The sequence below is a fragment of the Pusillimonas sp. ANT_WB101 genome (genome assembly GCF_008369125.1).
GTDB lineage: Bacteria > Pseudomonadota > Gammaproteobacteria > Burkholderiales > Burkholderiaceae_B > Allopusillimonas.
In genome coordinates, this window is sequence record NZ_VOAY01000005.1 from 287,409 (window position 1) to 402,751 (window position 115,343).

109 protein-coding genes, 2 pseudogenes and 1 riboswitch (2 of these 112 cut by a window edge) are annotated in these 115,343 nt (G+C 56.2%); of the genes and pseudogenes, 52 read left to right on the top strand and 59 right to left on the bottom strand.

Features of this window, described 5'->3' with window-relative positions:
• The 3 genes from FQ179_RS19865 to FQ179_RS19875 form a co-directional block, all read right to left on the bottom strand.
• Window positions 1–870 carry the 5' portion of an acyl-CoA dehydrogenase gene (locus tag FQ179_RS19865; protein WP_149399049.1) on the bottom strand. Its footprint begins 165 nt before the window's first position, so the window shows 870 of its 1,035 coding nt (coding positions 1–870); it begins with the start codon at window positions 868–870; its stop codon lies off the left edge, out of view.
• A gap of 20 nt (window positions 871–890) precedes the next feature.
• Window positions 891–2,048, bottom strand: a complete 1,158-nt coding sequence (locus FQ179_RS19870; RefSeq protein ID WP_149399051.1) for an acyl-CoA dehydrogenase family protein — start codon at window positions 2,046–2,048, stop codon at window positions 891–893.
• 142 nt (window positions 2,049–2,190) lie between these two features.
• The gene (locus FQ179_RS19875; protein WP_149399053.1) at window positions 2,191–3,087 is read right to left on the bottom strand and encodes a LysR family transcriptional regulator; all 897 of its coding nucleotides are present in this window, start codon (window positions 3,085–3,087) and stop codon (window positions 2,191–2,193) included.
• A 558-nt stretch (window positions 3,088–3,645) separates the two neighbouring features.
• Between FQ179_RS19875 and FQ179_RS19880 the strand changes: the two genes are divergently transcribed.
• The 4 genes from FQ179_RS19880 to FQ179_RS19895 are packed head-to-tail and all read left to right on the top strand — an operon-like array spanning window position 3,646 to window position 7,830.
• Window positions 3,646–5,211 carry an AMP-binding protein gene (locus FQ179_RS19880; protein WP_149399055.1) on the top strand — a complete coding sequence of 522 codons (1,566 nt, stop codon included), beginning with the start codon at window positions 3,646–3,648 and terminating at the stop codon, window positions 5,209–5,211.
• Between the two features lie 46 nt (window positions 5,212–5,257).
• Complete coding sequence (locus FQ179_RS19885) at window positions 5,258–6,238, top strand: tripartite tricarboxylate transporter substrate binding protein (protein ID WP_149399057.1); 981 nt, start codon at window positions 5,258–5,260, stop codon at window positions 6,236–6,238.
• 10 nt (window positions 6,239–6,248) lie between these two features.
• The gene (locus FQ179_RS19890) at window positions 6,249–7,418 is read left to right on the top strand and encodes a thiolase domain-containing protein (protein ID WP_149399059.1); all 1,170 of its coding nucleotides are present in this window, start codon (window positions 6,249–6,251) and stop codon (window positions 7,416–7,418) included.
• 4 nt (window positions 7,419–7,422) lie between these two features.
• Entirely contained in the window at window positions 7,423–7,830 is a 408-nt protein-coding gene (locus tag FQ179_RS19895) for a Zn-ribbon domain-containing OB-fold protein (RefSeq protein ID WP_149399061.1), read from the top strand.
• A gap of 66 nt (window positions 7,831–7,896) precedes the next feature.
• Here FQ179_RS19895 and FQ179_RS19900 read toward each other — a convergent pair whose 3' ends face one another.
• The 5 genes from FQ179_RS19900 to FQ179_RS19920 form a co-directional block, all read right to left on the bottom strand.
• Window positions 7,897–8,463 (bottom strand): TetR/AcrR family transcriptional regulator, encoded by a 567-nt coding sequence (locus tag FQ179_RS19900; RefSeq protein ID WP_149399063.1) that lies wholly within the window; start codon window positions 8,461–8,463, stop codon window positions 7,897–7,899.
• Window positions 8,464–8,626: 163 nt separating this feature from the next.
• Complete coding sequence (locus FQ179_RS19905; RefSeq protein ID WP_149399064.1) at window positions 8,627–9,907, bottom strand: TRAP transporter large permease; 1,281 nt, start codon at window positions 9,905–9,907, stop codon at window positions 8,627–8,629.
• The gene (locus FQ179_RS19910) at window positions 9,904–10,473 is read right to left on the bottom strand and encodes a TRAP transporter small permease (protein WP_149399066.1); all 570 of its coding nucleotides are present in this window, start codon (window positions 10,471–10,473) and stop codon (window positions 9,904–9,906) included. The genes FQ179_RS19905 and FQ179_RS19910 overlap by 4 nt, the downstream gene beginning before the upstream one ends.
• 22 nt (window positions 10,474–10,495) lie before the next feature.
• Entirely contained in the window at window positions 10,496–11,533 is a 1,038-nt protein-coding gene (dctP, locus tag FQ179_RS19915) for a TRAP transporter substrate-binding protein DctP (RefSeq protein ID WP_149399068.1), read from the bottom strand.
• A gap of 84 nt (window positions 11,534–11,617) precedes the next feature.
• A complete protein-coding gene (locus tag FQ179_RS19920; RefSeq protein ID WP_149399070.1) occupies window positions 11,618–13,102 on the bottom strand; it encodes an amidase in 1,485 nt (494 codons plus the stop codon).
• Window positions 13,103–13,198: 96 nt separating this feature from the next.
• On the opposite strand from FQ179_RS19920, the gene FQ179_RS19925 reads away from it, so the two are divergent.
• The 4 genes from FQ179_RS19925 to FQ179_RS19940 all read left to right on the top strand — a co-directional run bounded on the left by FQ179_RS19925 (window position 13,199) and on the right by FQ179_RS19940 (window position 18,483).
• Window positions 13,199–13,909 carry an IclR family transcriptional regulator gene (locus tag FQ179_RS19925; protein WP_149399072.1) on the top strand — a complete coding sequence of 237 codons (711 nt, stop codon included), beginning with the start codon at window positions 13,199–13,201 and terminating at the stop codon, window positions 13,907–13,909.
• 274 nt (window positions 13,910–14,183) lie between these two features.
• Window positions 14,184–15,065, top strand: coding sequence for a pirin family protein (locus FQ179_RS19930; RefSeq protein WP_149399074.1), 882 nt, complete (start codon window positions 14,184–14,186; stop codon window positions 15,063–15,065).
• A 171-nt stretch (window positions 15,066–15,236) separates the two neighbouring features.
• Window positions 15,237–16,466, top strand: a complete 1,230-nt coding sequence (locus FQ179_RS19935; protein WP_223146305.1) for a TAXI family TRAP transporter solute-binding subunit — start codon at window positions 15,237–15,239, stop codon at window positions 16,464–16,466.
• Between the two features lie 79 nt (window positions 16,467–16,545).
• Entirely contained in the window at window positions 16,546–18,483 is a 1,938-nt protein-coding gene (locus FQ179_RS19940; protein ID WP_149399076.1) for a TRAP transporter permease, read from the top strand.
• A 178-nt stretch (window positions 18,484–18,661) separates the two neighbouring features.
• On the opposite strand, the gene FQ179_RS19945 is transcribed toward FQ179_RS19940, so the two are convergent.
• The 6 genes from FQ179_RS19945 to FQ179_RS19970 form a co-directional block, all read right to left on the bottom strand.
• Window positions 18,662–19,972 (bottom strand): TRAP transporter large permease subunit, encoded by a 1,311-nt coding sequence (locus FQ179_RS19945; protein ID WP_149399077.1) that lies wholly within the window; start codon window positions 19,970–19,972, stop codon window positions 18,662–18,664.
• A complete protein-coding gene (locus tag FQ179_RS19950) occupies window positions 19,972–20,511 on the bottom strand; it encodes a TRAP transporter small permease subunit (protein WP_149399079.1) in 540 nt (179 codons plus the stop codon). The genes FQ179_RS19945 and FQ179_RS19950 overlap by 1 nt, the downstream gene beginning before the upstream one ends.
• 69 nt (window positions 20,512–20,580) lie before the next feature.
• Window positions 20,581–21,654 carry a TRAP transporter substrate-binding protein DctP gene (dctP, locus tag FQ179_RS19955; protein WP_149399081.1) on the bottom strand — a complete coding sequence of 358 codons (1,074 nt, stop codon included), beginning with the start codon at window positions 21,652–21,654 and terminating at the stop codon, window positions 20,581–20,583.
• A 357-nt stretch (window positions 21,655–22,011) separates the two neighbouring features.
• On the bottom strand, window positions 22,012–22,608 hold the full coding sequence (locus FQ179_RS19960; protein ID WP_149399083.1) for a YSC84-related protein: 597 nt from the start codon (window positions 22,606–22,608) through the stop codon (window positions 22,012–22,014).
• A gap of 174 nt (window positions 22,609–22,782) precedes the next feature.
• Entirely contained in the window at window positions 22,783–23,391 is a 609-nt protein-coding gene (locus FQ179_RS19965; RefSeq protein WP_223146306.1) for a hypothetical protein, read from the bottom strand.
• A 167-nt stretch (window positions 23,392–23,558) separates the two neighbouring features.
• A complete protein-coding gene (locus tag FQ179_RS19970) occupies window positions 23,559–25,223 on the bottom strand; it encodes a GMC family oxidoreductase (RefSeq protein ID WP_149399085.1) in 1,665 nt (554 codons plus the stop codon).
• Between the two features lie 328 nt (window positions 25,224–25,551).
• On the opposite strand from FQ179_RS19970, the gene FQ179_RS19975 reads away from it, so the two are divergent.
• The gene (locus FQ179_RS19975) at window positions 25,552–25,683 is read left to right on the top strand and encodes a hypothetical protein (RefSeq protein WP_255475079.1); all 132 of its coding nucleotides are present in this window, start codon (window positions 25,552–25,554) and stop codon (window positions 25,681–25,683) included.
• A 56-nt stretch (window positions 25,684–25,739) separates the two neighbouring features.
• On the opposite strand, the gene FQ179_RS19980 is transcribed toward FQ179_RS19975, so the two are convergent.
• From FQ179_RS19980 to FQ179_RS19990, 3 genes are read right to left on the bottom strand one after another with little or no spacing between them, the layout of a single operon-like run.
• A complete protein-coding gene (locus FQ179_RS19980) occupies window positions 25,740–26,723 on the bottom strand; it encodes a tripartite tricarboxylate transporter substrate binding protein (RefSeq protein WP_149399087.1) in 984 nt (327 codons plus the stop codon).
• Window positions 26,710–27,735 carry an NADPH:quinone oxidoreductase family protein gene (locus FQ179_RS19985; RefSeq protein ID WP_149399475.1) on the bottom strand — a complete coding sequence of 342 codons (1,026 nt, stop codon included), beginning with the start codon at window positions 27,733–27,735 and terminating at the stop codon, window positions 26,710–26,712. Before FQ179_RS19985 ends, FQ179_RS19980 begins: the two co-directional genes overlap by 14 nt.
• Complete coding sequence (locus FQ179_RS19990; protein WP_149399089.1) at window positions 27,735–28,934, bottom strand: CaiB/BaiF CoA-transferase family protein; 1,200 nt, start codon at window positions 28,932–28,934, stop codon at window positions 27,735–27,737. The genes FQ179_RS19985 and FQ179_RS19990 overlap by 1 nt, the downstream gene beginning before the upstream one ends.
• Before the next feature lie 112 nt (window positions 28,935–29,046).
• Here FQ179_RS19990 and FQ179_RS19995 point away from each other — a divergent pair, with 112 nt between their 5' ends.
• From FQ179_RS19995 to FQ179_RS20010, 4 genes are all read left to right on the top strand, one after another.
• Window positions 29,047–29,973, top strand: coding sequence for a LysR family transcriptional regulator (locus FQ179_RS19995; RefSeq protein ID WP_370459909.1), 927 nt, complete (start codon window positions 29,047–29,049; stop codon window positions 29,971–29,973).
• Between the two features lie 277 nt (window positions 29,974–30,250).
• Window positions 30,251–31,285 carry an ABC transporter substrate-binding protein gene (locus FQ179_RS20000; RefSeq protein ID WP_149399093.1) on the top strand — a complete coding sequence of 345 codons (1,035 nt, stop codon included), beginning with the start codon at window positions 30,251–30,253 and terminating at the stop codon, window positions 31,283–31,285.
• Between the two features lie 79 nt (window positions 31,286–31,364).
• Window positions 31,365–32,450 carry an ABC transporter ATP-binding protein gene (locus tag FQ179_RS20005; RefSeq protein WP_149399094.1) on the top strand — a complete coding sequence of 362 codons (1,086 nt, stop codon included), beginning with the start codon at window positions 31,365–31,367 and terminating at the stop codon, window positions 32,448–32,450.
• Between the two features lie 14 nt (window positions 32,451–32,464).
• Window positions 32,465–34,147: an iron ABC transporter permease gene (locus FQ179_RS20010; protein ID WP_149399096.1), complete on the top strand. Its 1,683-nt coding sequence runs from the start codon at window positions 32,465–32,467 to the stop codon at window positions 34,145–34,147.
• A gap of 60 nt (window positions 34,148–34,207) precedes the next feature.
• Here the strand turns inward: FQ179_RS20010 and FQ179_RS20015 are convergent, their stop codons facing one another.
• Genes FQ179_RS20015 through FQ179_RS20025 form a run of 3 tightly spaced genes read right to left on the bottom strand, consistent with a single transcriptional unit; the run spans window position 34,208 to window position 39,964 of the window.
• Window positions 34,208–35,698, bottom strand: coding sequence for an efflux transporter outer membrane subunit (locus tag FQ179_RS20015; RefSeq protein ID WP_149399098.1), 1,491 nt, complete (start codon window positions 35,696–35,698; stop codon window positions 34,208–34,210).
• The gene (locus tag FQ179_RS20020; protein WP_149399100.1) at window positions 35,695–38,847 is read right to left on the bottom strand and encodes an efflux RND transporter permease subunit; all 3,153 of its coding nucleotides are present in this window, start codon (window positions 38,845–38,847) and stop codon (window positions 35,695–35,697) included. The genes FQ179_RS20015 and FQ179_RS20020 overlap by 4 nt, the downstream gene beginning before the upstream one ends.
• Window positions 38,848–38,857: 10 nt before the next feature.
• A complete protein-coding gene (locus FQ179_RS20025) occupies window positions 38,858–39,964 on the bottom strand; it encodes an efflux RND transporter periplasmic adaptor subunit (RefSeq protein ID WP_188074670.1) in 1,107 nt (368 codons plus the stop codon).
• 174 nt (window positions 39,965–40,138) lie between these two features.
• Here FQ179_RS20025 and FQ179_RS20030 point away from each other — a divergent pair, with 174 nt between their 5' ends.
• The 5 genes from FQ179_RS20030 (at window position 40,139) to FQ179_RS20050 (ending at window position 45,532) form a co-directional block, all read left to right on the top strand.
• Window positions 40,139–40,831, top strand: coding sequence for a TetR/AcrR family transcriptional regulator (locus FQ179_RS20030; protein WP_188074671.1), 693 nt, complete (start codon window positions 40,139–40,141; stop codon window positions 40,829–40,831).
• A 131-nt stretch (window positions 40,832–40,962) separates the two neighbouring features.
• Entirely contained in the window at window positions 40,963–41,892 is a 930-nt protein-coding gene (locus FQ179_RS20035; protein WP_255475080.1) for a LysR family transcriptional regulator, read from the top strand.
• Between the two features lie 192 nt (window positions 41,893–42,084).
• A complete protein-coding gene (locus FQ179_RS20040; RefSeq protein ID WP_149399106.1) occupies window positions 42,085–42,987 on the top strand; it encodes an SDR family oxidoreductase in 903 nt (300 codons plus the stop codon).
• Entirely contained in the window at window positions 42,984–44,474 is a 1,491-nt protein-coding gene (locus FQ179_RS20045) for an AMP-binding protein (RefSeq protein WP_149399108.1), read from the top strand. Before FQ179_RS20040 ends, FQ179_RS20045 begins: the two co-directional genes overlap by 4 nt.
• Window positions 44,475–44,548: 74 nt before the next feature.
• Window positions 44,549–45,532 (top strand): tripartite tricarboxylate transporter substrate binding protein, encoded by a 984-nt coding sequence (locus FQ179_RS20050; RefSeq protein WP_149399110.1) that lies wholly within the window; start codon window positions 44,549–44,551, stop codon window positions 45,530–45,532.
• Between the two features lie 230 nt (window positions 45,533–45,762).
• On the opposite strand, the gene FQ179_RS20055 is transcribed toward FQ179_RS20050, so the two are convergent.
• Window positions 45,763–46,341 carry a DJ-1/PfpI family protein gene (locus tag FQ179_RS20055; protein ID WP_149399111.1) on the bottom strand — a complete coding sequence of 193 codons (579 nt, stop codon included), beginning with the start codon at window positions 46,339–46,341 and terminating at the stop codon, window positions 45,763–45,765.
• Window positions 46,342–46,576: 235 nt separating this feature from the next.
• Window positions 46,577–47,008: a secondary thiamine-phosphate synthase enzyme YjbQ gene (locus FQ179_RS20060; protein WP_149399113.1), complete on the bottom strand. Its 432-nt coding sequence runs from the start codon at window positions 47,006–47,008 to the stop codon at window positions 46,577–46,579.
• Window positions 47,009–47,085: 77 nt separating this feature from the next.
• Between FQ179_RS20060 and FQ179_RS20065 the strand changes: the two genes are divergently transcribed.
• The 4 genes from FQ179_RS20065 to FQ179_RS20080 all read left to right on the top strand — a co-directional run bounded on the left by FQ179_RS20065 (window position 47,086) and on the right by FQ179_RS20080 (window position 51,027).
• On the top strand, window positions 47,086–48,000 hold the full coding sequence (locus FQ179_RS20065) for a LysR family transcriptional regulator (RefSeq protein ID WP_149399115.1): 915 nt from the start codon (window positions 47,086–47,088) through the stop codon (window positions 47,998–48,000).
• A gap of 300 nt (window positions 48,001–48,300) precedes the next feature.
• Entirely contained in the window at window positions 48,301–49,287 is a 987-nt protein-coding gene (locus tag FQ179_RS20070) for a tripartite tricarboxylate transporter substrate binding protein (protein WP_149399117.1), read from the top strand.
• Between the two features lie 50 nt (window positions 49,288–49,337).
• Window positions 49,338–50,282 carry a succinylglutamate desuccinylase/aspartoacylase family protein gene (locus FQ179_RS20075; protein WP_149399119.1) on the top strand — a complete coding sequence of 315 codons (945 nt, stop codon included), beginning with the start codon at window positions 49,338–49,340 and terminating at the stop codon, window positions 50,280–50,282.
• A gap of 352 nt (window positions 50,283–50,634) precedes the next feature.
• A complete protein-coding gene (locus FQ179_RS20080) occupies window positions 50,635–51,027 on the top strand; it encodes a hypothetical protein (RefSeq protein WP_149399121.1) in 393 nt (130 codons plus the stop codon).
• An 11-nt stretch (window positions 51,028–51,038) separates the two neighbouring features.
• Here FQ179_RS20080 and FQ179_RS20085 read toward each other — a convergent pair whose 3' ends face one another.
• The 6 genes from FQ179_RS20085 to apaG form a co-directional block, all read right to left on the bottom strand.
• A complete protein-coding gene (locus FQ179_RS20085) occupies window positions 51,039–51,971 on the bottom strand; it encodes a glyoxylate/hydroxypyruvate reductase A (RefSeq protein WP_149399479.1) in 933 nt (310 codons plus the stop codon).
• 84 nt (window positions 51,972–52,055) lie between these two features.
• Window positions 52,056–52,223, bottom strand: coding sequence for a hypothetical protein (locus FQ179_RS22385; RefSeq protein ID WP_188074672.1), 168 nt, complete (start codon window positions 52,221–52,223; stop codon window positions 52,056–52,058).
• A gap of 172 nt (window positions 52,224–52,395) precedes the next feature.
• Complete coding sequence (locus FQ179_RS20090) at window positions 52,396–53,250, bottom strand: DsbC family protein (RefSeq protein ID WP_149399123.1); 855 nt, start codon at window positions 53,248–53,250, stop codon at window positions 52,396–52,398.
• A gap of 37 nt (window positions 53,251–53,287) precedes the next feature.
• The gene (locus FQ179_RS20095; protein WP_149399125.1) at window positions 53,288–54,481 is read right to left on the bottom strand and encodes a UbiH/UbiF family hydroxylase; all 1,194 of its coding nucleotides are present in this window, start codon (window positions 54,479–54,481) and stop codon (window positions 53,288–53,290) included.
• A complete protein-coding gene (locus FQ179_RS20100; protein WP_149399127.1) occupies window positions 54,478–55,758 on the bottom strand; it encodes a murein transglycosylase A in 1,281 nt (426 codons plus the stop codon). Before FQ179_RS20100 ends, FQ179_RS20095 begins: the two co-directional genes overlap by 4 nt.
• A 98-nt stretch (window positions 55,759–55,856) precedes the next feature.
• A complete protein-coding gene (gene apaG / locus FQ179_RS20105; RefSeq protein ID WP_149399129.1) occupies window positions 55,857–56,231 on the bottom strand; it encodes a Co2+/Mg2+ efflux protein ApaG in 375 nt (124 codons plus the stop codon).
• 110 nt (window positions 56,232–56,341) lie between these two features.
• Between apaG and rpe the strand changes: the two genes are divergently transcribed.
• From rpe to FQ179_RS20155, 10 genes are all read left to right on the top strand, one after another.
• Window positions 56,342–57,043 (top strand): ribulose-phosphate 3-epimerase, encoded by a 702-nt coding sequence (gene rpe, locus FQ179_RS20110; RefSeq protein ID WP_149399131.1) that lies wholly within the window; start codon window positions 56,342–56,344, stop codon window positions 57,041–57,043.
• Between the two features lie 27 nt (window positions 57,044–57,070).
• Window positions 57,071–57,763, top strand: a complete 693-nt coding sequence (locus tag FQ179_RS20115; protein ID WP_149399133.1) for a phosphoglycolate phosphatase — start codon at window positions 57,071–57,073, stop codon at window positions 57,761–57,763.
• Window positions 57,764–57,977: 214 nt separating this feature from the next.
• On the top strand, window positions 57,978–59,498 hold the full coding sequence (gene trpE / locus FQ179_RS20120; RefSeq protein WP_149399135.1) for an anthranilate synthase component I: 1,521 nt from the start codon (window positions 57,978–57,980) through the stop codon (window positions 59,496–59,498).
• 30 nt (window positions 59,499–59,528) lie between these two features.
• Window positions 59,529–60,092, top strand: a complete 564-nt coding sequence (locus FQ179_RS20125) for an aminodeoxychorismate/anthranilate synthase component II (protein ID WP_149399137.1) — start codon at window positions 59,529–59,531, stop codon at window positions 60,090–60,092.
• An 18-nt stretch (window positions 60,093–60,110) separates the two neighbouring features.
• The gene (gene trpD, locus FQ179_RS20130) at window positions 60,111–61,142 is read left to right on the top strand and encodes an anthranilate phosphoribosyltransferase (protein WP_149399139.1); all 1,032 of its coding nucleotides are present in this window, start codon (window positions 60,111–60,113) and stop codon (window positions 61,140–61,142) included.
• On the top strand, window positions 61,139–61,930 hold the full coding sequence (gene trpC / locus FQ179_RS20135; RefSeq protein WP_149399141.1) for an indole-3-glycerol phosphate synthase TrpC: 792 nt from the start codon (window positions 61,139–61,141) through the stop codon (window positions 61,928–61,930). The genes trpD and trpC overlap by 4 nt, the downstream gene beginning before the upstream one ends.
• Window positions 61,927–62,403: an HIT family protein gene (locus tag FQ179_RS20140; protein ID WP_149399142.1), complete on the top strand. Its 477-nt coding sequence runs from the start codon at window positions 61,927–61,929 to the stop codon at window positions 62,401–62,403. Before trpC ends, FQ179_RS20140 begins: the two co-directional genes overlap by 4 nt.
• 391 nt (window positions 62,404–62,794) lie before the next feature.
• Window positions 62,795–64,462 carry a DEAD/DEAH box helicase gene (locus FQ179_RS20145; protein ID WP_149399144.1) on the top strand — a complete coding sequence of 556 codons (1,668 nt, stop codon included), beginning with the start codon at window positions 62,795–62,797 and terminating at the stop codon, window positions 64,460–64,462.
• A gap of 466 nt (window positions 64,463–64,928) precedes the next feature.
• A complete protein-coding gene (locus FQ179_RS20150) occupies window positions 64,929–65,108 on the top strand; it encodes a hypothetical protein (protein ID WP_149399146.1) in 180 nt (59 codons plus the stop codon).
• A complete protein-coding gene (locus FQ179_RS20155) occupies window positions 65,108–66,322 on the top strand; it encodes a class I SAM-dependent methyltransferase (RefSeq protein WP_149399148.1) in 1,215 nt (404 codons plus the stop codon). The genes FQ179_RS20150 and FQ179_RS20155 overlap by 1 nt, the downstream gene beginning before the upstream one ends.
• Here the strand turns inward: FQ179_RS20155 and FQ179_RS20160 are convergent.
• Both FQ179_RS20160 and FQ179_RS20165 read right to left on the bottom strand, forming a co-directional pair.
• Entirely contained in the window at window positions 66,291–67,520 is a 1,230-nt protein-coding gene (locus FQ179_RS20160; protein WP_149399150.1) for a tRNA CCA-pyrophosphorylase, read from the bottom strand. The two genes, FQ179_RS20155 and FQ179_RS20160, sit on opposite strands and share 32 nt — an antisense overlap.
• A gap of 20 nt (window positions 67,521–67,540) precedes the next feature.
• A complete protein-coding gene (locus FQ179_RS20165) occupies window positions 67,541–69,673 on the bottom strand; it encodes a lytic transglycosylase domain-containing protein (RefSeq protein ID WP_255475081.1) in 2,133 nt (710 codons plus the stop codon).
• Window positions 69,674–69,789: 116 nt separating this feature from the next.
• Between FQ179_RS20165 and FQ179_RS20170 the strand changes: the two genes are divergently transcribed.
• Window positions 69,790–70,422, top strand: a complete 633-nt coding sequence (locus tag FQ179_RS20170) for a 5-formyltetrahydrofolate cyclo-ligase (protein ID WP_149399154.1) — start codon at window positions 69,790–69,792, stop codon at window positions 70,420–70,422.
• A 30-nt stretch (window positions 70,423–70,452) separates the two neighbouring features.
• On the opposite strand, the gene metF is transcribed toward FQ179_RS20170, so the two are convergent.
• The 4 genes and pseudogenes from metF to FQ179_RS20190 all read right to left on the bottom strand — a co-directional run.
• Window positions 70,453–71,313, bottom strand: a complete 861-nt coding sequence (metF, locus tag FQ179_RS20175) for a methylenetetrahydrofolate reductase [NAD(P)H] (RefSeq protein ID WP_149399156.1) — start codon at window positions 71,311–71,313, stop codon at window positions 70,453–70,455.
• Window positions 71,310–71,648: a phage holin family protein gene (locus FQ179_RS20180; protein ID WP_149399158.1), complete on the bottom strand. Its 339-nt coding sequence runs from the start codon at window positions 71,646–71,648 to the stop codon at window positions 71,310–71,312. Before FQ179_RS20180 ends, metF begins: the two co-directional genes overlap by 4 nt.
• A 117-nt stretch (window positions 71,649–71,765) precedes the next feature.
• Window positions 71,766–73,184, bottom strand: coding sequence for an adenosylhomocysteinase (ahcY, locus tag FQ179_RS20185; protein ID WP_149399160.1), 1,419 nt, complete (start codon window positions 73,182–73,184; stop codon window positions 71,766–71,768).
• A gap of 84 nt (window positions 73,185–73,268) precedes the next feature.
• A riboswitch (S-adenosyl-L-homocysteine riboswitch) is annotated at window positions 73,269–73,372 on the bottom strand.
• 136 nt (window positions 73,373–73,508) lie between these two features.
• Window positions 73,509–73,688, bottom strand: a pseudogene (locus FQ179_RS20190) (DUF1289 domain-containing protein); the annotation flags it as partial.
• Here FQ179_RS20190 and FQ179_RS22390 point away from each other — a divergent pair.
• A complete protein-coding gene (locus FQ179_RS22390; RefSeq protein WP_188074683.1) occupies window positions 73,603–73,941 on the top strand; it encodes a hypothetical protein in 339 nt (112 codons plus the stop codon). The pseudogene FQ179_RS20190 and the gene FQ179_RS22390 overlap by 86 nt on opposite strands.
• 141 nt (window positions 73,942–74,082) lie before the next feature.
• Here FQ179_RS22390 and metK read toward each other — a convergent pair whose 3' ends face one another.
• On the bottom strand, window positions 74,083–75,246 hold the full coding sequence (metK, locus tag FQ179_RS20200) for a methionine adenosyltransferase (RefSeq protein WP_149399162.1): 1,164 nt from the start codon (window positions 75,244–75,246) through the stop codon (window positions 74,083–74,085).
• A 243-nt stretch (window positions 75,247–75,489) separates the two neighbouring features.
• Here metK and FQ179_RS20205 point away from each other — a divergent pair, with 243 nt between their 5' ends.
• The 5 genes from FQ179_RS20205 to FQ179_RS20225 all read left to right on the top strand — a co-directional run bounded on the left by FQ179_RS20205 (window position 75,490) and on the right by FQ179_RS20225 (window position 80,163).
• Complete coding sequence (locus FQ179_RS20205) at window positions 75,490–76,329, top strand: lysophospholipid acyltransferase family protein (protein WP_149399164.1); 840 nt, start codon at window positions 75,490–75,492, stop codon at window positions 76,327–76,329.
• Window positions 76,330–76,339: 10 nt separating this feature from the next.
• Window positions 76,340–77,233 carry a lysophospholipid acyltransferase family protein gene (locus FQ179_RS20210; protein WP_149399166.1) on the top strand — a complete coding sequence of 298 codons (894 nt, stop codon included), beginning with the start codon at window positions 76,340–76,342 and terminating at the stop codon, window positions 77,231–77,233.
• Between the two features lie 218 nt (window positions 77,234–77,451).
• Window positions 77,452–78,363, top strand: coding sequence for a diaminopimelate epimerase (dapF, locus tag FQ179_RS20215; RefSeq protein WP_149399483.1), 912 nt, complete (start codon window positions 77,452–77,454; stop codon window positions 78,361–78,363).
• Window positions 78,360–79,049, top strand: coding sequence for a DUF484 family protein (locus tag FQ179_RS20220; RefSeq protein ID WP_149399168.1), 690 nt, complete (start codon window positions 78,360–78,362; stop codon window positions 79,047–79,049). The genes dapF and FQ179_RS20220 overlap by 4 nt, the downstream gene beginning before the upstream one ends.
• A 40-nt stretch (window positions 79,050–79,089) precedes the next feature.
• Window positions 79,090–80,163 carry a tyrosine recombinase XerC gene (locus tag FQ179_RS20225; protein WP_255475082.1) on the top strand — a complete coding sequence of 358 codons (1,074 nt, stop codon included), beginning with the start codon at window positions 79,090–79,092 and terminating at the stop codon, window positions 80,161–80,163.
• Window positions 80,164–80,250: 87 nt separating this feature from the next.
• Here the strand turns inward: FQ179_RS20225 and FQ179_RS20230 are convergent, their stop codons facing one another.
• The 3 genes from FQ179_RS20230 to aztA are packed head-to-tail and all read right to left on the bottom strand — an operon-like array spanning window position 80,251 to window position 82,906.
• A complete protein-coding gene (locus FQ179_RS20230) occupies window positions 80,251–81,297 on the bottom strand; it encodes a metal ABC transporter solute-binding protein, Zn/Mn family (RefSeq protein WP_149399170.1) in 1,047 nt (348 codons plus the stop codon).
• 5 nt (window positions 81,298–81,302) lie between these two features.
• Window positions 81,303–82,196: a metal ABC transporter permease gene (locus FQ179_RS20235; RefSeq protein WP_149399486.1), complete on the bottom strand. Its 894-nt coding sequence runs from the start codon at window positions 82,194–82,196 to the stop codon at window positions 81,303–81,305.
• Window positions 82,196–82,906, bottom strand: a complete 711-nt coding sequence (aztA, locus tag FQ179_RS20240) for a zinc ABC transporter ATP-binding protein AztA (protein WP_149399172.1) — start codon at window positions 82,904–82,906, stop codon at window positions 82,196–82,198. Before aztA ends, FQ179_RS20235 begins: the two co-directional genes overlap by 1 nt.
• A 286-nt stretch (window positions 82,907–83,192) precedes the next feature.
• Here aztA and FQ179_RS20245 point away from each other — a divergent pair, with 286 nt between their 5' ends.
• The 5 genes from FQ179_RS20245 to hslU all read left to right on the top strand — a co-directional run bounded on the left by FQ179_RS20245 (window position 83,193) and on the right by hslU (window position 87,502).
• A complete protein-coding gene (locus FQ179_RS20245; RefSeq protein ID WP_149399174.1) occupies window positions 83,193–83,672 on the top strand; it encodes a Fur family transcriptional regulator in 480 nt (159 codons plus the stop codon).
• A gap of 172 nt (window positions 83,673–83,844) precedes the next feature.
• A complete protein-coding gene (locus FQ179_RS20250; RefSeq protein WP_149399176.1) occupies window positions 83,845–84,942 on the top strand; it encodes a GTP-binding protein in 1,098 nt (365 codons plus the stop codon).
• Between the two features lie 75 nt (window positions 84,943–85,017).
• On the top strand, window positions 85,018–85,458 hold the full coding sequence (dksA, locus tag FQ179_RS20255; protein ID WP_149399178.1) for an RNA polymerase-binding protein DksA: 441 nt from the start codon (window positions 85,018–85,020) through the stop codon (window positions 85,456–85,458).
• A gap of 121 nt (window positions 85,459–85,579) precedes the next feature.
• Window positions 85,580–86,119, top strand: coding sequence for an ATP-dependent protease subunit HslV (gene hslV / locus FQ179_RS20260; protein WP_149399180.1), 540 nt, complete (start codon window positions 85,580–85,582; stop codon window positions 86,117–86,119).
• A gap of 51 nt (window positions 86,120–86,170) precedes the next feature.
• Window positions 86,171–87,502, top strand: a complete 1,332-nt coding sequence (gene hslU, locus FQ179_RS20265; protein WP_149399182.1) for an ATP-dependent protease ATPase subunit HslU — start codon at window positions 86,171–86,173, stop codon at window positions 87,500–87,502.
• Window positions 87,503–87,872: 370 nt separating this feature from the next.
• Here hslU and FQ179_RS20270 read toward each other — a convergent pair whose 3' ends face one another.
• A complete protein-coding gene (locus FQ179_RS20270; RefSeq protein ID WP_149399184.1) occupies window positions 87,873–88,175 on the bottom strand; it encodes a copper-binding protein in 303 nt (100 codons plus the stop codon).
• Window positions 88,176–88,301: 126 nt separating this feature from the next.
• On the opposite strand from FQ179_RS20270, the gene FQ179_RS20275 reads away from it, so the two are divergent.
• The gene (locus tag FQ179_RS20275; protein ID WP_149399488.1) at window positions 88,302–88,745 is read left to right on the top strand and encodes a GNAT family N-acetyltransferase; all 444 of its coding nucleotides are present in this window, start codon (window positions 88,302–88,304) and stop codon (window positions 88,743–88,745) included.
• Window position 88,746: 1 nt separating this feature from the next.
• The gene (locus tag FQ179_RS20280; RefSeq protein WP_149399186.1) at window positions 88,747–89,286 is read left to right on the top strand and encodes a cob(I)yrinic acid a,c-diamide adenosyltransferase; all 540 of its coding nucleotides are present in this window, start codon (window positions 88,747–88,749) and stop codon (window positions 89,284–89,286) included.
• Window positions 89,287–89,607: 321 nt separating this feature from the next.
• On the opposite strand, the gene FQ179_RS20285 is transcribed toward FQ179_RS20280, so the two are convergent.
• Window positions 89,608–90,933 carry an aspartate aminotransferase family protein gene (locus FQ179_RS20285; RefSeq protein ID WP_149399188.1) on the bottom strand — a complete coding sequence of 442 codons (1,326 nt, stop codon included), beginning with the start codon at window positions 90,931–90,933 and terminating at the stop codon, window positions 89,608–89,610.
• Window positions 90,934–91,193: 260 nt separating this feature from the next.
• Between FQ179_RS20285 and FQ179_RS20290 the strand changes: the two genes are divergently transcribed.
• Both FQ179_RS20290 and FQ179_RS20295 read left to right on the top strand, forming a co-directional pair.
• Complete coding sequence (locus FQ179_RS20290) at window positions 91,194–92,108, top strand: MurR/RpiR family transcriptional regulator (protein WP_149399189.1); 915 nt, start codon at window positions 91,194–91,196, stop codon at window positions 92,106–92,108.
• Entirely contained in the window at window positions 92,098–93,114 is a 1,017-nt protein-coding gene (locus tag FQ179_RS20295; protein WP_149399191.1) for a C45 family peptidase, read from the top strand. Before FQ179_RS20290 ends, FQ179_RS20295 begins: the two co-directional genes overlap by 11 nt.
• Before the next feature lie 260 nt (window positions 93,115–93,374).
• On the opposite strand, the gene FQ179_RS20300 is transcribed toward FQ179_RS20295, so the two are convergent.
• The 8 genes and pseudogenes from FQ179_RS20300 to nirK form a co-directional block, all read right to left on the bottom strand.
• Window positions 93,375–94,238, bottom strand: coding sequence for an N-formylglutamate amidohydrolase (locus tag FQ179_RS20300; RefSeq protein WP_149399192.1), 864 nt, complete (start codon window positions 94,236–94,238; stop codon window positions 93,375–93,377).
• 91 nt (window positions 94,239–94,329) lie between these two features.
• Window positions 94,330–95,346, bottom strand: a complete 1,017-nt coding sequence (locus FQ179_RS20305; protein WP_149399194.1) for an ABC transporter ATP-binding protein — start codon at window positions 95,344–95,346, stop codon at window positions 94,330–94,332.
• Window positions 95,343–96,464, bottom strand: a complete 1,122-nt coding sequence (locus tag FQ179_RS20310) for an ABC transporter ATP-binding protein (RefSeq protein ID WP_149399195.1) — start codon at window positions 96,462–96,464, stop codon at window positions 95,343–95,345. The genes FQ179_RS20305 and FQ179_RS20310 overlap by 4 nt, the downstream gene beginning before the upstream one ends.
• A 3-nt stretch (window positions 96,465–96,467) precedes the next feature.
• On the bottom strand, window positions 96,468–97,412 hold the full coding sequence (locus FQ179_RS20315) for an ABC transporter permease (RefSeq protein WP_149399197.1): 945 nt from the start codon (window positions 97,410–97,412) through the stop codon (window positions 96,468–96,470).
• Complete coding sequence (locus FQ179_RS20320) at window positions 97,409–98,383, bottom strand: ABC transporter permease (protein ID WP_149399199.1); 975 nt, start codon at window positions 98,381–98,383, stop codon at window positions 97,409–97,411. The genes FQ179_RS20315 and FQ179_RS20320 overlap by 4 nt, the downstream gene beginning before the upstream one ends.
• Window positions 98,384–98,398: 15 nt before the next feature.
• A complete protein-coding gene (locus FQ179_RS20325) occupies window positions 98,399–99,979 on the bottom strand; it encodes an ABC transporter substrate-binding protein (protein WP_149399489.1) in 1,581 nt (526 codons plus the stop codon).
• A 171-nt stretch (window positions 99,980–100,150) separates the two neighbouring features.
• Window positions 100,151–100,552: a cytochrome c5 family protein gene (locus tag FQ179_RS22985; protein ID WP_370459921.1), complete on the bottom strand. Its 402-nt coding sequence runs from the start codon at window positions 100,550–100,552 to the stop codon at window positions 100,151–100,153.
• Between the two features lie 3 nt (window positions 100,553–100,555).
• Window positions 100,556–101,635 (bottom strand): annotated as a pseudogene (gene nirK / locus FQ179_RS20330) (copper-containing nitrite reductase); the annotation flags it as partial.
• Window positions 101,636–101,885: 250 nt separating this feature from the next.
• Between nirK and FQ179_RS20335 the strand changes: the two are divergent.
• Window positions 101,886–102,620 (top strand): Crp/Fnr family transcriptional regulator, encoded by a 735-nt coding sequence (locus FQ179_RS20335; RefSeq protein ID WP_149399203.1) that lies wholly within the window; start codon window positions 101,886–101,888, stop codon window positions 102,618–102,620.
• Between the two features lie 105 nt (window positions 102,621–102,725).
• On the opposite strand, the gene FQ179_RS20340 is transcribed toward FQ179_RS20335, so the two are convergent.
• The 8 genes from FQ179_RS20340 to FQ179_RS20375 form a co-directional block, all read right to left on the bottom strand.
• A complete protein-coding gene (locus FQ179_RS20340) occupies window positions 102,726–103,616 on the bottom strand; it encodes an SUMF1/EgtB/PvdO family nonheme iron enzyme (RefSeq protein WP_149399205.1) in 891 nt (296 codons plus the stop codon).
• Window positions 103,617–103,841: 225 nt separating this feature from the next.
• Window positions 103,842–104,843, bottom strand: a complete 1,002-nt coding sequence (gene lipA, locus FQ179_RS20345; RefSeq protein WP_149399207.1) for a lipoyl synthase — start codon at window positions 104,841–104,843, stop codon at window positions 103,842–103,844.
• Between the two features lie 185 nt (window positions 104,844–105,028).
• Window positions 105,029–105,838 carry an enoyl-CoA hydratase gene (locus FQ179_RS20350; RefSeq protein ID WP_149399209.1) on the bottom strand — a complete coding sequence of 270 codons (810 nt, stop codon included), beginning with the start codon at window positions 105,836–105,838 and terminating at the stop codon, window positions 105,029–105,031.
• 65 nt (window positions 105,839–105,903) lie between these two features.
• Window positions 105,904–106,590 carry a lipoyl(octanoyl) transferase LipB gene (lipB, locus tag FQ179_RS20355; protein WP_149399491.1) on the bottom strand — a complete coding sequence of 229 codons (687 nt, stop codon included), beginning with the start codon at window positions 106,588–106,590 and terminating at the stop codon, window positions 105,904–105,906.
• 14 nt (window positions 106,591–106,604) lie between these two features.
• A complete protein-coding gene (locus tag FQ179_RS20360) occupies window positions 106,605–106,880 on the bottom strand; it encodes a DUF493 family protein (RefSeq protein ID WP_149399210.1) in 276 nt (91 codons plus the stop codon).
• Between the two features lie 10 nt (window positions 106,881–106,890).
• Window positions 106,891–107,754: a D-amino acid aminotransferase gene (locus FQ179_RS20365; protein ID WP_149399212.1), complete on the bottom strand. Its 864-nt coding sequence runs from the start codon at window positions 107,752–107,754 to the stop codon at window positions 106,891–106,893.
• Between the two features lie 133 nt (window positions 107,755–107,887).
• The gene (locus tag FQ179_RS20370) at window positions 107,888–109,117 is read right to left on the bottom strand and encodes a D-alanyl-D-alanine carboxypeptidase family protein (protein WP_149399214.1); all 1,230 of its coding nucleotides are present in this window, start codon (window positions 109,115–109,117) and stop codon (window positions 107,888–107,890) included.
• Between the two features lie 28 nt (window positions 109,118–109,145).
• A complete protein-coding gene (locus FQ179_RS20375; RefSeq protein WP_149399493.1) occupies window positions 109,146–109,790 on the bottom strand; it encodes an alpha/beta hydrolase in 645 nt (214 codons plus the stop codon).
• A gap of 71 nt (window positions 109,791–109,861) precedes the next feature.
• Between FQ179_RS20375 and FQ179_RS20380 the strand changes: the two genes are divergently transcribed.
• From FQ179_RS20380 to galU, 3 genes are all read left to right on the top strand, one after another.
• A complete protein-coding gene (locus FQ179_RS20380) occupies window positions 109,862–110,740 on the top strand; it encodes a biotin--[acetyl-CoA-carboxylase] ligase (RefSeq protein WP_149399217.1) in 879 nt (292 codons plus the stop codon).
• Window positions 110,737–111,546 carry a type III pantothenate kinase gene (locus FQ179_RS20385; RefSeq protein ID WP_149399218.1) on the top strand — a complete coding sequence of 270 codons (810 nt, stop codon included), beginning with the start codon at window positions 110,737–110,739 and terminating at the stop codon, window positions 111,544–111,546. The genes FQ179_RS20380 and FQ179_RS20385 overlap by 4 nt, the downstream gene beginning before the upstream one ends.
• Before the next feature lie 445 nt (window positions 111,547–111,991).
• On the top strand, window positions 111,992–112,828 hold the full coding sequence (galU, locus tag FQ179_RS20395) for a UTP--glucose-1-phosphate uridylyltransferase GalU (RefSeq protein WP_149399222.1): 837 nt from the start codon (window positions 111,992–111,994) through the stop codon (window positions 112,826–112,828).
• Between the two features lie 79 nt (window positions 112,829–112,907).
• On the opposite strand, the gene FQ179_RS20400 is transcribed toward galU, so the two are convergent.
• The 3 genes from FQ179_RS20400 to FQ179_RS20410 form a co-directional block, all read right to left on the bottom strand.
• The gene (locus FQ179_RS20400) at window positions 112,908–114,233 is read right to left on the bottom strand and encodes a 3-deoxy-D-manno-octulosonic acid transferase (protein WP_149399224.1); all 1,326 of its coding nucleotides are present in this window, start codon (window positions 114,231–114,233) and stop codon (window positions 112,908–112,910) included.
• A gap of 78 nt (window positions 114,234–114,311) precedes the next feature.
• Entirely contained in the window at window positions 114,312–115,319 is a 1,008-nt protein-coding gene (waaC, locus tag FQ179_RS20405; protein ID WP_149399226.1) for a lipopolysaccharide heptosyltransferase I, read from the bottom strand.
• 7 nt (window positions 115,320–115,326) lie between these two features.
• Window positions 115,327–115,343: the final stretch of a DMT family transporter gene (locus tag FQ179_RS20410; protein ID WP_149399228.1), read on the bottom strand. It continues 937 nt past the right edge of the window; the window shows 17 of its 954 coding nt (coding positions 938–954); the start codon falls outside the window, past its right edge — the gene reads right to left on this strand; it ends in the stop codon at window positions 115,327–115,329.

Genomic DNA, 115,343 nt, shown 5'->3' on the forward strand with positions numbered 1-115,343 from the left:
CCGCGTGTAAAGCTGCAAATCATATTCTTCAGTAAAGCCCAAGGCGCCATGAATGGCATGGCTAAGGCCTGCCAACTCCAGCGCTGCTTCGCTGGTGCAGGCTTTAGCCACGGCCACACGCTGCGCATCGGGCTGCCAGCTGTCGGCATTGCATCCTATGCAGGCCGCCATGCGTGCGGTAAAGGTATGCTCGGCCATCACGCTAAGCTGGTGCTGTATTGCCTGAAATTTTCCGATGGGGCGCCCAAACTGTTCGCGCTCATTAGCGTACTGCAGGGTTTTGCTGAATACAGTGAGCAACGCACCCGCCAGTTGCGCTGATACAGCACACGCCTGCAATACGAACAGCTCGCCTTCCAGCTTGACGACCTCTGCCTGCTCCCAAGCTGCCTTGGGCCAGTGCAAAGTGGCGTCCAGCGGAAACAGCCGTCCGGCCTCTTGTCTGGCCTCGCCCGCTGGAAGCAGGCGAACTTGGCTACCCGCCTGAACCAACACCCATGATGCGACGCGGCCATAATGCACATGATGCGCCAGTACGCCTGAGGCATCTTCTTGCGCCACAGCAATGGCTATGGCGCCATCGGGGCAACATATGCCCGAAGCCACCAGCACAGCACGCACAAGCATGGTTTCGGCCAGTGGCAAAGGCAGCGCGTACTTACCGCAAAGCTCCAACAGAGGGTAGGCCTGGCGCAGGCTTAACCCTGCACCGTTATGTTCTTCGTCGAGCATGGCGTCGGCAAAACCCGAATGCTGCAGCTCACGCCACAGCGCATCGGCGTTACCGCTTTGCTCGACGGCACGCACGACATCGGGTGTGCAGTGGTCCTTCAATAAGGCTTCCAGGGCATCCGTTAACAAAGCATCCATCTGTACGTTCTCCATGCCAGTTATCGCAGCCCAAGCCCACGGGCAATCATGCCGCGCAGAATGTCGCGCGTGCCGCCTCTGAGCGAGAAGGATGGCGCGACATGGGAGGTGTAGTTGAGGGTTTGCAGCAGTTCCAGCGGTATGTTCTGGTCTGTACGTGAATAAATATCATCTGCAATCGCAGCAGGAATAAACTGCTCCAGCGTCGTGCCCATGTCTTTGACGAGAGCTGCTTCGACCACGGGGCTTTCCCCTTGAGCAAGCCTGCCGGTCAGTGCCACCGACATGGCGCGAAGCGGCGCGAGTCGCGCCAGCACTTTACCCGCCAAACGCTGCGCCGAGGCAGTATGCCCCTGTGGTGTGCGCACATAGGCCAGCCACTCATCAAACAATACGATGCTGGAAAACAAACGCTCGGGGCCACTGCGCTCAAAGGCGAGCTCGGCGTTGACCTGTTCCCAGCCCTGCCCTTCTTCGCCTATCAGTGCATCGTCATCCAATTGCACGTCTTGAAAAAACACTTCGCAAAAATGGCTGTCACCCGACAGGTCAGTGATAGGGCGTATGGTGACGCCCGGTAACGAGAGATCTACGATAATCTGTGACAAGCCGTTTTTACGATCTTGCGTGCGGCCAGATGTGCGCACCAGCGCAATCATGTATTGGCAGTGATGCGCGTTAGTGGTCCAGATTTTTTGACCATTAAGTAGCCAGCCCGATGCGTTTTTTTCAGCTTTTGTTCGCACGCTGGCAAGGTCTGAGCCTGAGCCAGGTTCACTCATGCCTATGCAAAATGCCGACTCGCCCCGACAGATAGGCGGGATATATTTTTGCTTTTGCGCTTCGGTACCGTAACGCAAAACAAGCGGCGCACTCTGCCGATCTGCGATCCAGTGTGAGCCGACCGGCGCACCCGAGTTAAGAAACTCTTCAACCAGAACATAGCGGGTAAAGGCGCTACGCCCCGCTCCACCATACGCCTTCGGCAACGTGACACCAATCCAGCCGCGCTCGCCCAGCTTGCGACTGAACTCAGGGCTATAGCCTGACCAAGAACGGGCGCGGATATGCGCTGGCACGTCTTTTAACGCCTCACGCAGAAAAGTACGCACTTCGTCTCTAAGCGCTTCGTCCTGCGCGGGAATGTCCGTCATGGACAAGGACTCCAGCACGTGCATCAGGCGTCTCCTTACATTGCTTGCATAATAGATGGGATTATTGTTAACAATGTAGCCAAGAGCGCGATACAGTGTCCAATACCTAATTATCGTTTATCGATATAAATTCAGTATCAGCGCAATGGGTGAAATAGGGATCTGTTCAATTGCCAGGATACTCCTGGGCAGCGAGCAGCCTGAATTTTTCAGCGGCAGGGCTTTCGGATGATGCCAGGTAAGCAAGAGATAGCCCCGTCATGCCCGCCTCGGGAAAATCAGTAAATGATCGATAGGCAATCTGGTAGCGCATGACGTTTTGCATAATAGCTGGCACCAGCGCCACCCCCAAGCCGGTTTCCACAAGCGCCAGCACAGTCTGAATCTGCGTGGCTTCTTGGGTAATAATAGGAAGAAACCCGGCCTGCTGGCAGGCAAGCATAACGGAGCTATACAGGCCCGATGCGCTCGAGGCCGCATACATAATGAACCCCTCGTTAGCCAGATCGCGCAACTGCAGTTGGTCTTTGCCGACCAAGGCATTTGTGAAAGGCAAGGCAGCGACGAACGCCTCGCGCTCCAGAGGCATGACGGTTGCGCGCGATGTACGCAGCAAGGGCACACGAACTAAACCGATATCGAGCGCCTGGTCTTCAACCCCCTGCATGATCTCAACAGAGGTGGCTTCTGAGAGGATGAGCTCAACCCCAGGGAACTGCGCTCTATACAAGGCAGTGAGCCGTTGCAAAAGCCCTGACGTAGCCGAACCGACAAAGCCAATTCGCAAGACCCCACCTGTGCCAGACAGCGCATTGTTGATATCGGTCTTGATCTGCTCGCTGTGATAAATAAGCTTACGAGCCTGTTTTAATGCCGTCTTCCCGGCAAGCGTGAGCGAAACACCAGACGCCTTGCGCTCAAACAGTTTTGCGCCAAGCTCGACCTCGAGCTTCTGAATAGAAACACTTAGCGGCGGCTGCGTCATGTGCAGACGCTCGGCCGCCCTGTGAAAATTGAGTGTTTCAGCAAGGGCAATGAAGTGACGTATGCGACGAAGGTCCATGAGGCGCGGGTTTCTCGTTCGGGGTGATGAGGGGGTGTCTGGCGCTGCAACATGCTGCGGCCAAGTATGCCAAGGCCACGTCACGCAATACAAAACATACCCAATACCGCCACAGCGTCGTGCGCCAAGGCGTAGCAAGCCAATACATGAGTCATATCGTTAAGACTTGCGATCAGGCTTTAACGAATCAATAAACGCCTGAAGTAAGCGCTTACAGAACCTGCTCATATCGTACGCCAGTCGTACCTGTCCTGAACCTATGATGACACGATACCGATTCGATTTCAGTATCGATAAAGCTATTTAAAATATTGGACTAGACTTCGATCGCTCTCTTATGCTCACTTCTATGTCCGCCGATCAGCCCGCCTGCTTAGAACAAACGACTTATTCACCACCTGAGCGGAAAAAAACAAAAAATTACTGAGGGGCTCAAAAAAAATACTTTCCTTCGCTTTTTACGGTACTATTTTTATATAATTGGTACCAAAACAGGCTTAGCCTGAACAAATTTTTCATCCACACTCGCTTTGAGTGCGGCAAAAAGATGGAGACGTTATGGCATCCCCCCACACCGCAGTTCATGGCGGGTCAACCACGGCACAACTGTATGCCCAAGCTTTGCAGCACGCGCCCGACAATCCAGCCATTGTGTCCGGCGACAAAACGCTGACGTACGCCGAGCTGGCGCACAGAAGCTGGCAGACTGTACGCGTCCTGCAGCAGCAAGGCCTTCAGCGGCGAGACACCGTGGCCTTGTTGATTGGCAACCGAATGGAAGCCATTATTGCGCTCATTGCCGTGCACTGGCTGGGTTTGCGCTACCTTGCGCTGCACCCCTTGGCCTCTCAGGAAGATCACTGTTTCGTGCTTGAAGACGCGGAGGTCAAGGCGCTCATCGCGGACACCCGACAACACGCAGAACGTGCCGAGGCGCTGCGCTCAAGCGTCCCCCTCGTCGTGACGCTGGATGACACCCGATCAGGGCCTGGCCTCATCAACCTCGCAGAAAAGCAAGACGGCACCCCACTGGAACTTCCTGATGATCCGAGCGAAATCAGCAAGCTGGCGTATACGGGCGGGACAACCGGGCGCTCCAAGGGCATCCGGCACACCCACCGCACAGCCGTTACGCTCGTCATGCAGGCACTGGCTGCCTATGAATGGCCAGATACACCCAAATATCTGGTTACTACGCCTATTTCCCACGCCGCCGGCAGCCTGTTGATTCCCGTATTTCTGAAGGGAGGAACGGTCTACCTAATGGAAAAGTACAGTTCGGCGGCGTTTTTCGAGCACGTGCAGAAGCATCGCATTAACCTCTCTTTTCTTGTACCAACGCAAATATACGGATTGCTCGACGACCCGGCGCCTGATCAATCTGACAGCACATCTCTGGAACTGGTGCTCTATGGCGCAGCGCCCATTACACCGGTAAGGCTTGCCCAGGCGCTGGGAAAATTCGGCCCTGTCTTCGGCCAGATCTACGGACAGGCCGAGGCGCCTATGACTATCTGTTATCTCTCGCCCAAAGAGCATGATCTGATGCAGCCCCACAGACTGCAATCCTGTGGCAGGCCGATACCCGGCAACCAGGTTCAACTGCTGGACGCCAATCTTTCGCCTGTTCCTGTCGGAGAAATTGGCGAACTATGTGTACGCGGCCCGCTCGTCATGGACGGATATCTGAACAGGCCCGAGGAAGACGCCAAGGTATTTGAAGGTGGTTGGTTGCACACCGGAGACATGGCACGCGCCGATGCCGAGGGGTATCTCTATTTAGTCGACCGCAGCAAAGACATGATTATCACAGGCGGCTTCAATGTATTCCCCAGCGAAGTCGAAAACTGCCTCGCGCAGCATCCGCAGGTAGCGATCTCGGCGGTTATCGGCATCCCGCATGAAAAATGGGGCGAAGAGGTCACGGCGATCGTCGTCCTAAAGCCAGACGCAGAGTGTGACGAACACGAAATAATCACCTACGTCACCGAGCACAAGGGGGTAGTTCATGCCCCCAAGAAAGTCATCTTTACCGATCAGCTCCCCCTTACTGCGGTAGGGAAGATCGATAAGAAGACACTTCGGGCCCGCTATTGGTCCGTACAAAACCGTCAAATCAATTAGAACGGGCGCACACACTAGCACTGCCCATAACAAGCAAGGAGACATCATGAATCTGAAACAACATCTGGCCATCGCCAGCGTAGCCATATTGAGCCTGTGCAGCTCGGCAGTCAGTGCACAACAAAGCTATCCTGAACACCCCATCAAGCTGATCGTACCGTTTGGCCCCGGCGGCGTGACCGACCTGACCGGGCGCACGTACGCTCGATACATGAGCGAAGATTTGGGTCAGCCCATTGTTGTGGAAAACAAGCCAGGTGGTGGTGCAACTATCGGTGCAAACTATGTGGTTAAGTCCAAGCCAGATGGTTATACGATATTACTTGGTACTAATGTCACCCACTCAATCAACCCGCAGTTGATGCGCTCCATCCCCTACGACGCCCTCAAAGACTTTGAACCCATAGGCATCTTCGGTACCAACGGTAACGTGCTGGTGGTCAACAAAGACTTTCCCGCCAACACCTTCAAAGAATTTGTCGAAGTTCTAAAATCAAAAAAACAATCAGCGAACTATGCATCAGCCAGTATAGGAAGTTCGGCCCACATGGCTGCCGAACTGCTTAAACAGGAAGTGCCAGGGCTGGAATATATGCACGTTCCCTACGGCGGCCCGTCTGAAGCCATGACGGCGCTTATAGGAGGTCAGGTGGATTTTCTCTTCGCCAATATCGGTGCCGCAGTCTCACAGATCAAGGCCGGCAAAGTCAAAGCAATCGCGGTCAGTACCAGCAAGCGTTTTGCAGAGCTTCCTGATGTACCCACGATTGGCGAATCGGTGCCTGGATTCGAAGTGGTGGGATGGATTGCGGCTTTTGCGCCCAAGGGTACACCACCCGCGATTGTCGAGCGCCTGAACACCGCGCTGAACAATGCACAACAACGTCCTGAACTGCAAAAAACTCTGGATGCGGCTGCACTGGTTCGCAGGTCTGCAACGTCGGCTGAAACCGCCGAGTTCGTACAGGCTGAATACTCGAAATGGGGTCGAGTAATTCGTGATGGCAAAATCCCTCTGGTTAACTGATAGGTCTATCATGAGTCTCAAAGGCAAAGCATACATAGTGGGGGCTTACGAGCACCCCACACGATTCTCTCCAGACAAGTCAGTCACTCAACTTCACGCTGAGTGCGCGCTCGGCGCTCTGCAGGACGCTGGGCTGACCATCGATGATGTAGATGGTTATTTCTGCGCAGGGGATGTACCTGGCGGCAGCCCCATATCGATGGTGGAATATCTGAACCTGAACCTCAAATGGGTCGACGGCTCGGAACTAGGCGGTTGCTCGTACATGGTTCTGCTCCGTCATGCTGCAATGGCCATCGCGCAGGGCAAGTGTTCAGTTGCACTGATTACGCTTGCCGGCAAACCAAAAAGCATGGGTGTCGCCACAGGCACCGCACCACGCGCTTTGGGGCCTGAGCGCCCTGAGACCCCATGGGACCTGCCCTACAAACCGACGATCACCGGAATATATGGCATGCTTACGCAACGCCATATGTATGAGTATGGCACGACATCAGCACAACTGGCAGCGATCAAAGTCGCTGCATCACACCATGCACAATATAACGAGCACGCCGCCCTGCGCAAAGTAGTCACGGTAGACGATGTGCTCAACTCACCGGTAATATCTACCCCATTACACCGTCTGGACTGCTGCGTAATCACTGATGGTGGTGGTGCTCTGGTGGTAACCAGCCCGGAGATTGCGCGCAAGCTCAATCGCCCTCATGTGCGCATCATGGGTACCGGAGAAACCATTAATACTAGCCGTGGCGGTTACTTTGACTCGACGCAAACGGGTGCTGCAGTGACCGGTAAGATGGCTTTTGAAGAAGCCGGCGTCGGCGTGGCCGACATCAAGTATGCGTCAATCTACGACAATTTCACCATCATGGTGCTGATGCAACTGGAGGACCTTGGCTTCTGCAAAAAGGGTGAAGGTGGTCATTTTGTAGCCGAAGGCAACCTTATTTCTGGTCAGGGGCAATTGCCCTTCAACACTGACGGTGGTGGCCTTTGCAACAACCATCCTTCTAACCGTGGTGGCATGACTAAGGTGATCGAAGCTGTAAGACAATTGCGCGGCGAAGCTCACCCAAGTGTCCAGGTCAAGGACTGCGACATCGCCATGGCCTCGGGGCCTGGGTTGGTAGTAGGTGTTGGCCATGCCCACTCAACGATTATCCTTGAACGCGAGTAACACTATGCCATCCACTGACAGCCCAAACTACAGCAACGACCCGTTTGCGCAAGCCTACCCCGAAACGCTTCCGTTCTGGGAGGCCGCTGAAGCAGGCAAGTTGTTGCTGAAAACCTGCACCGATTGTGGCAAAGCGCATTGGTATCCGCGTATCATCTGTCCACTATGTAGAAGCAGTAATACTACATGGGGCGATGCCAGCGGGCGTGGCACCGTTTATTCTTACAGTATCGCAGAGCGTGCTGACCCGCCCTATGTGCTCGCATGGGTCAAGCTTGATGAAGGCCCCATTCTTATCACCAACCTCGTAGATTGCGATCACGGGGCAATAAAGATAGGCATGGAGGTACATGCTCGCTTTGAGACCAGCGATACAGGGCGCAAAGTACCTGTTTTTGCACCGAGGCCATAATGCTGCAGCGGTCATAAACAATGAGGCATGCGTCTGGGCATACCGCGCGACTGTGCACCGAATGCCTCAGTTTTTCTTGAGCAGACCGTTAAGTATAAGGTCATAAAACTGGGTAAATGCATCACCGATGGTAAACCCCGTTTCGGACAGAAACCTCTGGTTTCTGATCCGAAACGCGGCACCCAGAATGGCTTCAGACACAAGTCGTGGGTGATGTGCCACCAACACACCCTGGCGCACACCTTCTTCAATCATCAACTCAAGGCCGTTAATACGCGCGACCTGATACGCGTCAAAGACGGCACGCCCTGCCTCGAGACGGTCAAGATCGATTAGCGCAGGCTTGCTCAAACCCGTGGCATTCAAGGTTGCGTTCAAATAGGCAGAGATCGCCGCCGCAGCATTTTTTTCTTTGCGGGCCACTGCATGGCTCTTCTCCAAACTTGCGGCAAACACCTGCTCACACACCTTCACGAACAACTCTTCCTTGGACGGCGCGATTTCATAGATGCGCCGTCTCGAACACTTGAGACGCGCAGCCATATCGGCAATCGTAAGACCCGATATGCCTTCTGCTATCAACAGTTGAGTTAGCTCTTTCAGGAACGCATCCTGGCTGCGTCGCATAATCATGCATTATCGCAATATGGGGGAGAGACGATAGTGTACCGTCTTAGCAAGGCCTGAAAACTCAGAAGGCCCAGCCTTTTCACCACCTAGGTCTGCATGCAAAACGGGCTGTGGTTTACCTTAAGCAGACCAGAGCGGTCGGGTCGCATCTCGAGCAAAGCAACAATCACCTCGGTGGCATCAACAGATCAGGCAGCCACAACGAGAGCTCAGGAATATACGTCACCATCAACAACAGGCCGAGCAGCAACACAAAAAACGGGAGAGTGCCGCGTATGACCTGCACCAGCGGAATCTTGCCGACATCGGATACGACAAACAGGTTTAACCCCAGCGGCGGACTAAGCAATGCAATCTCCATATTGACGACGACGAGCACGCCGAAATGGATGGGATTAATGCCTAACGGTTCCAGAAGCGGCAATATCAGTGGCATGATTATCATGAGCACCGAGAGCACCTCCAGAAACATGCCCAGGAACAACAACACCACGTTCAGAAACAAAAGAAACTGCCAGCCCTTGACATCCCAAGCTTGCAACAAGCCTACAAGCTTGGCACCTATGCCCGATTCGGTAATCCAGTGCCCAAAGGGCAGGGCCACCGCAACGATAATCATAATTACGGCCGCATTGCGTACGCCTGCTGCCAAAGCCGGAAGCGTATCCCTCAGGGCCATGCCTCTGTAGACGAACAGAGCAAGCAAAAAGGCCACAATGGCCGAAAGCGCGGCAGACTCTGACAGGGTCACGAAACCGCCATACAGCCCGCCGAGAACGATGATAGGCAGAGAAAGAGCAGGCAAGGCTCTGAGCGTGTGGCGGAACTTGTCTTTGCTGGACAAGGCATCGCCGGTAATGGCGTAGTTATTGCGCCGACTGAACCAAATGATGTATGCGGAGATCATGATGGTTTGCAATAGCGCCGGCACTACACCCGCCAGAAACAGGCGAGGTATTGAGACATCTGCCAAAACACCGTACACGACGAATGCCAGCGAAGGCGGGATCAAAATACCCAGCGTGCCGGCAGAGGCAACAACGCCGGACGAGAACGAGGCAGAATAGCCGCTGCGCAACATGGCCGGTATCAAAATGGTGCCCATGGCGATGGCCGTAGCCACCGAGGAGCCGCTCATGGTGGCAAACAGTGCACAAGCCATGATAGCCACCAGACCCACGCCACCGCGAATCTCTCCCACCCAGGCCTGTGCCGCGTCAACCAACGCCCGCGCGATACCTCCGCGCTCCATGAACGTGGCGGCGATGACAAAATAAGGCACTGCCAGCAGCGGAACCGAATTGAGTTCGTCAATGACTCGCTGAGCATAGGAAAGAAGCGCATCATCTTGGTAAAACAAGATAAGGCTTGTGGTACCCAGTGCAAGAAAAATTGGGATGCCCAGCGCAAGCAGCGTCAGAAACATAAACATTAAGGCGGTCGTCATGCGTGGGCTCCGCCAGGGCGGCTTACCAGCCTGGCAAGATGAAGCGCATAGCGCAAACTCATTAGCGCCATGCCAGCCGGTAGCGCTGCCGTGTAAATCCACAAGGGAAATCGAAGGCTGGTGGAAGACATATCGCCAAACTCAAATGCCTCCAGCGCAATTTGCAGACCCAGGTAGGTCATGATCATCGAAAAAACAAGACCCAACACGGCAGAGAGCACTAAAGCAGCCCGCTTCAGACCCGGACTGAACCAGTTTAGAAAGATGTCGGCCTTAATATGCCTATTGTTCGCCGTGATCACACCCAGTGACAGGAAAATCGCCCAGACGATGAGATATACCTGAATCTCATCGCTGGCCGGTAAGGAATGCCCCTCTCCCACATTTCTAAGCACGACATTGACCAGGCATACAAGCAACGCCGCAATGCCCAACGAGCCCACCAGGCCGTCCTCAATGCGTTGCAGCCCCGATACGGCTGGCGGTGACGTATCAATGTCTGCATGTTGGAACACACCATCGGCTGGCCGCGCTTCAGAGTTTTCAGGAGTCGATGGTATTTTCATTTGAGCCTAATGCTTTCCAAGGTCAGAATTTGACGCTGGCGGCCTGAAGCTCTTGCAGCGCAAGCTTCTCGGACTCCGGGTCAATGTTCATTGTCTTGATCAGTGCCGCCTGTGTCTGCATGAGCTTCTTGCGAGCGCCGGCGCGTGCCGCTTCATCGGGGCTCGCGGCCTCGATACCATGCTCTTTAAGCGTAAGTGCGGCGTCTGACTCAGCCTGCGCGACCATTTCTCGCTGCTGGATGACAGCCACATCCCATGCTTCGACAATGGCTTTCTGAATATCAGCAGGCTGCTTCTTCCAGAAACGCTCACTCACAAGCGGCACATACTGCGCCATGAACTGGTAATCATCAAAACTGTACTTCAGGCCCGAATCCCAAAGCTTGGCAGTCCGCACACCCTCCCGGCTACTGGCAATGGCCTCAACCGCACCCTGACTCATGGCCATGGGCAAATCGGAGAAAGGAATCATCACCGGCACGCCGCCCAAGCCTTCAATGCGGGCGGCGAACGTGGTGCCACCCGAATACTGAATTTTCATGCCTTTGAAGTCGTCATAGGAGCGGATGGCTTTATCGGTGCTGTAAAAGTGGATGGATCCAGCATCCGCCCATTTACCTAAAACCTTTACTTTCAGCCGATCTTCAATTTTCCCATTGACCAGAGTACCTAGCTCCCCATCCATAAGACGATGTGTAATGTCTGGGTCAACGCCATAGAACATCGGCAGCGCTGTAACGGCGGCATTAGGCTCACTACCCTCCAACTGCCACGTCCCAGGCACACCCATTTCCAGCGCGCCCTGACGCAAGGCCTTGGGCACATCGCGATCGCGGAACAATTGCGCACTTGGATACACTTCGACGGCAAGCTTGTCGCCCACCCGCTTTTGCAGCTCCTCAGCAAACAGTGCCACGCCCTTGTTGCGGACATGAGAAGGATTGGTATCAAGTGAAATTCTGAACTTCTGCGTATCAGCCATCACGGCTGTAGAGAGCAGCAAACCGCATGCGGCAACGCCAAGAGAACGGATTAGCTTAGTGGTAGTAAAAGCGGGCATGGGTATTTCCTTTGAGAAGATTCACGCCACCCTGATCACGGGCAGGCTTAAAATGGAAAAGCTCTATGGGCAGTTCAGCAATAGCTAGTGTTGAGGACTGGCAGATTCAAGTCGCTGGGCCACTGCCAATAGCCGCCAGTCGTCGCCATGACGAGCAATCAGCTGTAACCCAATGGGGGCACCATCGCCGGCAACACCCCATGGAATGGAAATCGCCGGCGACCCGGACAGGCTGAACGGCATGGTCAATTGCGTTACTGCCGTGTGCAGCGGATAACTCGTTGAATCAATCGTGACGTGGCTGGCGCCACCTTCGGGTGCGGGGCTGCGCATTGTGGGACAAATCAGCACATCCACCTGTTCAAACAGCGCATCAATGTCATTAGCCAACTGCGTCCTCATTCGCTGGGCGCGAACATACCAGGGTGCGGGCAGAAAATTGGCAATTTCGAGTCGGATGCGCACTTCCTCACTCAGCTTTTCCGGGCTGCGCAACAATCGGTCCTCGTAAGACGCGGCAGCCTCTGTCGTAATGGTCATAAACTGCAAGGCAGAGGCCATCGTCGCCGAAGACAGAGAAATCGTGCTCAGTTGCGCCTGGTCCTGGCGCATAGCCTCGCAGGCAGCGTCCAAGGCGGCAAGTACCTGCCTATCAAGCGGCTCGACGAAATAGCCATCCAGCCGCCCAACGCGCAGCCCGCTGAGGTTTTCCAGTGCCCAACTGGGTTCCTCCGGCAGGTCTAAAAGTGCTGCAAACACCTGCGCACAGTCTTTGACGTATTTGCCCAGTGGGCCCAAATGATCAAGTGTAGGTGCGACATCAATGGCGCCATGGCGAGGTACGGAGTCATAAGTGGGCTTGAACCCAACCACACCACAACAGGCGGCTGGCAGGCGTATGGAGCCGCCGGTGTCCGTGCCGAGCGTGACGCGCGTGATACCAGCAGCCACAATGGCTGCAGAGCCGCCACTGGAACCACCCGGAATGTGCCCGGCCGAGACTGGATTGATGACCCGACCGTACACAGGATTATCACTGCTGGCACCGAAAGCCATTTCATGCTGATTGGCCATACCGATAACGACGGCTCCATGTGCACGCAAACGGCCGACACAGACCGCGTCTTCCTGCGCCGGAGCAAGGTCTCCCGACGCACTGCCGCCTGTAGCGGCCATGCCACGTACCCTTATCATGTCTTTGACGGCAACTGGCACACCAGAAAGATAACCCGCACTCGCTGGCTCAGGCTGCTCGGCAAACGTACAGAACAAATGCAAAATTGGGTTGAGCTCTTTAGCGCGTGCCAGCGCGGCTGTCGCATCTGCAGACATATTGGAGTGAGGCAGCAAACACGAACTCAGCGTGCCTGCGGCCGACCGGATGCTCGTATCGCGTGGTTGAAACGGCTGGGCACTAGGGGTAGGCAATGATCGGAACAGTTCAATTTCTGGATGGTTGATCGCCAATCGCTGCAACCAGGCCTGAGCCCTGTCTTCATGGCCATAACCCACCCAACTGGAATAGGCCGAAAATACCTGAGCAAGCTTCGCCTCTTGGCCGTGTGTCATCCGTAGTCTCCAACGTGTCGGCGAGCAAATTATTTAGTTTCATTAGATGAAACTGTTGTTTTATAATTAAAGAAATTTTAGAGGAGGAAAATTGACATGTCAAGAAAAACACCGGCCCCCAAAGCTGCGGCTGACAAACGTGCATCCCCTGCAGGCGTTACTGCTTTAGAACGCGGCCTGAAGCTTTTACGAGTGCTTGCCGATCATGAAAATGTCAGCCTTACAGAGTTGGCCAAAAAATCAGACTTGAGCAAGGCGACCGCATTGCGCTTGTTGCGGACACTGGAACAACAGGGCTTTGTATGGCGCGATGGCCGGCAGTCTTACTGGCTGGGTTACTCCTTACTAGTCATTACGCGCAATCTTTCGCTTAAAGGATGGCTGGCAAACAGCATTCAACCCGAGCTTGAGATGTTGGCCGAGAAAACCGGCGAAACTGCATCATTCTTCAGCATGAGTGAAAACCAGAGGTTGTGCGTGGCAGCTGCCAATGGATGGCGCGATGTGGGTCATCGACTGAATGTTGGTGATACCTTGCCGATGACAGGCGCCAGCGGTGAAGTGTTCATGAGCTATTCGGAGGGGCGCCCGGCGCAGTATGAACCCCTTGTTTCGCTGTCTCTGGGCGTGAGAGTGGCTGAACTAGCATCCATTGCTGCACCCATTTTCAGTAGTGACGGAAAGTTAATCGGCGCCGTATCGCTTTCGGGCACCCGTACACGTTTTGTCGTTAAGGCCTACATGGATGAGCTGCGCAATCACTTCACGGTATGCCTCGAAAGAATCCACGCTTCACTGCAGCAGTAATCGGCGCAGACCACGCTCAAGTAGTTATGTGGCCGTCTTAACCGTGCGTTATGTCGCGCACAGTCTGAGGCCACCACAGCGTCGTTCCATACATGAGACACATCGTCCGCGCTCAACCACTGGTCAGGCGCCCACGGTACTTGTAAGCTTGTCTGAAACGATTGATCGCAACACACCTCGTCCAGCCGCATCACCGTGCGGCTGATACGTCACTTGCTACGGGTCAAAAACCACGCCAAGGCGTCCGTCATCCTGCATTAAAGGAACATCAAGCATGAGCACCGAACTCGTTATCGAAAAACGCACGCATGACCTCGGAGGCGGTTTTATTGTGGGGCGGGTTTTGCCCTTCAAGAAGCGCCGCATGGTGGGGCCTTTTGTGTTCTTTGACCACATGGGCCCATTGGATCTTGCTCCAGGCATACCGCGCAATCTAGACGTCAGGCCTCACCCACACATAGGGCTAGCCACTGTTACCTATCTGTACAACGGCAGAATCACTCACCGCGACAGCCTTGGGTTTGAGCAAGAAATTTTGCCTGGGCAGGTTAACTGGATGGTGGCGGGACGCGGCATTACGCACAGTGAGCGGCTAGAGTACGCGCGCGCACATGGCGCAAACATGCATGGCATACAGGCCTGGGTGGCGCTGCCCACCGAGCATGAAGAAACCGACCCGGCGTTTTACCATCTGCACGGCGCTGAACAGCTACCGGAATGGCAGGAAGATGGGGTGTCTTCGCGACTGATTGCTGGTGATGCCGACGGCCTTCGCTCCGGCACGCCTACGCACTCTCCATTGTTTTACATGCACTGGGACATGCAGGCCGGTGCCTGTAATAGCCTGAGCACCCAGTATCCCGAACGCGCCGTATACGTTGCCAGTGGTGCAATAGAGGTCAACGGCAACCCACTGCCAGCAGGCCGCATGATTGTGCTGGAACCGGGAACAGCCGCGCAAATCAAGGCCGTGCAGCCCTCAACCGTTATGTTGCTTGGTGGCGAACCCATAGGCGAACGTTATCTGTCATGGAACTTTGTGTCGTCATCCAAAGAGCGACTGGCTCAGGCGCGTGCAGACTGGGAAGCTCAGCGCATGAAGCTACCTGTGGGTGACGACCAGGAATTTATGCCCTTACCAGACGGGCTGGGATAAGCCAGGCTTTTTATGGCCATGCCCAACAAATGGCGCCTCGCTTGGGGCCGTGTACAAGGTGTTTTCAACCATTGACACCGCCCACCCCCGCGCTATATGTTTAACGACTGTAAAAATAGAAATTCCGTAGTTTTTTTTCACCCACAAAAACATACAAAAGACGGAGACAACATGACCACACCCTCGACGCGACCGCGCGCCTTGCAGATAGCCACTGCTCAAACCGTGCGCGGCATTGCGGCGCTCCCCAGCACGCCACGCTGCACATCACGCTCTCTGCTTGCCTCTGTGGTCATGGCCGCCAGCGCCGTGCTGCTTGGCAGCCCGGGCACAACGATGGCCCAAAAGCTTCCCGATACCATGACATGGTCAGCCTATGATGTAGGCTCGGCAGGTTACGCGGAGGCATCCGCCATGGCCGATGCCTTCGGCAAAAAATTCGGTACGAAAATCCGCATACAGCCGTCGGGCTCCTCAATCGGGCGGCTGCAGCCAGTGCTAACCAAAAGAGCTGACGTAGGGTTTCTGGCCACAGAAACCTTTTTTGCTTCTGAAGGCATCTACGATTTTGCCGAGCGCCGTTGGGGCCCGCAAAACCTTCGTGTGCTGGCAGGTCGCCCAGCTGCCTTTGGCCTGTTTACCGCCGGTGACTCAGACATCAAGAAAATGTCAGACGTCAAAGGAAAGCGGCTTGCTCTCGTCGCCGGAAACCCGTCCGTCAACGTCAAATGTGAAGCGTTTCTGGCGTTTGCCGATATGACGATCAAAGACGTCAAGCCCACCATGTTCCCCACCTATGCGGCAGCCATGAGTTCTGTGCTGCGTGGTGAAGCCGACGCGTCATGCACCACGACAACTCCAAGCCAGGTTTATGAGCTGGAGGCATCCCCGCACGGCATACGGTGGCTGACGCTTCCACCCGATGACAAAGAGGGTTGGAAACGCCTGAACGCGGTAGCGCCGTTCTTTCAGCCCTACCTGGAAACTGTTGGTGCAGGTATCAGCAAAGAAAAGCCCGCACAAATTCTGGCTTATCGTTACCCCATGCTGGTCGTGCGTGGCGACATGACAGACGACATGGCCTATAACTTCATCAAGGCTGTAGACGAAACCTATGATCTCTACAAAGATGCAACTGCCGTCATGTATCGCTGGAAACTGGAAGACTCAGGCGTGCCTGCTGCCGACGCCCCCTTCCACCCCGGTGCGATCCGCTATCTGAAAGAACGCGGCATATGGAAGGATGAAGATCAGGCCTGGAACGACAAGCGTACGGCACGGCTGAATGCATTGCTGGCTGCCTGGCCTAAAGCCATGGAAGAAGGTAAAGGCAAATCCGACGAAGAGTTCGCAAAAATCTGGGAAAAAGATCGGCAGGCGGCACTCGACACGCTGAACTGACTCCTTTCCGCACTGCCCTCTTGCTTAGGGTAGAACCCTATGGGGCAGTGCTTACTCTTGCGGCTTCCTGTGAGCATCCATGACTCTTCCTGCCGATGAAATCAGTACAGCGTCCGACGCACCTCGCGACACGGTCTTCCGGCTTAGCGGTGCCGCTCGCTGGATCGCCCTGGCCTTGGGCTTCGCGGGTATGCTGCTGGCCATCAATCAGACATTTCATTTACGGATTCTGGGTTTCGAACCGCTGGGCAATTCTTACCTGTACTACCTGATCGGGTTGTTTCTAGCCGCATCATTCATCAGCTTTCCGGCCCGCCCTGGTGACCGGCGCGTGCCGTGGTACGACTGGGCTTTGGCCGCTATTTCAATGGCCTGCTGTATTTATATCGGCTATCACGGGCTCATCATTATTCAGGAAGGCTGGGATTACTCAGCGCCATTACCGGCCACCATCGCCTCTGCAATTCTTATTGTTGCCGTGCTGGAAGGCGTACGACGTTGCGGCGGCTGGCCTCTTTTAATTGTGGCACTGTTTTTCGGTAGTTATCCGCTTTTTGCCGACAGCATGCCCGGCTTTCTTTGGGGCACACAATACACATTCGGCGAAACCATACGCGCGCACGTCATGGGCGTTGAAAGCATTATCGGCATACCCATGCAAGTCGTGGCCGATCTGGTTATTGGCTTCGTGGTCTTTGGCGCAGCTTTGACCGCAACAGGCGGCGGCGACTTCTTCATGCGGTTTTCTACGGCACTTATGGGTCGCAGCCGCGGTGGGCCTGCCAAAGTGGCCGTGGTATCCAGCGGTATTCTGGGCAGCCTGTCGGGCAGTGTCATCTCGAATATTTTGACTACTGGCCCCATCACCATCCCGACGATGAAGCGTGCGGGCTATCCGGCACACTATGCTGGCGCGGTGGAAGCGTGCGCTTCTACTGGCGGAACACTGATGCCACCGGTCATGGGAGCGGTGGCCTTTATTATGGCGTCGTTTCTGGGCGTGCCCTATTCCGACATTATTGTGGCGGCTTTCTTACCGGCACTGCTGTTTTACGTTGCTCTGCTCTTTCAAGTGGATAACTACGCGGCGCGCCGGGGCCTGAAAGGCCTGCCAGCTGACCAGATACCCGTACTGACAGAGACCCTGAAAGACGGCTGGCCCTATCTGCTTAGCTTGGTCATGCTGATCTATATGCTGCTGGCCATGCGTCTGGAGGCATACGCGCCGTATTACGCCACGCTGGTTCTATTGGTTATCTCCATGTTCAAGCGCAAGCATCGCCTGAACCTGAAACGCGGCATCGAGTTTATTTCTGAACTGACCACCAGCGTGGCCAACCTGGTCGCCATTCTTGCTGGCATTGGCCTGGTGGTAGGCGGGTTGTCGTACACAGGCGTAGCGGGCGCTTTCTCACGAGAACTGCTGCTTTACGCCGGTGGAAGCGTTCCGCTCATGCTGATTGCCGGTGCGGTGACCAGCTTTGTGCTGGGTATGGGCATGACCGTCAGCGCCTGCTATATCTTTTTGTCGATTCTGCTGGCACCGGCCTTGATCGCAGCCGGCCTGAACCCGCTGGCCAGCCATCTGTTTATTTTGTACTGGGGCATGATGTCTTACATCACGCCTCCCGTGGCACTGGCTTCAATTACCGCTGCGGGGCTTGCTGGTGCGAACCCGATAAAAACCGGTTTCCAGGCCATGCGTCTAGGCAGCATTCTGTTCATCCTGCCCTTTCTGTTCGTCATTAACCCGGCCCTCATCATGCAGGGCGGTGCCCTGGAAATCATCCAGGCATCGTTCACTGCATTGGTGGCTGTGTGGCTCTTCGCATCGGCACTTGAGGGCTATCTTTACGGTGTCGGCGCGCTTGGAATGGTCAGCCGTATACTGGTGTTCATAAACGGTGCTTTGCTGGTGTACCCCGAGCCCTATAGCGATGCGGCGGGCCTGATCATGATCATCTTGATTTACCTTGGCTTCCGGCTTCGCCGTGGGTCACTGGCACCGCGGACCTAAGGCGTGTCTTTGAAGTACGGTGCGAGCCTGGCCAGGATTTGCGTTGGCCTTGCTCACACCATACCTTAGTAGTGCTGGTTCCTTGCACGGCGGATCAGCCTAGCACTTACTGCAACCCCAACAGCATAAAAGCCGCTACGGCATTTGACCGCAGCGGCTTTTATGCACAGGTGCCCGCTCAGAAGAGTTGTTGCGGCAGCCAGGTAACAATGCTTGGGAACATCATAAGAATACCCATGCCAATAATCTGCACAATCACAAACGGCCAGACCGATCGGTAAATATCACCCATGGTAATACCCGGCGGGACCACACCTTTAAGATAGAACAGATTAAAACCAAACGGCGGCGTCATGTAGCCAAGTTCCATGTTGATGACAAACAAAATGCCGAACCAGATCAGATCAAAGCCCAGTGACTCAACCACCGGGATGAAAACCGGCAGCGTAATCAACATAATGCCTACAGGGTCAAGCACCATGCCCAACAGGAAAATAACCAACATCATGGTAATAATGATGCCCCAGGGCCCACCCGGCAACAGGTGCATCAGCCCCTCAATAAACTGCTGCGCACCCATGCCCTGATAGGCGGCACTGAATGCGTGCGCGCCAAACAGAATCCACATAATCATGCCCGTGAGCCTGAGCGTGCGTATGGACGATTCTTGAATCATCGACCAGGTAAGCTTGCGGTACACCGCCGCCGACAAAAGGGAACCCAGCACGCCCATGGCAGCGGCTTCAGTGGGGGTTGTAATACCCGCCATGATCGACCCCATGACCATGACCACAATCATGATGGGCAGCAGCACTGCCTTGGTGGACGCAAGTTTTTCTGCCAACGTGCCGCGTTCGCCTTTGGGCAGCGCAGGGCCAAGCGACGGCTGCAGATAGCAGCGTATGCCTACGTACAGCGACACCAGCACCACCAGCAAAAGGCCAGGCAATATGCCTGCTGCAAACATGCGGCCTACCGAAGCACCCGTGATGATGGAGTACAGAATCATCATGATGCTGGGCGGAATCAAAATGCCCCAGCCGCCACCCGTATTAATACAACCTAAGGCCAATGTTTTGGAGTAACCCCGCTCCAGCATGGCTGGCAAGGCAATCGTACCCATGGCCACGACCGTGGCGCCACTGACACCCACCATTGCGGCAAAAATGGCGCAGATAAACAGCGTGCCGATGGCCAGCCCGCCGCGAAAACCGCCAAACCACAAGTGCATGGCCCGGTAGAGATCACTGGCAACGCCCGTACGCTCGAGAACCATCGACATGAAGACAAACAGCGGTATGGCCACCAACGTGAAACTCTCCATAGTGCTCCAAACTTGTGAAGCCACCATGTAAAACGAGTCAATGCCCCAGGTGAAATACAGGAAAACGACGGATACACCGCCCAACACAAAGGCCAGCGGCACCCCTAGAAACAGAAAGAACAGCAATGAGCCAAAAAACAGCAGAGTAAGGACTTCGACGCTCATCAGGCCTGCTCCCCTGAAGAAGGTTCGACGCAAGCTTGCTCAGGATGCATCACGGCGCATATATCGTGCGCCAGTTTTACCAGGCCTTGCAGAAGCAGCAGCACGCACCCCACGGGTATGGCAAGCTTGGCAGGCCAGACTGGCGCATTCCATGCTGAAAAAGAAGTTTCCAGATTCGAAACCGACTCGTAAGCCATCGAGCTGCCAAAATAAAGCAGCGCGGCAAGAAACATAAAGAACAGCAGCGATGTCACGACGTCGACCATGGCTCTGACGCGCGGTGGAAACTTGGAGTAAAAAATGTCGACATTGACATGACCGTGATGCGCGAGGATGTAGCCACCCGACATAATGGCGTAGAAGCCAAAGACAAGCTGGGTAAGCTCATTTGCCCATACGGTGGGCGACGACAGCACGTAGCGGCAGAACACTTCAATCAGAAGAAACGCCGACATAAAAACCACGAGTAGCGAAATCAACCGGCCAACAATGTCATTGAGCCGGGTGATGCCATTCATGGCGATAAAAATTGCACGCATTCGTGGTCTCCAGTACGTCTTTGCACTGAAAAACCCGCCCGAAGCACGGGCGGGTTGAGGTAGCAGGTTTTACAGGTAGCCCAGTTCGCCGAGGAACTTGCGCAAACGCTCTACGGCATCTTTGGCTTCGGGGCTGCGCTCAGCCTCGGTGTCCCATAGCTTTTGGGCGCTGTCTGTCAGCCTTTGCTGTACATCTTCAGGCAGCACAATAACTTTGACGCCGTCTTCTTTTTGGGCCTTGGCCAAGGTGATCTGCTCTTTGTACAGATACTCATTGGTACGCAACCAGAACTGCTCATCCAGCGCTTGCACCAAAATAGTGCGCACGTCGTCGGGCAGCTTGTCGAGCGCCTTCTGGTTAATAATGAAGGCATCAGTGCCGGCAATGTTCAGCGGCGGCTTGACATGGTATTTAGCCACTTCATACAGACCTGTGCTCTTGGCACCCTGCGAGGCCCCCCAGTGAGCGCCGTCAACCACACCACTGGCCAGTGCCGAGTACACCTCAGTACCTGGCAGGTAAACGCCCGAAGCGCCGGCATCAGTCAGGAATCGCTGCAAAATGCCCGACGAACGAATTTTCAGGCCCTTGAAGTCTTCCCAGCTGTTGATGGGTTTCTTCACGACCATTTCGGTGGGGTATACCTTGTCGGTCGAGTAATACACGTTGTACTTGGCCGCTTCTTTGCGCAGCATGTCTTCAAAGCCAAGCTGGGTATGAAAGTAGGCGGTTTCCCAGACTTCGCGGAAGGCAAAGGGCAAGCCTGAAGCAATACCGGCAAGTGTCAGCTTGTCTTGCACATAGCCCGGAGAGATCGTACCCATCTGGATGACGCCGCGACTGACTGCATTAAAGGTTTCATTTGCCTTGAACAGTGTGCCTGCTGGAAAAATTTCGATCTGCAGACGGCCATCGGTACGCTCGGCCACCACTTTTTGCAAACGTTCAACGCTGTCTTTGTAAGAACTACTTGAAGTAGGGAAATGAGATTGCAGGCGCCACTTAATGACGTCGGCGGCGGAGGCGGTGGCAGACACGGCAAAGACACCACCCGCAATGAGTACCGCCAGCGTTGTATTGCGCACTAAGCCGGTGCGGAGTTTGTTAAAAAGACCTGAATTGGGTCGAGTCTGTACGGACATCGAGTTGTCTCCTTTGAAAAGCTGATGTTATTGATGTGCCCTGTTTGTATCGGATTACAAGGGCAGTTCTGCAATGCAGAACTGCCCCAGGCGGACAGTTGCGTTACGGTCGCGATCGACAAAAGAATAGGCCATTTATATCGATTTGCCTACTGGTATTCCTACCAAGAACAAAATTGATTTCTGCAATGCAGCACAAAAAACGTTAAAAAAACCGATGCAGCGCCTAGCTGCATCGGTTCTCTGGTTCAAGGGGTGCTCACGTAACGAAGATCCAGCACTACAGGATAGACCCGAAGTCGATGATCCACAGTTTCCAACCGCTGCCGCGACACTAGGTCGCGGCCCGTAAGCTATTTAGAGGAGTTCCTTCTTGTTAATTTTGGTGCCGTTAAGCGACACACCTGCCATCACGCCGGCATTTGTCATAACAAACCCGACCACCGGTTTATTAATCGTAGCAGTGTCTATACTGCCGTTTGCGCCGATGTTGGCAACGGCGATCGTTGCATCCACCCCTGCCGTCCAGCCGTCGCTGGCGCGAAACTGTTGCAGAGCCTCATCAGTCATAAACAAGATCACGATGGCTTTGGATTGGGCACCTGCCTGTAAACCTATAGAGCCCGAGGTCGTGCTGTAGTAGCCCTGATTTTTGCCGTTAATTCTCAAAACACCATCGCCATGCTCACCGCCGACAAGAAAGCTTGCTTCCAGCACCTTCGGAAACACCAGCACACCCTTGGCTTTTTCAACCAATGCCTGAGAGTCTGGCGCCACGCTATACAGGCGCTTGAGCGCCGCGTCAGTGCGCGTGTTGATGTCTTCCCGTTGCTGGGCGGCCGTGGCGGGGTCGCGAGGAGCTGTGGTCGTGCAGGCCGTAAAGGCCAGGCTGGTAAAAGCGGCCAGTGCGATTACCGAACTAGCACGGCGAACTACTGAGGTTTTTTTTTGCATAGCGTATCTCCATCTTATTAGGGCGGTGGTCAGGCCTACCGTAAATATTACTCAGCAAGTTTCATGCCGCTTCCAGCCCTGAATACCGTGCGCTCAGCTTGCCATCGTATTGTTCACTATTTTGGACGATATTGCACACGTATTATTGAGTATATCGACACGCGACGCAGTAATTCAGCCTAGCGTGCTGAAATGCCGCAGTGAAAAGGTAATTGCATACAACAAAGCCAGCGCAGCAAACCATGCATGAAACCACGCCTTTCTGGTCAACATCGCGAAAATGCTAAGACCAACAATAATGGTAACGGCCAATGGGTATTCGACGCCATAATTGTAAAAATGATCCCAACCTTTGAGGACAGTGTCATATACATCAGCCAGCTGGATCAATATCAGCAGTCCGAAAAACCATTTGCGGCGTGAAATAAAATAATCGTGATAACTCGCATATTCTTGCATGTGCTCTGGGAACAGCATGGCACACAACAGGAAATGCAAGGCGGCAAAAAAAATAATAAAAAGATAAGTTTCGAAGTTCCAGACCTGGATCGTTCTCAAGTTAAATTCCAGCCACCAAAAGTGCACCACCGACAGCAGCGCATAGGCAACCCAGGCTATGTGGGTGAAACATGTTCTTTTTCGATGTGGGTGCTGCACCAAACTGGCTGAGCCAATCAGTACTCGGGATATGCAAAGGCCAAGAACAATACCGATAATTATTCGGACATGTACAAACGCCTCAGGCGCAGAAATCGGTGGCGTCAACGCTTGTTCAATGGCCAAACAGCTCTCCTCATGGCCCGCCTGCCGCTGGCCTTAATCACTTAGCTATCATTATTAAGGAAAGACGACGGGCGCTGGGCTTACGCTCTGACGCAGACCAGCCGTAACGCCGCCCTTCATTGTTTTCACACAATACAAGCAGAGCACGCGCACGCGGCCACATACCTTCAGGCTTCCGCCATAATCCACTGCGCCGCTTTCTCGGCAATCATGAGCGTCGGGCTGTTGGTGTTGCCGCTGGTAATCGTCGGCATAATGCTGGCATCCGCAATACGCAAGCCGGCTATGCCGTGTACGCGCAGGTGTGCATCCACCACGGCCAATGGGTCGTCGACGCGGCCCATGCGAGCCGTGCCAACCGGGTGAAAAATGGTTGTGGCTATATCGCCTGCCAGACGTGCCAGCTCTTCATCGGTCTGAAACTGCACACCAGGTTTAAACTCTTGGGGCCTGAACTTTGCCAGCGCCGGCTGCGCAACAATATTGCGCGTAACGCGCAGAGAGTCTGCGGCGACTTGGCGGTCTTCTGGCGTGCTCAGATAGTTGGGGGAAATGGCTGGTGCGTCTTCAACGCGGTTTGATTTGATTTGTACCGTTCCGCGACTGGTGGGGTTCAAGTTGCAAACGCTTGCCGTAAAGGCATTAAAGGTATGCAACGGATCGCCAAATGCCTCCAGGCTCAAGGGCTGCACATGGTATTGAATATTGGCATAAGGCTTAGACGGGTCGCTGCGCGTAAACGCACCCAGTTGGGAGGGCGCCATGCTCATGGGCCCGCTACGTGTAAACATATACTCAAGCCCAATGGCCGCCTTGCCCAGTACCGAACTGGCCAGTGTATTAAGCGTTTTAACGCCTTCTACCTTGAAGACCGTACGGATCTGAAGATGGTCTTGAAGGTTCGAGCCTACGCCCGGACGATCCAACACGGTCTCAATGCCATGCTTGGCCAGCAATGCCGCTGGCCCCACCCCTGACAACTGCAACAGCTTGGGGGTATTGATGCTTCCGGCACTGAGCACCACTTCTTTGCTTGCCTTGACCGTTACCAGCTCGCCCTTGTGCACTACCTGAACCCCAGTGCAACGCAAAGCGCCATCGGCACCACGCTCCATGCACAGGGTGTTTGCGCTCGACGACGTCCACAACATAAAGTTGGGCCGTGACATGCAGACAGGCCGCAGAAACGCCTTAGCGGTATTCCAGCGCCAGCCGCTCTTCTGATTGACCTCAAAATACCCGACGCCTTCATTTACCCCTTTATTGAAATCGTCAGAAGCCGGAATACCCGCCTGTTGCGCGGCCTGTGCAAAAGCATCGAGTATGTCCCAGCGCAGGCGCTGCTTTTCTACCCGCCACTCGCCGCCTGAGCCGTGAAATCTGGATAACTGTTGGCGCTCCGTGTCGCTTGATGTTGCACTACGATCAAGTCGGTAATGGTTTTCGTGAGCCTTAAAGCTTTGCAGGCATGCTTCCCAGCGCCATGCCTCGTCATCCACAAGATCAGCCCAATGGTTGTAATCACGCGCCTGGCCGCGCATGTAGATCATGCCGTTAATGCTTGAGCACCCACCCAGTGTTTTGCCTCGGGGGTACCGCAGTACGCGACCGTTTAACCCCTGGTCGGGCTCTGTGTTGTACAGCCAGTCTGTCCGACTGTTGCCGATGCAGTACAGGTAGCCTACCGGAATGTGTATCCAATGATAATTGTCTTTACCACCGGCCTCGATGAGCAGCACCCGATGGGCCGGGTTCGCACTAAGGCGATTAGCCAGCAGGCAACCCGCCGTGCCGGCACCGACGATTACATAATCGAATTCCAGGTTTGCCATTGTCTTCCTCGCTGTTGCGCGGCCAGCGCTGCTTACTGGCGGGGCACCCAATGCACCCCGTCTGTGCACGCCGCACAACTGATAATAGAATGACTTATGGCAGATCTGGAATGCCGCCCAAAACAGAGGCCCCTGCCATTGTCAAATACGTATAATTATTTGGCACAAAGCTTTGTGCCCAGATCACACTTTATCAACAGTCTGGCAACAAAACCAACCAGAACTTGTGGTGTGCGCGTTAAGCAACACATATAGGCAGGCATGATGGCTCACATGCCCAAGACGCTGGTCGCCATCGCTCTGCAAGATGGGGGTGGCGTTAGGCACTTTGAGATGGGTCGATTTGCTGCGTGCCGAGGCAGATCGCATCGGCAGCATGATCAACCCCTTTGACCCTGCACTACGACGCCCTACTCAATACCTGGGCAGCTTCGAGCCTGCAGGCAATAAGCCAACCTGATGCAACACGTGCAGCGCATCAGGTTGGAAGACGTTGCAGCCAGTATGCTGCAAAGGCTATTGCTTAGGAACACCAGCCAGTTCAACCAGCTTGGCCCACTTTGCAGCTTCTGATTTCACATACGCGGCAAACTCTTCGGGCGAAGATCCAACAGGCTGAGCACCCATAGACTCATACAGCTCTTTCACCTTGGTCGTATGCACCGCTTCGTTAGCTGTTTTACTCAAGGTTTGCACAATGGCGTCGGGCGTGCCTTTTGGCGCCCATAGTGCGTACCAGGTGCTGGTATCAAAACCAGGGTAGCCGGACTCGGCCATGGTGGGTACGTCAGGCAATGCCGCAACGCGCTGGGGCGTTGTTACGGCAATAGCCCGCAGCTGCCCTGATTTAATAAAAGGCATGGCAGACGGCATAGAATCAAACATCAGATCAAGCTGCCCGCCTATCAGATCAGTAAGGGCAGGCGCACTGCCCTTGTACGGAATATGCAGCATGTCTGTGCCTGACTTCTGCTTGAACAGTTCACCTGAAAGATGTTGAGCCGAAGCTGTTCCGGCAGAGCCAAAGTTCAGACTCTTCTTGCCCTGACGTGCCATTTCAACAATATCTTTTGGTGTCTGCACAGAAGAGTTCTTGGGCACCACCAACACCAAGGGCACGGCGGCAAGTTGCGACACCGGCACGAAGTCATCAAACGAATTGAAGCTCATGCTTTTGTAGATGCTGGGGTAAATAACGTGCAGCGATGCATTGGCCAAAATGGTATAGCCATCTGGTGCTGCCCTGGCCACGGAGTCTGCGCCGATCATGCCACTTGCGCCGGCCTTGTTGTCCACGATGATGGTTTGCTTCAGTATCTCGGACATGGCGATGGATGCGCTGCGGCCGATGATATCTGTGGGCCCACCTGGCGGGTACGGCAAGACCATCTTGATTGTCTTGTCGGGGTAGGCGTCTGCAGCGTTAACCGCGCCACTTGCGCAAATGGCCAACATGGCACACTGGGCCACCACGGCCGTTATTTTTTTAGTGATCTTCATTCATTGTCTCCGGTTGTATTGATATGGCTAATTTTCCGATAACCTTGCGCGAGTGAAGCGCATCGAGTGCACTGCTTAATTCGTCAATTGCATAGACCCGCGAAATCTCCGGCAAAATACGCTTGTCATTGGCCCAGTTCAGCATGGTTCGCATGGCTTGCTGCAAGGCGGGGGCATGTACGGCACGCTCGTCGGCCGGGGTCCATCCAATAAACCGCCCATAGAAAAACCCATGCAAGGTCAGGTTTTTGACCAGCAAAATATTGGAAGGCACGACAGGCAAAGAGCCACTGGCAAACCCTATGCTGAGCAACCTTGCGTTGTGAGCAGCTGCCCGCACCGCGTATGAAAACAGCTCTCCGCCCACAGGGTCGACCACAATATCCGCGCCACGCCCTTGCGTCAGCGCCTTTACATCCGCCGCCATGTCTGGCCCGGGTACGACAACAGCCTGTGCCCCACGCGCCAGCGCCGTCTCGCGTTTTTCTTGCGTGCTCGCACAGGCGATCACATCGGCCCCCATTTGTCTGGCTACCTCGACAGCGGCCAGACCAACGCCAGAACCTGCCCCCAGAACCAGCACGGTTTCACCCGGCTGCAAACCGCAGCGCCACAGCAAACCCGTGTAGGCGGTTCCATAAGAAATCGGGATGGGCAGTGCTGCCAGTAGCGGCAACCCCTCAGGCAATGGGTAAACCGTGTATTCGGGCACCTTGATCTGCTCGGCAAAACAGCCCCAGTTGGCGATTGCCACCGCGTTATCGCCGGGCTTTAGCCTAGTGACGGATTGCCCCACCGACACAACCCGGCCTACGGCTTCAGTGCCAGGCGTAAAGGGAAGTGCTGGCTTGGTCTGATATTTGCCTTCTATCATCAGGCCGGTGGCATGGCTCACGCTGGCATACGCCACTTCCAGAATGACTTCGTGCGGGCCAGGTGCCGATGGCTTGTCAACCGTAACCAGTTGAACATCTTCTACAGGGCCATACTGCGCACATTGCAGCGCTCGCATCATTGCGTTACCTCATTTGTCGTAAGTGCTGCCTGTTTAATTACCCCGGCCTGAAGCAACTGAGAAATCTCGGCTGCGCTAAACCCGGCATTGCTCAGAATCGCTGTTGTGTGCTCACCAACCCTCGGTGACGCCTGCAACGGGCGATGCAGGCCCGCGCCTGGCAAGCCAGGCAGATTCAGCAGGCCCACGTCGGGCTGTTCAACTGGTTGGAACATGCCAAGATGCTCTGCCTGCGGGTGAGCAGCAAGCATGGTGTAATCGCGAACAGGCGCATGGAGCACATCATGCTCACTGAACAGCGCCATCCAGTGTTGCGTGATTTGTTCACGTAACTGCTCGCCTACCTGTTGATGCAACACGCCGCGATGCACCATCCTTTTTTCGTTATTTTCAAAACGCTCGTCCTTGAGCCAGTCAGGGCGATTTAACGCACGACTGAGGCGTGCAAACTGGTCATTATTGAGCGCCAATACAGATATTGCTCCGTCAGCGGTATCGAATATGCCGTTTGGCGCACTGACCGCCCCCGGCACACGTTCACCTTCCAGGCCGAAAGCCGTAATGTCGTTTACCTGCAAGGCAGCGCATGCTTCGAAGAGGCTAAGTTTCAGATGCATGCCCTCTCCGGTCATTGCACGGTGAAACAGAGCGGCCGAGGTTTGCTGCGCGGCATACAAAGCGGTGGCAATGTCGGCCATTAGCATGCCCAACCTGCGGGGCGAGCCTGCCGCGTCTTGGTTGGCAAACATCAGACCAGAATCAGCCTGCATCACCGAATCGGAGGCCGGCGCATGCGCGTAAGGCCCATCGACACCATAACCACTTATCGACACATAAATCAGGCCCGGATTAGTTTTGATAAGGTCTTCGTAGCCCATTCCCAGGCGCTCTGCCACGCCAGGGCGAAAATTTTGTACAACAACATCTGCCTGCGCAGCAAGCCGGCGCAATACCTGTTTGCCTTCAGCCGTTCGTCCATCAACACACACGCTTTGTTTTCCGGCGTTATAGCTAATCGATAAGGAACTGTGACCATTGCGTGCCGCACCTACATGTCGCCCCCAGTCACCTTCGGGAGGCTCTATTTTGATGACATGGGCGCCCTGCTGCCAGAGTATTTCGGTGCAGTAGGGGCCAGCAATACCCTGACTAATGTCGAGTACGGACAGCTTGGAAAACGGCAATAAGGGTTTCACGTAATGGCTTCTTCTTGAGTCTGTTAAACACGCTGCAGATGCAAGAATTCATCCTAGCATTGCAATTTTATGATTACAATTACGCAAATTATGACTTTAATGTTGAGTAATAATGGACAATAAGCTGGATCTGAACCTGCTCAAATTATTTGTGGCCGTGGTTCAGTGTCATAACCTCAGCGAAGCGGCGCGTCGTACCGGTATGACGCGGTCCAATGCTTCACGCCAGTTAAAAGCACTGGAGCAGGCTGTGGGTGCCCAGCTTTTGCGACGCACGACCCGCCATACCGAAGTCACAGAGGCGGGGCAACTGCTTTACGCGCACGGGCTGCGTATGCTCGAAGAAATGGAAATGGCCCGCGCTTCCATCGATAGCCTTGGCAAGTCGGTGCGTGGCGACGTTCGCATACGCTTGCCTACCGGGCTAGGGCACCTGTATCTGACAAAAGTGCTGCTGCAGTTTGCAAAAGAGTATCCCGACGTCTCGCTGCGGGTGCTTATTAATGACTTTATCGGTGATGTCGTTCACGCAGAAGTCGACCTGGCCCTCAAAATTACCTCGACGCCTCCCGATGATCATGTGGCCCGCCGTATCTGCAATATCGCCTGGAGCCTCTGTGCATCCCCGGCCTTTGTCGCCAAGGCAGGCGACATCGAGTCACTCGAACAGCTAATAAAGTGCCCTATGATTGCACCCGCGTCGTTGGGCAAACGCTTTGACCTGAAGCTAGAAAAAGACGGTATGCAACTAGTGATGCGCGCCGCGCCACGATTGCAGTCGGGCGACTACCCCTATTTGCTTGAAGCCGCCCTGGCCGGTCTTGGGGTTGCCCTGTTGCCACGCTACGCCATATGGCGAAACCTGCAAGCAGGCACGCTAAAAGAGATCATGCCGCAGTATGAGCCCGAAGGCGTCGGCAACGGCCTCTATCTGCTTACTGCACCCAACCGCTACACCACGCTGGCAACGCGAACACTTATGGACTACATCACGAAGCAGATTTGCACGCATGAGCCGAGCTGGCGACGGTCACTCTAAGGGAGCAAGCAAATCCGATGTCATCAATTATGGTCGACCGCATAATAGTGGATGAAATTGTGAATCGCTTCCAGTCTAGTTGCCACCTTCGGCATCAGCAATGGCGCACATGTGCAAAACCGTTGGCATAAACGCTCGCTCCCTGCGTGCCTGACTCTCATTCACTTCAGGTCTATTTACAAGCTTTCTTGATAAGTGAGTACCGAACGATTACCATCCCAAACAAAGCGGCCGGCCACGCAGCAGCCGCATTTCCAATCAAAGGAGTGAGAAAATCATGGAAAAATTCGACCGTCGTTATTTCCTGAAACTGGCCGGCGCCGCAGGCGTTACCAGTCTTGCAGGTGGCATACCGCTGGCCCGCGCCGCAGACGCGGCCATGATGGACAAGGCAAAGGCAGAGGGCCAGGCAGTGTTCTACGCCAACATTACGGCTGTTGAACCCATAATGAAGGCGTTTGAAAGTGCCACGGGCGTAAAAGGTCAGTACACCCGCATTTCCAGCTCCAAATTCATTCCCACGATTCTTACCGAATTCAATGCAGGCAAATTGCTTGCCGACGTCGTGCAGGCCCCGCTGCCCATGCTGCAAATGCTCAAAGAGCACGGCGTGCTGACCCCTTATCGCTCGCCTTCACTGCAGGGCTACCCCGAGTGGGCCACTGCAGATGACGCTATTGTTCAGTTTGGCATTGAGTATGTCTCATACCTGTACAACACCGATCACGTCAAAAAAGCCGATGCACCGGCACGTTACGAAGACCTTGCCGATCCCAAATGGAAAGGCAAAATCGTCATGGCCAACCCTTCAAGCCACGCATCGACAATAGGCTGGCTGGTAGGTCTTAAAGAAAAAGTATTTAAAAGCGAAGACGATTGGATGCAGTATCTGAAGGGCCTGGCCGCCAACAACCCCATGTTTGTCGCCTCCTTTGGGCCCACGCCTGCACCGATAGAAAGTGGTGAAAAACTAATCGCCATTTCTATGCCCAAATATATTGTGACCAAAGCGCCCGCACCGCTGGCCTGGGGACCACAGTCAGGGCAGCCCTTGCTGGGCTCGCCGCGCGCTATTGCGCTTACCGCCAAGCCGCCACACCCCGACGCCGCCAAAGTATTCCTTGACTACTGGCTAAGCAAAGAAGCCATGAGCATTCTTGCCAATAAAGTGGGCGAATACGTGCTGGCACCGGGCGTGCATCCGCCTATCGAAGGCATGGACAAGGCCGACGTTCAGCCCGTGCGCGATCTGAGCGACGAAGAGCTCACAAAGTGGGGCCGTGAATTTGGCAAGATTTTCTCGGTCAGGTAAGCTGCCGCACTCATAAACAATTTTCACTACACGAGGCGCCCAGGCGCCTCGTCATGCATTTACCGGATCAGAATAAAAAATGGAAATCCAGATCGAGGGCCTCTGCAAGAACTATGTCTCAGAGGGTAAAACAGTCAAGGCGCTTGATCACATCGACCTGACCATTCCCGCCAACCAGTTTTTTACACTGCTGGGTCCCAGTGGCTGTGGCAAGACAACGTTGCTGCGCTGCATCGTCGGGCTAGAAACACCCGACGAAGGCGAGATCCGCATTGGCGGTGAAGTGGTGTGGTCCAAAGCCAAAGGCATTGCTGTTCCGCCTGAAAAGCGCGGGCTGGGCATGGTGTTCCAGACGTATGCCATCTGGCCGCACATGACCGTGTTCGATAACATCGCCTACCCATTGCAAGTGCGTGGCGAGCGCAAAGACGTTATCCGCGAAAAAGTATTGCGCACGCTTAAGTTTGTACAACTTGAAGGCGTAGAAAAGCGCTCTGCCACCAAGCTGTCTGGTGGGCAGCAACAAAGGGTGGCACTGGCCCGGGCACTGGTTGCCGAGCCCAAGGTCATTCTGTTTGACGAGCCGTTAAGCAACCTTGATGCCAAACTTCGCGAAGAAACCCGCAAAGAATTACGCCGTTTTCTCAGCGAGCTGGACATCACTGCCGTTTACGTAACCCATGACCGCGTCGAAGCGCTTGCACTGTCAGACGCGATTGCCGTCATGCGCGCTGGCCGCATCGTCGAGATCGGCTCACCGCAAAAAATCTATTTCAATGCAGACCACCGCTTTGTTGCAGACTTTATTGGCCGCGCCAACCAGATCACGGCGACCGTAACCGCACAAGAAAACGGCCTCACTGTAGTCCAGTGTGGTCTGGGCTCGATTCAGTGCCAGTCACGCGATCTCGCGCTGGGTGTCGAGGTAACGCTGTGCATACGCCCCGAATTTGTTCGCGTTACCAGCCATGCTGCTAATGTCGGCCAGAACATTGTCCAGGGCACCGTTGCATCGCTGGAGTTTGTCGGCGAAGTGTACGAGGCCGAGATACAGGTGGGTGATGAACAGCTACTGGCGCGTATTGATCCCGATGTACAGGTTAAAGAAGGCGACAAGGTCAGCATTAGCCTGGACCCGGCCCACTGCCTGCTGTTGTCGGCATAAAAGGGCGCACAACCATGAATCAGTCGCGCACGCCGCTTACCTGGACGCTTATCGTCATTGTGGGTTTTCTGACGCTATGTCCGGTACTGATGCTGCTGCTTGGCAGCTTCTCTGAGGGCCTGACCGCCTTTGGCAGCTTCACGACGGCCAAGTATGTAGCCGCCTATACCGACCCGTATCTTTTTGAGGTTACGCTTAATACCCTTATTTTTGTCATCGGCTCATCACTGTTCTCCACAGTGCTGGCCATGTTTCTGGCTTACCTGAACACACGCACCAATATGCCTTTTAAAGGCGTGTTCACCGTGCTGTCCATTGTGCCGATGATGATTCCCCATCTGCTGTTCGCGGTAAGCTGGGCCCTGCTGCTCAACCCCTCAAATGGCTTGATCAACATGGTGCTGCAGAGCATGTTCGGGCTGGAAGATGCGCCACTTAACATCTACTCGTTGTGGGGCATGATTCTGGTAGAGGGCCTGCTGAACATGCCCATTGCCTATCTGATCATTGCACCGGCCATGGCTTCTTTTGACGTATCGCTTGAAGAGTCGTCCAGGGTTTTTGGTGCCGGTGTCTGGCGTACATTGGTGCGCGTCACCCTGCCTGTGCTGCGCCCCGCCTTACTTGCCGCATTCATTCTGGCCATTGTGCGCAGTCTGGCTTCGTATGCCGTGCCGCGGGTCTTGGGTACGCCAGGCCGTGTTGACGTACTGGCCACCTATCTGTTTGAGATGATATCGACAGGGTTTGCGCCAGATTACGGCAAGGCGGCCGCACTGGGCATGAGCGTGCTTTCAGCGTCGATAGGCCTGATCGTCCTCTACCGCGCCCTTACGTCAGAAAGCGGCAAATACGTCACCATTTCCAGTCGCGGTTTCAAGCCGACCATGATTGAGCTCAAGCGTGCCAAGACACCGTTGTTTATTGTTGTTGGCGTGCTCTGTGTGTTGATGATTGTGCTGCCGGTGGCGGTGTTGCTGTACACCTCGATGATTCCTTACTCCATGGTGCCCAGCGCTAAAGCATTTAGCATGATGAGCTGGCAAAACTGGATCGATGTGATGCAGGATCCCATCTCACAACTGGCACTCAAGAACAGTCTTTTCCTGGCCATTGTGGGTGCCACCCTGGGAGTGCTGCTATCGCTGTTTGTTGCTTATGTTGTCGTCAAACTGCGTACGCGTGCGGCAGGCCTGCTCGACACATTGAGCTTTCTGTCGTTTTCGTTTCCCGGCATCGTAATCGGCATAGGCTTTATGTGGTTTTTTGTGCAGACACCGCTGTATGCCACGCTGACAGCGTTGTTGTTGGCCTATATCGCTGCCTACCTGCCCTATGGCATCAGGCCGCTGTCCAGTGCCTTTGTGCAGGTACATGCCCACCTGGAAGAATCTTCGCAAGTGTGCGGGGCCAGTTCGCTGACTACGATGCGCCGCATTATTGTGCCTCTGCTAATACCAGGCGTCGTGTCGGCGTGGATACTGATGGCGACCATGTTTATACGTGAGCTGACCGTATCCGTTGTGCTGTCGCGTCCAGGCACCGAGGTGCTGGCGGTGCAGATTCTGAACTACGCTGAAGACGGGCTCTGGGGCAAACTGTCTGCCCTTGGCATCATCATGATTCTGATCTCCACGGGGCTGGTCATGCTGGCGATGTATACCGGCGCATATTTTAAGCGGCGACAAGGGATGTAGCCCTACAACACGCCGTCGGTGCCGACGGCGTGTTGTTTTGTATGGGCTAAGCAAAGTATCTTATTGCAACGACTCGGTGGCTGGCGGCTGTGGGGTATCGTCACGCGCATCGTCCAAGCCGCCCATGGCATGAAATAGCCTGGCGGTTTCAAGCAGACGGGCTGTGGCAAAGCGCAAGGCTTCCTGATGCGCCTGCGACGCCTGCTGTGCCGTGGCCCGCGCCACATACGGTGGCACCGCGCCCAGCTGCACCTGCATGTTAGTGCTTTCGTACTGCGCCTGAGCCGCGCGCCATGCCGCGTCAGCCGCCGCCAGCGACTGGTTGCCGTGTTCCAGCTCGGCAAGCGCGTCAGCCACCTCCTGGAAGGCCGACAAAACCGTTTGACGGTAAGACGATACGGCGGCTTCATAACTTTGCAGTGCCGCACGGCGTTGCGCGCGCAGCGCACCCCCCTGGAACAGTGGCGCCGTTAATGATGCAGCGGCGCTCCATATGGCTCCCGCACCTGACACCGCCGTAGACCAGTCAAAGCCGGCCTGCCCCATGCTGGCCGAAAGGCTCAGACGTGGAAACATATTTGCTGTGGCCAGCCCCACATCGGCAGAGGCTGCTCGCAAGGCAGCACCCGCCGCCGCAATATCGGGGCGCGATAGCAACAAGGCAGACGGCACAACAACAGGCACAGTTTCAGGCACCGAGAGCTGATCAAAGCCGATATCAAAGGGTGCAAGATCAGGCGTACGGCCAAGCAACGCGGCCAGCGCATGACGTGAGGCGCGCGCTTGTGCCTGAAGGCCGGGCAACTGCGCCGTCAGCGCAGCGGCAATGCGCTGTGCATCAAGCAGTGCCGTACGGGAGGCAGCACCCAACTCGACCTGGCGGGCACGGTCGCGGGCATCATGTTCCGACAGTTCGATAATGCGCTTCATTTCGCGAATCTGCGCCTTCGTGCCTGCCAGAGTGATTACCCCCGACACCACGTTGGCCGCCACGGCATTGCGGGCTGCCTGTAATTGATAGGCCTGCTGACCTACACGCTCGCCCAGCGCCTCGTTGTCATAGCGAATAGCCCCAAACAGATCAAAGGTGTAGCGTACCTCTGCCTGGCCGACAAACGTGTTGTACAGCCACGTGTCGGGCGTACCCGGAACCGGCAAACCCAGCGCACGCTGACGCGCCGCATCGCCACCCACCCCAACAGTAGGTAGCGTGGTGGCACCCGTTTGAGCCACCCACTGTTCACGTGCTGCAGCCAGGCGGTGTGTTGCGGTCTTGAGATCAAGATTGTTGGCCAGAGCCTCATCGACAAGCTGATTAAGTGCATCAGACCCATAGGCACGCCACCAGTATGGCTGAGGCGACGGCACCGGCACAATGCGCTGGGCCACACCCTGGGCCTGAACCGTGAGCTCGGGCGCGATCTCGGTACCATACTGGTTTGGCTGCGCCACCTCGGGCAACTCTTTGCCAGGGCCAAACGCACACCCGGTTGCAAGCATTACCACGCCCATGGCCGCAACCCGCGCTGCGCTATGTATTGACTTGATCACGATGCATGCTCCTGATGCGCTGACGAGGCGCGCGCTGCAGTGGTCTCATTATTGCGAACCCTGAACGCGAAGGCATAAAGCGCCGGCAGGACGAAAACCGTAAGTATCGTGGCGCTGGTAATGCCCCCCATGAGCGCAGACGCCATGGGGCCAAAAAACGTGCTGCGAAGCAATGGAATAAGCGCCAGTACCGCCGCCACAGCGGTCAGTGTAATAGGCCTGAAGCGACGGACCGTAGCATCGATAATGGCGTCAAAACGGCCATGACCTGCCGCGATGTCTTGTTCGATCTGGTCAACCAAAATAACGGAGTTGCGCATGATGATGCCAAACATGGCTATTACCCCCAGCATGGCGACAAAGCCAAACGGCTGACCAAAAATGAGCAGGGTGGCAGCCACGCCAATTAGCCCCAGCGGCGCAGTCAGTACCACCAGCATCACGCGTGAAAAACTTTGAAGCTGCAGCATCAGTATGACAAGCACCGCCACCACAAAGAACACCATTTTTGCGGAGATAGACTGCTCGGCCTTGGTATTGGCCTCAACCGACCCACCCACTTCTATACGATAGCCCAGGGGCAGCTCGGCCCGCAGATCATTCAACTGTTGGTCCACAGACTGTGTGACATTGATGCCCTCGGCACCCGCAGCCACATCCGAGCGCACGACGATAGTGGGCTGCCTATCGTATTCCCAAATAATGGCATGCTCCAGCCCGTTAGTCATGGTGCCGAGCGCCGATAACGGCACCGGGCCATTGGGCGTAGGTAATGAAAGCCCCATAAGGCTCGACGGGTCGGCACGCTCATGCTCTGGTGCGCGCAAATCGATACGTATCAGCTTGTCGCCTTCACGATATTGCGACACGGTATAGCCCGAGAGTGTCATCGCCAGAAAATCAGAGACATCCTTCGACGATACACCCAGACGACGCGCTGCCTGCTGGTCAATTTCAAAACGGCTTGAGCGCGCTGACGGCTCATCCCAGTCATACTGCACGTTCAGCACGTCGGCGTTAGACTTCATGACCTCGGCAACCCGCAAGGCCAGACGCTGCACCTGCGAGATATCATCGCCACTTACCCTGAACTGCACGGGAAACCCTACGGGTGGGCCAGACTCCAGCCGTGACACCCTACCTCTGACGGCCGGAAACTTCTCGGCCAACTCAACATCGAGCCACTTTTTGAGTGCTTCACGGTCCTGGATCGACTTGGCGGTCACCACAAGTTGAGCAAAATTGCTCTGAGGCAATTCTTGATTTAGGGGTAGATAAAAGCGAGGCGCCCCCGTGCCAACAAAGCTGATCGAGTGATCGATTTCATCCCGGCCTTTAAGCAACGTTTCCAGGCGCTCCACTTGATCAAGCGTGGCATGAAACGAAGCGCTCTCCCTAAGACGCAGATCAACCAGCAACTCGGGGCGCTCTGAATCTGGAAAAAACTGCTTGGGAATAAACTGAAAGCTAACCATGGCTGCTGCAAACAGCAAGGCGGTCAGCAGCAACACCAGAACGCGGCGTGTAACGCACCAGCGCAACCAGCCTCGCAGGCGTGTATAAAACTTTGATGCGTAGATATCATGCTCATCAACCTGGTGCCCGGCCTCGCTCTGCTGTGACTGTTCTGGCAGCAGGCGCGGCTTGAGCAAGGCATACCCCAGTAGCGGGATCAATATGACGGCGGCAAACCATGAGACCAGCAGTGCAATGGCCGACACCTGAAAAATAGAACGGGTATATTCGCCGGTACTTGATTCGGCCAATGCGATGGGCAAAAAGCCTGCCACCGTAACCAGGGTGCCGGTAAGCATGGGAAACGCCGTACTGGTATAGGCAAACGCCGCCGCCCGTGTGCGATCCCAGCCCTGCTCCAGCTTTACCGCCATCATTTCGATGGCAATAATGGCATCATCGACCAGCAGCCCGAGGGCCAAGATAAGCGTACCTAAAGACACCTTGTGCAGGCCTATGCCGAACCAGTACATGAACAAGGCCGTCAATGCCAGCACCACGGGTATAGAAATAACAACAATCATGCCTGTACGCAGCCCCAGCGAAACCAGGCTAACCAGCAGCACAATAATCACCGCCTCGCCCACAGACCGCGAGAACTCATCAACAGACGTGGACACTGCCTCGGGCATGCTGGCCACTTCATCCAACGCCAGCCCCGCGGGTAGTGCATCGCGTACCCCCGCAACCAGCTCATCCAGGTTTTTACCCAGATGCACCACGTCAAAGCCCTTGCTGGCGGTAACACCAATGCCCAGCACTGGCTGGCCCTGGTAGCGCATTTGCGTGGAAGGCGGGTCTTCATAGCCACGTTCAATGGTGGCAACATCGCCCAGGCGAACCAGCCGCCCGTTGGCCTCGATCAGTGTATCGGCCAACGCTTGAACCTGATCGTACTGCCCTGTTGGCCTGACAAACACGCGATCGTTTGCGGTGGTAACTACGCCTGTATAGGCCATGGCATTTTGTGCGGAAATGGCCTCGGCGATGCGGTGTGGAGACAGGCCCGACTGCGACAGCGTGGCATTTGGCACCTGCACGACGATGCGCTCTTCCTGATCGCCAAAGTAATGCACTTTGGCCACGCCCTTAGCCCGCACCAAAACCGTGCGTATTTTGTCGGCGTAATCACGCAATTGGGCTGGCGAAAACCCATCGCCCTTTAGTGCATAGATATTGGTGTAAACATCGCCAAATTCGTCATTAAAGAAAGGGCCGATAACGCCCGATGGCAGCTCACCCGCCATGTCGCCAATTTTTTTGCGTATCTGATACCACTCGTCAGGCACTTTGCTGGCCGGCGCGGCATCGTTCATGAAATAAAAAATAGTGGATTCGCCGGGGCGCGAGTAACTGGCCGTGTGATCACGCAAAGGCATGTCTTGCAGCGTACGCTCTATGCGATCCGATACCTGTTGCTGCACCTGTCTGGCTGTCGCCCCCGGCCAAAGCGTTTTGATGACCATAACGCGAAAGGTAAACGGCGGGTCTTCGGACTGCGCCAGGCGTGTATAGGCAAGCGCACCACTAACGGTAAGCAAGATGATAAGAAACACCACCAGAGCGCGGTGCTGCAGGGCCCAGGCCGAGAGGTTAAACCGCCCCGGCGCATCGTTACCTTCAGAACTGGTCATGCTTCGCCCTTCATGATGCCTGCTCTTGCGATGCCACGACCTTCATGCCCTTTGACACCGTATGAACCCCCTGTGCCACAACCATGTCACCAGGCTTGAGGTCTCCCGAGACCTCAACGGTGTTCGCCCCCTGGCTGATGACGGTAACCTGGCGCAATACGAGTGTGCTGTCAGACTGTTGCACCAGCCACACGGCTGGCACATCACCGTCATGAAACAAAGCGGTTGCCGGCAAGCTGAACCGGGGTGATGCGCCCGCATCCTCGGCGTAAGTAAACAAGATGGTTGCCGTCATGCCAAGTCGAGCCTGGACCGCATCCGGATCAAGCGTGAGTTTTACGCGGAAAGTGCGACTGACCGGATCGGCTGCAGGGGCGATTTCTCGCACCGTGGCCGGGAACACCTGATCTGGCAGGGCATTAAGCCGAACACTGGCCTGCTGGCCTACCGACACAGACGCCAGCAAGCGCTCGGGGATATCGCCGATAACATCCTTGCCCTCGGACCACGCCAGCGAATACACAGGCTGGCCCGGCGCAATATTTTGGCCGGTCTGGGCATGCTCGGCGGTGATAACGCCTGCGTGCATGGCCTTAAGTTTGGTATAGGAAAGCCGATCTGAAGCCTGGGCAGCCTGCTGCTCTGCCTGCGTTAATGCGGCCTTGGCCTGGGCATAGGCGTTTTCGCTCTGCTCAAGCTGAGCACGCGAGATTAGCTGGGCACGCGCCTGCTGCTGGTCACGCTTGCGCTGACTGGTCGCGAACTCAAACCCTTTGCGTGCAGCAGCCAGCTGAGCCTGTGCGCTGTCATGGCCCTGCCTGGCCGGCACCGGGTCAAGCTGGGCCAGCACCTGGTCTTTTGCAACCTGATCGCCTAGGCGCACAGCCCTTTCAATGATTTTTCCGTCAGTGCGAAAAGACAGCGGGGTTTCTTCGCGAGCGCCCACCTGCCCTGGCACCTGCCATTGGCCGGGCCCCGACGAGGCTGACACGTTTACAACAGACACCTGTTTCTGCCGAACTACGTCAGTTTCGTGCTTGCCGCATGCAGCCAGCACGAGTGTGCTGCAGGCAATGGCAGCGAGGCGATATACCCAGCGTGAGGCAGAATGCGTCATGGCAGAAGTCATGAAATAAATAAAAATAGTTGGTATGCCGATAACACGGGCACGTAGAAGCGGAAGCGGTGGCGCGCCCACATAAACCGACGCCCCAAATGAGGTCTATTCTAATTCATAGATGAATTCAAATACAAACATGTATTCGAAACAAAAATGTTCTATGATGTTTTTATGAAAAAAGTCCGCCTTACACGCCAACAAAGCCAGGCCCAAACCCAGCAACGGCTGCTCGATGCGGCACAGGCCCTTTTTGTGAAAAAAGGCTTTGGTGCCACCAGCGTCGAGCACATCACTCTGGCCGCCGGCTATTCACGCGGTGCGTTCTACTCCAATTTCAAAAGCAAGACGCAATTGTTTATTGAATTGCTCACACGGGATCATCAGCGCATTTTGGCGGGTCTTCAAACCATACTCGACAACCCAGACACACCAGACCACCCCGTCAGTCACCGTGTCGCAGCCGAGCTCGTCGGTACTCACGACCAACCCGCACTCGCCGTCGATGGCAACCGCTCGCCCATAGAAACCCAGCTCATCCATTACTACAGCCGCATTTATCGCGACACCCAGTTCTATACCTTATGGCTGGAAGCCAGGCTGCATGCCAGCCGCGATGCCAATTTCTGTACGCAGTTCAATGCGTTTCAACAAGACATTCTGGCCACAATTACCCAATACGTTTACAAGTTTGCTGCGCGCACGGGCTTGACGCTTCCGCTTCCTGCAGAGCAGCTCGCGCTGGGCTTTATGGCCCTGGGCGATGGCATGGGCATGTACCATCTGCCTGGCCAGTCTCATGCCGACGACCACCATGCCGAGCAAATTCTTGCCTATTTTCTTGAGCGCATCGCATTGCAGCGCTAAAGGCGGTATGTTGCTCTGCACAGGGTCTGTTCGCCAACGCCACGCCATGCGGCGTCGCCGCGCTGGCTAAACGCATTCGAAGACGGCTGCGATAAACCTTCTTGTTCAGCATTATTTTCAGGCGACCGCCCATGGATTTAAACCTGCTCAATCTGTTTGCCACCATTGTCGATGCAGGTACGCTTAGCGAAGCGGCGGTACGCCATGGCATAACGCGCTCTCTTGTTAGCCGCAAACTAAAAGAACTCGAAGCCACCATGGGCGCACAGCTGCTGCGGCGAACAACACGCCACATAGAGCTGACCCAACAAGGCCGAATCGTGTACGAGCATGCAGTGCGCATTGCTGGCGAGGTCGAGGCAGCACAGCTTGCAGTAAGCACCTTGCGTGCCATGCCAGTGGGCTACGTACGCATCAGCTTGCCCACCGGTTTAAGTTCTCTGAACCTGCGTCCGCTCATGGCCGATCTGTCCAGACAATACCCCGATCTACGGCTGCGCATTCTGTTTTCAAACAGGGTCAGTGACTTATTGCAGTCTGAAATTGATATCGCCTTAAGGGTAGTAAGCAACCCGCCCCAAGACTATGTGGCGCGCGAAGTATGCAAGGTAGAGTGGCACCTGTATGCATCACCTGAGTATCTTTCCACATTACCCGAAATTGCCCAACCCAACGATCTCACCAAGGCCTGTTACCTATGCCCACCGTGCGAAGGGCCGCTCGCCGACATCACTTTCAAGGTGGATGCTCAACGCAAACATATTCTTCTTGAGCCAAAAATTCAGACTGAAGATTTTTCTTTTCTCAAGCAAGCCGCCGTTTTGGGTGCAGGCGTTGCGCTTCTGCCCAACTATATGGTGCAAGAAGAAATACGTGAGGGAAGCTTGCAGAAAGTGCTGCCGGGCCATGAAGTAGAAGGGCCTGGCGACAGATTGTGGATACTTACCACCCGAAACCCCTACCCGTCATCAGCCGTCACCATGGTTATTGATTTTTTCCGCAGAGAGTTGCGAAAGCTAATCGGTGACTACAGCGAAACGCGTAACCCTGGATTACGCTAGCGCGTTATTGCCTGATAGGTTGAAACGCCTGAAAGGTGCATGCCTACATATTCGTGCCCTAAGCGCACGTCTATTGTCTCACCACAGTACACAGTGTATGTGTATTTAATGCCATTGTTTCCATGATCACTCATTGATACTCTGGTGAGGTTCATCAATACGCCTCACAGGCCCACAACAGGATACCTTTCCATGCAAACCAGCACCCTGCGCCCACAACTCTTCGAAGGTAAGAGCGTACTTGTTACCGGAGGTGCGACAGGGCTGGGCTTTGCCATGGCAGAACAGCTGGCGCAACTGGGTGCCAATATTCACCTGTGTGGGCGAAGAGGAGGCATCGTTGCAGAGGCTGCGGCAACGCTAAGCCAAAAGTACGGCGTTCGTACCTGGTCTCACGTCGTCGACATTCGCGACGTTGACGCCGTCAATGCAATGATGGACGAAATCTGGCGCGACCACGGTGGCATAGATGGCCTGATCAATAACGCCGCCGGAAACTTCATCAGCAAAACAGAAAGCCTGTCGCCGCGAGGGTTTAACGCCATTGCCGATATCGTGTTTCGCGGGTCGTTTTATGTCACGCAGGCCGCAGGCAAACACTGGATAGCAACGGGACGGCCAGGGTCTGTGGTTTCTATTCTAGTTACATGGATCTGGACGGGTTCACCATTTGTAGTGCCATCCGCCATGTCAAAAGCCGGACTTGATGCTATGACCAAATCGCTGGCCGTTGAGTGGGGTCGGTATGGCATACGCCTAAATGCCATCGCCCCAGGGGTAATACCAACCGAAGGCGCCTCCGCGCGGTTACGTCCAAAAAACACGGATTCTCAAGAGATTATTGATCAGAACCCCATGAAAAGACTAGGAACAGGGCAAGATATCGGCGACCTCGCCGCATTTCTTCTGGCCGAAGATAACGGCTGGATCAACGGCCAGACGATTGCACTCGATGGAGCAGACTGGCTCGCCAATGGCGCCTATTACAAACAGTACTTTGACTGGACGGACGAAGACTGGAGCGCTGCACGTATGGCCTCCATGGAAAGAACGGCGGGTGACAAACAACAGCGTACAGCACAGGTCAAGGCATGAACGATTACATTGTTGCCGGCAAAGATCAGCTTTCTAAAGCCGCACTGGCAGAAAATGCCCTCAAGACAGCCAGCGCACTCGCCAGCACAGGCGTGCGCGAAGGCGACACGGTTGCGGTCATGCTCAGAAACTGCATGCCCTACCTGGAAATTATCCTGGCAGCGCGCACATTAGGCTGTTATTACTGCCCCATCAATTGGCATTTCACTCCCGACGAGGTCGCCTATCTGCTGGAAGACAGCGGCGCCCGTGTTCTCATTACCGATAGCGTATTTTTTGAGCGTGTACGCGAGAAGATCCCGGTCAAGGTACGGGTTTTTCTTATTGACGCAGACCAAAGTGAACTTGGCTACGTCCCCTGGCGAGACAGCCATGGTGTTTTCAACGGGCCAGAGGTAGCGCCGCGCGGCCATATGGCGTACACCTCAGGCACGACCGGTAAACCCAAGGGCGTGGTGCGCTACCCGTTTCCTGCTGATGAATTGCAAGCCCGAAAAGCAACATCGGAGGCGTTGGTCGCACAAGCCTATGGCCTGCGCCCAGGCGTTCGTGCTTTGTTGTCTGCACCTATTTATCACAGCGCCCCCAGCTTGTATACGCAGATGGCGCTGCTCAAGGCAAGCACATTTGTGGTCACGGAAAGATTCGATCCGCACGAAATCTTGCAACTGATTCAACAACACCGTATAGAGACGTTGTACATGGTGCCCATCATGTACGTGCGCTTGCTGCGACTGTCTGCGGCCGAGCGCAACACCTACGATGTTTCTTCACTGCAGTTTGTCGTTTCGACGGGTTCGCCGTGCCCTATCGAGGTCAAGCGGGCCATGATCGAATGGTTTGGCCCAGTTATTTATGAAACCTATGCATCCAGCGAAGCTGGTCTCGTAACCCTTATCGACTCGAGCGAGGCACTGGAGCGACCAGGCAGCGTAGGCCGACCTTTGCCAGGCGCCACCGTCCGCATACTCGACGAAACCGGCGCCACTGCCGAACCTGGCACAGTGGGTCGCATCTTCGTACGCCAGCAAGCTTATGCAGACTTTACCTATCGCGGTAACCCGGGAGCACGGGCAGAAATCGAACAGCAAGGCCTGATCGGCCTTGGAGACCTTGGCTTTGTCGACGAGCAGGGCTATTTGTATGTATGTGATCGAGAATCTGACATGGTTATTTCAGGCGGCGTAAATATCTACCCGGCAGAAATCGAACAGCATATTTTTCAGTACCCAGGCGTTTCAGACTGCGTGGTCTTTGGCATACCCGACCAAGAATACGGTGAACAGCTTCTTGCATTGATACAGACTGCCGACGAACGGCCGCTCGACCAAGACGCGCTTCGGCAATGGCTCAAGCCCCGGCTTGCGGGCTATAAGATCCCGCGCGACATACGCGTACACCCTAATCTGCCCAGAGACGATAGCGGCAAGATCATGAAACGCAAGCTTAGATCTGAATACTGGGCTGGGCAAAAAACCAAGGTATGACACCAAGACGTTTACAGTGAACCAGGGCCTTGATGCCCATTTTAATAATCAATTTTTAATAACTCGGAGACAACATGGCATCTACTCTTACAAAAAGCCTGCGCCTTTTGACGACAGCAGCAATCGCATTAATGATCTCGACTCCTGCTTTGGCGGGCTTTCCTGATCGGCCAGTTAAATTGGTTGTGCCCTATACGCCAGGTGGCAGTGCGGATATGCTCAGCCGCCTGATGGCTGAACATATGAGCAAGACATTGGGGCAACCCGTTATTGTCGAGAACAAGCCTGGTGCCAGCACAAGAATCGCCGCCAACATGGTGGCCCGATCGGCACCCGACGGCTACACCCTGTTTCTTGCCAGCAACTCGAGCATGGTGCTAAACCCCATGCTGTACAGCACAATCGAGTATGACCCGGTCAAAGATTTTGAGGTCATTGGCATTGTCCTGGAAATGCCACTGGTTGTTGTTACCAGCAAAGATGTACCCGCCAACACGCTGCCTGAATTCATTGAGTATGCCAAGGCAAATCCTGGCAAGCTCAATTACGCATCGGTCGGTCTTGGCAACCCACTACAACTGGCCACCCAAATGCTGGTCAGCGCCACCGAACTCGATATCGTACATGTGCCCTACAACGGCAGTGCGCCGGCCTTGTCGTCTTTGGTCGCAAACGACACTCAGCTCATGGTAGATGGGATCATTACCTCGCTGCCCTTTATCAAAGAAGGCAGGCTAAAGGCCCTGGCAGTTGCGTCTGAAAAACGCCTACCCGTTCTGCCCGATACCATGACCGTGGCGGAAAGCGCTGTTCCGGGGTTTCAGGCAGCCACCTGGTTTGGTGTTGCTACGCCGGCCGCCGTGTCGGACGAAAACAAAGCCATTTTGCATGAGGCCATTAGCAAAGCCATCGTTGACGAGAACATCCGCCAGAGAATGGAAGCAGGTGGCATGGTGATGCAGCCGGTTCGTGACAAGAAGGAAATTGAAGCCTATGTGTCAAAAGACCGGCAGATGTGGAAGAAAGTGATCGAACAGAACCAGATCAAGCTCGATTAAGCAAAACATCGAAACGGCTGACCTGTCTCCAAGTTGCATAAGGCTACACTTCAGGTCAGCGTTCAAGGCAGGCTCAGGTTTCTGCTTTTGTTTCCGGCTCTTTCAGACACTGAGTCTTCATAAGCACCCGCTCAAGGTCGCTTTAACGGGCTGGGCGGACGCTTACGAATTATCCATGCAGTTTGAGCGAGCAGGACAGGTGTGATAACCAGCCAGCCTTTCCAACAAGTTCAAGTCTCTATTTTTGTTCCCAGCACCTTAAGAAACTGGGCCATCCAGGCAGGGTGCGCCGGCCAGGCCGGTGCACTGACCAGATTGCCATCGGTGTGGGCCTGGTCAATGGGTATGTCGGCATAGGTACCGCCGGCAAGCTGAACCTCTGCGGCGCAGGCTGGGTAAGCTGAGCAGGTACGCCCTTTAAGAACACCCGCAGCCGCCAGCAACTGGGCGCCATGGCACACAGAGGCAATAGGCTTTTTGGTTGCATCAAAATGGCGCACGATGTCGAGCACCGTGTCGTCCATGCGCAGGTATTCAGGGGCACGACCGCCGGGGATAAGCAGCGCGTCGTACTCAGCCGGGTCTACCTTGTCAAAGTCATAATTCAGGGCAAACCGGTGACCTGGCTTCTCGCTGTAGGTTTGTGCGCCTTCAAAGTCATGGATGGCTGTAGCCACCGTGTCGCCCGCTTTTTTATTGGGGCACACCGCGTGCACGGTATGGCCGACAGTTAGCAGTGTTTGGTACGGCACCATGGTTTCGTAATCTTCGGCGTAGTCTCCTACAAGCATCAATATTTTCTTGCTCATTTCGGTTCCTTGTTAGTTGGCAGCAGCAGCGAAAAAAACCTAGCGATACTGCAGTAATCTTACCAAGGCGTCTGGCATTATGACTAGCACGTAGCGGCAATACTTTTTGCTGATCTGCGCAAAAGTGTTGACTTGTCAGTTCAGGCTTAAGCACCACAATCAGGCGGCGATCGTGCCCCTAGCAATTGACCGTTTCGTCCAACCTGCATAACACGACGTATGCGCAGGCGCATGTTCATGCCTGCTGACGCTCACCTTGCAGTGTTACCACGACAGTCCTGGGCCCACCATAATTGCGGTGCTCGCAAAGATAAATGCCCTGCCATGTGCCCAGGCGCAATCGCCCGCGCCAGACCGGCACACTCACACTGGCTCCGAGCAAACTACTTTTTATATGCGCCGGAAGGTCATCACTGCCTTCATACGTGTGTTCGTAATACGGCTGGTTCTCTGGCACTGCTCGATTGAAATAGCGCTCGAAGTCGCCCCTGACAGTTGGATCGGCATTCTCGTTAATCGTTAATGATGCCGATGTGTGTTGTATGAACACATGCATCAGGCCCACGTTGACGGACGCCAGCTCAGGCAACTGCCCGACAAGTTCTTGAGTAACCAAATGGAAACCGCGCGGCCTTTCGACCAGTGTCAGCTCTTTTTGAAACCACATTATGTTTGCGTCCGGCTCAGTTAGTGACCACATAAGGCACCAATATACCGCCATGCGCTCCAAGAACCCGCTACATCATGCCTCAACTGAAACTGCTTGAAGATTTTATCGCGCTGGCCCGCGCCGGCAGCTTTGTGCGCGCCGCCGAGCAGCGCCATGTGACCCACCCGGCGTTCGGACGCCGTATCAAAGCACTTGAGACCTGGATTGGCGCACCACTGGTAAACCGCTCAACGCTGCCTGCCACGCTCACCGAACAAGGTGAAAGCGTCTACAAAACCGCCTGTCAGATCATCGAACAACTGAATCGCGTGCGCTTTCAAGCCCGCAATGCAGAGCCGGGGGGCCATGGCCGCCTTCGTATTGCAACCGGGCGCAGCCTTGCGCGCACATTGGTGGCAGACTGGATTGCTCGCTTGTACAAAGGACGCAAGCCTGTACTAAAACCCGGAACGCAAATTGATGTGACCACCGGCATGATGGCCGACATGGCCAGGCTGCTGGCTCAGGGCAAGATTGACCTGTTGTGCTGCTACGAGCACCCGGCGCTTTCTACTGAGCTGCTATCCGACCAGTTTACCCATATAACGCTGGCCATCGACAAGCTTGTGCCGGTATGCCACACACGGCCCGATGGCACGCCCCGCTACGCCCTGTCTGATCGCGCCGGCACCTCACTGCCGCTCATCACCTATGCAGGCGGCCTGGCCATGGCGCGCATTCTGGGTGATCGGCTCCAGAGCTACCCCTATCCACTGGTAACCACCGTAAGCTGCGACTCACCCGACACAGCCATGGGTTCGGCGCTCAAGGGCCTGGGTATTGCCTGGCTGCCCCTGTCCATGGTTACGGGCGAATGTCGCCGGGGCGTACTGACACAGTTGGGCGGGCGCGGCGATGAAATTGCCTTCGAGGTGCGCCTGTATCGCCTGCGCGGTCAAATGTCCGATCTGGCCGAAGCGGCATGGTCGTTTACACAGCAGTCACGATAATCGGGGCTCGGCGCACGCGACACAGGGCATGGGGCATGGGGCATGGGGCATGGGGCATGGGGCATGGGGCATGAGGCACGCGGCACGCGGCACGCGGCACGCGGCACGCGCACGGCGTATGGCGTATGGCACGCATTCAACCAGCACCATCATGTGCCAAAACCGCACATCTTCCGTCTGAAGTCACCCCAGAATAGCCCGACCCGTCCTTTGGCAAACGGCTTGTCTTCATTCGGCAAGCCAACCAGGCGAAGGGCTTATTCACACCACACCAACACTACTTGAAGGGGAGATAGACATATGTCTATGGCCAAACCAATACGCGGCGTACTTGCCGCGTTTTTCTCTATTAGCACATTAATGGGCGCTGCAGCACATGCCGACACCTACCCGTCCAAACCCATCACCATTGTCGTCGGCTACCCGGCCGGAGGCAGTGTCGATCTTACGGCCCGCATACTGGGTGAAGAGCTGTCGTCACGGCTGGGCAAGAGCGTTATTGTCGAAAACGCCGGCGGCGCTGGTGGCACCATAGCTGCGCAGCGTGTCGCCCGAAGCACCGCCGACGGGTATACCCTGTTGCTGGGCTCGACCAATGAAATGGTTATCGCCAGCATGATCAACAAGGCTGTACGGTACGACGGCCAGAAAGACTTTACCCCCATCGGCATGATTGCATCGCAACCCATGCTGCTGGCAGCCTCCAAAGAGTCTGGCATCAAATCTGCCGCCGACTACCTGAAAAAACTCAAGGCTTCGGCACCCAACCACTACAGCTTCGGCTCCTCTGGCGTTGGCACGGCACTGCACCTTTCTGGCGAAATGGTCAACGAGGCAACCGGCACGTCGACGCTGCATGTGCCCTACCGTGGTGTCGCACCGCTGGTTTCCGACCTGATGAGTGGGCAACTTGATCTGGCGTACCTGGTGCTTTCTTCGGGTTTGCCGCAAGTCAAGGCTGGTTCTATCGTGCCGCTAGGCATCACCGAAAAACAGCGTTCACAAGCCGCGCCTGACATCCCGGCTCTGGCTGAAACAGCCGGGTTCGAGAAGGTTGACATCAACGTATGGTTTGCGCTCTACGGGCCGGCTGAACTGCCTGAACACGTTACGTCGACACTGCGCAGCGCGCTCAATGAAAGCCTGCAGTCGACCACGTTGCGTGACAGGCTGTCTGCAAGTGGTGCCACACTCTATAAACCAGGCCTTGATCCCGTCGCCTTTCAGCGCGGCGAAGTAGAAAAATATACGCGTCTGGTTAAACTGGCCAATATACAGCCCGAATAACCTTACCACGCAACCGGCCCCACAACGCGGGGCCGCAGGAGCCTCCCGCCATGGACTTCACGCTTGCATACCCTCAGCTCCACCACGAACGCACAGGCAACACCGGCACGCCTGGAGTATGGCTTTTTGACTCTGGCGTTCCCGGTCGCACCCTCATGATATCGGCCCTGATCCATGGCAATGAACTCTGTGGTGCTTGGGCGTTAAAAGACCTGCTGGCTACAGGTTTTCGCCCACAGCGAGGCAGGCTTATTCTGGCGTTCTGCAATCTTGACGGCTACGATGCATTTAACCTGCAGCATCATGACGCCAGCCGTTATGTCGATGAAGACCTCAACCGCGTATGGACGGCTGAAAAGCTCTCGGCCGCTACCACCCGAGAACGCAAGCGCGCCCTGGCGTTATTGCCATGGGTGCAACAGGCTGACTGGCTGCTAGATCTGCATTCTATGCATGAGCCTTGCGAACCATTGTTAATGACTGGCACGCTGCCGCGCAACATCGCGCTTGCCCAAAGGCTTAAAACCCCCAGGCATGTCATTATTGATGCAGGCCATAAAGACGGCACCCGTCTGCGTGACTTTGAACAATTTGGCGATATCTCTCGGGAAGAGGCCTGCGCCTTGCTGCTGGAGTGCGGCTTTCATGGTGACCCTGCATCACATAGGGTCGCGCTCGATATGGTGGCACGCATGCTGCGTGAATCAGGTCTGGCCGATGCAGACCAAACCCCCGCCCAGTGGTTGCTGCAACAGCCTGACTCGCAGCGTGTGCTCGAAGTAACCCAAGCCGTTGTGGCACCATCCATGAACGTCAGTTTCGCGCAAAACTGGCAAGGGCTAGACACCCTGCCCAAGGCCGGCGACCTGATCGGCTACGCAGATGGCAAGCCTATCGTCACGCCTTATGATCAGTGCACGCTTATCATGCCCTCATTGCGTCAGTTGCGCGCGGGCGTGACCGTAGTAAGGCTGGCCAGAAATTACTCCAGCTGATCCGGGCTGACCTTAACGCTGACATGGCCGACGCAGCGTATCGGCCCATTTCAGCCGTTGCTGCACATGCCATGTGCAGCAACGCGCCCACCACCTTGGCGTCATTTTCGATTTCAGTGCCAGTGTTGGTGCCGATTCAAACTCGATTTCGATTTCGGTCTCAACTCCCGACTTCGCCCTCGCAATACGTAGGGTATTGCTTCACTTTGGCAACAAACTCGTAACAGCCGTAGCACTATTGGCCGCAATTATTTCAAGTGGCTTCAGAACAGCCTGATCGGCTTGCCCCCCTAGGTTATCGCCTATACGCTGGGCCCAACTTGTAATTTTCGATACATTCAGGAGCAGTGCCATGAAGCTCATGCATACGTTTGCCCGATTCGCCTGTGTTGGCGCCCTTGCCATGGCGATGGTCAGCGGGGCTCACGCCTCTGACCGCAAAACCACCAATACATTGCTTGGGGCCGGCCTGGGCGCCGCAGCAGGTGCCGTCATGTCAGAGGGCGACCCCATGCTGATATTGGGCGGTGCCGCAGCCGGTGGCGTACTGGGTAATGTGCTGACCGTAAACAGCCATAGCCATTCGCATGGGCACAAGCATTACAAAAATTCTCGCGGGCACAAGCACTACAAAAAACACGGCTGGGATCACCGTGGCAAAAACTGGAACCGTGGCCATTACAAGAAAGCAAAGTACTCGCGCAACAGGCATCATGGCCACCGTGGCCACCACCATCGTCGATAACGACAGAGCTGCTAATAGCCTCTTTCGCGCAACACCAGCCCGGTCACAGGTTCGCCACGCAGAAACTGGCGGACTTTCTCTGAAACCTGCGATACCGCTTCTTCGAGCAGTGTCGCGCCTGCAATATGGGGCGTCACCGTAATATTGGGGTGTTGCCAGAAAGCATGCCCCGCCGGCAAAGGCTCTTGCTGAAACACATCTAGCGTTGCACCTTGCATATGACCGCTGTCGAGCAGCGCGAGCAGGTCTTCTTCGACCAGGTGTTCGCCACGAGCCATGTTGATCAAATGCGCCCCCGGCTGCAGCAGCCCCAGAGTTTGGCGGTTGAGAATGCCTGTGGTTTCGGGCGTTAACGGTAGTGTATTGACCAGCACGCGAGTTCGCTTTAGAAACGCTTCAAGGTGACCGCTACCGGCGTAATTATCAATGCCCGGTACCTGCTTGCCGCTGCGGGCCCAGCCAGCCACGGGGTAACCCAGTGCTGCAATGGCCTGGGCCACCCTTTTACCCATAACCCCCATGCCCATGACCCCTACAGACCAGTCGGCGCGACGAATGTCTGGCTGGGGCTGCCATTGCTCTTGTGATTGCAGGCGCTGATACACATCAAACTGACGTGAGGCCCTGGTGAGTGCATAAATGGCGTACTCGGCCATCTGCACAGCCATGCCACCGTCTTCAAGACGAAAAATGGCGACGTTTTTGCTAAGACCCGGCAGGCGCAGCAAGGCGTCAACACCCGCGCCCAAATTAAACACAGCCCTCAGGCCAGGTTCACGCTGAAAAATATCGGCGGGCGGCTGCCAGACGACAGCGATTTCGGCGCCAATGGCGGGGCCTTCAGGCACCCAGTTGTAAAAATCGACCTCAGGCAAGGCGTTTTGCAGTGGGGCGACCCAGTCGTCGGAATTAAGGCCAGAGCTGGCGGCAAAGATAGCTTTCATAGCGGCCATAATAGCCAATTTACCTGTGCCCGGCGAGCCACGGTCACCCGGGCCGGCCAATGCGCCTCTATTAGACCTGCAGCTTCAAAACCCGCACATGGTGACCAGACTGGTCCAGTCTATGGCGATTACAGGGGTAAAGTAACTCGCCAAGGCGACGGCCAGCACAACAATAAGCAACAAACCCAGAAACAGATGCCACACGCGTGGCCTGGGCTGATGATTATCGTGCAAGACATCGTGATCGGACATACCGGCTCCCTTTAAACAGACTGCCCGTGACCCTACAAGCTTAACCCCAAGCCACACATGGCCCTGATGCCAAGCGCCGAAGCACCGCAAATACGCCCACAAAGCGTGGGCGCATGCAAATATATTATGCCTTGCTCATCATGATGAAGGACGGGCAGCAAGACAAGCCAGACTATTTCAGCGTGTCGAGTTTTTGCTTTAGTGCGTTTAGAGGCAAGGCTCCGTTGATGCGGCTGCCATCGGCAAAGAAAATAGCCGGCGTGCCCTGAACATTGAGCTTTCTGCCCAACGCCAGCGACTGCTCGATCGGCGTCTCGCACTCAGCCTCTGCCGGCTTTTTGCCACGCAGCATCCAGTCGCGCCAGACCTCTGCTTTATCTTCTGCACACCAAATATTTCGGGCCTTAGTGGTCGAATCAGGTGACAAAATAGGGAATAAAAAGCTATAGATCGTAACGTTATCAACGTCATTCAGCGTTTTGTGCAACTGCTTGCAGTAACCGCAGTTAGGGTCTTCAAAAATAGCCATGACACGTGAGCCGTCACCCTTGACCTGCTTGATGGCGATATCGAGCGGCAGGTCGGCAAAATCAACCCGCGACAGCGCATCTATACGTTCGGCCGTCAGGTCAGTGCGACGCTTGGCGTCAATGAGCGACCCCTGCAATATGTAATCGACATCAGCATTAACGTACAGCAGGTCTGAGCCAACCTGAACCTCGTACAGGCCCGCAAATGGCGTTGGTGCCACCCCGCCGACATCAATTTCGGGAAAGCGTTTTTCAAATGCTTTCTGGACAGCCGCCGTGGTGGCTGTTGCCGCACTGACGCCATTGCCCGCAGCCGTCTCAGACACACCGACAGCATCTTGCTGCGGTTGAGGTTTGACGCCCTGCCCGGGCTGTTCGATCGTAACTTTTTCAGTTGATTCGGTCGTTGTGGCCTGCTGTGCCCACGCATGTACACCGTAAACCGGCAGACTGATCAGTGCTGCTGTAGCCAGCCAGCCCGCTAAACGCAAACGCATATGTGCTCCTGTTGCAATGCTTAAATTTCGTCAATCATCATACGCCAGGCTTGCCCCCGGCAGCGGCGTTAATGAGCAACCGTTTGACAAAGGGCAGGCGATCAGCGCACTGCATGCCAACGTTGCGCGCCAGTACGACCGGTGCTGCCTGAGACGCAAACAGCTTATGCAGACCATCAGTTGCTAAACGCATGGCTAAAATCGGTTCTGCGCGTGCGCGCCGGTAACGTTCCAGTACGCGTATATCGCCAGCGCCACGAAATGATTCTTTGGCAGACAACACGTCCACAAGCGCCTCAATGTCACCAAGACCAAGATTAAGCCCCTGACCTGCAAGAGGATGGACTCTGTGTGCAGCATCGCTGACCAGAGCAACACCGGGCGCGACCATACTGCTGTGCTCGATGAACAAGGGAAAACCAAATACCGGGCTGCGGACTGACAAAGCGCCCAGACGACCACCGGTTGCGGCAGCCAGCCTGGATTCAAGCCATGAAGCGCGCCCCTCGGGAGGCAAAGCCAGCAATTCATGAGCCATGGCTTCAGGCATGGACCAGACCATGGAAACCTGATGCCCATCTGCGGTGTCAGGCATGGGCAGCAGGGCCAGCACGGTATCGCCCGTAAACCACTGCACCGCCGTGTTCTGGTGCCGGCGCTCAGTGGTTAGATGCGTTACGACTCCGGTATCGCCATAAGCACGTGAGTGATGACTAATGCCAGCTGCCTTGCGTACGGGGGATTGCCCGCCATCGGCACCAATCAACAGGTCAGGGCGCAACACACGACCGCTGTCGGTATGCACCACCCCGCTCTCGAGGCGTTCAAATTTTTCAGCGTGCCAGGTGATCCCGAAAAACTGCACGGCCTGCTGCAGGGCGCGCTCCATTTGGCCAGACTCGACGATCCAGGCGAGTGCGGTTTCGGCACCCTGCCAGGCATCAAGATTAACGACCCCGCTGGCGTCACCATGAACCTCCATGGCCTGCACCGGCGTGACGCGTCGGGCATCCATAAGATTCCAGACCCCCAGACGGGCAAGAAAAGCCTGGCTGGTGGCCGAAATAGCGTATACCCGTGGATGGTAAACGTCAGGCGCAGGCGTCGTAGGCACGCTGCGTGGCCCCAAAAGCGCCACACTGAAGCCTGCCTTGGTCAGCCCCAGCGCAGTGGCCAGGCCCGCCAGACTTGTGCCGCATACAACAATACTGTCGTGTCTTTCTTTTTTCATCGTGCCGTAGGCGCTCCCGCCTGTTTAGGCCACAACACCCATGTGTCGCCGCTTTGCTTCATGCGGCCTGCCTCGGCCCCGGCCTCATCGCCAAAGCCCCAGTAAAAGTCTGTACGACCCGGGCCCTTGATGGCCGCGCCAGTATCCTGGGCCATGACCAGCCGCTGAAGTGGCCGGCTTGATCCCGGATGGGTAGTGACGAGATAAAGCGGCGACCCCAGCGGTACATAGCTTGTATCAACCGCCACAGAGCGCTGACCGATCAGGGGGATAGCATAGGCACCCTTGGGGCCAAGCTCAGGGTCAACAATTGCTTCTTCGCGAAAGAACACCATGGCAGGGTTGGCATTGAGCATTTCCTGGACGCGCTCCGGGTGGCTGCGGGCCCAGGCTTTGATATTGCTCATGGATGCCTTGGCCAGCGGCATTTCGCCTTTATTGGCCAGCCATGTGGCAATGGAAGCATAAGGGCGACCATTATGATCGGCATAGGCCAGACGCATCATGCTGCCATCGGGCAGCTGGGCCCGGCCCGAGCCCTGTATCTGCAAGAAAAACGCTTCAACGGGGTCATTAACCCAGGCCAGCACCTCAGGCTGACGCTCGGGCGACGCGGCGATTTGCGCACGCGTGTCATAAGGCACAACACGATTACCATCGAGCTTGCCCCGTACGCGCTTGCCCGCCAGCTCGGGATAAACCGAACCCAAGTCTATGGTTAGCAAGTCAGTGGGCACGGCATACAAAGGCCACTGGTAGGCGCCCTCGCGCTTGCGTGATGCGTACACCAAAGGCTCGTAATAGCCTGTTACGGTGTTGCGTGCAGGTTTGCCTGCGGCATCGAGCAGGCGCCAGGGCTGAAGCTGTTGTTCGAGAAACTGCCGCACGGCTACGGTGTTGGCGTTTTCAGGATCGAGACCCGACTGAACGGCGGCGGCACATACAGGCTGCCACACCCGGGGTGTGGCGCGCGCCTGCTGAGCCAAAGACCCTGACACCGGCCGCATCAGCCCCTTGCAGTTGTTGATGAATGCCTTCCAGACATGATCAAGGCTGTCGTCCTGCCACCCAGGCAGCGCCGTCCAGGACACCTGCTGAAACGTGCCTTGCAGGGGACGGGCTGGAGTTTCAGGAATGGCTTCAAGTGCCGGCACAGTCAATGGCAATGCAGCAATGTCGGCCACCTGACCTGGCGCCTGCACCTCAGGAGAGACCAGCACAGAGCTGCAGGCGGAGAGCAGACCCAGAAGCGTTGCCGAAAACAGGATTTTTTTCATACGTTCGCGTAATGACAGGGGTTAATACATAGCCTGGCTTTGTGCGACCTGGCCGCAAAAACCATGCGGCCATGACAGGCGACGGAATACGATGGGCATTAATGCAGTGCGCGCGGCATGGCCAACATGAACTCGTCAATAGGCACCTCGAACGGCACGCCGTTTTCACCCACACAATGGTAGGCGCCTCGCATGGTACCCACCGGGGTTGGAAGAGGACAGCCGCTGGTGTATTCAAATGTTTCACCAGGTGCCAGCAAAGGCTGCTGACCCACTACTCCCAAGCCGCGAACCTCTTGGGTTTGTTGCAAACCATCGGTAATGAACCAATGACGGCTGATCACCTGGGCGGCGTGCTGGCCGCGATTGGTAATGCGCACCGTATAGGCGAAAACAAACTGCTGCTCGTCAGGCCTGGATTGGTCTGGCAAGTACTGTGGTGTAACGGTAACCGAAATATCGTATGGTTTCATTCGCGGGTTCCGGATGAATGGATTAAGCCATGTTCAACAGGCGAACGGGCGATAACCTGCAATAATGACACAATCCCTGTTCTGCTTTTGCACTCTGCACAATTACGACTATGCCATTTTCCAAGCCCACCCGTATCGCCCCCAGCCTTCTGGCCGCTGACTTCGCCCGCTTGGGCGAAGAAGTTAAAAACGTCGTCGACGCTGGCGCTGACTGGATCCATTTTGACGTAATGGATAATCACTATGTACCCAACCTGACGATGGGCCCAATGGTATGCGAGGCTTTGCGCCCCCACACCAAAGCGCCCATAGACGTGCATCTGATGGTTGAGCCGGTTGATGCCATTATCCCGCAATTTGCCGAGGCGGGCGCCGATATCATCACGTTTCACCCTGAGGCTACACGACACGTCGATCGCACTCTGTCGCTCATCAAAGAGCACGGCTGTCTGGCCGGCCTGGTTTTCAACCCGGCCACCCCACTCGACTGGTTGAACTACGTTATGGATAAAGTCGATGTCGTGCTGCTTATGTCCGTCAACCCCGGCTTTGGTGGGCAAAAGTTTATTCCGGGCACCCTTGACAAGGTCAGACAGGCACGCGCCAAAATTGATGCCTGGGTGGCGGCGGGTGGCCACCCTATCGCGCTCGAAGTAGACGGGGGCATCAAGGTTGACAATATCGCGGCCATTCGCGCCGCCGGTGCCGATACCTTCGTGGCCGGCTCTGCCATTTTTGGGCATCCAGACTACAAAGCCGTCATTGACGCCATGCGCGTCGAAATCATCAAGGGCGAATCCATCTCAGCCTAACGCCCGTACTTCCCACGGAATACCGCCATGTCTTTCAATGCCGTACTGCTGGATCTCGACGGAACCCTGCTCGATACCATTCCTGATCTGGCCGCAGCTTCCAACGCCATGCGACAAGACCTGGGTATGGCACCCCTGGATCAAGCTGTGCTGGCCACTTATGTGGGCAAGGGCATGAAGGTGCTCGTGCAAAAAACACTCGCCAACAACCCCGAAGGCAAGTCGCCCGACGAGGCTATGGTGGAGCAGGGCCTGGCGATAATGGGCACGCATTACCTGCGCATCAATGGCGACGGTACCCGCATGTACCCAGGTGTGCTTGAAGGCCTTGAAGCCTTTGCGGCGGCGGGCTGCAAATTGGCCATTGTCACCAACAAGCCAACTGAATTTACCCATCCCCTGCTCGCGCGTTTTGGCATCGCCTCACTGTTTTCTGCCGTGGTATGCGGCGATACGTGCGCCAGGAAGAAGCCAGACCCCATGCCCATGCTGTATGCCTGCGAACAGTTGGGCACACAGCCGCAACAGGCTTTGGCCATAGGTGATTCAGTCAATGATGCGCTGGCTGCGCGTGCTGCCGGCATCACCGTCTTGGCTGTGCCATACGGTTACAATGAAGGCATGGACGTGCGCAATCTTCAGGTCGATGATATAGTTTCGACTATTGCTGATGCAGCTAAGTGGGCTGCTCGCCACACTACACACTCTACAAGAACATGAACGCTACCCATTATTATCGCAACACGCCCCGCGCCTCCTGGCGCTGGTGGCGTTTGTGTTCTGGGTAGCGGTAATCTCTTCCCGGCGCCAGGTCTCGTACTTACCTGATCCATGCGCCGCCAGTGTTACCAGCAAAATCAAGCCCGGAACCCAATAATTTGGCCGGGCTTTTTTTGATTCTGTCCCGGTCTGTATGCAAACCACAGAGACCCCTATGACAGAACTCGAGTTCAACGCCCTGGCCGCCGAAGGCTACAACCGTATTCCGCTCATCGCGGAAACCTACGCCGATCTTGATACGCCTCTGGCCATTTATCTCAAGCTGGCGCACAGCGGCCCCGAAGGCGGGCGCAACAGCTGCCTTCTGGAGTCTGTCGTGGGCGGCGAACGTTTTGGTCGCTACTCGTTTATTGGGCTTCCCGCCAAAACCGTCATTCGCGCCAGCGGCCAAACCACCGAAGTAATCACCAAGGGTGAGGTGGTCGAACGCCACGAAGGCGATCCGCTGGCCTTTATCGAAGCATTTCAGCAACGCTTCAAGGTGGCGCTGCTGCCTGGTATGCCACGCTTTGCGGGCGGGCTGGCAGGCTATTTTGGCTACGACGCCGTACGCAATATCGAACCCCGCCTCGGGCCAGCCAAAAAGCCTTTCCCTGCGGGGCAAGACGAAGGCACCCCCGACATCATGATGCTGCAGGTCGATGAACTGGTTATCGTCGACAACCTGGCCGGGCGAACCTATCTTATGGTTTACGCCGACCCCACGCAGCCCGAGGCCTTTGCGCAGGCGCGTCGACGGCTTAAAGAACTGCGCGAAAAACTGCGCATGCCTGTGGTCATCCCGTATGCCTACGCCAGCATGCAAACCACCATCCGTCGCGATTTTGCCAAAAAAGACTACATTAACGCCGTGCTCAAGGCCAAAGACTACATCACGGCCGGCGACGTCATGCAGGTACAGATCGGGCAGGTCATTACCAAACCCTTTCGTGATTCACCCATCTCGCTTTACCGTGCGTTGCGTTCGCTCAACCCTTCGCCGTACATGTACTACTGGAACTTCGACAACTTTCAGGTTGTGGGCTCATCGCCTGAAATCCTGGTGCGCCAGGAAATCGTGCACGACGCCGGTGGCCGCAAAACCATCGCTACCATCAGACCGCTTGCAGGCACCCGCCGGCGCGGCTCCACGCCAGAAGAAGACGCATCGCTCGCCGAAGAGCTGCTTGCTGATCCCAAAGAGCGTGCCGAACACGTCATGCTCATTGACCTGGCACGCAACGACGTTGGCCGGGTAGCCAAAACGGGTACGGTCAAGGTCACTGACACCATGAGCATTGAACGCTATTCACATGTCATGCATCTGGTCTCCAATGTGGCCGGCGAGCTCGATGAAAGCATGAGCAATATGGACGTACTGCGCGCCGCCTTCCCGGCCGGCACACTTACTGGTGCACCCAAAGTGCGCGCCATGGAAATTATCGACGAGCTCGAGCCCGTGCGTCGTGGCATTTACGGCGGCGCTGCCGGCTACATCAGCTACGGTGGCGAAATGGATGTGGCCATTGCCATACGCACCGGCATCGTCAAGGACGGCATGCTGTATGTGCAGGCAGCTGCGGGCATTGTGGCAGACTCTGACCCTGAAAAAGAATGGCAAGAAACCGAAGCCAAAGCGCGCGCCGTGTTGCGCGCCGCAGAACAAGTGCAGTACGGCCTCGATGAACCCATTTAAACAACAAAGCATCAACCCAGGAGAAACAGCATGCTATTGATGCTTGATAACTACGATTCGTTTACCTACAACCTGGTGCAGTATTTTGGCGAACTGGGCGAAGAGGTGAAGGTGCTGCGCAACGACCAGACCACGGTCGAAGAAATCGCAGCACTGGCACCCACGCGCATTTGCATATCGCCAGGCCCTTGTTCACCCGCTGAAGCGGGCATATCCATAGCGCTTATTCGTCACTTTGCGGGCACACTGCCTATTTTGGGCGTTTGCCTGGGCCATCAGGCCATAGGCGCGGCGTACGGTGGCGACATCGTGCGGGCCCAACAAATTATGCACGGTAAGGTGTCCAGCATTACCCATCGCGGCACCGATGTTTTCAAGGGGCTGCCCTCGCCCTTTACCGTAACGCGGTACCACTCGCTGGCTATTGATCGCAATACCCTGCCCGAGTGCCTCGAGATCACCGCCGAAACAGACGACGGCGAGATTATGGGGGTAAGGCACAAAACCCTGCCCGTATATGGTGTGCAATTTCATCCCGAATCTGTGCTCAGCGAACACGGTCACGCATTACTGCAAAACTTTCTCGATATCTGACACACGCAAAGGACAACCATGACTATTACGCCATCCGAAGCACTGGCCCGCTGTATCGAGCATCGCGAAATATTTCACGACGAAATGCTGCACCTCATGCGCATGCTCATGCGCGGTGAGATGACCCCGCAAATCGCAAGCGCTCTGCTGATGGGCTTGCGTGTCAAAAAAGAAACTGTCGGCGAAATTGCCGCCGCCGCCGAGGTCATGCGTGAGTTTGCCTTGCCGGTGCACGCTGACAACCCCGGCGAGCTGCTTGATATGTGCGGCACTGGGGGTGACGGCTCCAGCACATTCAATATTTCAACCGCCGCCATGTTTGTGGCCGCCGCACAGGGGGTCAAGATCGCCAAGCATGGCGGGCGCAGCGCCTCATCGTCTTCAGGCAGCGCAGATGTACTCGAAGAACTGGGCGTACACATTACGCTCTCGCCTGAAAAGGTCAAAGAGTGCATAGCGCTTTGCGGTATAGGCTTTATGTTTGCGCCAGCCCATCATGGCGCCATGAAAAACGTGGCGGCTGTGCGCAAAGAGCTGGGTGTCCGCACCCTCTTCAATATTCTTGGGCCGCTTACCAACCCGGCCAACGCCGCCAACCAGCTAATGGGCGTGTTTCACGCCGATTTGGTCGGTATTCAGGTGCGGGTACTCGAGCGTCTGGGATCAAAGCACGTGCTGATTGTGCACGGCAAAGATGGCATGGACGAAGGGTCACTGGGCGCGGCCACGCTGGTAGGCGAGCTGCGCGATGGCAAAGTACGGGAGTATGAAATTCACCCTGAAGACTTTGGCATGGCCATGGTGTCCAATCGCAGCATCAAGGTAAGTAACCGTCAGGAATCTGCCGCCATGGTGCTCGAAGCGCTCGGCAACGTTGTGGGGCCTGCCCGTGATATCGTAGCTTATAACGCTGGCCTGGCCATTTATGCAGGCAATAAATCTGACTCGATTGCCGACGGCATAAAACTGGCATTTGAAGCCATTGAAAACGGCGCGGCCAGGGCCAAGCTGGACGAGTTCAGTACCCTTACAAGGACGCTCTCAGCATGAATGATATTCTTGCCAAGATCCTCGCCACCAAAAGGGCAGAGGTAACAACGGCACGGCAAATGCGCAGCGAATCCGAGGTTCTGCGCGAAGCAAAAAGCCGTAAAGACCTGCGCGGCTTTGCCCGTGTCATTGAAGAAAAAATAGCTCAGGGCAAGCCTGGCGTTATCGCCGAGATCAAAAAGGCTTCCCCGTCTAAAGGCATTATCCGCGAAAGCTTCAACCCCGCCGAAATCGCCTCATCGTATGCCGCACATGGTGCGGCCTGCCTGTCAGTATTGACCGATGTACAGTATTTTCAAGGCTCCTACGACTATCTGCGTCAGGCACGCGCTGCCTGCACCCTGCCCGTACTGCGCAAAGACTTCATCATTGACCCGTATCAAATCATCCATGGCCGCGCTATCGGCGCCGACTGCATTCTGCTTATCGTCGCGGCCCTGTCTCCCTCCCAGCTTAAAGAGTTCGAAATCATAGCAACCGAGCTGGGCATGGACGTTCTGGTTGAGGTCCATGACCGGGCAGAGCTTGAGATCGCCCTGCAACTTAAAACGTCGCTGCTCGGCATCAATAACCGTAATCTGCGTACGTTTGAAACCTCGCTGCAAACCACACTCAGCCTGTTGCCAGATATCCCCGAAGATAAGCGCATTATTACCGAGAGCGGCATTCTCGCTGTTGATGACGTCAAGCTCATGCGCGATAACGGTGTGGAGGCCTTTCTGGTGGGCGAGGCCTTTATGCGCGCGCCAGAACCTGGAATTGCCCTGCAAGAGTTGTTTTTTACATGATTCATCCCAACTGTCCCTTATGCACGGCTACCGACGAAAATGTACTGTGGCAAAACCAAAACCTGCGGGTCATCCATGTCGATGACCCCCGCTATCCAGGCTTTACTCGGGTTATATGGAAGCAGCATGTGGCCGAAATGACCCAGCTCAGCCCCAGCGACCGGGTGGCCATCATGGAGATAGTGTGGCAGGTTGAACAGGCCCAGCGCGATGTGCTGCGACCCAGCAAAATTAATTTGGCGCAGTTCGGCAATATGGTGCCGCACTTGCACTGGCATGTCATACCGCGCTGGCGCTTTGACAGCCATTTTCCGGAAGCCATCTGGGCACGGGCGCCCGAACGCACCCAGGCACAAAATGACGCATGGGAAGAGCAACTGGTCGACATCGTAGAACAGCTGCCGCGCTACCACGCGTTACTGGCAGCCCGCCTGGAGGCCAGCGCCAGGCAATCGCCGTCGCACGGGGCTTAGCCGCCATACCCCGGCATGAACGAGCTGTCGGGCCCACATGCCTGACAGCTCCCCCGTAACGCCCAGTCAACACAGGTTTTGCACCTGTCCGTAGCATGATTACAACATTGGGGGTTTCCCTTAGAACAAAATGTAGTTATAATTCGGCCACTGCATTCCAATGCGTCGACATTTTCATACGGCTTCTCGCTGTGTCATAGCAGTTGACTGACTCCTCAGCACCCATGTCGAACGCCATCGCTCCCTGACCTCCTTGCCTTGCGCTGCGTCCTTGTACGTTGTTTCTTAGGTTGATTCGGTCGGCACGATGCTCCTGATCAACCAGCGTAACGGGCTTTCAAATAGCTGCCCACGCTACGCGCACGCCGCTTTTTCGCGGCCAAGGATACTCATGTCTTTTGAAACACTGGGCCTATCGCCCATTCTGCTGTCTGCCATCCAAAAAACTGGCTTCACTACCCCTACTGATGTGCAGTCCGCTGCCATCCCTCAGGCGCTAGAAGGCCACGACTTGATGGTCTCTTCGCAGACAGGCAGTGGCAAAACCGCCGCCTTCATGCTGCCAGCGCTTAACCGCATCGCCAACATGCCGTCCAACAAGGGCACTGGCGTGCAGGTACTGGTGCTGACACCCACTCGCGAACTTGCCATGCAAGTCGCTGATGCTACCAAACAGTATGGCGCGCACATTAAAGATCTGCGCATTGCCATCGTAGTTGGCGGCATGCCTTACGGTGCCCAGCTCAAGGCACTTTCACGTCGCGTCGATGTGCTGGTGGCAACACCTGGCCGCCTGATCGATCACCTGCAGGCCGGACGGGTCAACCTGTCTACCGTCCACACACTGGTGCTGGACGAAGCCGACCGCATGCTCGATATGGGTTTTATCGAAGACATCGAAAACATTGTCAGCCGCACCCCGGCCGAGCGCCAGACCCTGCTGTTTTCTGCAACGCTTGATGGCAACATTGCCCGTATGGCTGGCAAAATGCTGCGCACTCCGCAACGCATTGAAATCTCAAACCAAAAACAAAAACACACCAACATTACCCAAAGCCTTTACTACGCCGACGACAACGGGCACAAAATGCGCCTGCTTGACCACGTATTGAGCGATGCCAACCTGAACCAGGCTATCGTATTCACCTCAACCAAACGTGGCGCCGACGACCTGGCTGACCGCCTGTCCAATCAGGGTCACGCCGTTGCGGCCCTGCATGGCGACATGAACCAGCGTCAGCGTACCCGCACTCTGGGTCTGCTGCAGAAAGGTAAGCTGCGTATTCTGGTCGCTACCGACGTGGCATCACGAGGCATTGACGTTCAAGGCATTAGCCACGCCGTCAACTATGACTTGCCTATGCAGGCCGAAGACTACGTTCACCGCATCGGCCGTACCGGCCGTGCCGGCAACAGTGGCCTGGCGTTTACGCTGGCCATGCATTCCGAGCGACATAAAATACGCCGTATTGAGCACTTCATTGGCCAACCCATCCCTATGGAAGTCATAGCAGGGCTTGAGCCACAGAAAACAGTACGTCCTACATTTACCGACCGCAACAAGGGCAAAGGCAAGAGCTTTGGCGCCCCACGTAGCGGCGGCTATGCCGGCAAACCTGGCCAGGCCCGCAAACCGTTCGGCGATCGTCCTGCACGTGGTGACCAGCCCGCCTACGAAGGCCGTGGCAAACCCGCCTACCAAGGCGGCGCTGCAGCAGGCGACCGTGGCACTGACAGCCGCAACCCGTTTTCTGCCGGTGCACGTGAAGGCTTCAAGCCACGTGGTGACTCCTACAAGCCGCGTAGCGAAGGCTATGCTGGTCGTAGCGCCTCATCAGAGGGTTTCAAGAGCCGAAGCGATCGTCCTGCAAATGGCGCCGGCCGCAGTGCTCCTGCCGACCGTCCTGCTTATGGCGACCGTCCTGCACGCCCAGCCAGGCCTGCTGAATTTGCCCGCAAGCCAGCCAACAAGTCGGCACGCCCAGCCCGCCCCGCTTTCGCGGGTAAGTCTGGCGGCCCGGCAAAATCCAGCGCACACCGTGAAGATTTCGCTGGCTAAGCCTGCCTTGCATTGATGCCCGCGCCCACAGATTCGTGGGCACGACGCGACAGTATCTTGCCCCAGCCTCGGGTGGTTATCCCGATGTCTGGGGCATTTTTATTAGTGCCAGTGGCCATTACGTGCGCAAGACGCGACAGCATTTTGCCCCAACCTCCGGTATTTGTTTCGATACCTGAGACATTTTTATTAATGCCAGTGGCCTATTACGTGCGTAAGACGCGACAGCATTTTGCGCGGCCTGCGGCATTTGTTCCGATAGCTGGCGCATTCTAATTAATGCCGACGGCTGGCGGGCTATTTTCAACTCACGCCACACGTAAACAGTCACGTCATTTGCAGCCTTGGCAGGCCTGCTTCGTCATCTGTCAGCCACTCCATTACAATAAGCGGCTGCGGCATGCGCCGCTACTGGCCGCATTACACTCTTTACGCAACCCGGCGCGGCCCCAGGTTTTAACACCTCATGAATCAGCTGGTCCGCAGGCCTCTCCTGCTCTCCTTCCTGTTGTCGCTTCCGCTATGGATCGTCTTCAACAACTATATCGTCGCCATTATCGTGGCGCTACTTGCGGGTTTTCTGGTTTCCATGTGTCATAGCCTGTGGGTTATCAATCAGCAAAAAGACAGGCAAAAAGACAAATAATGCATTCCTCACAGATTCCTGAAGGCCTGCCGCGCCTCGACGCTGATGCAGCGCAACACTGTACAGCGGTCTGCCACATGCTTAAAGATCGCATTCATGCCAACGATGGCTTTTTGCCTTTTGAACAGTGGATGGGGCTGGCGCTCTATGCGCCCGGGCTTGGCTACTATGTAGCCGGAAGCACCAAGCTGGCCAGCCGCAGCCCCGAGGGCGACTTTACAACCGCACCCGAAATGACACCTTTGTTTGGCCAGGCACTGGCTCGGCAAGTTGCGCAGGTTTTGCAGGCAAGCACATCAACACAGGTGCTTGAGTTTGGTGCAGGTACCGGCGCACTGGCAGCCTCGCTCATCCCTGCTCTGCAACAACTGGGCATAGAGCCTGATTACCGCATACTCGAGCTTTCGCCAGATTTACGAGCGCGCCAGCAGGCGACGCTGGCCGGGGTTTCAAGCTCGGTAACATGGCTAGCCGAACTGCCGCAGGCGTTCACCGGGTGCGTCCTGGCCAATGAAGTACTCGATGCCATGCCAACCACATTGTTCAAGTGGGATGACAATGGCGATCTGCTGGAAGTTGGCGTACGTATGGCGCAGGCCGACACGGCAGCCTCCCCGAAAGGCCCAGATGACACCCCAGTATTTGAACTTGCCTTGCGCAGGGCGCCACCTGAGCTTGAGCGACTCGTAAGCGAACGCATGCCGGCTTTGCCGGGCTACCAGTCAGAGATAAACCTGCAGGCCGAGGCGTGGATGCGGGAACTGGGCGGCTGGCTGAAACAGGGCGCAGCCCTGCTCATCGATTATGGCTTCCCGCAACGCGAGTATTACCACCCCCAGCGAGCTGAAGGTACGCTTATGTGCCATTTTCGCCATCATACCCACAGCCAGCCACTGATTTACCCGGGCCTGCAAGACATTACCGCTCATGTCGATTTCACTGCCATGGCCGATGCCGCCCTGGCGGGCGGGCTGGACGTGCTGGGCTACACCTCACAAGCGCGATTTTTGATGAATTCAGGCATTATTGATCTGCTTACCCCGCCCGATGGCCAGGACGCCGACGCCTTGGCTCAGGGGCGCGATCTGTCCGCTGTTCAAAAGCTGCTGTCAGAAGCCGAAATGGGCGAACTCTTCAAGGTGCTCGCTGTAAGCCGCCAGATCGACGGCCCGCTACTCGGGTTTATGCGCGGTGATCGTCGCGATCGTCTGTAACGCAGTCGGCTTCCAGTGCCTTTAATCGGGCCTGCCTCAGGGCAGGCTTGATTTTCGCGGGGTCGCCCTTTGCTGCCCGGGCGACGGCTCCGGCATCCACACTGCGCACAGCATCAACACGAGCGCGCCAGGCGGCAATATCCACATCACCGACGCATGCGGCTGCAGCAAGCAGATCCAGAAATCGGTCTGGCTTACGCAAAGCGTCGCAACGCTCCATCAGATCCAGCCAGTGTTCTGTTTGCCCCTGTTGCCCCTGTTGCCCCTGTTGCCCCTGGTGCGCATTGGAGCTAGAAGAGGGCAAAAGAGCGCTCAGTAACACCGGCAACAGCCGCGAATAATCAATACACTCGGTGGGGGCACGAACGTGGCGGCCAATTTGCTCGGGCTGTTCAGACAGCCTGCACAAAATTGCAAAGCGTGCGGGCAAACCCAGACGATTGTGGGCCGCACACGCCAATTCGCCCGAAAGCACCTGGCTGTCAAACAACAGGCTCGGCAGTACCCTTGCCAGCGCACCCGTATCATTTAACACGTCAAACATGCGACCTGGCTGGGCGGTCATCATGCCCTTGGCCACCTCACGCCACACCCGCTCGGGCACCAACGCATCGACTTCGCCTTCTTCTACCAGGCGCCGGGCAAGTTGCAAGGTTTGCGGCGCAATCGAGAACGTATCAAACCGAGCTGCAAAACGCGCCAACCGCAGCAGTCTGACGGGGTCTTCGACAAACGCCTGCCCTACGTGGCGCAGCACCTTGTTCTGCAGATCGGCATAGCCATTGAGAGGATCGATAAGATGGCCATCGGGTGCCTGAGCAATCGCATTGACGGTAAGGTCGCGACGGCCCAAGTCATCTTCGAGGCTGACATCAGAGCCGGTATAAAACGTAAACCCTTTATAACCGCGGCCTGATTTACGCTCGGTGCGCGCCAGCGCATACTCTTCTTTGGTGATCGGGTGCAAAAACACCGGAAAATCACCACCCACCGGGATAAAACCACGACGAGCCATCTCTTCGGGCGTGGTGCCCACGACTACCCAGTCACGATCACCTGCGGGCAGGCCCAGCTGCGCATCGCGCACGGCGCCCCCTACGATATATACCTTTAGCCCCTGCGTGACCGGGTCGGCATCAAGAAGGCGGTTAGCGATGGCGGCCCCCTCGGACCGGACCGAGGTGTCTGGTTTAGTCATGGTCAAGCTTGCGCAAACGCTTAAGGCAGGCTGGCCTGGCGGCCAGGCGCGGGGGTAACAGTGCCCAGGCGCTGCTTGAGCGACTGGGGCTTGCCGGTAAACATCATGGAGTAATAAATGGTGTTGGACATAACGTTTTTGACATAAAGCCGAGTTTCAGTAAAAGGTATGGTTTCGGCAAAAACCGCTCCTTCTACCGGGGCCGACAGTGTAGACCGCCACGAAATCGACCGCCCAGGCCCGGCGTTGTAGCCTGCCGTTGCCAGCACCTCATTACCACTCAGGTTATTAAGCACCATGCTGAGGTAGTTGGTACCCAATATCGTGTTGGTATCAAAATCATTGACCGACGACGGCCGAAAATCAGACATGCCAATTTTATTGGCCACCCAGCGTGCCGTGGCGGGCATAAGCTGCATGAGCCCTGAGGCGCCCACATGTGACCTGGCATCAGTAATAAACCGCGACTCTTGCCGGATCAGCCCGTACACCCAGGCTGGATCAAGGTTAATTTCATGAGCTTTCTGGGCAACCTTGCCTTCAAAAGGCGCGATAAAGCGCTGCGAAAAATCGACCTCATCCCGTGTCAGCAATGACGTATTGACGACGCGATCATAGATATGCTCTTCGCGCGCCAGCTCGGCAGCAGCCCGCAGCTGTCTGTCATTTAGGCCTCTCACGGCAAAGACCCACTCGGGCACGGCTTCGGGGCGCCACCCCAGATGGAAGAGTTCTACCGCACGACGCAGGCCCGGGTTATTGCGAGCCTGCTTGATTTCGGCAGCAGTAACCGGCTCTGGCCTGGGTGGAAGCGAAGGCGTCTTGCCCAATTCGTCGGTGGCAAGTTGGCCATAAAAATCTAGCTCATCGGCAATGGACGCGTAGCGCTTGTTGGCACTGGCCTGATCGCCGCGGGCAGCATCAGCCCGACCGGCCCAATACACCCAGACCGGCTCGGCGGCCTGCCTGTCAGACATACGTTGGATCGCGCTGGCCACGCGAGCCCAGTCTATGCTGGGCTGACGCAGTTCAGACCGCACCTGCCAGGCATGGCTGTAATCGGTAAGCGGCAGCGTACCCGAGCGCCGGTACCAGCGCGCCGCATTTGGATCGAGGTTGAGCGCGGCAATAAGACCGAACTGGCTCCAAACCCATTCGATATTCTGTTGGGGCAGACGGCTGGCCCACTGGCTTTCAACATAAGCGGCATTGGCATCGCGCTGATCACCATAGGCCAGGCGCGAAAGAGCAATAGTCGTAATCTCGGTTTCGGCACGCGTAGCAGGTGCGCCGCGCCCAGAAAGCCAGTTTTTAGGGCTTTTCATCATGGCCGAGTACTGCGTCATTTCGGCCGGCGTGAAAAGTATGGATGCCATACGGCGCGCGACAGCCGTTTTATTGGTCTCAACAATGGCGCGCAGTTGCGGCTCGATATCGTCCCAACCTACCACCTGGCTTTTTGAGAGCTGATTAAGCATGACCCAACATGCCTGCACCGGCTTGAATGCGTCAAGCGCCTGGCTGGCGCTGACGGGCTGCCCCGTCATATGCATAGCATGCAGCAAAGAACACTTCTCGGTGGCGTCGGTATTGATTAATGGGCCCAAGCTTGCAGCCAGACTGTAGTTACCAGCGCGCGTAGCCACGACCAGCCAGTCGCCCTGCAGGCGATCACCCAGATACGTGCCGTGGTGTTTTTGGATAAACGCCCGTATTTGCCCTTCGGGCGTCAACTGAGAGTTGTCTTGCAGGGCTTGGTAAAGCTTCCAGTATTCAGCATAGGCACCGAGCAGCAGGTCAGCGCGGGCTTCAGGCAATTGCGCGTCCAGCGCGACCCAGTCTTTCTTTTGACGCGCCTCGCGTGCCTGAATCAGGGCCTGGCGGGCACGCTCGGGGGCGACCAGGGTAACAGTACCCGGGCCAGTAGGGGTGTCGAGGCCGCGCACGCCTGCGGCAAGATTCGGCATAGCCCCTTGTAACGAAGCAACCTGAACGACATCAGCGGTATCGAGAGGGGCCAGGCCATGGCGCAAGTCAGTTTGCTTCAAAGCTTTTGCGACAGCCGGCTGAGCCCCGGCATCTGTACTGGACGCATTGGCCCGGCTCGCGGTGCGCTCGGCGCCGGTACATGCAGAGATAGTGGCCAGGAGCATGAGGCAACCCCCCAGGCGCAAGTATGGCAAACTGAGCCTGCCAGACACGCCTGCGGTTTTCTGATACCGTTGACTATCGATTAACATTTTGTTTTGCCCCGACATAAACATTGCCCATGAATCACAGCACAGAAAATAACGCAACCTCGTTGAGAGCGCGCCTGAAAGAACGTAGAGACGCGCAAAACCCGGTAGACCGCAGCCGCGGCGCGTTGCTGATACGAGGCCGCCTGTACACCTGGCTAGCCACGACACGTACCCGTTTGCGCGAGGCTGGGCGACCAACGCCACAGCATATTGCCGCATTCTGGTCGACCGACGACGAACCCGGGCTACAACCCCTACTACAACAATGGGTTGAAGAGGAAGGATACCGCGTATCACTGCCTGTCGTCACGGCCCCTGACACGCCACTGCAGTTTCGGTTCTGGGTTCCTGGCGCTCCCATGCACGAAGGCGCCTTTGGCATACAAGAACCTATGGGTGAAATCGCCCAAGCGCCTGATGTCATTTTGGTACCCACCCTGGGCTATACACGCCAGGGCGATCGCGTTGGTTACGGCAAAGGGTATTACGATCGCACACTGGCAGCCCTTAAAGAAGCAGGCCACTCGTTTACGACCATAGGCATCGCCTGGGCTACCGGAGACCTGTCGCAAGACAGCTTTACGCCCGCCCCTCACGACGTACGTCTTGACAGCGTGCTGACAGACAAAGGCTGGGCGGTACCCGCACCCGTCATTACCTGAACGGCTGCGGGCTAGCGTCGGGCCCCGTGCTCAGGCAACCGCCACACTGGTATCTCGCAGCGAAAGCTGACGCCAGATCGCCATGGTTGCCTCGGCATTATTAAGCGTATAAAAGTGCAACCCTGGCGCGCCGCGATCAAGCAAAGCCTGCGACAGTTGCCCGATAAACTCAGCGCCAAATGCCCTGATCGAGGCCCGGTCATCACCAAAGTCAGTCAACCTTAAACGCAGCCAGCGTGGGATCTCTGCCCCGCACATGGTTGAAAACCTTGCCAGCTGGGTGTAGTTGGTAATCGGCATAACGCCCGGCACGATGGGGATGCTTACCCCGGCAGCACGGGCGCGATCGACAAAGTCAAAATACGCATCCACGTTAAAGAAATACTGCGTAATGGCGCCCTGAGCGCCTGCCTGCACCTTGTTATTGAAATGTTCAAGATCAGCAGTGGCGGTGAGTGCCTGTGGATGCATCTCGGGGTAGGCGGCCACCTCAACCTGAAACCAGTCAGCGCTGTGCTCTCGAATAAACGCCACCAGCTCGCTGGCGTAATGCAGCTCGCCCGCATCACCACCCATGCCGGAAGGCAGATCGCCCCGCAAGGCAACAATGCGTCGTACGCCCTGCGCGCGATAATTATTGAGTATTTCGGCCAACTCGGCGCGCGTGGCGCCGATGCATGACAAATGAGGCGCAACATCGCAGCCCAGGTTTTGCAACAGCCGAACGGTATCGGCCGTACCTGAACGCGTAGAGCCGCCCGCACCAAATGTGACACTGACATACTCTGGCTGTAGCGCCAGCAACTGCTTGGCTGACCTTACTAATTTTTCTTGGGCGGCAATATCACGCGGCGGGAAAAACTCTAGGCTAATGGCCTGTTTACCACTCATGACGTCAATAACCCTGAAAGTAGACCGGACACAATGCTGTACACCAAGGCACCCAGCAACGCCCACCAGAACCCATTAACGTGGAAACCTTTAAGTACTGACCCGGCAAACCAGAACACCAGCGCGTTGAGCACCAGCAGGAACAGCCCCAGGGTTACGATAGTGATAGGCAACGTGAGCAGAATCAAGACGGGTTTGACCAGCGTATTAAGCAGGCCAAGCACCAGAGCGGCGATGAGCGCAGACCCGAACGAGGCCACGGTGATGCCTGGAAGAATATAGGCCACGATAAGCAATGCAACTGCGTTCAGTAGCCAGACAAGTAAAAGTTCCATGATGACGCTCCGTAGTTAAACCTTGACGACAAGTATGACGCAATGGTGGGTACAAATAATAGACCAGCCTGCGGGCCTGCCGCGGTGCAGCGAGCCGGCCCTGCAGCGATGCGGTGCTTAATACCGATAGTGATCCGGCTTGTAGGGCCCTTCGACAGGCACGTTAATGTAGTCGGCCTGCTCAGGACTCAGTTCTGTTAGCTGCACACCCAGTTTTTTGAGATGCAGGCGTGCAACTTTTTCATCAAGATGCTTGGGCAGCACATACACTTTGCCGGTTTCATAAGCTTCACCGCGCGTAAAGAGCTCGATCTGTGCAATGGTCTGGTTGGCGAACGACGCCGACATCACGAACGATGGGTGGCCCGTGGCGCAACCCAGGTTAACCAGACGCCCCTTGGCCAACAGAATAATGCGCTTGCCATCGGGGAAAATAATATGATCGACCTGCGGCTTGATTTCTTCCCACTCAAGGTCTTCAACCGATGCGATATCGATTTCGCTGTCAAAGTGCCCGATATTGCACACAATGGCCTGGTCTTTCATGCGGAACATGTGGTCTTTGGTGATCACATGGTAGTTGCCGGTAGCCGTTACAAAGATGTCAGCCTTGTCAGCCGCCTCTTCCAGCGTGACTACGCGATAGCCTTCCATAGAAGCTTGCAGTGCGCAGATGGGATCAACTTCGGTAACCCAGACTTGGGCGCGCAAGGCTGCTAACGCCTGGGCGCAGCCCTTGCCAACGTCGCCAAAACCGCACACGACGGCGATTTTGCCGGCCACCATGACATCGGTGGCCCGCTTGATGCCATCAACCAGTGATTCGCGGCAACCGTACAAGTTGTCAAACTTGGACTTGGTGACGGAATCGTTGACGTTAATGGCCGGAAAGGCCAGTTCGCCTTTCTTGGACATTTGATATAAACGGTGCACACCGGTGGTGGTTTCTTCGGTAACGCCTTTGATATGCGCGATACGTGTGGAGTACCACTTGGGGTCTTGCTGCAAGCGTTCTTTAATGGATGCAAACAGCACACGCTCTTCTTCGTGCTCAGGTTTGCTCAACACAGAAAGGTCTGATTCGGCACGCACACCAAGATGCAGCAGCAAGGTGGCATCGCCGCCATCGTCGAGAATCATGTTGGCAAACTGCCCTTCTGGCCAATCGAAGATCTGGTGGGTGTATTGCCAGTACTCTTCGAGCGATTCGCCCTTAACGGCAAATACAGGCGTGCCACCGGCCGCAATGGCTGCGGCGGCGTGATCCTGGGTGGAGAAAATATTGCATGACGCCCAGCGAACGTCAGCACCGAGCGCCTTGAGCGTTTCGATAAGCACGGCGGTCTGGATGGTCATGTGCAGGCTGCCTGCAATGCGGGCACCCTTTAGCGGCTGGGAGGCACCGAACTCTTCGCGCGTGGCCATGAGCCCGGGCATTTCGGTTTCGGCAATGGCGATCTCGCGACGACCCCAGCCCGCAAGGGCGATGTCGGCAATTTTAAAATCGGTAGATGTGGCGTCAGCAACAGTATTCATGGCAGTAATCCCATAAACCTGTACCGGCCGAAAGACGCGAAAACAACGTGCAAAACACGCCGCGCTCATCTTTGCCTGTACAGGAAACGATGAGCGCGGTTGATGTTGAAAACAGACCTGAGCCTAGCGGCTATAGCGGGCGACCTGTTGGCCACAACCCCTACGCCGTTGCAGCGCTCCTCAGGATGCAAATATTGTAGCGTAATTTATAGATGTGTCGGGCCAGCCAGCAATGCTGCGGCTCTGGTAACACCGGTTGCGTCTGCAGGCTGCAGCCTCAAGGTGAAATCGCCTCGACCAAACGGACGAAAAAACGCCGCTAAATTAACCCTTGCGCTTGGGATAGCCCTGGGCCGTAATGCGCTGCCAGATAGCGCGTTTTTCGTCGTCGTCAAAAAAGACCCAATTGGCGACTTCCATGGCAGTGCGTCCACACCCCCGGCAGATTTCATCGTACAGCGTGGAGCACACGGCCACGCAGGGAGAGTCAGTGCGATCAAAAACCCCGCGCGCGTCTGTGCCATTGAGGCTGAGATCATTGGCATGCGTGTTGCTGGATGTGTTGCTGGATGTGTTGCTGGATGTGTTGCTGGATGTGTTGCTGGTTGTGTTGCTGGTTGTGTTGCTGGTTGTGTTGCTGGTTGTGTTGCTGGTTGTGTTGCTGGTTGTGTTGCTGGTTGTGTTGCTGGCTGCGGTGCTAGTAACACCGCTAGTTACGTTGCCGGATGCGCTGCTGGCTGCAGTGTCGCTGGCATAGTCAGCACCAGAAGAGGCAGCCATAATGGTGCCACCAGCATGCGAAGACTTGCTATGTGTCTGCTGAGACGCTGCCGTCTGGCCGGGGCCTGACGGCTCGCCGGGGCTGCCCCCAAAGCGATGCGTCTCAGTGGGTTTCATTTCAGGCTGCCTGTTTCAGCACCTGGATTTTGTCGGTCGCTTCCCAGGTGAACTCGGGCTCGGCACGGCCAAAATGCCCATAGGCGGCCGTTTTTGTGTAGATGGGACGCAACAGATCAAGCATGTTGATAATGCCCTTGGGCCGAAGGTCAAAGTTTTCTCGTACCAGACGGGCGATCTGGTCGTCTGGTATGACGCCCGTGCCTTCTGTGTACACGGTGATATTGATGGGTTCAGCCACGCCAATGGCATAGCTGACCTGCACCTGGCACTGACGCGCCAGGCCCGCTGCCACAATATTCTTAGCCACGTAACGTGCCGCATACGCGGCAGAACGATCAACCTTGGACGGGTCTTTGCCCGAGAATGCGCCGCCGCCATGCGGGCACGCACCGCCATAGGTATCAACAATAATTTTGCGCCCTGTCAGGCCACAATCGCCCTGGGGGCCGCCAATAATAAAGACCCCCGTAGGGTTGACCATGAACTTGGTTGCAGGCGTGAGCAGGCCTTCGGCAAAACTGGGCTTGATGATTTCTTCGATGACCGCTTCGCGGATATCTTGCTGCGAGATTTCAGGCGCATGCTGGGTGGACAACACCACGGTATCGACTTCGACGGGTTTGCCGTCTACATAGCGGAACGTAACCTGAGACTTGGCATCGGGCCGCAACCACGGCAGGCGCCCATCTTTACGCAACTCGCTCTGGCGCTGCACCAGACGGTGCGCATACCAAATGGGCGCAGGCATGAGGTCGGGGGTTTCATCGCAGGCATAGCCAAACATAAGCCCCTGATCACCCGCGCCCTGGTTGAGGGCGTCTTCAGGGCTGCGATCTACGCCCTGGGCGATGTCGGGAGATTGTTTGTCATAGGCCACCAGTACTGCGCAGCCTTTGTAGTCAATGCCGTACTCGGTATTGTCATAGCCGATGCGCTTGATGGTGTCGCGCGCAATCTGTATGTAATCAATGTTGGCCATAGTGGTGATTTCACCCGCAAGCACGACCAACCCGGTATTGCACAGCGTTTCGGCTGCGACACGCGAATTGGGGTCTTGCTCGAGCAGTGCATCGAGAATGGCGTCGGAGATTTGATCGGCGACTTTGTCTGGGTGGCCTTCGGAGACCGATTCGGAAGTAAACAGAAAATCGTTGTTTGCCACAGCGATACGTCCTAAAAAACACTGCAATCGCAGTATGGAGGTTGAACGAAACGCGTTGCACCTCGGACATCTGCAGAGCAGTAGAAATCAGGGCGCGACGCTTTAGCGGTTTTTAGCGCACCACATGCAGTGGTATGCCATCGCCCCGCAAGTTGTCGGTTAACTCAGCGATAAATGGTATTTTAAGCGAAAATACGTCTTCGTATCTGTTTTCACTTATTACCGAAGGGTTTTTGGCGGGCTATGCTTCTGGCTATATTTCGTTTGCTGGCGCGCATACCGTTACCTGCGCTGCAAGCGGTAGGCAAGGCCATGGGCCTGCTCGTTTACGCTTGGCCGGGCCGATATCGGCGACGGCTGCAGGGCAACGCCCGGCAGGCCGGCTATGTAGACCCCGCTTTCGCGCGTCGGGCGGCTGCCCAGACCGGCGCCATGATTCTCGAAACCCCAAAAGTATGGCTACGCACCACGCAGTGCCTGCGCAAAACGCACAGCGACGACGACGCAGTTGTACACACTGCGCTGGCCGAAGGGCGAGGCATTCTTTACCTAACCCCGCATTTGGGCTGCTTTGAAATCACTGCCCGTTATCTTATTCAACATGGGCCTATTACCGTCATGTATCGGCCACCTCGGCAGGCCGCTTTCGAGCCCATCATGGAGCAAGCTCGTAACATGTCGGGCCTGCGTGCCGTGCCCGCCAACCTTCAGGGGGTACGCGAGTTTGTGCGGGCATTGCGGCGCGGCGAGGCTGTAGGCATGCTCCCCGACCAGGTTCCAGGCGGCGGTGAAGGCGTATGGGCGCCCTTCTTTGATAAATACGCCTACACGATGACGCTGGCGGGCAAACTGGCCGTGCAAACAGGCGTAGCCGTCATCCTGACCGCCGGAGAGCGCCTGCCAAACGGACAGGGCTGGAAAATCCATTATTTACGGCTGCCCGAGCCTCTGCCCAGGCAACCCGAAGAACTGGCCACAATCATCAACGGTGCAATGGAAACCCTTATTCGCCGATTTCCAGAACAATATCTTTGGAGTTACAACCGCTATAAGGTACCTGATGAGGCACCTCCCCGCCCGTAGGATACGCCACATGAACGTCAATAAACTGCCTCTTTTACGTGCGATATTCCGTTACTTGGGCAACTCCTCTACCACCACCCGGCTGCGCTGGGGTGCTCTGCTTGGATGGCTGGCACGCAAGCTGTTACGTTCGCGGGTCAACATCGTGCGCGTCAATCTGCAGCTATGCTTTCCTGAGCACACCCAGCAACAGCGCGACGCCTGGCTGCGTGAACACTTCCATTTGCTTGGACAGTCAGTTGTTGACCGTGGCCTGTGCTGGTTTGGCCCACCTGAAGCAATCACTCGCACCATCAGCCTGAATGGTTTTGAACATATCCAGGCATTGCTCGACGCCAAACGCCCCATCATATTGCTGGCGCCGCATTTTATTGGGCTTGACGCAGCCGCCACACGGATCACGCTTGCTGTGGAAGAAATTGGCACTATTTACACCCGCCAGAGCGATGCAGACGTTGATCGCATGATGCAAGAAGGCCGAAGCCGCTTCAGTAACGTCCATCTTATAGGCCGCCACGAAGGTGTACGGCGCATGATCAGGCTTTTGCGTAACGGTGTACCCATTTACTACCTGCCTGACATGGATTTCGGGCGCAGCGACGGTACCGTCTTTAGCCCTTTTTTCAATGTACCCGCCGCCACCCTACTCGCCACGGCACAGATTGCACGCTCATGCAAAGCCGCTGTTGTACCTATTGTTACCAATCTAGACATCAAGACCGGGCACTACACCACACAAGTCCTCCCGCCTATTGACGACTTTCCGGGCGAGGGTTCGCTGGAAGCGGCGACAGACCGGTTCAACAGACTGATCGAAGACTGGGTACGTGTCGACCCACCTCAATACTATTGGGTGCACAGGCGCTTCAAAACCAGACCGCTGGGTGAGAAAAAATTCTACTAAGCACCACGCGAGACCAGCTCCGATCACTGTTCCGATAAGCCTTTCCTCTCGCCGGCGTTCCGCATTTGGCATTAGGTGTTCGGCATCTGCACACGCATAGGGTGCACGCCTATGTATTGCAGACCAAAACGAGCGCTTAGTTATTTGCGATCATGCAACGCACGCTGGGCGGACAGCCGCACGCCCACTCCCACGCAACAGCGGACAAACCCATCGTTATACGGGATAATGCCTCAATGATCTGGAATTTCGCAAAAATGCACGGCGCAGGTAATGACTTCGTCGTAATTGATGGTGTACGGCAAGCCATTGCCATTACGCCTGAAATCGCACGGGCACTCGCTGACCGCCACTTCGGTATCGGTGCTGATCAGATCTTGCTTGTCGATAACCCCCTTCACCCCGAAGCTGATTTCCGTTACCGTATCTTCAACGCCGATGGCAGTGAAGTCGAGCATTGTGGCAACGGTGCCCGCTGCTTCGTGCGCTTTGTGCATGAGCAGGGGCTTTCAAAGCGCAACCCTCTGCGGGCTGAGATCTGCACCGGCCTTATCACCTTGCGCGTTAACGATGACGGCGAAGTGTGGGTCGCCATGGGCCGCACCCGCTTCGACCCTAAGGCCGTGGGTTTTGACACCAAAGGCCTCACCTCTGCCGTCTGCGGTAATGACACACTGTGGACGCTGCCGCTGGCAGGTCATGGTGACCTGCAGCTGTCGCTGGTCGCCATTTCCAACCCACATGCCGTTCAGCTCGTCGACGACGTCAGGACGGCGCCCGTTGGCGTAGTAGGCCCCATCATCGAGTCACATCCGCGTTTTGCCAATCGCGTCAATGCTGGCTTTATGCAAGTGCTTAACCGCCACACCATCGCCCTGCGCGTTTACGAGCGAGGCGCGGGCGAAACACTGGCTTGCGGCACTGGCGCCTGTGCGGCCGCCGTAGTCGGCATACGACGCGGCCTGCTTGAAAGCCCTGTTCAGGTGCAAATGCCCGGGGGCGAACTCACCATAACCTGGGACGGCGACGCCCTCAGCATGAGTGGCCCCGCGACAACGGTATTTACCGGCCAGATCGACATCAATACACTTATTAAGTCACCTAATTTCAAGGACGCATCACAGCCATGAGTACAAACAGCCTCTCCGCCGACGAGATTGCGCATTTTCTGCAAGAGAACCCCTCTTTTTTCACGGAACATGCTGAGCTGTTTTCCAACTTGCGCGTGCCGCATCCGCATGAAACCCGTGCCATTTCTCTGGGTGAGCGCCAGATCATGACGCTGCGGGCACGCAGCAAAGATCTCGAATGGAAGCTCTCGGGTTTGGTGCACAATGCCACCAGTAATGAAAAAATCAGCATCACGCTCAACGACTGGTGCTGTCGCATGCTGGCCGAAGACGACGCACAGCAGATACCCGGGCACATTGTGCGCAGCCTCAGCGACCTCTTCGACCTGCCCACTATTGCCCTGCGGCTCTGGGATCTGAGCAAACTGACTGATGAAAATGAATTTGCACAAGACGTAACCCATGAGATCCGCACCTTTGCACGCGACCTGACAGAGCCCTATTGCGGCCCGTTCCATAACCAGGAAGTCGCTGGCTGGCTAGGCACCCCTCCCGTTTCACTGGCCATTGTGGCGCTTCGTCCCGCCGCAGGTGGCGAACCTATAGGCCTGCTGGTTATGGGCTCAGACGACCTAGAGCGTTTCACGCCCGACATGGGCACAGCGTTTCTGGAAACCATTAACCGGCTGGCCAGCGCCAGCTTGCTACGGCTGCAAGGGCCAACCAGGCCTGACGCCTGCGCCTGACGTCAGACGCTCCGGCCTTTCAGCCCCGCTCAAGGACCCGATGCACGCATTGCCCAACGCCATGGAACACTGGCTCGCCCACCTCGAAAGCAATCGACGATACTCGCCGCATACCTTGGCGGGATACCGGCAAGACCTGCATCACCTGATCACCATCCACCCAGACACACCGCTTGAGCGCGTCACCGAAGCCCACATACGGCAAGCGGTAGCGCGCTTGCATGCACAAGGCCACAAGCCACGCAGCCTCGCCCGCGCACTTGCCGCATGGCGTGGCTTTTTTAAATGGTGGGCTCCCAAGGCCAACATGGCAGCCAACCCGGCAGCGGGCGTGCGCGCTCCCAAGGCACCTCGTAGTCTGCCCAAAGCGCTATCGGTAGAACAGGCGCAGCTTCTACTTGATCGCCCCGGACGCCGCCGAGGCCAAGGCCAACACATACCAGACACGCCTGACCGCGGGGATGCCTTGGGGCGCAAGACTACCCCGGCTTCGCATAACCTTGTGGCTGAAGCCAGCGCCGAACACGAAGGCGCAAGCTTGTTTGAGTCAGACACACCCATTGCTCGCCGTGACCAGGCTATGTTTGAAACCCTGTACTCAAGCGGTTTGCGACTTGCCGAGCTGGTAAGCCTGGACCGGCAATATATACACCAGGGGACTTATACTTCGCAAAGCTGGATACAGCTGCGTGAACAAGAAGCCGTTATACACGGGAAAGGCAATAAAACGCGCACCGTACCCTTGGGCAGAAAAGCCATTGAGGCCATAGAAAGCTGGCTAGAAGTGCGCAGCCAGCTGCTAAAGGGTGAGCCTGATGCCGACGCCGGCGCTGCGCTATTTTTGGGTGCCCGCGGCCAAAGGATTTCACCGCGAGTGGTTCAGATTCAGCTAAACAAAATGGCCGCCCGCGCGGGTCTGCCGGTGCATGTGCACCCCCATAGCCTACGGCACAGCTTTGCCAGCCATATGTTGCAGTCTGCTCAAGACTTGCGCGCTGTACAAGAACTGCTGGGGCACGCCAACATCTCGACCACGCAAATTTATACGCGACTTGATTTTCAGCACCTGGCGCAGGTGTACGACAAGGCACACCCCCGCGCCAAAAAACGCTGAATAGGCACTAGGCTTACCTTGTTGCTGCCCGCCATGGAGCAATTAGGCAAGCACGCCCCGCAAAAACGCATAGCCCGATGCGCCCGATCAGGGCTTGAGGGTTCGAAGCAGACGGCCGGCATTCCATGAAAACATGCCCAGATAAGTGCCGGCAGGCTCACCGGGGCTGGCCAGCGCGTCAGAATACAGCGTACCACCTCGTTTGGCGCCCGTCTCACGCGCAATTTGTTCCATAATTTTGTTGCTGCTTATGTTTTCGAAGAAAACGCCAGAAACATGCTGCTTTTTTGCATTATCGACAATCTGGGCCAGATCTTTTGCAGAAGGCTCAGCAGCACTGGAAAAACCCGCTACCGAGATAAACCGTATACCGTATGCTTGAGCAAAATAGCCAAATGCGTCATGAGTGGTAATAACAGTGCGCCCGCTTTTGGGAATTTCTTTTAGCACTGCCTTAAGCTCGGCATCAAGCTTTTGCATGCTTTTTATGTATAAGTCTGCACGACTGCGGTAGCTGGCGCTATTGGCAGGGTCGGCACGCGACAGACCCTCAGCTATATTGTTTGCGTAAATAATGCCATTGCTCAAGTCTTGCCATGCGTGAGGGTCGACCTCGCCGGGCGAATGACCATGCTCATGGCCGCTGTCATGAGCATGGGCGTGGTCGTGACCTTTACCCTGGTCGTGACTATGAGCACTTGATGCCCCCAGCACTAACTGGTCATCGCGGCCCAGAAGCCTGACCTTCACGCCATCTGAAGCCAGTACCTGCAGGCCTTTAAAGCCCGATGCCTTGATGAGGCGTGGCAGCCACCCTTCGAAGTCTAGACCGTTTAGTACCAGCACCTGTGCTTTGGCAAGCGCCAGCACATCTTTGGGCGAGGGCTCAAATGTGTGAGCATCACCGCCAGGCCCCACGATGGTGGTCAAGGCAACATGCTGGCCACCGATTTCGCTGACCATATCACCCAATATGGAAAAGCTGGCTACGACACGTAGTGGCTCAGCGGCACTTTGCTTGGGCTGCGCAACAGTGGAGGATACGCAGAACGCAAACGCCCCCGCCGACAAGAGCCCTGCAAGGAAACCACGACGCGAGCCGCAAAAGACTCGTATTGAAGAAATTGCAAGCATATTGTTTACTCCGGAATACGCGCGAAGCGCTGGCGACGGTCACGGGCCTGGCGCGCCGCTCGGAACAGCCCCCCTTGCGGGCCCAGACAAACCGATAAAAAATAGACACAGCCTGCAGCCAGAATTATGGCAGGAGAGGCAGGTACGTTGATATAGTACGAACAGAGTAGGCCTGCATAGGACGATAGCGCGCCAAATGCCGCCGCCAGCACCATTTGCCGGCCAACTGTACCCACCCAAAAACGGGCAGCCGTAGCGGGCAACATCATGATGCCAACAACCATGAGCGTGCCAAGCACCTGAAACCCCGATACCATGGTTAACACCAGCAGCACCAGGAAAACCATATGTATGACTGTGCCGGCCGCCCCCTGGCCGCGCAAAAACTGAGGGTCGAGGCATTCGAGCACAAGCGGACGAAAAATAAAGGCCAGGCTGATAAGGGTAATGCTTGCTGCGGAGGTAACCAGCAACAGAGCGCTGTCATCAAGCCCCAGCACGGTGCCGAATAACACGTGAATGAGGTCCATATTAGACCCTCGGAGCGATACCAGCAGCACCCCCAGACCAAGTGACACCAGGTAAAAGGCGGCGAAGCTGGCGTCTTCGCGCTGGGGTGTCCAGCGAGACACTGCGCCAGCCAGCAATGCGACAACCAGCCCCGTCACCATGCCGCCAATGGTCATGGCGGTAAGAGAAAGACCTGCCGTAAGAAAACCAACCGCCACGCCTGGAAGTATGGCGTGGGCCATAGCGTCGCCCATGAGACTTAGGCGACGCAACACCAGAAACACCCCCATGGGGCCGGCCGCAAAAGACAGGGCAAACGAGCCCGCCAGCGCCCGACGCATGAAATCGTACTCAATGAAGGGGCTGGCCAAAAAGTGATAAAGCCACATCACAGGAAGTCTCCTGCGCAAAGATGCCGAGCCATATGCATGTTTTCAGTGGTGAGCACGTCAAGCGTGGGGCCCCAGGCCACCGCCTGCCCGGCCATAAGCAGGCATTGCGGGAAGTGGCTGCGCACCAGATCGAGATCATGCAGAACCACGATAACGGTACGCCCTTCGCTGTGCCAGTTACTGATGATGGCGATAAGGTCTTCGGTGGTAGCGCGGTCGACGGCGGCAAAAGGCTCGTCGAGCACCAACGTATCGGCGTCGTGCAGCATGAGCCGGGCAAACAGGGCGCGCTGCAGCTGCCCACCCGACAAGGTGCCAATGATACGTTGGGCGAAATCAGCCAGGCCCACCGTGTTAAGCGCCTGATGAATACTGTCGTGCTCGGATCGCCCAAAACGGCGCCACGAACCTACACGCGGCCACGAACCCATGGCCACCAGATCGTATACGGTAACGGGAAAACTGCGATCAAGATCGGAAAGCTGCGGCAGGCACGCTATACGCGCGGCGTTAGCCAGCCGGATCTGGCCGCGCAAAGGGCTGACTAAGCCAGTAATGCCTTTGACCAAGGTAGACTTACCTGCGCCATTTGGACCAACCACAGCCGTGAGGGAACCTGGCTCAAATACACCCGACACATCGCGCACCGCCACACGATCGCCCCACCCCAGCGAAACCTGATCAAACTCAATAACGGGAGTACTCATGGTACTTACCACCAGCCCATGGCCCAAGCAGCCAGAACCCACAAAAACACAACAGCCACCGAAACACGGGCGGCGCGCTGCCAGCAGGAAGACAGCAGGGCCGAGCCTCGATAAGGTCGGGAGGAGCGAAAGAAAGGCTTTATAGTTGGGAGCATGGACAAGTGAGGCAAGGGCGAGCGTAAACGTGTTATGTTATAACATGATAATGATGTATGGCGCACTTGCGCCTGCATCACACTGGTATTATTAACTTCCAACATACCCCGGCAACTTCACGGGTCTCGCCATGGTCGCCACACACTCGACATCAACGTCCGCTCTGGCCGCGCAATTAAGCACAGCCGAATCTCTGTGCGCTCAGCGCGGCAAGCGGCTTACACCCATACGCCGCAAAGTGCTCGAAATCTTGCTAACCGAGCACCGCAGCGTAAAAGCGTATGAGCTGCTTGACCTCATCCGCGATGTACAACCGGGTGCCGCACCACCGACCGTCTACCGGGCACTTGATTTCCTGGTCGAAGAAGGTCTGGTTCATCGGCTTGACGCCATCAATGCGTGGGCTGCCTGCATGGATGCCGCCGGTGAGCCCCACGATTTGCTCGTGGTCTGTACCCAGTGCGGGGCGGTCGCCGAACTCAGCGACCCTGCCCTCACCCGTATTCTCGAAGAGCGCGTCGCTGAGGCTGGTTTTTCTTTGTCAGAGCACGAAACCGAACTTCGTGCCCTGTGCGGCAAGTGCCGCAAGCGCGAAACACACGCGCACTAACCAGCGTCATAATCAATACCACTTGTGCATATATACTCACAGCATTTGCCCTATTGTCAAAGCTGTGCTGTAATCGCACGTTAATGTTTTTTTTGCGCGGTCCGACACACGGCATGGCCGCTGGCTGCTGCCTTAGCGGTCTGTGTACCTGACGCGCTATGCGAGGCTTACCATGAACACCGTTACCCCAAACAAAATGGTACCGGTTACCGTACTGACAGGCTTTTTGGGTGCTGGAAAAACCACCCTCTTGAAGCGCATTCTGTCTGAATACCACGGTCGGCGCATCGCCGTTATCGAAAACGAGTTCGGTCCCGAAAACATCGATAACGAACTGCTGGTCACAGACACCGAAGAAGAAATCGTCGAACTTAGCAACGGGTGCATATGCTGCACCGTGCGGGGCGACCTCATGCGCACGCTGAACGAATTGCGCGTTAAGCGCCAGTCGGGTCAGCTCAATTTTGAGCGCGTCATCATTGAAACCACCGGCATGGCCAACCCTGGCCCCGTATGCCAGACGTTCTTCATGGATGACGAAATCGCCGACTACTACCGGCTTGATGCAGTTATTACCGTTGTAGATGCCAAGCACGGCATGGAAACCCTCGACCGCCAAGAAGAGGCACAGAGGCAGGCAGGTTTTGCCGACCGCATTCTTGTTTCAAAGAAAGACCTGGTCAACGAAGCTGATTACCAGGCCCTTCGCTCCAGGTTGGTGCACATTAACCCGCGGGCAACCATCACGCCGGTAAATTTCGGCGAAACTGACCTTTCGGCACTGCTGGATGTCAGCGGCTTTAACCTGAATACCATTCTCGACATTGACCCAGATTTTCTGGCCGACGAACACCCTAACGCGGCGCATGATCATAAGCACGATCATGCTCACGAACACGACCACGACCATGAAGGTGATTGCGGCCCCAGCTGCGGTCATACCCATCATGATCATCATCATGCACACCACGACGATCAAATCGGCGCGTTCGTGTTTCGCTCCAACAAAGCCTTCGACCCGGAGCGGCTCGAAGAATTTCTGGGCGGTATCGTCCAGGTGTATGGTCCCGACCTGCTCCGTTACAAAGGTATTCTGTATCTTAAAGGGATAAACCGCCGTATGCTTTTCCAGGGTGTGCACATGATGATGGGTGCAGAGCCTGGAAAACCCTGGTTATCCAGTGAAAAGCCCAATACCAAAATGGTATTCATAGGTCGTAAACTGCCCCAGGAGATTTTCACCCGGGGCCTGGAACAATGCTTGGTCTGATCACGAACCAAATAACGCGTCGCAGGCGACCGCTACACGGTTCTATGCACCAACACTAGAAAAAGAGGACAAATCATGGCAAGCAAAACAGCCGCCGCAAAAAATCAAGGTTTGCTGACAGAGAAAGAGCTGCTGGCAATGCCTGAAGCCGATTACATGAACGCAGCCCAACTGGCCTTTTTCCGTAATCGTCTGAAAGAGCTTGAACAGGAAATCCTGAACAACGCTGACGCGACCACATCAAACCTGCGCGAGACGCAGTACGTACCCGATCCGGCCGACCGTGCCACGATCGAAGAAGAGCACGCGCTCGAGCTTCGTACCCGCGACCGTGAACGTAAGCTTCTCAAAAAAGTGCAGCAGTCCATCGCACTTATCGACTCCGGAGAATATGGCTGGTGCGAAGAAACCGGTGAGCCCATAGGCGTTGCCCGCTTGCTGGCACGCCCCACCGCCACGCTGTCGCTCGAAGCCCAAGAACGCCGCGAAATGCGTCAAAAGCTTTACGGCGACTAAACCCTGTACGGCAAACAGCCGCCGCCTGTGCCATGGATCGGGCGACGGCTGTATAAGCAACATACTTTCTCTTGAATTTTGGGCTGTCGGCCCCATGTGCTAAATTCAAAAGGAAGAATCCATGGAACAATTTCACGCAACAACCATTATTTGTGTGCGACGCGGCAACGACGTCGCTCTGGCCGGCGATGGTCAGGTCACCCTGGGCAACATAGTCATCAAGGGCACCGCACGCAAAATACGCAAACTTTACAACGATAAGGTGTTGGCAGGCTTTGCCGGCGCCACGGCCGACGCCTTCACGCTGCAAGAGCGTTTCGAGGCCAAGCTCGAAAAACACCAGGGCAATCTCATGCGCTCTGCGGTCGAACTCACCAAAGACTGGCGTACCGATCGTATGCTGCGCCGCCTTGAAGCCATGCTAATCGTAGCCGACAAAGAGCACACGCTTGTTCTTACCGGCAACGGCGATGTGCTCGAACCCGAACACGGCGTTGCCGCCATTGGTTCTGGTGGTGCCTACGCTCAGGCTGCCGCACTCGCCCTTCTGGCCAACACCGACCTGACCGCTGCCGAAATCGTCAAAAAGTCTCTCGAAATCGCCGGCGATCTATGCATCTACACCAACCAGAATCACATTGTCGAGACGCTGCCGGCCTGATTGCCAGCCCGTACTCCAGCGTCCCCCAACAACCGTTTTCAGATTCCTACTATGTCCGCTACCAACATGACTCCCGGAGAAATCGTCTCCGAGCTCGACAAAAACATTGTCGGGCAAGATCGCGCCAAGCGCTCGGTGGCCGTTGCGCTGCGCAACCGCTGGCGTCGTCAGCAGGTACCCGAGCCCTTGCGCAATGAAATCGTGCCCAAAAACATCTTGATGATTGGGCCTACCGGCGTCGGTAAAACAGAAATCGCCCGCCGTCTTGCCAAGCTGGCCAATGCGCCCTTTATCAAGATCGAAGCCACCAAATTCACCGAAGTCGGTTATGTGGGTCGGGACGTTGACACCATTATCCGCGACCTGGTTGAAATCTCAGTCAAGCAAACCCGTGACGTCGAAATGCGGCGCGTACGCACCCAGGCTGAAGATGCTGCCGAAGATCGCATTCTCGACGTACTCGTCCCGCCCGCGCGTAATGCACACGGCGAGCCTGACCGCGAAGAAAACAGCGCCCGCCAAACATTCCGCAAACGCCTGCGCGAAGGCAAGCTTGACGACACCATGATCGAGATCGAAGTCGCTCAACTGGCGCCGCAAATGGAAATCATGGCCCCCCCCGGCATGGAAGAAATGACCGAGCAATTGCGCGGCATGTTTGCCGGCCTGGGTCGCGACAAGAAAAAGCCCAAGAAAATGACGGTAAAAGAAGCTTTCAAGCTACTTATCGAAGAAGAGGCGGGCAAACGCATTAACGAAGAAGACTTGCGCACTGCGGCTGTCATCAATGCAGAGCAGAACGGCATTGTGTTTCTCGACGAAATCGACAAAATCGCGACACGTCAGGAGCAATCTGGCGGCGACGTGTCACGCCAGGGCGTCCAGCGCGACCTGCTGCCACTGGTCGAAGGCACAACGGTCAACACTAAATACGGGGTGGTACGCACCGACCACATACTGTTTATTGCCTCGGGGGCATTTCACCTTTCTCGCCCGTCAGACCTCATCCCCGAGTTACAGGGGCGTTTTCCTATCCGAGTCGAGCTTGACTCCCTGACGGCGCAAGATTTCGTGCGCATTCTCTGCGACACCGATGCCTCGCTCACCAAACAGTACACGGCCTTGCTTGCCACTGAAGATGTCACGCTAGACTTTACCGACGAAGGCATACAACGTCTGGCCGAGCTGGCCTTTGACGTCAACGAGCGCACTGAAAATATCGGCGCACGCCGTCTGTACACCGTCATGGAAAAGCTGCTCGAAGACTTGTCGTTCGATGCCAGCGCCCATGGCAGCAGAACCGTCATCATTGACGGCAGCTACGTTGACTCAAAACTGGAAGAAGCAGCCGCCAGCGAAGACCTCGCGCGCTACGTGCTTTAAAAGCCAGGGCCATCCGGCACCATGCTGCTCATGGCGCCGGATGGCCCTGTAAGACCAGTCGCACAGCACAGACTGTTCAAGGTGCGCACTAACCCGCAGATAGCTCTACAAAATAGCGCGGGGAATAATCAACGCGTTTCAGGACCAAGGTGTCTCATGTACCTTGCACCTTGCACCTTGCACCTTGTACCTTGAACGCAATCAGTAGTTGACGACTGCGCCAGACGAGAACGCCAAGCTCATTCTTTGCGGTTCAATGCCTATCGTTGAAACCTTCATGGCGGTCGCGTTTGTCCGATGGGCCGGTCGGTATTACATGCCACTTTGGCATATTGCGATATCGTTAACCCCCCCGCGTCTACACCATTGCCTATTTTGAAATCTCAGTGACCACGTACTGGCCATTGACGCGTTTGGCTTTGAAGGTAATTTTGTCGCCAGGTTTAATTTGCGTAAGCAGCTTGGCATCGGCAATGTAAACCAGTGTCATGGCGGGCAGATCAAGGTCTGAAATAGCCCCATGTTTAATGGTGATTTTTCCGGCAGCGGCATCAACCCGCCGTACCTCACCCTTTGCCGTTGCTTCTTGCGCCACGGCAGGCGTCACGTAAAAAGACGTCATTGCAAGCGCTGCGGCGAGCGCCAACATACGATGTTGTGTGCTGGATGACATACGCTAAACTCCATCAATATAGAAGTACAGCATAACGCAAACAGGAAAGTAATTTTGTCCCTCAGCACAAGTGGTTACGGGCTGCGTACTGCGCGCCTCGAAGACATCCCGCACATTCTGGCCCTCATGCATGAGATGGCGGTATTTGAAAAACTTACCGACATTTTTCAGGCCACCGAAGCAAGCCTGCACAACAGCGTTTTTGGCGAGCACCCCGCCGTCAACTGCCTGGTGGCGCATACTCATGACAACCCTGATGTGCCGGTTGCCTACATTATGTGGTTTTTCAACTATTCCAGCTTTCTGGATCGGCGCGGCCTGTACCTTGAAGACATCTACGTGCAGCCAGCCCATCGCGGCAATGGTCTGGGCAGCATGGCGCTGAAGCATCTGGCGCGCCTGGCTATTGAGCATGGCTGCGGCCGATTTGAATGGGTTGTGCTCGACTGGAACCAGAACGCCATCGACTTTTACCAGCGCCATGGGGCCGAGATCCTACCCGAATGGCGTATCGTACGCTTGACCGGTGATGCGCTGCACCGCCTGGCCCAACAAACTCTGGAGGCATGACATGGCCACACGTCTTTCTGTGATCGCAACCCGTACTGGCGACAAAGGCACGACAGGGTTGGGCGACGGAAGCCGCATCGACAAAGACGCACCGCGCATTGTTGCGCTGGGCGAGGTCGATGAACTAAACAGCGTATTGGGCTTGTGGCGCACCGAAGCATTGCCCGCCGATGTAGATGCGCTGCTGAGCAAGGTGCAGCATCATTTATTCGACCTGGGCGGAGAGCTTTGCATACCCGGCCATACGGCACTCACCCCCGAGCAGGTGCAGTTTCTGGATGACGCCCTGGCGCACTACAACGCCGGGCTGAGCAAGTTGCAAGAGTTTATTCTGCCAGGCGGCTGCCGTGCCGCCGCACTGGCCCACATAGCACGCAGCACCTGCCGCCGTGCTGAGCGCGCTGTCGTTGTATTGGGCCGAAACGAAGATGTCAGCGAGCCCGTACGGCAGTATTTAAACCGGCTTTCAGACCTGTGCTTTGTGCTGGCAAGAGTGCTAAACCAGGCGGCAGGCCAGACAGACGTTTTATGGCAGCGCTAACACCCGTCATGGCGTGTGCGTAGGCCAGCACGACCCTATCACGCTGCACGCGCTGAACAACGAAATCGGCCAATACTAAGATAGAATCAACTGGGGACATGGGTATTACCTCCATTAGACTTGTTCTTCGCAAAACTAAGTTTAATGAATACCTGTGCCCCCCCCCTTAATGATGTAGAGCCGCCATTTGCCGGGGCATCAAGTTGCTGCGGCGTTGTGCCCTCTTTGAGCGCAACCGGTGTTTGCTGACTGGCGTCGGCAGGCGAATCTACCCGCGTTCTAGCGGCACCTGTTCGAATACAGCAAAGGCGGGGTTACACCTTATGCGGGCAAAACCTGACCGACCGTAGCGCTAAACAGCGACACGATTTCAGAGATATCAGCGGGTGTACAGATGAAGGGCGGGGCCAACAGCACATGGTCGCCATGCACCCCGTCAATGGTGCCGCCCATGGGGTACATCATGAGGCCGTTTTCCATGGCCTTTTTCTTGAGCGCCACATGCACTTTACGGGCCGGGTCAAACGGCTTCTTGCTGGCTTTATCCTGTACGAACTCTACCCCCACAAACATGCCTCGGCCGCGCACATCACCCAGGTTGGGGTGGCTACCCAGCGCCTCACGCAATTGGGTGCGCAATTGTTCGCCACGGGCGAGCACATTGTCGAGCAGCCTATCGCTTTCTATGACATGCTGCACGGCAAGCGCCGCCGCGCAGGCGGTGGCATGCCCCATATAGGTATGCCCGTGCTGAAAGAACCCGGTGCCAGCAACAATGGCTTTGTAGATACGATCGCTGGCCAGCATGGCCCCTATAGGCTGGTAGCCTGCACCCAGACCTTTGGCGATGGCGATAATGTCTGGCACGACGCCGTCTTCAGCGCAGGCAAATAAATGGCCGGTACGGCCCATGCCCGACATGACCTCATCCAGAATAAGCAAAACGCCATGCCGGTCGCATACCTCGCGTATGCGCTGCAGATACGTTTTAACGGGGGCCAGCGCGCCTGCCGTCGCGCCCACCACTGTCTCGGCCACAAAAGCGGCGACGCTTTCAGGGCCTAGCTCGCGTATTTTGTCGTCAAGCTCTTGCGCAAGCCGACCCGCATAGTGTTCTTCGGATTCGTCAGGGCGCTGGTCACGGTAGGCATAACACGGCGCAACATGATGAGCCGGTACCAGTAGCGGAAGAAAAGGCTCGCGACGCCATGCATTGCCGCCTATGGCCAGCGCGCCAAGCGTATTGCCATGGTAGCTTTGGCGGCGGGCAATAAAGTGTCTGCGCGAAGGCTGCCCGATTTCAACAAAATACTGGCGCGCCAGTTTGAGCGATGCCTCGACAGCTTCAGACCCACCCGACACAAAGTAAACATGATCAAGGTCGCCAGGTGCCCGCGCGGCCAGAAAGTCAGCCAGGTCTTCGGCAGCCTGTGTGGTAAAAAATGACGAATGGGCGTACGCAACCTCGTCAACCTGCTTTTTGATCGCAGCAATAACGGCTGCATGACCATGCCCCAGACATGACACGGCAGCACCTCCCGACGCGTCAATATAACCTTTGCCATGTTGATCAAACAGGCGAATGCCCTGGCCCCGCACGGCAAAATTAAGTTGCTGGCCGGGGTTGCGATGAAAGACGTGTGTCATGAAGGCCTCCGCAAAATGCGGTTGTCAAGCATAAAGAAGACAACGTCGCGCAATTTAGCGTTGGCTGGCGTTGACGGTAAATTCAACAGTTGAATCTTGAATGATATACCTGACAACAAATAAATCAAACACACAAGCCCATCGCACCATAGTCATAACCCGGGGCTGTTGTAAATTTATTACGATAATGCCCCTACAGGGCTGCTAATATCATAGGTTATGCCCCATACAACGATGTTAGCTGTCTAAGCACACGACATATGACGCACGCTGCAAACCCGGCCCCCAAAACGCTAGACGCCTTTACGGCGCGCGTTCAGCACGAGTTCGCCGGGATGACACCGCAATTTCAGGTGGGGGCGAGGTATCTGCTTGATTTTCCGGCCGAAGTGCCGGTGGCTTCAATGCGTACCATTGCAACTCAGGCCGGTGTGCAGCCTGCAACCCTGGTGCGTCTTGCACAATCGCTGGGCTACGCGGGCTGGGGCGACCTGAAAAAAGTGTTTTTGGCATCGCTGCGCAGCGCCTCAGGCCAATATGCGGAACGTGCCAGCACGGTAGTACGCGGTCGGTCGCGCAGCGCTACCCAAAGTGCGACCATCCAGGCTGACAATGTGCGCATGCTGGCCGATGTCAACGCGCAAAATCTGCCTAAAGCAGTGCGCATGCTTTCCAGGGCGCGCACTGTACATGTGGCTGGCTTTCGCGCTTCGTTTGCGCCTGCCTACACCATGCAGTATCTGTACCGGCTGTTTCGACCCACGGTCATGCTCATACGTGGCGATGCCGGCACACTCGACATGGATTTACGTGGCATAAGCAAAGAGGATGTCACGGTCATCATTTCGTTTGCGCCCTACTCGCATGAATCCATGCAGGTTGCCGAGGCGGCACGACGGGCGCAGAGCCAGGTGCTGGCCATCTGTGACAGCGTTGTCGCGCCCATGGCGCTGCAGGCCGACTGTGTACTGCAGTTTTCCACCGATACCCCCTCATTTTTTCCATCAAGCGTCGCCGCACTCAGCCTGATAGAAATCCTGATCGAACAATTACTGGCGCAGGCTGGGCCGCAAGCGGTCAATAGCATCAGACAGGCCGAAGGCCATCTTCAGCAAGACGGCGCCTACTTAAACCCCTTACGCTCTACAGCAGAAAAGGTCAACGATGCTTACTAGTATCGAACTCTCGGGTACCCCCTTTCAGATTGGCCAAGCACTTGGCAAATTTGGAGCCGAAGCCGCCAATACATACCTCATCAATTCAGAATCATGGGCAACTGTCATGGCCTGGCGCGGTACCGACGCAGCCAGACAAATGCAGCAGTTAACAGCCCGGCATTTTCCGCGCACGCTTGACGAGCTGCGGGGTCTGGCTGATGGTCTGCAGCTTGCTTTCGACGATGTGTTTCTCTGGAATTGCCGCGGTGACGTCTGGGCCATGCCACCCGATGGCTGCACCACCGTTTTGCTGCCTTCTGCCAACGGGCCACGCATCACCCATAATGAAGACGGCGACCCCGGCTTTACCGGGTTTTGCGGCATCGGTATGTTCAGGCCTGACGAGGGCCCTGCGTTTGCCTCGTTTGTTTACCCGGCATCCATACCCGGCCACACGTTTGCCGTAACACAACATGGCTTAGCCATGACGGTTAACAACCTGCGCTCCCGGCAGGTTAGTGTGGGCCTGCCGCGCATGGTTCTTACCCGCGCCCTGCTCGAACAGCGCACGCTCGAAGACGCCGTTACACTGCTCGAAAACACGCCCAGAGCGGGGGGCTTTCACCTGAGTATGGCCCAGCGCGGGCGAGCCGACCTGCTTAGCATTGAGTTCAATGCCCAGGCCGTTTCTGTATTGCACGTGCAGCAACCTGCACTGCACGCCAACCATGCAATACACCCGGCACTACAGGGTTTGCCACAAGTTATTACCGAATCATCACGCCATCGCCAGGAGCTCGGCGAGTCACTGCTAAATGCCGAGGACATCGACCCACTGGCCATACTTGCCGACCAGTCAGATAAGCCCTTCCCCATTTATCGCAACGCCGCCAACGACAGTGATAATGAAAACACCATGGCAACGGCGGATATTCATGTCGATGAAGACCATATCCGCTGGCGGGTGTACGAAAAACCTGGCCAGGCACCGGTGCTCAACATGGTAGATGGGCAGCCCGTATAACCTGATAGCGGGCTTTGCCGCGTAGCCATGAACTGCCCGGTGTGACCGAGCGCGATACGCGCTCGCACGGGCCATTACGCGCGATAAGTCCATAAAGCAACCGCGTGGCCATGGCGCTGTATTGTGCGCCAAGGCCACGACGCGTCTTGTGATAGCAGTGGTCCGTCCCATGTCATGGCGTGTATGCCCAGGCACCTCAATGGTCGATAACCTGCCGAAGTGCGCCGCGGCCACTACAGCCACTACAGCCACTACAGTCACTACAACAACGAACGTATGAACCCAGCCACTTCTGCGCTCAATGCCGTCAGGTCACGCTGCAGGTTTGCAAAGTTGCCGGTTTTCTCAAACTGTTGTTCATCCATATAAAGTGCGCGATTTACCTCAATCTGCAGACTGTGCCGCCCCTCGCTCGGGCGCCCGGTACGACCGATCAGTGCCACCCCTTTAAACGGGTCGTTGCGTGCTACGGTATAGCCGCGCCCCCGCAAAAAGTCTTCAACAATGCCAACCAGGGTAGGATCACACGTCTTGCCATCATGATCGCCCAGAACAAAGTCAGCCAGCGTCCGATCAGTGTCGAGTTCCAGCACTTCATAGGAGTTGGAAGGCATGGAGTGCAGGTTCAGATGCCACACCGTGCCAAAGTGTTCATAAGCCGCCTCAATAGCCTCGCGCAAGGCATCGTGATAAGGCTGGTAGTAAGTGCCAATGCGGTTTTCCACTTCTAGTACCCAAAGCTTGCGGTCATACACAGGCTGACGATCGCGCGCCATATGCCAGATCAGGCCGTGACCCAGTGCCGATTTGGGCCCGGGGTGCAGCGGCTCAGGCCAGGGCTCGGCCAATATATTAGGATCAAGGTCATCTACTTCGCGATTGGGATCGATATAGGTACGCGGAAACGTTGCAGCCAGCAGGGTTCCACCTACTGACGGCACGGCATGCCACAGCTCTTCCACGAACAGGTCTTCGCCCATGCGCAACTCGGAAATCGGCACGGCGAACTGAAAATCTGCGGGGTAAGTCGTGCCGCTGTGCGGTGAGTCACATACCAGTGGAATAGCGGGCGCCGTTGGGTATGCCAGCGTAAAGGGTTCAAAATCCTGATCTGCATACTTCATGATACGTCTCCGTCAAAGGGGTTGCAGGCGTGTTGCGCGGGACAGTGCAGGCACTGCGCCCAAGGCGAGGCCCGCGCGGGCGCCTTCCTGATTACACGTCGTTTAAATGGCAGGCACTAAGATGCGGCGCCCCTTCATTAATATCTTCCAGCACCTTGAGCAAAGGCCGTTCAGTGCGGCAGCGAGCGATAGCTTTGGGGCAACGCGGGTGAAACGGGCACCCCGAGGGTGGGTTCAAAGGCGAAGGCAGTTCACCCTTTATAGGGTCAAACTGACGCATGTCTGTGCGCAAAACCGGCAGCTCTTTAATCAGGGCTTGGGTATAGGGGTGGTTGGCCCGCGCAAAAATAGTGTCTGTATCGGCCAATTCAACGATTCGACCCAAATACATGATGGCGACCCGGTCAGATATATGGCTGACTACGCCCAGATTGTGGCTGATGAACAAATACGTAAGCGAAAACTCATGACGCAAAGCCATGAACAAATTGAGCACCTGGGCCTGTATGGAAACGTCCAGCGCCGCCACCGCTTCATCACAGACAATTACGGAGGGGTTTAGCGCCAGCGCCCGCGCCACCCCTATACGCTGGCGCTGCCCACCCGAAAACTGATGCGGATAGCGGTAGCAGTAGGCGGGATCAAGCCCCACTTTTTGCATAAGCCCCGACACAAAGCTTTCTTTGTTGGCCCGCTTGACCATGCCATGCACAATCGGCGCCTCGCCAATAATGTCGATGACACGCATGCGGGGGTTGAGCGATGAGTATGGGTCTTGAAAAATCATCTGCACGCCCAGCTCGTACCGGCGTCGTGTGGCCCCCGCCATGCTTGTGACAGACTGCCCCCGGTAGAAAATCTCCCCGGCGCTAGGTGGCAAAATACCTGTCAGCATGCGGCCCAGCGTTGACTTGCCACAGCCCGATTCGCCCACAATGCCAATCACCTCACCCTCAATCACGTCAAGGTCCACGCCTGCAACGGCCTGCACAGAGGGCGGTTCACCCTCGCGTCTTATCATGGCGCCGATACGCGCCAACAGGTCAACGGGTTGAGAATAACGGCGTTGCACGTCGCGCAGGCTCAGAATCACGTCTGGTGTACTCATGCCCGCGCGCCCTTGTGCCAGCAACTAACCCAATGATCAGGCCCCACTTTCTCAAGCGTCGGTTCTTTCTGGCATTGCGCCGTGGCGCGATAACAGCGCGCCTGAAAAGGGCAACCCTCGGGCAGGTTAAGCAGCGACGGGGTGGAGCCGGGTATCTGAAAAAGGGGCTGCCCACGCGTCGCGATGGAGGGGATAGAATCAATAAGGCCCTGAGTGTAAGGGTGTTGGGCAGCACCCACAACCTGCGCCGTCGGGCCTGTTTCAACAAGACGACCGGCGTACATCACGGCCAGCCTGTCCGCCAACCCCGAAACAATGGCCAGGTCGTGGGTAATCCAGATCAATGCCGTACCCATTTCCCGGCACAGCTTCTGTACTTCATACAGAATCTGCCCCTGTATGGTGACGTCCAGAGCAGTGGTGGGTTCGTCGGCAATAATCAGTTTTGGCGAATTGAGCAGGGCGATGGCGATGGCAATGCGTTGGCGCATGCCACCCGAAAGATGGTGTGGATACACCAGCATGCGGTCTGCCGGTGAAGGTATGCCCACCATGGTCAAAACCTCTATAGACCTGGCCCGAGCCGCCTTGCGGGATACCTTGCTATGCGCCTGCACCGCTTCGATCATCTGCGTATCTACCCGCAGCGTCGGGTTCAGCGTCATCATGGGATCCTGAAAAATCATCGCCAGCTCGGCACCCCGCAGTCGGCGGTATGCGTCAGCCGAAAGTGTTTGCAGGTCATGTCCGTTAAAGTTCATGCGATCGGCTTGCACGCGGCCAGGCTGGTCTACCAGGCCCATTAGCGAAAAGCCTGTAATGCTTTTACCGGAGCCAGACTCGCCCACCAAGCCCAGGATTTCTCCATGCTTTAACTGCAGGGCAATACCGTCGACTGCCTTGATAACCCCCTCGCGGGTGTGGAACCACGTCTTTAAGCCGCGCACATCCAGCAACAGTTCCCGCTCCCGCAGCTCAGGCTGTGTATCAGCAAGAGGAATTAGCCGGGGCACCTGGCTTTCTCCACCCTCGTTCGTGGCAGCCTCCAGCCCATGCGGGTTACTGTCTTGCTCAACCTCATCTCGAGAAACAAGACCTGCGCTCAGGTGAGTACTCATCGTCTACACCTCATTGCGTGGGTTCAGGATGTCGCGCAGATGGTCGCCTGCCAGATTGATGGCGATAACGACAAGAGCCAGCGCAATGCCAGGGAAAAATGAAATCCAATAGTTACCTGACAGCATAAACTCAAAGCCGTTGGCAATGAGCATGCCCAGTGAAGGCTCAGTAACCGGAACACCAACACCAAGAAACGACAGCGTGGCTTCGAGGGCAATGGCATGCGCCAGATCTATGGTGGCAATGACCATAAGCGGCGGAATACAGTTGGGAAACACGTGCCGCCACAAAATGCGATGCCATGATAGCGACATGCAGCGTGCAGCCTCAACGTATTCGCGGTTACGCTCGACAATGGCAGCCCCTCGCGCAGCGCGGGCAAAATAGGCCCACTGCACGGCGATCAATGCGTAGATAACTTTATCTACACCCTTGCCCAGTACGGCCAGCAGCACCAGAGCAACCAGAATCGACGGAAACGACAGCTGGATATCGACCAGACGCATTAGCAGGGCATCGATGCGCCCTCCAAAATAGGCAGAAATCAACCCCACCGCCGCACCAATAAGAAAAGCACAGGTTACCGATACAAAACCCACAATAAGGCTGATGCGCAAACCGTACAAAATGGCCGAAAACACGTCACGCGCCTGCCCGTCAGTGCCCAACCAGTAAGTGAGCGTGCCATCCATATTCTTGCTGCCCGGCGGCATCTTGGAGTCCATGATGTCGAGCGTTGCCAGATCGAACGGGTTTTGCGGCGCGATCCACGGTGCAAAGATCGCAAGCACAATACAGACCAGCAGTACAAACAACCCGAATACGGCCAGCTTGCTGGACATGAACTGCGCCACAAATATACGTAACAAACTCTCATGCACCGGTGCGACAGCTGGCTGGGCTGCTGCGCTATCGAGTATGCCGGGCACGTCTTGGCTGCTACTCATGCCGAACCCTCCATACGCACCCGAGGATCAAGCGCCGTATAGGCGATATCCACAGCCAGGTTCAGAAAGGCCAGAAAAACAACCGTCAGCATCAGGTAGGCCACCACCACCGGGCGATCCAGCGTAACAATGGAGTCAATCAGCAGCTTGCCCATGCCCGGCCACGAGAACACGGTTTCTGTCACCACCGCAAAGGCGAACACCTGACCGTACTCCAGCCCGCCAATGGTTACGATAGGAATGAGGATGTTTTTCAAAAGATGAACACCAAGCACCCGGCGTTCACGCAGGCCTTTGGCGCGGGCAAACTTTATATAGTCTTGCGGAAGACACTCGCGCGTGGCGGCGCGGGTTACCCGTATGATGAGCGCGCACTTGGCCACGGCAATAGTGCTTGCGGGTAGAATCAAGTGTTTGAAGCCTGCCCAGTTAAAAACACTGAGACTGATTGGGCCGTAGTGCTCAACCGGGCCTCTTCCGCCCGCTGGCAGCCAGCCAAGCATAATTGCAAACAACATGATCAGCATGAGGCCAACCCAAAAATTGGGTAGCGAAAACCCCAGCACCGAACCCGTCATAATGGTGCGCGCCTTCACGGCCCGCGGTTTCAGCCCGGCATAAATGCCAAGCGGAATACCAATAAGCATAGACATGAACATGGCCAATGTGGCCAGTTCAAGCGTTGCTGGCATGCGCTCAAGAATAAGCCGCATGGCCGATTCGCCCGTCAGAAAGCTGGCACCAAAATCGAGTTTGACCGCTTTGGCCAGGAAAATAAAATACTGGTGCCAGAGCGGCAGATCAAGGCCGAAGGTATGCCGGATGGCTTCGCGTTCGGCGTCGGTGGCCTCGGGGCTTGCCAGCATGAGCACTGGATCGCCAATAAGATATAGCCCCGAGAACACCAATGCCGACATGATCAGCACCACGACGAGCGTTTGCAGAAACCGACGAAAAATCGTCGACAGCACGTGTGCCGCCCCCTGTTATTTAACCAGCTTCATGTCTTGCGCCAGCGTCATCTGGTCGACACGGCCCCCATAACGCATGTCTTTTTTCATGGCCCAGACAGACAGCTCGAACTGTATGGGAAGAATGCCGTAGTCTTCCATGGCCATGGCGCTGGCATCTTGCAGCATCTTGGAACGCTTGTCATCATCCAGTGTCTTGGAGGCTTGCATGACGAGCGTGTCCATTTCAGGATTTGAATACTTGCTCCAGTTGGTGGTGCCCACCCCTGCCTTGGGGTTTTTGGTAACGACCAGCGACGTCAGGGGGTTAAGCATTTCGCCTGAAGACGCCGACCAGCCCGCAAGATAGGTACTGAATGCATAGGCGTTGCGCTGCTTGAAGAATACCGGCGGCGCCATGGTCTCTACATTGGTTTTGACGCCTATACGGGCCCACATGGCGGCCACGACCTGGGCTATGCGCTTGTCGTTGGTATAACGACCATCGGGTGAGCCCAACGACAGCGTAAAGCCATCTGCGTAGCCCGCTTCAGCAAGTAGTTTTTTCGCTTTCTCTGCATCGGCGGCGGCCACTTTCGAGTACTTTTCAGACGTACCAAAAGCGGGATAAGGCAGCAGGTTTGCAGCCGGCAACCCTACGCCGTCCATAATGCGCTCCACGATCGCCTTGCGGTCTATGGCCAGCGACAAGGCCTCACGCACCCGTTTGTCGGCCAGGGGGTTTTTATTGCCCGTGCCCTCCATGCCCGGAGGCGGCTCGCTGCCCTGGTTCAGGGCAAGATAAATCACACGCACAGAAGGTGTTTCCTGTATGTGCAGCTTTTTATCGTTTTTGAGACGGGTGAGGTCATCGGTGGGAGGGTCTTCGATGATGTCGACATCACCAGCCAGCAGTGCCGCAACCCGTGCCGCCGAGTTAGAAATAGGCCGATACGTTACTTTGTCCCAATCAGGCTTGTCGCCCCAGAAATGTTCATTGCGCTCCAGCACAATTTCGGCGCCACGCTTCCAGGAAACAAACTTGTACGGGCCCGTTCCCACCAGCCCATCGCCACGGTTCAACTCAACCGTAGTCTTACCTTCGGGTGCGTCACCCGAGGCAGCGGCCTTGGACATAATAGGCACAAGAGACAGATTGGCCAGCAGCACAGGCGACGGCCCCTTGGTCTTGATGCGTACCGTGTGCGGGTCTACGGCTTCGACCGTATCAATGGTGCTAAGGTACAGCGCGTACGAAGACGGGCTGTTGGGCACTTTGGGAACGCGATCGTAGGTAAAGAGAACATCGTCCGCCGTAAAGGGCGTGCCGTCCGAAAACTTTATGTCCTTGCGCAGCTTGATTGTCCAGACATCTCCATCAACCGTCCATGACTCTGCCAGACCGGGCACGGGGAGCGCATTGCTGTCCGTACGGATCAATGGGTCGAATATGGTTTCGGAAAGCTGCGTGTTGGGCGTGAGCGAATGGAATTGCGGGTCCATCGAGCTGGGCTCAGACCGCAATCCGATCACCAGATCGCGCGCCTGTGCCAAACCTGTAAAGGCCAGGCTCGCTGCCAGCGCTGAGGCAAATACGGTTCTGCGTAATAGCTTCATAGTCATGCTGCCTTCCTGTTGGGAAAATGGTTAATGGGACAAACCGTTAACTCGACACAAAAAAAGCTCCATGCCGGGTAAGGCATGGAGCGAGTGTAGCGAGCGAAGCTGGTTTAACAGATCAGTGTTTTCCCGATGGCCTCCGCGCTTTTCTTCAGGCCCGGAGGGCGTTTACTGCACTGTGCTGAGCATGTATTCAACCGCTGCCTTGATGGTTGCATCATCTGCCGAAGAGGCACCCCGTGGAGGCATGGCACCCTTACCCTTGAACGCGATTTCCATGATTTGCTCTTCACCTTCAGCCAGTCGCGGTGCCCAGGCAGCCTTGTCACCCAATTTGGGGGCGTTGGCTACGCCAGTGCTGTGGCAGGCTACGCAGGCAGACTTGTACAACTTTTCACCAGCCTGATGCGTGCTAGGCGCTGCAGCAAGTTTCTTGCCTTCAGCTGCAGGCTTGGCTGCCGCAGTCTTGGCCGTTGGAGCCGGCGCTGCAGCCACTTTGCCTGCTGGCGCTGCCGTCAACGTTGGTGCCTTGGCAGCAGCCTGCTTGCTGGCTTCAATCTTTGCTGCCACGTCTTTCTCAATCGGACCAGGCGCTTTAACCTGCTTCATCAAGTCATCGTTCCACTTGCCTTCGACCACAAAGTGACCCGCAGCACCCTTCTCGAAAGCCTCAATCAGGTTGTGATTGACGTAGGCATACACGCCTGGCTGCTTGAAGGTGTACAACGCTGCCCCTGCCGAACCGCCCCGTACAAACCAGGTTTCCAGGTTTTTCTCGGGAGGATTGGCAAACTTGCCGGTTTCCCAGACCCAGTCACCGTGCCCGCCGATCAGGTGAGGACGTGTGTCGCGGTTAGCCTGCGAGTGCACAATAAGCACGGTCTCACCGACTTTGGCTTTGAGCGCGTTTTCACCTGTCAGGGCACCAACTTTACCGTTGAACACCACATGCGATGGTGTCAGCGTGCGCATCACCTCTACCGTGTCGGAGTAGCTGTCTGCCAGTGTCGCATAGTCTTTGTACTCGCCGTTTTCATCCTTGGGGATGTACAAGTCGAATTCACCGACCGAATACACCTTGTCATAGTGCAGCTCATTGCCCTCAGGGTCTTTCAAGCCTTCGCGCGGCAGCACCATCATGGTGCCGCTCATGCCGGCAACCACGTGCCAGGGCACCATGCCTTCTGGCGCGCAGTGGTAAACAAACACACCGCTACGGTCGGCCTTGAAGCGCAATGTGGCCTGTTCACCGGGCTGTACATCGGTCAGCTTGGCGCCGCCCAGGGCGCCTGTGGCTGAGTGGAAGTCTACGTTGTGGGGCATGGCATTGCTGGCGGGGTTAACCAGTGTAAGCTGCACGTAATCGCCTTCATGGACAACGAAAGTGGGACCGGGCATCGAACCATTAAACGTCATGGCCTGCATTGTCGTACCCTTGCCATCGATGACAATTTTCTTCTCTTCGATGTACATGGTGAATTCGACAACTTTGGGACCCGTCGTGGCTTTCTGTTCGTGTGCATGTACGAACGGAGGCGCTACGAGGTCCACCTTGACGTGTTCCAGCTGATCAGCCGTTTCGGCTTTGGCCAGGCCGCCAGCCATGAATGCAAACATGACGGCCGCGAGCAGGGTGGGACGTACCACTTTCATTTTGTATCTCCCTTCTTCCAAGGTATCGGTAATTCGATAGCTCTATTGGACACGTTGGGGACACTTCCTTCTTTGTTGCAGCGCAAACTCACAGAGCGGTTTTTAAGGGTTAACCCGAAAACAACCTGGCGTGTGGTTTTTCTGCACAATGCGTCTGCAAGAGGCCTGGCTGGTGTATGCCTGCAATACCCACATGGCCAATGCTAGAATCAGAAAGGTAACCCTCTTTTTTGAATGAGCCACTAATCCCATGACGCCTAAGATAAGCAGGTCACTGGTACAGAACGTCGAACTGCTCAGATCACTGACAGACGAAGAGCTGGACGCCACGCTTGCAGCAGCGCAGGTCTGCCGCATGGTTGAAGGTGAAGCTGCCTTTCGCCAGGGCGAGCCGGCTGACAGTTTCTTCATTTTGCTGAGCGGGCATCTTAAGGTGGTGCAACTTACCCCGGCCGGCGAGCAAGTGGTAGTTCGCTATGTTAGCCCCGGCGATATTTTTGGCATTGCGCAGGCCATGCACAGGCCCAACTACCCGGCCTCGGCAATTGCAGTACAAGAAAGCCTCATGCTCGCCTGGCCTGGCAAAGAATGGAACTCGCTTGTTTCCAAACACCCCCAGTTTGCTGCAGGTGCGTTCCAGACGGTAGGTCAGCGTCTACAAGATGCCCATAGCCGTATCAGTGCGCTGTCCACCGAAGAGGTTGAACAACGCGTGGCACGCACCATTTTGCGCCTTATTGATGAGTCGGGTGAAACGACCGAAGAGGGTGTTGCCATTGGCTTTCCGATCACCCGGCAAGATATTGCCGAAATGACGGGCACTACCCTGCACACTGTTAGCCGACTGCTCAGCGCCTGGAAAGATAAGGGCATCGTCATCAGCGGGCGCAAGCGCATTACCGTGCAGTCGCTAAACGACCTTATCCGCCTTGCCGAAGACGGGCGTACCAGCGACACCCCCAGCACCACCAAGGCGGGGCGATAAGGCCTGCGACACAACGCCCAGCGCTTACCGCACCCACCTGACGCAGAGTACCAAAGCCAGCACTGCCGCCAGCACAGATAGCACTGCCGCTCACGCCACCCGTCCTTAAGATATACCCAGTTTTTCGCGCAGGCTGGCCTCTTTTCTGGGGCTGGCCGTATCGTCCCGCACAAGCCTAAAGCCCAGATTGCTGGGGGGCACGCCTACCGAGCAGGCGCCGCTCTTGGGGTCGCGGATAAAATCGGTAATGTAGCTGCGATGCGGCCCGGCCACGACACGTACGCCGCAATTTTCGCCGCCTCCGGCTGATTCTTCATCGGCCAGATCCAGGTGGCGACGCACCTGGCAGGTGTCGGTCCAGTCCCATACGTTGCCAGCCATATCCAAAAAACCGTGCTCGTTCTCACTGAAACCGCCAAAAGGTCTGAGTACAGCATCTACAGTGGTTTTGCGCTGGGTTTCAAGTGCGTATTCTGCCAGCCAGCGTTGTGCCGGATCGGCCGGATCAAACTCATCCAGAATCACATCTTCTTTGTAGGAAGAACCGGCCGCATAAACCCATTCTTCATAGCTGGGCAGACGATAGTTTTGGCCAGTTTTCTTGGAAAACCATGCGGCATAATCGGTCGCATCGCGCCAGCTTACCCCCACCACTGGCAGATCAGGCGATATGACGGCGGTTCGATGGGAGCGGTCAAGCTGCTTGCAGGCTTTGTCGTTTACGCACTCGGCGTATTCCGTCTGACTAACCTGCCGCGCCATCATTCTCAATGGCTGCTCAAACCTCATCGTGCGGCGGGACGGCGTTACTGGGTAGCCATTTCTCAGGTATTCGCCAGACGGGTAATAGGCAAGCTTGCCTGGCTGCACCGCAGCCAGTGGCACAGGGTCGGCGGCTTCTGCTGACGGTTGCGGGCCCCGGCACGATGCCAGCATGGCCGCGCCGACCGCAATAAATGCAAGACGTGTGACAATTGCGGCGAAAGGAAAACGCATGGCTCAATACCTCGGCACAGCCCGGAACATCCGGGTTTATACCTATATTGAACCGCGTTACATAAACGCCGTCTTTGTTGCAGCGCAAACTAGAGGGCATGCTCCTTGAGCAGGAGCGCCTGCGTAGAAAGACCAGACGCCCCCACAACGCCGCATAGGTGCGCTACCCTCAGTGGCGCACCGTCTGAGCCAGAAAATGCGCCATGAAACGTTTCAAACAGGCGCTCAGGCTACCCCGGCCATATGTGCCTGCTCGTCGGCATGGTACGACGAGCGCACCATGGCACCTACCGCAGCATGCGAGAAGCCCATTGCATAGGCCTCTTTTTCGAGCATCTTGAAAACATCAGGGTGCGCGTAGCGCAGCACGGGCAAATGGTGCTCCGAAGGCTGCAAGTACTGGCCTATGGTAAGCATGTCAACATTATGGGCGCGCATGTCTCGCATGACCTGAAGAATCTCTTCGTCGGTTTCACCCAGACCCAGCATAAGGCCAGACTTGGTGGGCACGTCAGGACGCATCACCTTGAAGTCTGCCAGAAGCTTGAGTGAATGCATGTAATCAGCACCGGGACGACATTGTTTGTAAAGACGGGGCACGGTTTCGAGATTGTGGTTCATGACGTCAGGCGGGTTGTCATTAAGAATGCCCAGCGCACGGTCAAGCCTTCCGCGAAAGTCTGGCACCAGCACTTCGATACGGGTAGAAGGCGAACGCTCGCGCACATGACGTATACAGTCGGCATAATGGCCTGCGCCGCCGTCACGCAAGTCATCGCGGTCAACCGACGTAATCACAACGTACGACAGACGCATGGCGGCAATACTTTTGGCCAGGTTGCTGGGTTCTTCAACATCGAGTGGGTCGGGCCGGCCATGACCAACATCACAGAAGGGACAGCGACGTGTGCACTTGTCACCCATGATCATGAACGTGGCCGTGCCCTTGCCAAAGCACTCGCCAATGTTGGGACACGACGCTTCTTCACAGACCGTATGCAGGTTGTGCTCGCGCAAAATACGCTTGATGTCGTAAAAGCGCGAATTGGGTGCCGGCGCCCTGACGCGGATCCAGTCAGGCTTTTTGAGGCGTTCGGCCTGCACCACTTTGACGGGAATTCGCGACGTTTTTTCGCCCGACTTCTGTTTTTTGGTGGGATCATAATCAACGTTGCGCGGACGCACCGTTGGGTTCTGCACAGCGGACTGATCAACAGGAGTAGTCATACGGTTTCCTGGAGCGAAGCCCCGGCTTCGCACTTGTGAGCCGAGGCGTGCTTCACACCGCCGACCCTGTTAGGTAAAAAATGTCGCGCGCCAGCGCGGGCTTGAGCACCCGTCTGCCTGCATAACGGCAAACCGCTAGTGTAACGCCGTGAGCAAAAAAATTGAGCCATGCCCCACTTCTGTTTTCAGCGCCCTTTCCACTCAGGCTTACGCTTCTGCATAAAGGCATCAATGCCCTCGCCAGCGTCTTCCGCCATCATGTTGTCGGCCATTACCTGACCGGCGTACGCATAAGCGTCTTCCAGCCCCATGCGAAATTGCCGCTGATACATGGCTTTGCCCGTACGAACAGCCACCGGGCTTTTGTCGCAAATGGCCTGTACCAATGCGTTTACTTCAGCGTCAACCTGATCAGCCGGCACGGCACGATTAATCAACCCCTGGGCAACGGCCTGCTCTGCACTGATAAACTGCCCCGTAACCAGCATCTCAAATGCTTTTTTCATGGGCATGGCGCGGGTAAGTGCCACGGCAGGCGTTGAGCAGAACAGCCCCACATTAATGCCCGACACCGCAAACCTGGCGGTATCGGCCGCAACCGCCAGGTCGCAGCTGGCAACCAGCTGGCATCCAGCGGCCGTTGCAATGCCGTGCACGCGTGCAATAACAGGTACCGGCAGGCTTACGATGCGCTGCATGACCCGACCACATTGAGCAAAAAGCGTCTGGTAATAGGTTTTGTCGGGGTTGGCACGCATCTGTTTCAGATCGTGCCCCGCACAAAAAGCGCGACCAGCGCCAGCAATAATTACACACCGCGCGTCGTCATCGGCGGCCACCGCATCAAGCGCTCGCTGAAGCGCATCCAACATCTCTTCTGACAGCGCATTGAATTGATCGGGGCGGTTCAGCGTAAGCGTGATGACGCCATCGACATTATCAATTAATAACAGACTGCTTTCTGCTACCTTGCCGGCAGTGCTGGCTTCTGACATAACGAGTCTCCTGAAACGTGTTTTAGCTGACACGAGCAGCCCGTCCGGACCGCCTGATCGCTTGATTATTGACAGGCAGGCATACCGCTACCCTGACCAACCGGGGCCGTCGTTGCCGCTGCTTTATTGCGGCTGCTGGCGAACGCTTCGGCCAACCGGGCACCAAGCAGATCGCCGATGCCTTCAACAGTAGCGCGTACACCGCAGCTGCGCAAATCGGTGGTTTCAAGCCCTTCGTACCCACAAGGATTAATGTCCAGAAAAGGGGACAGATCCATGTCAACATTGAGCGCAAGCCCATGATAAGCACAGCCATGCCGGATCTTGATGCCCAGTGCCGCAATTTTTGCCAGCTGATTGTCGGCGTTGGGCACATAAACCCCCGGCGCGCCCGGTTTGCGACAGGCACCCGCAAGGCCTAGCTGCTGCAAAAAGCCGATAAGAACGTCTTCGATCAAGGCTACGTACTCTTTGACGAACAGCTGATGGCGGCGCAAATCGATGAGGCAATACGCAACGACCTGCCCCGGCCCGTGATACGTGACCTGACCACCACGGTCAGTACGTACCACCTCTGTGACGGCGCTGTTAAGCACGTGCTCAGGCTTGCCGGCCTGCCCCAGCGTAAAAACCGGCTGATGCTCCACCAGCCAGATTTCATCGGGTGTTTGGAGGGTACGCGTTTCGGTGAAATCGCGCATAGCCTGCCATACGGGCAAATAGGGGGCGGGCCGCGGAAACCACTTGATAATAGGCATAAGAATGCTTAAAGCACCATGGAAACCATATCGTGGCCATGCAACGCGCGATACAGGTTGTCAAGCTGTTCACGCGATGTCGCACGCACCACAAAGGTAAGACCGATATAGTTGCCTGCACTGCTAGGACGCATTTCGACCGTGGCCGGGTCAAAGCCCGGGTCAAACTGCAAAACCAGATCAGTCATGGTCTGAGCAAACTCGGGATGCACCTTGCCCATGACCTTGATGGGAAAGTCGCTGGGGTACTCGATGAGAGAGTCTTCGAATGGAATCTCGTTCATGGTGTTTTTCTCAGAGTTCGGCAATCGCTTTATCGTAGCCCGCTCTCAGCGCCGCGTACACGGGGCCAGGCACACCCTTACCCACTGGCTTGCCGTTATAGTGCGTAATGGGCAAAACCTCTTTGGTGGCAGAGGTGAGCATAATCTCGTCTGCGGTGTCGACCTCGGCTTCGCTAATGGCACGTGCCTCGAACGCAATACCGGCCGCAGCAGCCATTTCTTCCATCAGGCCGTAGCGTATGCCCTCAAGAATAAGATTGTCGCGTGGTGGCGCCAGCAACACCCCGTCACGCACAACCCAGATATTGCAAGAGGAGCCTTCCGAAAGAAAGCCATCGCGAAACTGCAATACGTCATCAACGCCCGCCTCGGTAGCCCTCTGCTTGGCCAACACATTGCCCAGCAGCGAAACAGACTTGATTTCGCAATGTAACCAGCGGATGTCGGGTATGCCCACTGCCGATAGGCCTTTTTCTCGTTTGGCCGCATCAGGCCGCTCAAATGGCGAAACCATGCAGAAGACGGTTGGCTCCACCTTTTTGGGAAAGCCATGGTCACGCTTGGCTACGCCGCGTGTAACCTGTATGTACACCATGCAGTCGCCCAACCCTGAACGCGCAATCATGTCAAGAACCAGCGTGCGCCAGCCATCGCGCGTCATGTCTGACACAATGCCGATGGCCGCCAGGCTGCGCTCAAGGCGGGCCAGATGGCCCTCCATGCGAAACGGCTTGCCTTTATAGGCCGGCACGACATCATAAATGCCGTCACCAAAGATAAAACCACGGTCTAGTACCGAAATTTTCGCGTCGCCGAGACGCACATGCTGGCCATTCAGGTAAACGATACTGTCGTTATCGACGTCGGGGATCATTCTTTATGCCTTGAGAAAAGGGCCGACGCCATGCCGACCCTGAAAAAAAACAACTGCAGCACCAAAGTTGAGCAAAACTCACAGCGCTGACACGCGACTGGCGCACATGGGCAAGTGAGTGTGTGGTGGACGATTAATTCAGCATTAACCGTACTTTGTCGTAAATGCGCCCAAAAAACCCGGCTTGCGGTACGTCGGCAAGAATATAAAGAGGCTCTTGGTGTAACACCTTGCCGTCCAGAGACAGTGACAGCGTACCCACTTTGGTGCCTTTTGCCAGTGGTGCAATCAGTGGCTGGGTATATTGAGCGACAGGCTGGACATCTTGCGCCTTGCCGCGCGGTACCGTCACCCAGGTATCAGACAGCGCACCCAGAGGCACCGACTCGGCCTCACCTTCCCATACACGGGCAGTTACAGCCGGCTTTTCATTGTCAAACAACTTAACGGTATCGAAGTTCTGGAAGCTCCAGTTGAGTAGTTTGAGACTGCTTTCACTACGTGCCGCATCGCTGGGGGCACCCACCAGCACCGAAATAACCCGTCGCCCATCGCGCATGGCCGTGGACACCAGGCAATAACCTGCAGACTGGGTATGGCCGGTTTTCAGCCCGTCAACACTGGGGTCAGACCAGAGCAAACGATTGCGGTTGTGCTGCTTGATGTTGTTGAAGGTGTATTCTTTTTGGCTGTAGTAGTGCAAATATTTGGGAAACCGTGTCACCAGGTTTTTGGCCATAATGGCCAGGTCATGCACGGTTGTAAGGTGTTCAGGCCCCGGAAGACCCGATGAGTTTTCAAAGTGCGTGCGCGTCAGGCCCTGACGCGCTGCCTCTTCATTCATGAGTGCGACAAAGGCGCTTTCGCTGCCCGCAACCGCTTCGGCCAGCGCGACCGTGGCATCGTTGCCCGACTGCACGATAACCCCCTGAAGCAACTGGTCAACCGTAACATCTGTGCCAGGCTTGATAAACATGCGGGAGCCTTCGGTTTTCCAGGCTTTTTCAGAAACGTTTATTTTTTGGTCAAGCGACAGGCGGCCATTTTCAATGGCGTCAAACACGACATAAGCGGCCATCAACTTTGTGAGTGACGCGGGTTCGACAGGGTCATCAACGTTTTGTGCAGTAATAACCTGCCCGCTGTTTGCGTCGAGTGTTAGCCAGGCCTTGGCGGCGAGCGTGGGAGCAGGCACCGTAGCCAGCTCACCCACCATGGAAACAGCGGTTTGAGCGGGCGTAGAAATAGCGGGAGCGGCAGGTGCCTCTTGGGCACCTGAAAACGCAGGCGCCAGCACAATGGCAGTACCTGCGGCAAAATGAGCGATGAGGGAAAATCGGCGGCGTAATAGAGAGTGGATCATCGGCAATTTCGTCAGTAAAAAAGTGGAATCAGAGGGCAGCCAGCCGCTGCATTAGCAACTGCTTGAGCGTGATCAGTCTGCCGTGGAAAAAATGGCTTGCGTCTGGCATGACGACCATGGGCACCTGATGCGCACGCGCAAAGTTCATGGCCTCGGACAGCGGAACGACCTCATCGGCTTCGCCATGCACCAGCAGTGTGTCATCGGGGATATTGATTTCGCGAAACTTAAAACGTTCAACCGCAGAACCAAATAATAACAGCGCGTCGGGCACAGACAGACCCTGTTCGGCGCGCGCGGCATACAGTTGCGCCGCTACCGAGGTGCCAAACGAAAACCCGGCCAGAACCCACTTGCCAGTAACAACCTGCGGGTAGGCCTCTTCAAATTGGACGACCAGTTGCTGCATGTCGGCGGTTTCGCCGACGGCAGCGTCAAACTCGCCCTCAGAGTCACCCACACCCCGAAAGTTGGGCCTTACCGCCACCAGCCCGCGTTGAACGCAAGACCGGGATATGGTGGTGACCACTTTGTTGTCGCGGCTACCGCCATGCAGCGGGTGAGGATGCAGCACCAGCGCCCATCCTTGCGGGTCATCATCCGGAAAATCGACTATGCAGTCAATGGCCCCGGCCTGGCCCTGGAAAACAATTTTCTGCGTACGCACAAGCAACACTACCAATTTGAGTTATAAACAATGGCTGGCCCATTTTACGCCACCTGAATTCTCGCGACCTCACGTCCATGACATCCAAGTTTTCACCCCCCTTGCCAACACCTGCCGAGATGATTTCGCAGCTTGGTACCGCCCTGCCATCCTTCAAACAAATAAGATGGGTTGAAAGTACCGAATCAACTAACGGCGACCTGATGGCGCTGGCCCGCAACGACCTCGGCCCAGTGGCACGCCCGTGGCTGCTGGGCGCACACCTGCAAGAACGAGGCCGGGGCAGAGCCGGCCGCAGCTGGCAGAACCGCGCCGGCGCCAACCTGATGTTTTCATGCGCATTTGATATTTTCCTTCCGGCGCGCCAGCTTCCTACGCTCTCGCCACTGGTCGGCCTGGCAGCCTGTGAGGCCCTACGCACTCTGGTTTCCCCAGCGCTGCAAAGCCATATCTCCATGAAATGGCCTAACGACATTCAGTGGCGTTTTGCCAAGCTGGCCGGGATACTGGTCGAAACCACCCGGGCGAGCACATCTCCCATCAGCGCTGACCACCACGTGGCCATTATTGGCATGGGTATTAACCTTGACGATGCACGTGCGTTAAGCCAGTCGCTGAACCGGCGCGTGGCAGACTGGTCTGAAGTCGCCCGCGAAGACAGCGTGGCCGCCGGTACAAGCGCATCCCTCATCGTCGCGCGCATTGCCCAGGCTTGGTATAACAGCCTCAATGAGGTCACGGCCTATGGTTTCGAATCTATGCCAGGCCGCTACGCGCACGTAGACGCGCTGGCAGGCCAGCATATTCATGTTCTGGATAATGGCCGCATCCTGCAGGCAGGAATTGCCTGCGGCATCGATATGGCGGGCCATCTGCTGGTGCGCACGCCCGATGGAGAAGTGCCCATACATGTCGGCGAGGTGTCAGTACGACCACGCGAGGAGCACGGGGCATGAAGTTACTTATTGATGTCGGCAACACCCGAATCAAGCTGGGCTGGGTCAGAAATGGCTTACGCGAAAGCCAAAGCCTTGCTCTGGGCCACCACGAGATCGACCGCCTGAGCGACTGGCTCGAACAGCTTGCCACGCGGCCCTCAGCAGCGATAGGCGTCAACGTCGCCGGACCGTACATCGCAGAGGCCATCGATGAAATCTTCACGACACAAGTCAACATAGAAACTGAGTGGGTGCACAGCCAGCCTCAAGCGGCCGGCGTGCGCAACGCCTACGATCATCAGCAACTGGGGGCAGATCGCTGGGTATCCATGCTGGGGCTGGCCACGCAGATTACACCGGGTGACGACACGCCGCTCCTGCTGGCCAGCTTTGGCACCACAACCACGATTGACACGCTTGAACCCACCGGCTCGTCCGAAACCAACACCGCTGCCGTGTTTCTGGGTGGGCTAATCCTGCCCGGCCCCTTGCTGATGACGAACTCCCTGGCCACCGGCACAGCGCGATTGCCCGTGGCCGACAGCCCCGCAGCCGCGTTCCCACTGCATACGCACGAAGCTATCAGCAGCGGCATCGCGGCCGCACAAACCGGCGCCCTCTTGCGTCAATGGCGTGAAGTGCTTGATCGACATGGGCGTGCGCCCCGTCTGTTCAGTTCGGGCGGTGGATGGCCGCTGGTAGAAAGCGAAATGCATCGCACCGTGGCGCGAGCCCAGGCAGACCTGGGGCTAGCACAGCAGCCCATACACTGGCTGCCGTCACCGGTGCTCGACGGGCTGGCGCAGCTTGCTGTCGCAGCATGAAAGCAAGTGATTGACGTCTTGCCGATATACGCTGGCTATTTCGAGGCTGGTGCAGCGCGCGTTGAAGGGCTTTGACCCGCTGGCGTCTGACTCGGCGGCAACGGCGCATTGAGCGTAATGGAAAACTGATTGCGCTCTGAAAGCTGCCGGGGCTGCCGGCCTTGCTCGCTGGGCGGAGGCCCGAAAAAGCCCTGGCCCAGTGCCAGCACAGCCAAATTTGCTAGAACAATGACAAGAAATAACGAACGCATGGTGAGGGCAGACCCGAAAAAACCGGCAAGGCACAGTGTAAACTTTATGCACATAGTTTAAAACAGGTGGGGCCTGCGTCAGACTATGTCCGCAACGTGCAGGCTCACGCTACAGAGCGCAGAGCCCCCGGGCATGCAAATTGCACAGCAAGCCAACACCTTCACAACGGCCGACACGCCTAACGACGCATTCTATGAAACCAATACGAAAAGCTGTTTTCCCGGTTGCCGGTCTTGGCACCCGGTTTCTTCCGGCTACCAAAGCCATGCCAAAGGAAATGCTGCCCATCGTCGACAAGCCGCTGATACAGTACGCCGTCGAAGAGGCCATTGCCGCCGGCATTACCGACCTTATTTTTATTACCGGGCGCAACAAACGGGCTATTGAAGACCATTTTGACAGAGTTCCCGAGTTAGAGGCGGAACTTGAGGCCAAGCAGAAGATTGAGCTGCTCGACCTGGTACGCAATATTCTTCCCGCCCACGTAAACTGTATTTACACCCGACAGTCCGCCCCGCTCGGCCTTGGACATGCAGTGCTTTGCGCCGCCCCCATTGTTGGCAATGAGCCCTTTGCAGTCCTGCTGGCCGATGACCTCATTGATGCCCGCACGTCGGTCACCCGTCAGCTTGTGGACGCCGCGCACCAACAAAACGGCAGCGTCATCGCCATTCAGGACGTCGCGCGCGAGCACACCAACAAATATGGCATTATTTCGGGCGAAGCCGTCAACGCAACAACCACCCGCCTGTCAGGCATCGTAGAAAAACCCAGCCCTGATCAGGCCCCTTCAACGCTGGCTGTAGTTGGGCGGTATGTACTCGAACCCGAGATTTTCGAGCATCTGCGCCAGACCCAAAAAGGGGTGGGCGGCGAAATACAGCTTACCGACGGTATTGCAAGCTTGCTTAGAGCCCGAGCAGTATATGGGCTGCGCTACGAAGGCGACCGGTATGATTGCGGTAGCAAGGCCGGATTTTTTCAAGCGACGCTGGCCCTCGGTAAAAAATATCACGGCTTGATACCCTAAGTGCCATGACCGCCCGGCAGGCTCTGATTACAGTATGCAGAGCCTGAAGGCAGGGCCACTTGCCCCTAGCGCTACACACTTATCGCCGGCTGATCTCATTAAGGCCGGCGAGCACACGCGCTACTGCCCCTGTGTGCTTTTGCACCCAGTGGGCACCGGCCTTGCCCATACGGCTCATGCGCTGCGGGTCTTCAAGCAATTGCAAGGCCGTATTGAGCGCGGCGGACGCATCAGGCACACGCAGCGCGGCACCCTCGTCCATGGCATCAACAACCGCCTGTTCAAAATTGCGGGTATGAGGGCCCACCAGCACAGGCACGCCCACCGCGCAGGCTTCTATCATGTTTTGCCCGCCCAGTGGCTGAAAGCTGCCAGCCACTATCGCCACATCAGCCAAAGCGTAAAACCAAGGCATTTCGCCCAGTGTATCGCCCAGCAACACAGCCGAACTGGTGCAGGACTGCAAGGCTGTCGAACTGCAGTCGCCTTCTTCGATAAGCTGCGAACGCCTCACAAACGTTAGCCCCGACTGCGCAAGCTGTGTGGCAGCGGTCTCGAAACGCTCTGGGTGACGTGGCACGATGCAAAACAATACTTTGTCGGAAAGATTGCGGCCCTGAGCCCGGGCGCGTTTGAGCAACTTACCTATGGCACGGATGAACAATTCATCTTCACCTTCGCGCGTACTTGCAACGACGATGACTTTGCGCACGAGTTTGGCGGAAAACTCTCGCCCCCGCTGGATTTTGTCGGCCGGCAGCGAAACATCAAATTTAAAATTACCGGACACCCCCACCGCAGAGGCACCGGCCTGTTCAAGGCGCTGAGCATCATGGAGGGTTTGCGCAAACACCGCCGAAAAACTGCCATAAGCGCGTCGCATGACGCTGCCCAGGCGTAGCGCCTGCCGCAAGGCATTATCTGAAAAACGAGCGCTCACAAGCATCATGGGCACCTGCGCCTCTGATGCCGCCATTAACAGATTGGGCCATACCTCGCGTTCGATAAGCACACCAGCGCGGGGCTGATAGTGGCTGAAAAAGCGGCGGGTGGCCCCCGGAAAGTCATATGGCAGCCACTGCACCTCCAGACGCCCCTTTGCAATGGCGGACGCAAACAGACGCTCACCTGCATCGCGGCCGGTAACTGTCATATGCGTGAGCAACACGTCTTCGCCCTGGTCAAGCAGGGCCTGTATAAACGGTGCGGCGGCGCGGGTTTCGCCCAAACTGACGGCATGCACCCAAACTGGCTCGCGCAGTGTACTGGGATGACTATAGCGACCAAAACGGGCACCTGAGCATACCTCCCAGTTGCCGCCAGCCTTGCGCGCACGAAGGCCCATCCAAACCAGCAAACCTGGTGAGAGAACCCTGATTAGCGCAGTGTAAAGAAAACGATTCAATGAAAATACGCCCTACTGAGTGGGACAGTCAGTTTATCGTATGTTTGCAGCCAGGCACCGTAATGGGCACTTCCACTGTTAGTTGGGCAATGGGTTGACGGTGCTGCCTGGCAGGTCGGCATGCCTGGTGTCTTCGAACTCGAGCGCCTGTTCAACCGCGCTTAAGACGGTCTCGGCGGAAGGGGCGCTGCCGCGTTCACCCAGACTGGCCGTATAAGATGGCCCTTCAAGCGGGGTTCGAACTGGCGTTGAAGCCTTATAAATACCTATGGTGGGCCGCCCCAAGCCGGCCGACAAATGCGTAAGCCCACTATCGAGGCCGACCATGATGCTCGCTCCCGCCAGCACCAAGGCAACCTCGGTCAGGCTCATACGAGGAAGCACTTCTGCGTGCGGATTGCCTTCTACTAGCCGGCGCGCTCTTTCGGTTTCGGCGGGGCTTCCCGAAAGCAGCTTAAGCGCCAGCCCGTGCTCTTGCAGCCTTGCAAAAACACGTTGCCAGTCAGCCTCAGGCCAAAGCTTGTCATCACGACTGGCAGACGGCATGATCACCGCGTAGGGTTGAACCTGTACCCCGCTGGTGATGGTGCCCAGCCCGAAATCAGCCTCGCCCGTATAGGTGTACCCGAGCGCAGCAGCCGCAAGTTGCCGCTGGCGGGTAACGGCGGGCTGCCAGAACTTGACGGTATGTTTGACGTTATAAAAAAATGAAGCAAGAGGTTCGCGTGCAGAGCGAAAATCAAGACCATGGCGCTCTCCGTGCGCCTGCCTGACCAGCCAGACCGATTTCATGAGGGCTTGCATGTCGAGCACGATATCGTAGTGTTGCTGCCCCAACTTGTGACGCAACGCCTTACGCGCGGCACGCGTTTGCGTCGCCCACCAGTGCTTGCGCCAGCGGCGATGGGCAACCGGTATGACCTCATTAACGGCCGGATGCCAGGATGGGATCTCGGCAAAACCCTCTTCGACAATCCAGTCGATTTGCGCACCAGGTACATGCCGGGCAATATCAGAGATAGCCGGCAGCATATGCACCAGGTCACCCAGTGAAGATGTGCGGACAATCAGGATTTTTTTTGTCATTCGCGAATTATAGGTTACGTCTGC

Coding starts and splice junctions, on each gene's coding strand:
- FQ179_RS19870 (WP_149399051.1), bottom strand. CDS start 2,048: ATGCACGTGCTGGAGTCCTTGTCCATGACGGACATTCCCGCGCAGGAC.
- FQ179_RS19875 (WP_149399053.1), bottom strand. CDS start 3,087: ATGGACCTTCGTCGCATACGTCACTTCATTGCCCTTGCTGAAACACTC.
- FQ179_RS19880 (WP_149399055.1), top strand. CDS start 3,646: ATGGCATCCCCCCACACCGCAGTTCATGGCGGGTCAACCACGGCACAA.
- FQ179_RS19885 (WP_149399057.1), top strand. CDS start 5,258: ATGAATCTGAAACAACATCTGGCCATCGCCAGCGTAGCCATATTGAGC.
- FQ179_RS19890 (WP_149399059.1), top strand. CDS start 6,249: ATGAGTCTCAAAGGCAAAGCATACATAGTGGGGGCTTACGAGCACCCC.
- FQ179_RS19895 (WP_149399061.1), top strand. CDS start 7,423: ATGCCATCCACTGACAGCCCAAACTACAGCAACGACCCGTTTGCGCAA.
- FQ179_RS19900 (WP_149399063.1), bottom strand. CDS start 8,463: ATGATTATGCGACGCAGCCAGGATGCGTTCCTGAAAGAGCTAACTCAA.
- FQ179_RS19905 (WP_149399064.1), bottom strand. CDS start 9,907: ATGACGACCGCCTTAATGTTTATGTTTCTGACGCTGCTTGCGCTGGGC.
- FQ179_RS19910 (WP_149399066.1), bottom strand. CDS start 10,473: ATGAAAATACCATCGACTCCTGAAAACTCTGAAGCGCGGCCAGCCGAT.
- dctP (WP_149399068.1), bottom strand. CDS start 11,533: ATGCCCGCTTTTACTACCACTAAGCTAATCCGTTCTCTTGGCGTTGCC.
- FQ179_RS19920 (WP_149399070.1), bottom strand. CDS start 13,102: ATGACACACGGCCAAGAGGCGAAGCTTGCTCAGGTATTTTCGGCCTAT.
- FQ179_RS19925 (WP_149399072.1), top strand. CDS start 13,199: ATGTCAAGAAAAACACCGGCCCCCAAAGCTGCGGCTGACAAACGTGCA.
- FQ179_RS19930 (WP_149399074.1), top strand. CDS start 14,184: ATGAGCACCGAACTCGTTATCGAAAAACGCACGCATGACCTCGGAGGC.
- FQ179_RS19935 (WP_223146305.1), top strand. CDS start 15,237: ATGACCACACCCTCGACGCGACCGCGCGCCTTGCAGATAGCCACTGCT.
- FQ179_RS19940 (WP_149399076.1), top strand. CDS start 16,546: ATGACTCTTCCTGCCGATGAAATCAGTACAGCGTCCGACGCACCTCGC.
- FQ179_RS19945 (WP_149399077.1), bottom strand. CDS start 19,972: ATGAGCGTCGAAGTCCTTACTCTGCTGTTTTTTGGCTCATTGCTGTTC.
- FQ179_RS19950 (WP_149399079.1), bottom strand. CDS start 20,511: ATGCGTGCAATTTTTATCGCCATGAATGGCATCACCCGGCTCAATGAC.
- dctP (WP_149399081.1), bottom strand. CDS start 21,654: ATGTCCGTACAGACTCGACCCAATTCAGGTCTTTTTAACAAACTCCGC.
- FQ179_RS19960 (WP_149399083.1), bottom strand. CDS start 22,608: ATGCAAAAAAAAACCTCAGTAGTTCGCCGTGCTAGTTCGGTAATCGCA.
- FQ179_RS19970 (WP_149399085.1), bottom strand. CDS start 25,223: ATGGCAAACCTGGAATTCGATTATGTAATCGTCGGTGCCGGCACGGCG.
- FQ179_RS19980 (WP_149399087.1), bottom strand. CDS start 26,723: ATGAAGATCACTAAAAAAATAACGGCCGTGGTGGCCCAGTGTGCCATG.
- FQ179_RS19985 (WP_149399475.1), bottom strand. CDS start 27,735: ATGCGAGCGCTGCAATGTGCGCAGTATGGCCCTGTAGAAGATGTTCAA.
- FQ179_RS19995 (WP_370459909.1), top strand. CDS start 29,047: ATGGACAATAAGCTGGATCTGAACCTGCTCAAATTATTTGTGGCCGTG.
- FQ179_RS20000 (WP_149399093.1), top strand. CDS start 30,251: ATGGAAAAATTCGACCGTCGTTATTTCCTGAAACTGGCCGGCGCCGCA.
- FQ179_RS20005 (WP_149399094.1), top strand. CDS start 31,365: ATGGAAATCCAGATCGAGGGCCTCTGCAAGAACTATGTCTCAGAGGGT.
- FQ179_RS20010 (WP_149399096.1), top strand. CDS start 32,465: ATGAATCAGTCGCGCACGCCGCTTACCTGGACGCTTATCGTCATTGTG.
- FQ179_RS20020 (WP_149399100.1), bottom strand. CDS start 38,847: ATGACCAGTTCTGAAGGTAACGATGCGCCGGGGCGGTTTAACCTCTCG.
- FQ179_RS20025 (WP_188074670.1), bottom strand. CDS start 39,964: ATGACGCATTCTGCCTCACGCTGGGTATATCGCCTCGCTGCCATTGCC.
- FQ179_RS20030 (WP_188074671.1), top strand. CDS start 40,139: ATGAAAAAAGTCCGCCTTACACGCCAACAAAGCCAGGCCCAAACCCAG.
- FQ179_RS20035 (WP_255475080.1), top strand. CDS start 40,963: ATGGATTTAAACCTGCTCAATCTGTTTGCCACCATTGTCGATGCAGGT.
- FQ179_RS20040 (WP_149399106.1), top strand. CDS start 42,085: ATGCAAACCAGCACCCTGCGCCCACAACTCTTCGAAGGTAAGAGCGTA.
- FQ179_RS20045 (WP_149399108.1), top strand. CDS start 42,984: ATGAACGATTACATTGTTGCCGGCAAAGATCAGCTTTCTAAAGCCGCA.
- FQ179_RS20050 (WP_149399110.1), top strand. CDS start 44,549: ATGGCATCTACTCTTACAAAAAGCCTGCGCCTTTTGACGACAGCAGCA.
- FQ179_RS20055 (WP_149399111.1), bottom strand. CDS start 46,341: ATGAGCAAGAAAATATTGATGCTTGTAGGAGACTACGCCGAAGATTAC.
- FQ179_RS20060 (WP_149399113.1), bottom strand. CDS start 47,008: ATGTGGTTTCAAAAAGAGCTGACACTGGTCGAAAGGCCGCGCGGTTTC.
- FQ179_RS20065 (WP_149399115.1), top strand. CDS start 47,086: ATGCCTCAACTGAAACTGCTTGAAGATTTTATCGCGCTGGCCCGCGCC.
- FQ179_RS20070 (WP_149399117.1), top strand. CDS start 48,301: ATGTCTATGGCCAAACCAATACGCGGCGTACTTGCCGCGTTTTTCTCT.
- FQ179_RS20075 (WP_149399119.1), top strand. CDS start 49,338: ATGGACTTCACGCTTGCATACCCTCAGCTCCACCACGAACGCACAGGC.
- FQ179_RS20080 (WP_149399121.1), top strand. CDS start 50,635: ATGAAGCTCATGCATACGTTTGCCCGATTCGCCTGTGTTGGCGCCCTT.
- FQ179_RS20085 (WP_149399479.1), bottom strand. CDS start 51,971: ATGAAAGCTATCTTTGCCGCCAGCTCTGGCCTTAATTCCGACGACTGG.
- FQ179_RS22385 (WP_188074672.1), bottom strand. CDS start 52,223: ATGTCCGATCACGATGTCTTGCACGATAATCATCAGCCCAGGCCACGC.
- FQ179_RS20090 (WP_149399123.1), bottom strand. CDS start 53,250: ATGCGTTTGCGTTTAGCGGGCTGGCTGGCTACAGCAGCACTGATCAGT.
- FQ179_RS20095 (WP_149399125.1), bottom strand. CDS start 54,481: ATGAAAAAAGAAAGACACGACAGTATTGTTGTATGCGGCACAAGTCTG.
- FQ179_RS20100 (WP_149399127.1), bottom strand. CDS start 55,758: ATGAAAAAAATCCTGTTTTCGGCAACGCTTCTGGGTCTGCTCTCCGCC.
- apaG (WP_149399129.1), bottom strand. CDS start 56,231: ATGAAACCATACGATATTTCGGTTACCGTTACACCACAGTACTTGCCA.
- rpe (WP_149399131.1), top strand. CDS start 56,342: ATGCCATTTTCCAAGCCCACCCGTATCGCCCCCAGCCTTCTGGCCGCT.
- FQ179_RS20115 (WP_149399133.1), top strand. CDS start 57,071: ATGTCTTTCAATGCCGTACTGCTGGATCTCGACGGAACCCTGCTCGAT.
- trpE (WP_149399135.1), top strand. CDS start 57,978: ATGACAGAACTCGAGTTCAACGCCCTGGCCGCCGAAGGCTACAACCGT.
- FQ179_RS20125 (WP_149399137.1), top strand. CDS start 59,529: ATGCTATTGATGCTTGATAACTACGATTCGTTTACCTACAACCTGGTG.
- trpD (WP_149399139.1), top strand. CDS start 60,111: ATGACTATTACGCCATCCGAAGCACTGGCCCGCTGTATCGAGCATCGC.
- trpC (WP_149399141.1), top strand. CDS start 61,139: ATGAATGATATTCTTGCCAAGATCCTCGCCACCAAAAGGGCAGAGGTA.
- FQ179_RS20140 (WP_149399142.1), top strand. CDS start 61,927: ATGATTCATCCCAACTGTCCCTTATGCACGGCTACCGACGAAAATGTA.
- FQ179_RS20145 (WP_149399144.1), top strand. CDS start 62,795: ATGTCTTTTGAAACACTGGGCCTATCGCCCATTCTGCTGTCTGCCATC.
- FQ179_RS20150 (WP_149399146.1), top strand. CDS start 64,929: ATGAATCAGCTGGTCCGCAGGCCTCTCCTGCTCTCCTTCCTGTTGTCG.
- FQ179_RS20155 (WP_149399148.1), top strand. CDS start 65,108: ATGCATTCCTCACAGATTCCTGAAGGCCTGCCGCGCCTCGACGCTGAT.
- FQ179_RS20160 (WP_149399150.1), bottom strand. CDS start 67,520: ATGACTAAACCAGACACCTCGGTCCGGTCCGAGGGGGCCGCCATCGCT.
- FQ179_RS20165 (WP_255475081.1), bottom strand. CDS start 69,673: ATGCTCCTGGCCACTATCTCTGCATGTACCGGCGCCGAGCGCACCGCG.
- FQ179_RS20170 (WP_149399154.1), top strand. CDS start 69,790: ATGAATCACAGCACAGAAAATAACGCAACCTCGTTGAGAGCGCGCCTG.
- metF (WP_149399156.1), bottom strand. CDS start 71,313: ATGAGTGGTAAACAGGCCATTAGCCTAGAGTTTTTCCCGCCGCGTGAT.
- FQ179_RS20180 (WP_149399158.1), bottom strand. CDS start 71,648: ATGGAACTTTTACTTGTCTGGCTACTGAACGCAGTTGCATTGCTTATC.
- ahcY (WP_149399160.1), bottom strand. CDS start 73,184: ATGAATACTGTTGCTGACGCCACATCTACCGATTTTAAAATTGCCGAC.
- FQ179_RS22390 (WP_188074683.1), top strand. CDS start 73,603: ATGGCAGTGCGTCCACACCCCCGGCAGATTTCATCGTACAGCGTGGAG.
- FQ179_RS20205 (WP_149399164.1), top strand. CDS start 75,490: ATGCTTCTGGCTATATTTCGTTTGCTGGCGCGCATACCGTTACCTGCG.
- FQ179_RS20210 (WP_149399166.1), top strand. CDS start 76,340: ATGAACGTCAATAAACTGCCTCTTTTACGTGCGATATTCCGTTACTTG.
- FQ179_RS20220 (WP_149399168.1), top strand. CDS start 78,360: ATGAGTACAAACAGCCTCTCCGCCGACGAGATTGCGCATTTTCTGCAA.
- FQ179_RS20225 (WP_255475082.1), top strand. CDS start 79,090: ATGCACGCATTGCCCAACGCCATGGAACACTGGCTCGCCCACCTCGAA.
- FQ179_RS20230 (WP_149399170.1), bottom strand. CDS start 81,297: ATGCTTGCAATTTCTTCAATACGAGTCTTTTGCGGCTCGCGTCGTGGT.
- FQ179_RS20235 (WP_149399486.1), bottom strand. CDS start 82,196: ATGTGGCTTTATCACTTTTTGGCCAGCCCCTTCATTGAGTACGATTTC.
- aztA (WP_149399172.1), bottom strand. CDS start 82,906: ATGAGTACTCCCGTTATTGAGTTTGATCAGGTTTCGCTGGGGTGGGGC.
- FQ179_RS20245 (WP_149399174.1), top strand. CDS start 83,193: ATGGTCGCCACACACTCGACATCAACGTCCGCTCTGGCCGCGCAATTA.
- FQ179_RS20250 (WP_149399176.1), top strand. CDS start 83,845: ATGAACACCGTTACCCCAAACAAAATGGTACCGGTTACCGTACTGACA.
- dksA (WP_149399178.1), top strand. CDS start 85,018: ATGGCAAGCAAAACAGCCGCCGCAAAAAATCAAGGTTTGCTGACAGAG.
- hslV (WP_149399180.1), top strand. CDS start 85,580: ATGGAACAATTTCACGCAACAACCATTATTTGTGTGCGACGCGGCAAC.
- hslU (WP_149399182.1), top strand. CDS start 86,171: ATGTCCGCTACCAACATGACTCCCGGAGAAATCGTCTCCGAGCTCGAC.
- FQ179_RS20270 (WP_149399184.1), bottom strand. CDS start 88,175: ATGTCATCCAGCACACAACATCGTATGTTGGCGCTCGCCGCAGCGCTT.
- FQ179_RS20275 (WP_149399488.1), top strand. CDS start 88,302: ATGCATGAGATGGCGGTATTTGAAAAACTTACCGACATTTTTCAGGCC.
- FQ179_RS20280 (WP_149399186.1), top strand. CDS start 88,747: ATGGCCACACGTCTTTCTGTGATCGCAACCCGTACTGGCGACAAAGGC.
- FQ179_RS20285 (WP_149399188.1), bottom strand. CDS start 90,933: ATGACACACGTCTTTCATCGCAACCCCGGCCAGCAACTTAATTTTGCC.
- FQ179_RS20290 (WP_149399189.1), top strand. CDS start 91,194: ATGACGCACGCTGCAAACCCGGCCCCCAAAACGCTAGACGCCTTTACG.
- FQ179_RS20295 (WP_149399191.1), top strand. CDS start 92,098: ATGCTTACTAGTATCGAACTCTCGGGTACCCCCTTTCAGATTGGCCAA.
- FQ179_RS20300 (WP_149399192.1), bottom strand. CDS start 94,238: ATGAAGTATGCAGATCAGGATTTTGAACCCTTTACGCTGGCATACCCA.
- FQ179_RS20305 (WP_149399194.1), bottom strand. CDS start 95,346: ATGAGTACACCAGACGTGATTCTGAGCCTGCGCGACGTGCAACGCCGT.
- FQ179_RS20310 (WP_149399195.1), bottom strand. CDS start 96,464: ATGAGTACTCACCTGAGCGCAGGTCTTGTTTCTCGAGATGAGGTTGAG.
- FQ179_RS20315 (WP_149399197.1), bottom strand. CDS start 97,412: ATGAGTAGCAGCCAAGACGTGCCCGGCATACTCGATAGCGCAGCAGCC.
- FQ179_RS20325 (WP_149399489.1), bottom strand. CDS start 99,979: ATGAAGCTATTACGCAGAACCGTATTTGCCTCAGCGCTGGCAGCGAGC.
- FQ179_RS20335 (WP_149399203.1), top strand. CDS start 101,886: ATGACGCCTAAGATAAGCAGGTCACTGGTACAGAACGTCGAACTGCTC.
- FQ179_RS20340 (WP_149399205.1), bottom strand. CDS start 103,616: ATGCGTTTTCCTTTCGCCGCAATTGTCACACGTCTTGCATTTATTGCG.
- lipA (WP_149399207.1), bottom strand. CDS start 104,843: ATGACTACTCCTGTTGATCAGTCCGCTGTGCAGAACCCAACGGTGCGT.
- FQ179_RS20350 (WP_149399209.1), bottom strand. CDS start 105,838: ATGTCAGAAGCCAGCACTGCCGGCAAGGTAGCAGAAAGCAGTCTGTTA.
- FQ179_RS20360 (WP_149399210.1), bottom strand. CDS start 106,880: ATGAACGAGATTCCATTCGAAGACTCTCTCATCGAGTACCCCAGCGAC.
- FQ179_RS20365 (WP_149399212.1), bottom strand. CDS start 107,754: ATGATCCCCGACGTCGATAACGACAGTATCGTTTACCTGAATGGCCAG.
- FQ179_RS20370 (WP_149399214.1), bottom strand. CDS start 109,117: ATGATCCACTCTCTATTACGCCGCCGATTTTCCCTCATCGCTCATTTT.
- FQ179_RS20380 (WP_149399217.1), top strand. CDS start 109,862: ATGACATCCAAGTTTTCACCCCCCTTGCCAACACCTGCCGAGATGATT.
- FQ179_RS20385 (WP_149399218.1), top strand. CDS start 110,737: ATGAAGTTACTTATTGATGTCGGCAACACCCGAATCAAGCTGGGCTGG.
- galU (WP_149399222.1), top strand. CDS start 111,992: ATGAAACCAATACGAAAAGCTGTTTTCCCGGTTGCCGGTCTTGGCACC.
- waaC (WP_149399226.1), bottom strand. CDS start 115,319: ATGACAAAAAAAATCCTGATTGTCCGCACATCTTCACTGGGTGACCTG.